Consider the following 80,778-nt stretch of genomic DNA (forward strand, 5'->3'; position numbering starts at 1 on the left):
AGGAAAGGTAGCCGTGAACCATCCGCTCGGAAAAAATCTAATCGGTGCGTTTTATCAGCCGAAGGCCGTGCTCTACGATACAGACTTCCTGCGTTCTTTGCCTGAAAAAGAGCTTCGATCCGGAATGGCAGAAGTGATTAAACACGCTTTTATCTATGACAAAGCGTTTTTGGAAGAGCTGCTGAATATCCGCTCACTGCGTGATATCACCAGTGATCAGCTGAATGACATGATTTTTAAAGGGATTTCAATAAAAGCATCTGTCGTTCAGCAGGATGAAAAAGAAGAGGGGATTAGAGCTTACTTAAACTTCGGGCATACGCTCGGCCATGCCGTTGAGGCTGAATATGGATACGGACAGATCACTCACGGTGATGCCGTAGCCCTCGGAATGCAGTTTGCTTTATATATAAGCGAAAAGACAGCGGGCTGTGAAATGGACAGGAAACGTTTGGTCAGCTGGCTAATAAGCCTGGGCTATCCAAATCAAATTAAAAATGAGACGGAAACCTCGGTTCTATTGGACCGTATGATGAATGATAAGAAAACCCGCGGCGGGAAGATTCAGTTTATCGTGCTCAACGAATTAGGAAAAGTTGCTGATCACACATTTTCCAGAAATGAACTTGAGAGCTGGCTGAACAAATGGCGATTGGAGGAGACATCATGATGATTCGCGGAATACGCGGAGCAACTACAGTTGAACGAGATACTGAAGAAGAAATTCTACAAAAAACTAAACAGCTGTTAGAGAAAATCATAGAAGAAAACAAAACAAAACCGGAAGATGTTGTTCAAATGCTTCTTTCGGCGACACCTGATTTGCACTCCGTTTTCCCGGCAAAAGCTGTCCGTGAGCTTTTAGGATGGCAGTATGTGCCGGTAACCTGTATGCAGGAAATGGACGTAACCGGCGGTCTGAAAAAATGCATCAGAGTCCTTATGACCGTCCAGACAGATGTTCCTCAGGATCAGATCAGGCACGTATATTTAGAAAAAGCCGTTGTATTAAGACCCGATTTATCATTGACAAAAAATACTGAATTGTAATACGATAGGAACAGCTTAGAAATACACAAGAGTGTGTATAAAGCGATTAAATGAGTTGAGTTAGAGAATAGGGTAGCAGAGAATGAGTGTAGTTGAGCTGAGACATGTATGTTTATTCTACCCAAAAGAAGCCTTTCTTTTGGGTTTATTTGTTATATAATGTTTTATCCTCTCATGCCATCTTCTCATTCTCCTTGCCATAAGGAGTGAGAGCAATGTATTTCCAATCCAATATTTCTGCATTTTTACAGGACAGCTTGTCCCACCACACCATACCGATTGTGGAGACCTTCACAGTCGATACGATGACACCCATTCAAATGATAGAGAAGCTCGACAGGGAGATTACGTATCTTCTTGAAAGCAAGGATGATACATCCAATTGGTCAAGATATTCGTTTATCGGCCTGAATCCATTTCTCACGATTAAAGAAGAGCAGAGCCGTTTTACAGCTACAGATCGGGACGGCAGATCTCATTACACAGGAAATGAACTTAAAGAAGTTCTGAATTGGATGAATAACACGTACAAAATCAAAACGCCCGAGCTAAGCATTCCTTTTGTAGGTGGAGCTGTCGGGTACTTAAGCTACGATATGATCCCGCTGATTGAGCCTTCTGTTCCTCCGCATTCAAAAGAAACGGGAATGGAAAAGTGTATGCTGTTTGTTTGCCGGACATTAATTGCATATGACCATGAAACCAAAAACGTCCACTTTATCCAATATGCAAGGCTTAATGGAAAGGAAACAGAAAACGAAAAAATTGATATATTTCAACAGAATCATCAAGAGCTTCAAGCTCTCATAGAAAAAATGATGGATCAAAAAAACATAAAAGAACTGTTTCTCTCTGCTGATTCATATAAGACACCCAGCTTTAAGACAGTCTCTTCTAATTATGAAAAACCAGCTTTTATGGCTGATGTAGAAAAAATAAAAGAATATATAAAAGCCGGTGATATCTTCCAAGGCGTTCTGTCACAAAAATTTGAGATTCCGATAAAATCAGATACCTTTGAGTTATACCGGGTGCTTAGGATCGTTAATCCTTCTCCGTATATGTATTATATGAAACTCCAAGACAGAGAAATAGTCGGCAGTTCTCCTGAACGTTTAATCCACGTTAAGGACGGGCACTTGGAAATCCATCCGATTGCCGGTACGAGAAAACGAGGCGCTGATAAAGAGGAAGATGAAAAACTCAAAGTTGAGCTGCTGAAGGATGAAAAAGAAAAAGCGGAGCACTACATGCTCGTTGATCTTGCCCGGAACGATATTGGCAGAGTAGCAGAATATGGATCTGTTTCTGTTCCGGAGTTCACAAAAATTGTCTCCTTTTCCCATGTCATGCACATTATTTCGGTGGTTACAGGCCGATTGAAAGAAGGGATTCACCCTGTCGATGCACTGATGTCCGCTTTCCCGGCGGGAACTTTAACAGGTGCTCCCAAAATCCGTGCCATGCAGCTGTTGCAAGAGCTCGAGCCAACACCGAGAGAGACATACGGCGGCTGTATCGCCTACATCGGATTTGACGGTAATATCGACTCTTGTATTACGATTCGCACCATGAGTGTAAAGAACGGTGTTGCATCGATACAGGCAGGTGCTGGAATTGTTGCGGATTCTGATCCGGAAGCCGAATACGAAGAAAGCTGTAATAAAGCCGGTGCGCTGCTGAAAACGATTCATATTGCAGAAGACATGTTTCATAGCAAGGAGGATAAAGCTGATGAACAAATTTCTACAATTGTGCGTTGACGGAAAAACACTTACTGCCGATGAGGCAGAAGCGCTGATGAATATGATGATAACAGAGGAAATGGCGCCTTCTGAAATCGGCGGCATATTGTCTATTCTGGCTCATCGGGGAGAGACGCCAGAAGAGCTTACGGGCTTTGTGAAAGCGATGCGGGCACGCGCTCTTACAGTAGATGGACTTCCTGATGTTGTTGATACATGCGGAACCGGAGGAGATGGTATTTCCACTTTTAATATCTCAACGGCATCAGCAATTGTTGCCTCAGCAGCAGGGGCAAAAATCGCTAAGCACGGCAATCGCTCTGTCTCTTCTAAAAGCGGAAGCGCTGATGTGTTGGAGGTGTTAGAGGTTCCAATTCAAACCACTCCCGAAAAGGTCAAAAGCAGCATTGAAGCAAACAACATGGGATTTCTTTTTGCACCGCTTTATCATTCGTCTATGAAACATGTAGCGGGTACTAGAAAAGAACTGGGTTTTAGAACGGTATTTAATTTGCTCGGGCCGCTCAGCAATCCCTTGCAGGCGAAGCGTCAGGTGATCGGGGTCTATTCGGCTGAAAAAGCTGGATTGATGGCAAGCGCACTGGAGTCGTTTCAGCCAAAGCACGTTATGTTCGTATCAAGCCGTGACGGTTTAGATGAGCTTTCAATTACAGCACCGACCGACGTGATTGAATTAAAGGAGGGGGAGCGCCGGGAATATACTGTTTCACCGGAAGCTTTCGGTTTCACAAAGGGCAGACTTGAAGATTTACAGGTGCAGTCACCAAGAGAGAGTGCTTGTCTCATTCAGAATATTTTTGAAAATAAAAGCAGCAGTTCCGCTCTATCTATTACTGCTTTTAATGCAGGGGCTGCGATATACACGGCGGGGATCACCGCCTCACTGAAGGAAGGAACGGAGCTAGCATTAGAGACGATTACAAGCGGAGGCGCTGCCGCGCAGCTTGAACGACTAAAGCAGAAAGAGGAAGAGATCTATGCTTGAAAACATCATGAAACAAAAGAAAGAAGAAGTAAACACACTGGTCCTGCCGGAAGAGCAGCCTTTCGAAAAACGTTCATTTAAAGAGGCGCTGGCAAGCCCGAATCGGTTTATCGGGTTGATTGCTGAAGTGAAGAAAGCGTCGCCGTCAAAAGGGCTTATTAAAGAGAATTTTGTCCCTGAGCGGATTGCAAAAGACTATGAAACTGCGAAAGCAGATGCGCTTTCCGTTTTAACAGACACCCCGTTTTTTCAAGGGGAAAACAGCTATTTATCAGACGTAAAGCGCGCTGTTTCGATACCTGTACTCCGAAAAGATTTTATTATTGATTCTCTTCAAGTGGAGGAGTCCAGAAGAATCGGCGCGGATGCCATATTATTAATCGGCGAAGTGCTGGATCCCTTACACCTTCATGAATTATATCTAGAAGCAGGTGAAAAGGAGATGGACGTGTTAGTCGAGGTCCATGATGCAACAACGCTGGAACAAATATTGAAAGTGTTCACGCCTGATATTCTCGGCATAAACAACCGAAACCTAAAAACTTTTGAAACCTCTATTATGCAGACAGAACAAATCGCATCTCTTGCCCCGAAAGACTCATTGCTTGTCAGCGAAAGCGGAATCGGTTCTTTAGAACATGTAACATTTGTCAAAGAACATGGAGCACGAGCTGTGCTTATCGGTGAATCATTGATGAGACAAACGTCACAGCAAAAAGCAATCCATGCTTTGTTTGGGGAGTGAGGATGTGAAGAAGCCGGCATTAAAATATTGCGGCATACAGTCACTGCAGGATTTGCAGCTAGCAGCAGACTCGCAGGCTGATTATTTGGGCTTTATTTTTGCTGAAAGCAAACGAAGAGTATTTCCGCAAGATGTGAAAAAGTTGCTGAGTCAAGGTTGTGTCGAAAAACAGGTTGCAGGGGTTTTTGTTAATGAGTCGATAGAGACAATATTACGAATTGCCGACGACTTGAATCTCAATGTTATTCAGCTCCATGGTGATGAGGAACCTGCGGATGCCAATGCGCTTCGCATGCTGACAGATTGTGAAATATGGAAGGCGCTTCACCATCATGAGAACACAACTCAAGAAATAGCACGTTTTAAAGATGATGTTGACGGCTTTGTGATTGATTCATCTGTCAATGGGGCAAGAGGGGGCACTGGTGTTGCTTTTTCTTGGGGCTGTGTGCCGGAATACCAGCAGGCCGCTATAGGCAAACGCTGTTTTATCGCAGGCGGCGTGAATCCGGACACTATCACAGACTTAATGAAATATCACCCGGCAGGAATTGACCTTGCCAGCGGAATCGAAAAAAACGGACAAAAAGATCAGAATCTAATGAGGCTTTTAGAAGAAAGGATGAACCGATATGTATCCATATCCGAATGAAATAGGCAGATACGGTGATTTTGGCGGAAAGTTTGTTCCGGAAACACTAATGCAGCCTTTAGCAGAAATTGAAACCGCATTTAGAGAGGTCAAGGATGATCCTGCTTTTCGTAATGAATATGACAAGCTGTTGAATGACTATTCCGGTAGGCCGACTGCACTCACGTTCGCTGATCGCGTTACTGAGTATTTAGGCGGCGCAAAAATTTATTTGAAACGAGAAGATTTGAACCATACAGGGTCTCATAAAATCAATAATGCGTTAGGTCAAGCGCTGCTCGCTAAGAAAATGGGAAAAACGAAAATCATTGCTGAAACCGGTGCCGGTCAGCACGGTGTGGCCGCGGCAACAGTCGCAGCCAAATTCGGCTTTTCCTGCACTGTGTTTATGGGCGAGGAGGATGTTGCCCGCCAGTCTTTGAACGTTTTCCGCATGAAACTTCTTGGAGCGGAGGTTGTGCCTGTTACAAGCGGAAATGGCACATTGAAGGATGCCACAAATGAAGCGATTCGGTACTGGGTTCAGCATTGCGAGGATCATTTTTACATGATTGGATCAGTTGTCGGACCGCACCCTTATCCGCAGGTGGTCCGAGAATTTCAGAAAATGATTGGAGCAGAAGCGAAGAATCAGCTGAAACACATTGAAGGCAATCTGCCTGATAAAGTAGTGGCGTGTGTAGGCGGAGGAAGCAATGCGATCGGCATGTTTCAGGCGTTTTTAGACGAAGATGTTGAACTGATCGGCGCTGAAGCAGCTGGAAAAGGAATTGACACTCCTCTTCATGCCGCTACTATGTCAAAAGGAACCGTAGGCGTAATTCACGGTTCATTGACTTATCTGATTCAAGATGAGTTCGGGCAAATTATTGAGCCTTACTCCATTTCAGCAGGGCTCGACTATCCCGGAATCGGTCCGGAGCACGCATATTTGCATAAGAGCGGCCGTGTCACTTATGACAGTATCACAGATGAAGAAGCGGTGGATGCGTTAAAACTCTTGTCAGAAAAAGAGGGGATTTTGCCGGCAATCGAATCTGCCCATGCGTTAGCGAAAGCATTCAAACTCGCCAAAGAGATGGATCGCAATCAAACCATTCTCGTCTGTTTATCAGGACGGGGAGATAAGGATGTCAACACGTTAATGAATGTATTGGAAGAAGAGGTGAAAGCGCATGTTTAAATTAGATCTTCAAGCATCAGAAAAATTGTTTATCCCGTTTATTACAGCGGGAGATCCATCGCCTGAGGTTTCGGTTAAACTGGCGAAGTCACTCCAAAAAGCAGGCGCCACGGCACTGGAGCTTGGTGTTGCATACTCAGATCCGCTTGCAGACGGTCCGGTGATCCAGCGTGCTTCAAAGCGGGCGCTTGATCAGGGAATGAATATCGTAAAGGCAATCGAATTAGGCGGGGAAATGAAAAAAAACGGAGTGAATATTCCGATTATCCTCTTTACGTATTATAATCCTGTGTTACAATTGAACAAAGAATACTTTTTCGCTTTACTGCGGAAAAATCACATTGACGGTCTGCTTGTTCCGGACCTGCCTTTAGAAGAAAGCGCCAGCCTTCAAGCGGAATGCAAAAACCATGAGGTGACGTATATTTCTTTGGTTGCGCCGACAAGCGAAAGCCGTTTGAAAACCATTATTGAACAAGCCGAGGGCTTCGTCTACTGTGTATCTTCTCTAGGTGTAACCGGTGTCCGCAATGAGTTCAATTCATCCGTGTACCCGTTCATCCGGACAGTGAAGGATCTTAGCACTGTTCCGGTTGCTGTCGGTTTCGGTGTATCAAACCGCGAACAGGTCCTGAAGATGAATGAAATTTGTGACGGTGTCGTAGTGGGAAGTGCGCTCGTCAGAAAAATAGAAGAGCTAAAGGACCGGCTCATCGGCGCTGAAACGAGAGATCAGGCGCTGCAGGAGTTTGAAGATTACGCAACGGCGTTTGGCGGCTTATATAGTTTAAAATGAGGTGACTGGATTTGCGTATCAAAGAACATTTAAAACAGCTGAAGCCTTATCAGCCAGGTAAGCCGATTGAAGCAGTGAAATCAGAATATGGCTTGGATAAAGTTGTGAAGCTTGCTTCAAATGAGAATCCGTACGGCTGTTCAGAAGCTGCAAAAGAGGCGCTTCAACATGAGATTCAACAGCTTGCGCTTTATCCGGACGGGTATAGCGCGGCTTTGCGGGCAAGGCTCAGTGAGCACCTCAATGTCAGTGAAACATCACTTATTTTCGGAAACGGCTCAGATGAAATCATTCAAATCATCTGCCGGGCATTTTTAAACGATAAAACCAACACGATAACTGCTGCCCCGACTTTTCCGCAATATAAACATAATGCAGTCATTGAAGGCGCTGAAGTTCGTGAAATTGCACTTCGTCCTGACGGCTCTCATGATTTAGATGCCATGTTAGAAACGATTGATGAACAGACACAAGTCGTTTGGATATGCAGTCCGAATAACCCGACTGGCACTTATACTTCAGAAGGGGAATTACTCGCATTTCTGGAGCGCGTTCCTTCTCATGTCCTCGTTGTTCTTGACGAAGCATATTATGAATATGTAACAGCTGAGGATTACCCGGAAACTGTGCCGTTATTAAACAAGTATTCCAATTTGATCATATTGCGGACATTTTCAAAGGCTTACGGTCTGGCTGCGCTCAGAGTTGGATACGGAATTGCTGACGAGGGCTTAATTCGCCAGATTGAGCCGGCGAGAGAGCCATTTAACACGAGCCGTCTAGGCCAGGCTGCGGCAATCGCAGCACTTGATGATCAAGCGTTTATTGCTTCCTGTGTCGAGCAAAATAAATCAGGCCTTCAGCAATATTATGATTTTGCGAAGACTCATGGTTTAAAGTGCTACCCTTCACAGACAAACTTTGTGTTAATTGATTTTAACTGCCCTTCCGATGAACTGTTTCAGGCTCTGCTGGAAAAAGGCTATATTGTCCGGTCAGGAAATGCATTAGGTTTCCCGACATCACTCCGGATTACGATCGGAACAAAAGAGCAAAATGAAGAAATCCTTGCAATCTTAGCTGAAATTTTATAAGAGGTGATCAAATATCACCTCTTTAGTCTATAAACCAGGTGATGACGTATGAATCAATTGAGAGATACAATATTGCTCGCCGGTCTCGGATTGATAGGCGGTTCGATTGCGTTAGCGATCAAAAAAGAGCATCCGGGCAAACGGATTATCGGAGTCGACATCTGTGATGAACAGGTAGTAGCCGCATTAAAATTAGGTGTGATAGATGAGCGTGCTGATTCGTTTATTAGCGGTGCAAAAAAGGCAGCTACAATAATCATTGCCACACCTGTTGCGCAAACCCTGCTTATGCTTGATGAACTGGCTCATTCAGGAATTGAACATCAGCTTTTGATTACCGATGTAGGAAGCACAAAGCAAAAAGTAGTTCATTACGCTGAGCAAGTGCTGCCTGGCCGCTACCAATTTGTCGGAGGGCATCCGATGGCGGGTTCACATAAATCAGGAGTGGCCGCTGCGAAGGAATTCCTGTTTGAAAATGCATTTTATATTTTAACGCCAGGCCAGAAAATGGACAGACAAGCAGTAGAACAATTGAAACACCTGCTGAAGGGGACGAATGCCCATTTTGTGGAAATGTCACCAGAAGAGCATGATGGCGTTACAAGCGTGATCAGCCATTTTCCACATATTGTCGCAGCAAGCCTCGTTCATCAAACTCATCATTCGGAAGAACTTTATCCGCTTGTTAAGCGTTTTGCTGCCGGCGGGTTCAGGGATATTACAAGGATAGCATCGAGCAGCCCGGCAATGTGGCGGGATATTCTATTACATAATAAAGATAAAATCTTGGACCGTTTTGAAGAGTGGATTCGTGAAATTGAGACAATCCGGACATACGTAGAACAAGAAGATGCCGAAAATCTATTTTGTTATTTTAAAACGGCCAAGGATTATCGCGACGGACTGCCGCTTCGGCAGAAGGGCGCGATACCTGCATTTTACGATTTATATGTGGATGTTCCCGATCATCCCGGTGTGATTTCCGAGATAACGGCTATCTTAGCTGCGGAGCGCATCAGTATCACGAATATCCGGATTATTGAAACACGAGAAGATATTAACGGAATTTTAAGGATCAGTTTTCAGTCTGATGACGACCGCAAACGGGCAGAACAATGCATTGAAGCCCGGGCGGAATATGAAACTTTTTATGCTGATTGAGGTGGAAAATAATGAAAAGAGAAAAGGTGCAGGCCTTAAACGGAGAAATACATATTCCTGGTGATAAATCCATTTCTCACCGTTCCGTCATGTTTGGTGCGCTGGCGAAGGGCACAACAACTGTGAAAAACTTTCTGCCGGGAGCGGATTGTTTGAGCACGATTGATTGCTTTAGAAAAATGGGTGTTCAAATTGAGCAAAACGGCAGCGATGTAGTGATTCACGGAAAAGGAATCGATTCCTTGAGTGAGCCAGAAAGCCTTTTAGATGTCGGTAATTCAGGTACAACGATCCGTCTTATGCTCGGTATTTTGGCGGGCCGTCCTTTTTACAGCGCGGTAGCCGGAGATGAGAGCATTGCGAAGCGCCCAATGAAACGTGTAACAGAGCCTTTGAAGCAAATGGGGGCTAAAATCGACGGCAGAGCCGGCGGAGAATTTACACCGCTGTCAGTGAGCGGCGCTTCATTAAAAGGCATTGATTATGTATCACCTGTTGCAAGCGCACAAATTAAATCTGCTGTTTTGCTGGCTGGATTACAGGCTGAGGGCACAACTACCGTCACAGAGCCTCATAAATCTCGGGACCATACTGAGCGGATGCTTTCTGCTTTTGGTGTTAGGCTTTCTGAAGATCAAACGAGCGTTTCCATTACAGGTGGCCAGAAGTTGACAGCTGCTGATATTTTTGTTCCTGGAGACATTTCTTCAGCGGCGTTTTTCCTTGTTGCGGGTGCAATGGTTCCAAACAGCAAGATTGTATTAAAAAACGTAGGTTTAAATCCGACTCGGACAGGTATCATTGATGTCCTTCAAAACATGGGGGCAAAACTTGAAATCAAACCATCTGCTGACAGCAGTGCAGAGCCTTATGGTGATTTGGTCATAGAAACGTCATCTCTAAAAGCGGTTGAAATCGGTGGGGATATCATTCCGCGTTTAATTGATGAAATACCTATCATTGCGCTTCTTGCGACCCAGGCGGAAGGAACTACCGTTATAAAGGACGCGGCGGAGCTTAAAGTAAAAGAAACAAACCGCATTGACACCGTGGTTTCTGAGCTTCGTAAGCTAGGTGCTGAGATTGAACCGACAGCAGATGGAATGAAGGTTTATGGCAAGCAAACACTGAAAGGCGGCGCAACAGTGTCCAGCCATGGAGATCATCGAATCGGAATGATGCTTGGTATCGCTTCTTGTATAACTGAAGAGCCAATTGAAATTGAGCAGACAGATGCCATTCACGTTTCTTATCCAACCTTTTTCGAGCATTTAAATAAGCTTTCAAACAAATCCTGAAGATTTTCCTTCAGGATTTTTTGTGCAAATTGTCTGTGAGTCATAATCCGAGGCAAAAAAACATAGCTTGTCTTATAGAGAGAAAAGAAAAAACGAAGAGGGGGGATGCGCTTTATACAAAACGGCAGGTCAGAGGGCTGCTTTACTGTACAGAGGGCGATCTTCCTTTTTTCATTTTCTATCTCAAAAACTTTTGGTAAACTAATAAGACTTAATAATTCCCTGCCGTACAGCAAGCATCTTATTTGCCGGGGGCTTTCGACTGAATTATGATAAGATTAACCCGAACAATAAAGCTTTTTTGTATGGTTGATGTTCTATAGGAAAAGAAAGGACCGGTCCGATTTGAATACATTGATTCAAGAAGCCATAAAATTAGTTGAAGCAGGTGAAACAGAAAAAGGCCTCAACACTCTCTCGAAAGCTGAAAACGAGCTCCATGATGAAGACAAAGCCATTGCAGCCCAGCTTTATTACGAGTGGGGCAATGTAGAAAAAGCGATTTCACTGATCAGTGATTTACATGATTTATATCCAAATGAAACAGAACTGACGAATTTTTACGCTGAACTTTTAATAGATATTGACGAAGAAGAAAAAGCCCTCGCTGTGCTGGAAACCATTCCGGAAACAGATCCATCATATCCGGAAAGCTTGCTGCTTATGGCGGATCTTTACCAGATGCAGGGGTTATTCGAAGTCAGTGAACAAAAGCTTTTACAGGCTAAGTCCATTCTGGACAATGAACCCATTATTGATTTTGCACTGGGTGAACTTTACTTTACTCAGGGAGCTTATGCAAAAGCGGTTCAATATTTTAAAACAACGGCTGAGGAGCAGAGTGAGATCGGAGGCGTTAATGTCCATCAAAGACTGGCCGAATCGTTAAGTGCCTCAGGTGAATTTGAGGATGCCATTCCGTGGTACGAGAAAGCTGTTGATGAGAATCCTGATCCTAATACGATTTTCGGCTATGGGTTTACAGCCTTGCAGGCGGGGTTTGTTAAAACAGCTATTAAGCAGCTGTCTGATTTAAAAGAGCTTGATCCATCTTATTCTTCACTTTATATGCCGCTTTCGAAAAGCTATGAAGCTGAAGGGATGTATGAAGAGGCATTAAAAACGGCAAAAGAGGGTATCAGATATGATGAATACAACAAAGAGCTTTTCCTCTATGCCGCAAAAATGGCTTTAAAAATCGGGAAGTCAGAAGATGGGAAACAGCTGCTTCAGGAGGCGCTTGCACTTGATCCGGGCTTCGTCGAGGCACTTCATACACTTCTTGCCGTATATCATAAAGAAGAGGATTATGAACAGATCATTGATCTTATTCAAGAGGTGCGCGGCTATGGGGAAGAAGATCCGAAATACAATTGGTACCTTGCAAGCGCATATACCGAATTAGAGCAGTACGAGAAAGCAAAACAATCCTTTGAGGCTGCCTTTCTTCACTACCGGGAGGACAGAGATTTCTTATACGAATACGCAAGCTTCCTATTAGAAGAAGGCCTGCAAAAAGAAGCGTTGCCGCTTTTGAAAAAGGTTCTTGAAATTGACGGGGCCAATGAAGAGCTGGAAGAAACGATTTTGCGAATCGAGGATGAATTTTCTAGATAAGCAGGAATGTTCACCATTCATGTGGAACATATAAGTATATAGATTATACGAGCGATAGAGGAGGGAATTACATGCAGACCCCTGTTTCTGTCAATGAGAAAAAAGACTTTATCCGTTGGTTTTTAAACCATTATCAGTTAAAGCGCCGAGAGTGCGTTTGGATCTTGAACTACTTAATGAGCCATGATTCTCTCATGGAAAAGGTTCATTTTGTAGAGCAGGCAGAATTTTGCCCGAGAGGCATTATCATGTCAACACATTGTGTTGAAGAAGTTCCGTTTCGGTTCTATAAAGAGAATGTCATGACAACCGACGCGGAAAAATCTTTTCATGATATTAGATTAAATAAACAGCAGGATTTGTTTATCCAGCTTAATTTCCGTTCAGCTTATAGCTCACCTGAGTATGCTGCAGTACTGGAATCCAACCCTCATATCCCGAAGGATCTGTTTGAGAACAAAAAAGATCAGGGGTTGGCTGAACAAATTTTGGAGCACGCTATTTCCACATTCCAAAGAGAGAAATTATTAAAAGACATTGACGATGCACTAGATCGTCATGATAAAGAAGCATTTGAACAATTATCGCGCCAATTGAAACAGCTCACATAATTTGACCAGCCTTGCATTGTATTGCAAGGCTTGTTGTCGTAAAGGGGGACCAACGATGAGGTGGAAAATGACTGATGCCAAGGACTATCTGCAAGCTAAGGATTACATTGATACCGCTGTCATTCCATTAATTAACATAAAGGTAGGCGGCCATTTCAAAATGGCGGCGGAGAAAGGAGAATTCACGCAGCTTCTGTCGGAAGAACTGGAAAGGCAGTTAAAGGGACGGGTATATTTACTGCCCCCATATACATATGTTGATAGAAATGAAATAACGGTTCAAGGACTTAAGGATTTGCGGGAAGAGCTTATCCCAGAATTTCCGCATGTTGTGCTGCTCACGTCTGACGAAAATTGGAAAAGTGAGGAAGCGTTAGGCAAAATCATTATTACACCGTCTGTTCCGTTAGAGCATTTAAATGACTCCTTAAAAAGAAAAATGTTGGATGAACGTACTGCTGAAATTTTGAACGTTTTGTTACAGTTGTGGAGCACCCAATAAAAACACTTACATTTCCTTATAAACAATATTTTGGCTATATTGACCTTGCTGAGAGATTCATATATTATGAGGGTGTCTAGAGTTATTGCAATATTTTCTATATTAGTCAGTTTGCAGGGGTGACCTAGAGGGGGGAGAAGTTATGGGCGGAAAACATGATATATCCAGACGTCAATTTTTGAATTATACGCTCACAGGCGTAGGGGGTTTTATGGCGGCTAGTATGCTCATGCCTATGGTTCGCTTTGCACTCGACCCGGTATTAAAATCGACAGGGAAGCAGGACATGGTTCAGGTTGTCAGCGTAGATGAGCTGACAAAAGAGCCGCAGCGTTTTGATTTCAAAATTAACCAAGTCGATGCCTGGTATGAGTCAGAAGAGTCAAGATCAGCCTGGGTCTTCAAAAGCGGGGATGAAATTGTAGCGCTTTCGCCAATTTGTAAGCATTTAGGGTGTACGGTGAACTGGAATAGCGATCCTAAAAATCCGAATAAATTCTTTTGTCCATGCCATTACGGACTCTATGAAAAGGACGGCACCAATGTCCCGGGCACGCCGCCGCTTTCGCCTCTTGATCATTATGAGCAAGAAGTAAAAGACGGCTTCCTGTATCTTGGAAAAGCTAAGCCTAAGGGGGAAGGGTGACATGCTGAACAAAATTTATGACTGGGTAGATGAGCGGCTTGATATTACACCGATGTGGAGGGATATTGCCGATCACGAAGTGCCGGAACATGTTAATCCCGCCCATCATTTCTCTGCGTTCGTGTATTGCTTTGGGGGACTGACGTTTTTTGTAACCGTTATCCAAGTATTATCTGGAATGTTTTTAACGATGTACTATGTGCCTGATATCAAAAATGCCTGGGAATCGGTATATTATTTGCAAAATGAAGTGGCATTTGGCCAAATTGTCAGGGGAATGCACCATTGGGGTGCGAGCCTGGTCATTGTAATGATGTTTTTACATACGCTGAGGGTCTTTTTCCAGGGGGCGTATAAAAAGCCGCGCGAGCTGAACTGGATTGTCGGTGTTCTGATCTTTTTTGTCATGCTCGGGCTGGGCTTTACAGGCTACTTGCTTCCTTGGGACATGAAGGCTCTGTTTGCAACAAAAGTCGGGCTGCAGATCGCTGAAGCCACGCCTTTGATCGGGACGCAAGTCAAAACACTCCTTGCGGGGCACCCTGATATTGTAGGCGCCCAAACGCTGACTAGGTTTTTTGCGATCCATGTATTCTTTCTTCCTGCCGCATTGTTCGGGCTGATGGCTGCACATTTTATTATGATCCGGAAGCAGGGGATTTCAGGACCGCTTTAAAACTCTTGATCTGCGAATAAAAGGGAGGGGATGACATGCACCGGGGCAAAGGGATGAAATTTGTAGGCGACTCAAGGATACCGGCTGAAAAAAAGCCGAATATACCGAAGGATTATTCGGAGTATCCCGGTAAAACAGAGGCTTTCTGGCCGAATTTCTTGTTGAAGGAATGGATGGTTGGAGCTGTCTTTCTGATCGGTTTTCTTGTTTTGACGATTGTGCATCAGCCGCCGTTGGAGCGGATGGCGGACCCGACTGATACAGGTTATATTCCGCTGCCGGATTGGTATTTTCTTTTCTTATACCAGCTGTTGAAGTATGAATACGCCGCCGGAAGCTTTACAGTGGTTGGCGCCATGATTATGCCGGGCCTCGCTTTTGGTGCCCTGCTTTTGGCGCCATTCCTTGACAGAGGAACAGAGAGAAGGCCATGGAAGCGTCCTGTTGCTGTCGGTATGATGCTTTTGGCGATTTCCGCTGCTGTATTTTTGACGTGGCAGTCAGTTGCGACTCACGACTGGGCCAAGGCAGAAGAACAAGGGAAAATCACAAAAGAAGCCGACATTGACACCAATGCAGAAGGATATAAGATTTTTAAGGAGCAGGGCTGTATTTCTTGCCATGGGGATAACCTTCAAGGAGGGGCAGCCGGGCCTTCGTTGGTTGACAGCGGGCTGAAGCCGGATGAAATCAAAAAAATTGCTGTTGAAGGGAAAGGCGAAATGCCGGCGGGCGTATTCAAAGGGAATGATAAGCAGCTCGAAGAACTTGCGAAATTTATTTCTGAAACAACCGCAAAATAACGTGTTGTGAATTGTGAAATGGAAGGATATACTTTTATTATCAAAAGCTGACCCGGCGTCAGCTTTTTTATATGGACATATTATTTTTACAGACTGAGAGTTGATTTGATGTGAAATGGTTTCAATATGTATTAGGACGGCGGCCGATGCTTATTCTTGTCTTAGCCATCAATTTTCTGGGAACGGTTTACGGATACTATTGGTACTTGCCGCAGCTTCTGGAGACACCGGCCCGTTTCCTGATTTTTGTTCCGGACAGTCCGACAGCAACGTTTTTCTTTCTGTTTGTGCTGCTCGCCTTTATCATGAAACGGAACGCTCCGCTCTTTGAGGCGCTTGCGCTAGTCACCCTCGTAAAGTATGGTCTATGGGCGGTCGCTATGAATTTTCTTGTGCTGGCTGTAGAAGGTGACTTGCCGTGGGAGGGCTGTATGTTGATTGCCTCGCACTTTGCCATGGCAGTCCAAGGCGTGTTGTACAGTCCGTACTTTCGTTTTTCTTTTTGGCATCTTGCAGTTGCTGCAGTCTGGACGCTGCACAACGATGTTATTGATTACTTGTTTGACATGATGCCGCAATACTCTATGCTTTCTGATTATATGACTGATATAGGGTACGGAACATTTTGGCTGAGCATCTTTTCAATTGGGCTTGCTTACTTTCTCGTGGTCTCGAAAAAGCAAACAAAGCTTGAGCTGATGTAAAGACAATGTTGGTCTATCCTTGTCCCTTTCTTCATATTCTGTAAGGAGAGAGAGTGGGAGGGACCTGCATGAAACGAAAGCTGACGATCTGTTTGTTGATTGCTCTAATTTTTTATAATGGAAATGCCAAGGCTGCAGAGCGGGGAAGTCTCGAAGAGTTGAACGATTTATCCGATACGGTCTTTCAAATGACCCGCCAGTCAAAATATGAAGAGGCACTGCAAGTCCTTGCTTATTTTGAAAAAGCATTAAAATCCGCTGAGAAAAAAAAGCAAGACACCATGCTAACTGGAGCCCAAATCCGTCAAATCACACTGGGCTATAACGATATGGTACGGAGTTTAAAGCAGGCTGATACATCAGATACACAAAAACTCAGAGCCGCTGCGCAGTTCAGAATGCTGATGGACGCAGTTGACAATCGATCTAATCCGCTTTGGGGCTCACTGGAAAGACCGATAATGGAAGCCTTTGCTGAACTGAAGCAGGATGTCCAAAAGAATGAAAGTACGAGCTTTCATGAAAAATGGAATGAATTTATCAGTCTATATGATTTGATTTACCCTAGTCTTACAATCGATGTATCAGAGGGTCAGCTTGAAACAGTCGGCAAACATATAGACGTCATTGAGCAAGAGAGATTTCAGCAAATGACTGAGAGCACGAAGCTTGAACGGCTTTCTCTTCTTCAGCATGATCTGAAAAATGTTTTTGACAGGGTGGAGGAGGATGATGCCGATCCGTCTTTACTCTGGGTGATCATTACAACCGGCAGCATCATCATTACAGCTCTGACCTATGTCGGCTACAGAAAGTACAAAGCGGAGAAAAACAAGCTGAAAAAACGGGACTACCCTAAATAAGCATGGAGGGCGGCTGTTGCCGCCTTTTTTCTATCAAATGTCAGCGCGGTAGCGGATTTTTATTTTCGTCAAGCGTAAATCCTTCTCCGAGCACGTCGTGGACATCGCTTACCGCCACAAAGGCATGAGGATCAACGGAGTTAATCACACTTTTCAGCATCACCAATTCGTTTTTCGGCACGACACAATAAAGAACGTCTATATCTTCTTTTGTAAAGGAACCCTGTCCTTTCAAAATGGTGACGCCTCGTTCCATTTCTTCAAGAATCTTTTTCTGAATCAGATCGTTTTTCAAAGAGATAATCGTAGCACCTTTAGCAGCGTATCCGCCTTCCTGAATAAAATCAATTAATCTTGCAGCGACAAATACCGCCACCAGGGTATACATTGCTTCTTTGTAGGAGAGGTACGTAAGCAAAGATAAAATGATGACGCATGCATCGAAAGCAAACATCGTTCTGCCCATTGGAATCCCAAAATACTTATTAATCAAACGGGCGATGATATCAACTCCGCCTGTCGTACCGCCAAACTTGAAAATAATGCCTAATCCGGCTCCGATAAACACGCCGGCAAATAAAGAAGCGAGCGCTAAGTCGTGCTGAAGGGGCATATGTATTTCATATCGCTGAAAAATGCTGAGGAACAAAGACAAGGCTACAGTGCCGACAAGGGTATAAACAAACATTGTTCTGCCAAGCAAACGCCAGCCGATAAAAAAGATCGGAATGTTCAAAACCAGGTTCGAGATAGAGGGGCTGATGTGAAAAAGGGCATAAAGCAAAAGTGTAATACCTGTAAAACCGCCCTCAGCCAGATTGTTCTGCATATTGAAGTGAACCAAGCCAAATGAAAAAATTGCCGCTCCGATTAAAATAAAAAATATGTTTTTTAATCTAATTTCTCCAAGCATCACACAAAACCCCTTTTCCTTCCATTAGATAGCGTTTATATTATAGTGGATGAAAAAGAAAACAGCAAACGTGCTTAAACATTTGTCAAACGTATCTGAATTAGCTAACATGTAAGAGGATGATAGGAGGTTTCGTTTAGTGAGTGATAAAACAATGAAAGACATACAGGCTGAAGTAGACCGTTACATCGGCCAATTTAAAGAAGGATATTTCAGCCCGCTTGCCATGATGGCGAGGCTGACCGAAGAACTTGGCGAGCTTGCCAGAGAAGTGAATCACCGCTATGGAGAAAAACCAAAAAAAGCGTCTGAGGATGATAAAAGCATGGAAGAGGAAATGGGCGATGTGCTGTTTGTATTGGTTTGTTTAGCCAACTCCCTTGATATCTCTTTAGAGGAAGCCCACGACCGAGTCATGCATAAATTTAATACTAGAGATAAAGATCGCTGGACCAGAAAAGAAGAAGGAAAGTAGAGGAGATCAGGATGTCAAACGAAACAATTAGAGTAGTCATTGCAGGACCGCGTGGAAGAATGGGGCAGGAAGCTGTTAAATTGACAGAACGAACACCTCATTTTGACCTTGTCGGGGCCATAGACCATACATACGACCAGCAAAAATTATCTGATGTGATGTCTGTTGAGTCAGATGCTCTCATTTACACAGATATCCGTACATGCTTTACGGAGACACAGCCGGATGTCTTAATTGATTTAACAACGCCTGAAATCGGGAAAGTACATACAAAAATTGCATTAGAGCACGGCGTTCGTCCTGTTGTTGGAACAACTGGTTTCTCAGAAGCTGATTTAAAAGAGCTTACGTCTTTAACAGAAGAGAAGGGAATTGGAGCCATCATCGCTCCAAACTTTGCGCTTGGTGCGGTGCTGATGATGAAATTTTCGAAAATGGCTGCCAACTACTTTGAGGATGTTGAGATAATTGAGCTTCACCATGACCGGAAGCTTGACGCACCAAGCGGAACGGCGCTGAAAACAGCGGAAATGATTTCAGAAGTCCGTCAGGAAAAGCAGCAAGGACACCCGGATGAAAAAGAAATTCTCCCTGGAGCAAGAGGAGCGGAGCAAAACGGTATCCGCTTGCACAGTGTCCGTCTTCCGGGATTGATCGCACATCAGGAAGTCATGTTCGGCATGGATGGCCAAACGCTTCAGATCCGCCACGATTCCTATAACCGCGCTTCTTTCATGTCAGGTGTTAAACTGTCAGTCGAACAAGTCATGAAGATTGATCAGCTTGTGTACGGATTAGAAAATATCATTGATTAGACAGGGGGATAAATGATGAAAATAGCTTTGATCGCGCATGACAAGAAAAAACAGGATATGGTTCAATTTACGACTGCCTATCGAGATATTTTGAGGCAACATGATCTATACGCAACCGGCACAACAGGGTTGAAAATTCAAGAGGCGACAGGTCTTCAAATTGAACGTTTTCAATCCGGCCCTTTAGGGGGGGACCAGCAAATCGGTGCACTGATCGCGGCCAATGCACTCGATCTTGTCATCTTTTTGCGCGACCCGCTGACCGCGCAGCCGCATGAACCGGATGTCTCGGCATTAATCCGGTTATGTGATGTGTATTCCATTCCGCTCGCTACAAATATGGGTACTGCGGAGATTTTGGTCCGCACACTTGATGAAGGTGTTTTCGAATTCCGCGACCTTCTTCGGGGAGAAGAGCCGAATGTATAATGCTGACGTTCTTGCGTTTGGCGCCCACAGTGATGATGTCGAGATCGGAATGGGCGGCACAATTGCGAAGTTTGTCAAACAGGGAAAAAAAATAATGATATGCGATTTGACTGAAGCGGAGCTCTCTTCAAACGGAACGGTCAGTTTACGTAAAGAAGAAGCAGCTGAAGCAGCACGTGTGTTAGGTGCAGAAAAAAGAATTCAGCTGACACTTCCAGACCGCGGTCTGATAATGAGTGATTCGGCAATTCGGGCAATTGTCAGTGTCATCAGAACCTGCCGGCCTAAAGCAGTTTTTATGCCGTATAAAAAGGATCGCCATCCGGATCACGGCAATGCAGCCGCACTGGTGGAAGAAGCGATCTTTTCCGCAGGAATTCACAAATTTAAAGACGAAAAAAGCCTTCCCGCGCATAAAGTAAACAAGGTCTACTACTATATGATAAATGGCTTTCACCAGCCTGATTTTGTCATTGATATCTCGGATACAATAGAGGCCAAAAAACAAAGCCTCAATGCCTACAAAAGCCAGTTTATACCGTCAAAGGATTCAGTTTCAACTCCTCTGACGAATGGCTATATCGAGATCGTTGAAGCGAGAGAAAAGCTTTACGGTAAAGAAGCGGGTGTGGAGTATGCCGAAGGTTTCTTTTCCAAACGGATGCTGTTGCTCGATCATGATGTGCTTGGGGGCGAACAATGAAAAAACTAAAAATAGGGATCACATGCTATCCGAGCGTCGGAGGCTCAGGTATCATTGCGACAGAACTGGGGAAGCAGCTTGCTGAAAAGGGACATGAAATCCATTTTATCACGTCAAGCATTCCGTTTAGACTAAATACATATCACCCCAATATTCATTTTCATGAAGTTGAGGTTAATCAATACGCTGTTTTCAAGTATCCTCCGTATGATTTGACATTGGCAAGCAAAATCGCTGAGGTGGCAGAACGTGAAAATTTAGATATTATCCATGCTCACTACGCTCTCCCGCATGCGGTTTGCGCCTACCTTGCGAAGCAGATGCTGAAACGCCAAATCGGCATTGTGACAACTTTGCATGGCACGGATATCACGGTGTTAGGCTATGACCCGTCTCTAAAAGATCTTATCCGTTTTGCCATTGAGGCGTCAGACAGGGTGACAGCTGTCTCCTCAGCGCTTGCAGCTGAAACGTACGATTTAATTAAACCGGAGAAAAAAATTGAAACAATTTATAACTTTATAGACGAGTGCGTGTATCTGAAGAAAAACACTGTGGCAATTAAAGAGAAACATGGTATTCTACCAGACGAAAAGGTTGTCATCCATGTGTCCAACTTTAGAAAGGTTAAACGTGTGCAGGACGTCATCAGAGTGTTCCGCAATATCGCCGGCAAAACGAAAGCAAAGCTGCTTTTAGTTGGAGACGGTCCAGAGAAATCGACAGCCTGTGAGCTTGTCAGAAAATATGGATTGGAAAACCATGTTTTAATGCTTGGAAATCAAGACCGTGTTGAGGAGCTTTATTCCATTAGCGATTTAAAGCTGCTGCTGTCTGAAAAAGAAAGCTTCGGCCTTGTCCTGCTTGAGGCGATGGCTTGTGGAGTGCCTTGTATCGGAACAAACATTGGCGGTATTCCGGAGGTTATTAAGAACAATGTGAGCGGATTTCTGGTGGATGTCGGCGATGTTTCAGCCGCAACAGCCCGCGCCATGAGTATTTTAGAAGATGAACAGCTAAGCAAGCGTTTTACAGAGGCTGCGATGGAGATGCTCAAAAATGAGTTTTCTTCACAAAAAATTGTCAGCCAATATGAACAGATCTATGCCGATTTAGCAGAACCGGAGTGATAATATGGAACAAGTTTTTATCAAAGCACTTCCCGTGCTCCGCACATTAATCGAAGCAGGCCACCAGGCTTATTTTGTCGGAGGCGCAGTTCGTGACAGCTATATGAAACGAACGATCGGAGATGTCGATATTGCGACTGATGCGGCACCGGATCAAGTACAAAGGCTGTTTCGGCGGACGGTTGATGTAGGCAAAGAGCATGGGACGATTATTGTGCTCTGGGAAGATGAAACATATGAAGTCACTACATTCCGGACTGAATCAGAATATGAAGATTATAGAAGACCGTCAGACGTGCAATTTATCACATCATTGGAAGAGGATTTAAAACGCAGAGATTTGACGATTAATGCAATGGCCATGACAGCGGATGGGAAGGTGCTTGATTATTTCGGCGGCAAGAAAGATATTGATCAGAAACTGATTCGAACCGTCGGAAAGCCTGTGGACAGATTTCAAGAGGATGCACTTCGTATGCTGAGAGCTGTACGCTTTATGAGCCAGCTTGGCTTCACACTTTCACCGGATACAGAGGAAGCGATCACGAAGGAAAAAACACTGCTGTCCCATGTTTCAGTCGAACGAAAAACAGTAGAGTTCGAGAAGCTACTGCAGGGAAGAGCGTCCCGCCAGGCGCTTCAAACGCTCATTCATACGGGGCTGTATGAGGAACTGCCTGGTTTTTATCATCAACGAGAGAACCTGCTTGCGGCGAGTGAGTTTCCGTTTTGCTCTTTAACATCCCGTGAAGAGCTTTGGGCTGTGCTTTTAATTGATCTTGAAATAGATTTGAAAGATGCGCCGCTTTTCCTGAAAGCATGGAAGCTCCCGGGAAAAGTGATGAAGGAAGCGATTCACATAGCCCATACGTTTGGCCAGAGCCTTGACGCTATGTCAATGTACAAAGCCGGGGAAAAATCAATTGTTGCAGCGGCCAAAATATCGCAGCTTCGGCAAAACAAAAAATTGGATGATGAAAAACTAAAGGACATTCAAAACACGTATCAAAGCCTGCCGATCAAAAGCCTTAAGGATCTTGATTTCACAGGTAAGGATTTGCTTGCGCTTCGTAACCGGCCTGCCGGTAAATGGGTGTCGGAGGAATTACAGCAGATCGAGCAGGCTGTTGTGACAGGAAAGCTCTCCAATCAAAAGAAACACATAGAGGAGTGGCTGAAGACATGCGGTCAACATTAAGAAAAGACCTTATTGAATTATTTTCTCAGGCCGGAAGTGAATTTATTTCCGGCCAAAAAATCAGTGATGCCCTCGGGTGTTCGAGAACAGCTGTGTGGAAGCATATAGAAGAGCTTCGGAAAGAGGGCTATGAAGTAGAAGCCGTTAGAAGAAAAGGATATCGGCTTATCAAAAAGCCCGGGAAACTCAGTGAAAGTGAAATTCGCTTCGGATTGAAAACGGAAGTGATGGGCCAGCATCTTATCTATCAAGACGTTATTTCAAGCACGCAAAAAACGGCGCATGAGCTTGCGAATAATAATGCACCGGAAGGCACTCTTGTGGTGGCTGACAAACAAACAGCTGGCAGGGGACGAATGTCTAGGGTATGGCATTCACAAGAAGGAAACGGCATTTGGATGAGCCTGATTTTGCGGCCTGACATTCCGCTCCAAAAAACACCGCAGCTCACATTACTTGCTGCTGTAGCTGTTGTGCAGGGAATAGAAGCGGCAGCAGGCATCCAAACGGATATTAAATGGCCTAATGATATTTTGATTAACGGAAAAAAAACAGTCGGGATCTTAACCGAAATGCAGGCCGAGGAAGACCGCGTGCGGTCAGTTATCATCGGGATCGGTATTAACGTAAACCAGCAGTCTGGTGATTTTCCAGATGAACTGAAGGACATCGCGACAAGCCTCAGCCAAGCCGCCGGAGAAAAAATTGACCGGGCCGGCGTCATCCAGCATATTTTACTTTGCTTTGAAAAACGGTACCGGGATTATATGACACACGGTTTTACGCCGATTAAGCTTTTATGGGAAAGCTATGCGCTGGGAATCGGCACTAATATGAGAGCCAGAACGTTAAACGGAACCTTTTACGGGAAGGCGTTAGGTATAGATGATGAAGGCGTTCTTCTTTTAGAAACGCAGGAAGGCATTAAAAAAATCTATTCTGCCGATATTGAATTGGGTTAATGTGTTGGTACAAGCCCGTTGATTTTGGTATACTTCCATTGGGCAGTATCGCCTGCGAACTGCACCTATTATAAAAATAGATAGACATTGCAGCAGTCTGCCTTGATCCAAAAAAGGACTGGGACAGAGGGATGAAACTCGCCGAACTTTAGAAAGTGAAGAATCCTTCTCGTTAAGCGGAAGGTTTTTTGGCTTGTATTAGAAAACGGCAGCTCATCTCCTCTAAACATGAGGAGGAGAAAACATGAAAACAAAACTAGATTTTCTTAAAATGAAGGAGAATGAAGAACCGATTGTGATGCTGACCGCTTATGATTATCCGGCAGCTAAGCTTGCTGAACAAGCGGGAGTCGACATGATTTTAGTCGGTGATTCACTGGGAATGGTCGTCCTCGGCCTTGATTCAACTGTCGGTGTGACAGTTGCGGACATGATCCATCATACAAAAGCTGTTAAAAGGGGCGCGCCGAATACTTTTATTGTGACAGACATGCCGTTTATGTCCTATCACCTGTCCAAGGAGGATACGCTAAAAAATGCAGCGGCTATCGTTCAGGAAAGTGGAGCTGACGCACTGAAGCTTGAGGGCGGAGAAGGCGTGTTTGAATCCATTCGCGCATTGACGCTTGGGGGCATTCCGGTAGTCAGTCACTTAGGCCTGACACCGCAGTCAGTCGGCGTATTAGGCGGGTATAAAGTACAGGGCAAAGACGAACAAAGCGCCAAAAAATTAATAGAAGACAGTATAAAATGCGAAGAAGCAGGAGCTATGATGCTTGTGCTGGAATGTGTGCCTGCAGAACTCACAGCCAAAATTGCCGGTATGCTGAGCATACCGGTCATCGGGATCGGGGCTGGTGTGAAAGCAGACGGGCAAGTTCTCGTTTATCATGATATTATCGGCCATGGTGTTGAGAGAACACCTAAATTTGTAAAACAATATACGCGAATTGACGAAACAATTGAAACAGCAATCAGCGGATATGTCCAGGATGTAAGACATCGTGCTTTCCCTGAACAAAAGCATTCCTTTAAAATGAATCAGACAGTGCTGGACGGCTTGTACGGAGGAAAATAAGATGAGACAGATTACAGATATTTCACAGCTGAAAGAAGCCATAAGACAATATCAGTCAGAGGGGAAGTCAATTGGATTTGTTCCGACGATGGGATTTCTGCATGAGGGACATTTAACCTTGGCAGACAAAGCAAGACAAGAAAATGACGCCGTCGTTATGAGTATTTTTGTGAATCCTGCGCAGTTTGGTCCTAATGAAGATTTTGAGGCATATCCTCGCGATATCGAGCGGGATGCGGCTCTTGCAGAAAACGCCGGAATCGATATTCTTTTTACGCCTGATGCCCATGATATGTATCCCGGTAAAAAGAATGTCGCGATTCAGGTCAAAAGACGCACAGGTGTTTTATGCGGACGCTCAAGAGAAGGACATTTTGACGGTGTTGCAATTGTACTGACGAAGCTGTTCAATCTTGTGCAGCCTACCCGCGCTTATTTCGGTTTAAAGGATGCACAGCAGGTAGCAGTTGTTGATGGCTTAATCAGCGATTTCTTCATGGATATTGAATTGGTTGCTGTCGATACGGTCAGAGAGGAAGACGGCTTAGCCAAAAGCTCCCGTAATGTATATTTAACAGCTGAAGAAAGAAAAGAAGCGCCTAAGCTGTATCGGGCCCTTCAAACAAGTGCGGAGCTGATTAGAGCCGGCGAAAGAGACCCTGAAGCTGTGATAAAAGCTGCGAAAGAAATCATTGATACGACAAGCGGCACCATTGACTATGTGGAGCTTTATTCCTATCCGGAACTCGAGCCTGTGAGCAAAATTGAAGGAAAGATCATTCTGGCTGTTGCAGTTGCTTTTTCAAAAGCGCGTTTAATAGATAATATCATTATTGATATTCGAGAAATGGAGAGAATATAATATGTATCGCACAATGATGAGCGGCAAGCTTCACAGGGCAACTGTTACGGAAGCAAATCTGAATTATGTGGGAAGCATTACAATTGATGAAGATCTCATTGAAGCGGTGGGAATGCTTCCTAATGAAAAAGTGCAAATTGTGAATAATAATAATGGAGCACGTCTGGAAACGTATATTATTCCTGGTAAACGCGGAAGCGGCGTCGTCTGCTTAAACGGTGCAGCCGCACGCCTTGTACAGGAAGGAGATAAGGTCATTATTATTTCCTACAAAATGATGTCTGATCAAGAAGCGGCAAGCCACGAACCGAAAGTGGCTGTTTTGAATGATCAAAACAAAATTGAACAAATGCTGGGGAATGAACCAGCTCGTACAATTTTGTAGAAGAAAAGCCCCCTTTATCGGGGGTTTTCTTTTAAGATTTTGGGAGTGAAACGGTTTTTCCGCTCCATTTCTGTACAAAACGTGTTACACTTTTGTCGTATGCAAGAATTGAGGTGTCCATTTTAATGAATAAGCAACGGTTCGTTGTAATAGATGTGGAAACAACAGGGAATTCGCCGAAGAAAGGCGATAAAATCATACAAATCGCAGCGGTTGTAATCGAAAATGGACAAATTACTGAGCGGTTTTCAAAATACATTAATCCAAATAAATCCATTCCTGCTTTTATTGAACAGCTTACTGGAATCTCTAATCAAATGGTAGAGCATGAACAGCCGTTTGAGGCTGTCGCTGAAGAAGTGTTCCATTTGCTTGACGGCGCTTATTTTGTCGCCCACAATATCCATTTTGACCTTGGATTTGTCAAGTATGAGTTACATAAGGCGGGCTTCCATCTCCCAGATTGTGAAGTGCTGGATACTGTCGAGCTCTCCCGTATTGTTTTTCCGGGATTTGAGGGATATAAGCTGACCGAATTAAGCGAGGAGCTTCAACTGCGGCATGATCAGCCGCATCGGGCGGACAGCGACGCTGAAGTGACAGGGCTTATTCTTTTGGAAATCCTTGAAAAGCTCCGGAAGCTTCCTTATCCGACATTAAAGCAGTTAAGAAGGCTTTCGCAGCATTTTATCAGTGATCTGACGCATTTGTTGGATATGTTCATTTATGAAAACAGACATACCGAAATACCGGGCTTTGCGCGCTTTTCCTCTTTTTCTGTCAGAGAACCCCAGTCAGTCGATGAACGTGTCAATGAAGAGGGGAACTGCTCATTTGAGATCGAAAATTGGGAAGCGGGAAGTGAAAAAGCATTGTCAGAATTAATGCCTGGGTATGAAAAAAGAGAAGGCCAAATGATGATGATGAAAGAAGTAGCTGAAGCGTTTGCCAATCGTGAGCATGCGCTGATTGAAGCTCCTCCGGGAATCGGAAAAACGATTGGCTATCTTATTCCGGCTGCGCTTTTTGCCAAGAAATCCAAGAAGCAGGTCATTATCAGTACGTATTCAACGCTTTTGCAGCAGCAGATTCTCTCAAAGGATTTGCCGATTGTCCAAGATCTGTTTCCATTTCCGGTAACAGCGGCGATTTTAAAAGGGCAATCGCATTATTTATGCTTGCATAAATTCGAGCAGGTGCTTCATGAAGACGATGATAATTATGATGCCGTACTGACAAAGGCACAGCTCCTCGTTTGGCTGACAGAGACTAACACAGGAGATGTAGCTGAACTGAATTTGCCTTCAGGCGGAAAATTGCTGTGGGACAGATTGGCTTATGACGATGAATCCTATAAAAGAAGTCGCAATGAGAATGTGACCGGCTTTTATGAGCGTGCCAAACAGATGGCTATCCGTTCCGATTTGGTGATCACCAACCATTCTCTTTTGCTGACCGATGAAGGCAGCCAGAAAAAAAGGCTCCCTGAAAGCGGCACATTTATTATCGATGAAGCACATCATTTTGAACGTGTGGCAAGCGAACATTTAGGAAAAAGAGCCACGTACATAGAATTGCATACTAAATTGAGCAGAATCGGCACTCTGAAAGAGCAGGGACTTCTAAAAAAGATGAGACAGCTATTTCAGCGAAACAGCCTGCCGGTTGATTCCTTCTTCGAATTGGAAGAGTGGATTCAGCACATTCAAGCAGAAAGTGATGCTTTCTTCAGCTCAGTGCATTCTTTTGTCAAACGAAGAAAACCTAAAGAAGACTTAAACCGTCTAGTTTTGAGGGTGAACAAAGAAAGCCAAGATAAAAGCTGGCCGATTTTAACGGATGGAGCGGAGAGGCTTTGTTCCATGCTGACACATTTACAGCAGCTTTTCGAGGCACAGTCGGCCCTGATGGAAAAACATCTGGTGAGTATGAAGAGCAAATCTGTCTTTTTAGCGGATGAATATCAAAGAAGCATGAAAGGCCTGCAGCAGTACTGTCAGACGTTGCAGAAGCTGTTCTTTGAGTCTGAAGATGATGAAGCAGTTTGGATTGAAATAGACGCAAAGGGAGCGAAAAATGCGGTGGCCATTTACGCACAGCCGCTTGAACCCGGTGAACTTTTGGCTGATCAGTTTTTCGCGCGCAAACACAGTGTGGTGCTTACATCTGCAACCCTTACAGTCGAAAATTCTTTTCAATTTATGATTGAACGACTGGGGCTGGGTGACTTTTTCCCGCGGACAATGAGAATCGAGTCGCCTTTTTCTTACGATGAGCGCATGCGGGTGATGATCCCAAAAGAAATGAAATCAATCCAAGATACGGGGCAAGCTGAATTTATACAGGATACCGCCCGTTATATCGAACTGATGGCAAAGGAAAAACAGCCTAAAATTCTTGTGCTGTTAACTTCCCATGATATGCTGAAAAAGGTTCATCAGGAACTGAAGCACGTGATGAGCGCTTCCGGCATTCAGCTCTTGGCGCAAGGAATTACAGGCGGAAGTCCCGGGAAACTGATGAAAACTTTTAAAACATCCAATCAGGCGATCCTGCTTGGTACGAATCATTTTTGGGAAGGCGTTGATTTCCCTGGTGATGAGCTGACAACGGTAATGATCGTGAGGCTTCCATTCCGGTCCCCTGACCATCCGCTTCATGCTGCCAAATGTGAGCTTGCCCGCAAAAAAGGGCGGAATCCGTTTCAAACAGTATCACTTCCGGAAGCTGTGCTGACCTTCAGACAAGGAATCGGCCGCTTGCTGCGGACATCCGGTGACAAAGGGACGATTGTCATATTGGATAGACGGATTAAAACGGCTGGTTACGGCCGGCTGTTTCTTGATGCCCTGCCGACAACCTCTGTATCTGAAATGACTGACAGCGAGCTTAAGGCTTACGTTGCAAGGAAAAATGAATAAAAGCCGCATAAAGCGGCTTTCCGGTGTGGGAGTAGGATGGTGTTTTATTTAAAAGCGGTTTTGCCGCTCTGTGATACTAGTATGGCGTGTCCTGGAATGGAGTATGACTAACAATATTTGTTCAAACTGGAGGATGAAAATATGGAAAGCAAAATCGAAATACTTTCAACAATTAATGTAGAGCATTCTGATGACCTGTATAAAATTGTAGACACACTGAATCGGACACTGAAAAGAGACAACCTGATGTTCGGCCTTGCGCTGGATGAAGAAAACAAAAACCAAGCCGTTTTTACCATTTATCGTACGTAGGTGAGAAGATGAGAAAAAAAGCATTAATATTTACCGCCATTTTTGGTATTATTTTTTTAGCAGTACTTCTTGTCTCGGCAAGTATTTATAAAACAGCCATGGCACAAAAGGAAGAGGGGCACGAAGCAGCAGCTGCTGAAGCTAAAAAAGGAACCGATCTCGCCAACGTTGATCAAGTCGAAACATTTGTCGGAAAAGAAAAATATTATGTTGTAAAGGGAACGGACAAAAAAGGCACCACATTATATGTCTGGGTTCCTGCTGATAAAAAAGCAAAAATTCTCTCAAAAGAAGCAAAAGAGGGTATCTCGGAAGACAAAGCGGCAAAAATCATACAGGATGAAGGCCTGGTTTCAAAGCAAAAAGAGGTTCACCTGGCAAGAGAAGGAAATGTCCTGCTTTGGGAAGTGACGTACTTAGACAAAGAAGGTCAATACAGTTTAAGTTATGTGGACTTTACAACTGGAAAGATTCTCAAAAATATCACGCCTTAAGACGAATTAGGGGGAGTTCAAGTTGAAACTGGCAAAAAGAGTATCCGCATTAACACCATCTACCACACTGGCAATCACGGCGAAAGCAAAAGAACTGAAAGCGGCAGGCCATGATGTCATCGGCTTAGGAGCAGGCGAACCTGACTTCAATACACCGCAGCACATTATTGATGCCGCTGTACGTTCAATGAACGAAGGCCATACGAAATACACGCCTTCAGGTGGTCTGGCTGAACTGAAAAACAGCATTGCAGAGAAATTTAAACGTGACCAGAATATTGAATACAAACCGTCTCAAATTATTGTCTGCACTGGTGCCAAACACGCGCTGTATACCCTTTTCCAAGTGATTTTGGATGAAGGAGATGAAGTCATTATTCCAACGCCTTACTGGGTAAGCTATCCGGAGCAGGTGAAACTCGCTGGCGGAAAGCCTGTTTATGTAGAAGGCCTTGAGGAAAATCATTTCAAGATTTCTCCTGCACAGCTGAAAAATGCGATCACAGATAAAACAAAAGCGATCGTCATTAACTCTCCAAGCAACCCGACTGGTGTCATGTATACGGAAGAAGAATTGGCAGCGCTTGGTGAAGTGTGCCTTGAACATGACATCCTGATTGTGTCTGATGAAATTTATGAAAAACTTACATACGGCGGAAAGAAACACGTTTCCATTGCACAGCTGTCTGACAGTCTGAAAGAGCAGACGATTATTATTAATGGCGTGTCGAAGTCACATAGCATGACGGGCTGGAGAATCGGTTATGCAGCTGGTTCTGAAGACATTATTAAAGCGATGACGAACCTTGCAAGCCACAGTACGTCAAATCCGACATCAATCGCACAGTACGGAGCGATTGCTGCCTATAACGGGCCTTCTGAGCCATTGGAGGAAATGAGAGAAGCATTTGAACATAGATTAAATACAATCTATGCACAGCTCGTAGAAATCCCTGGGTTCAGCTGTGTGAAGCCAGAAGGTGCTTTTTACTTGTTCCCGAATGCAAAAGAAGCAGCCCAATCTTGCGGTTTCAAAGATGTTGATGAATTTGTTAAAGCGCTTCTTGAGGAGGAAAAAGTTGCGATTGTTCCTGGATCTGGCTTTGGCTCTCCTGATAATGTCCGTCTGTCTTACGCAACATCATTAGAGCTTCTTGAAAAAGCGGTTGAAAGAATCAAGCGTTTTGTCGAAAAACATAGCTAACAGTTAAAAAGCGGCTGAGAGAAAAGCCGCTTTTTATCTGCATTGACCCGGTTAGTTAAGAGCGGGTATAATAAAGTGATGATAATAGAGTTCGGGGCACTGGGCTTCCGAATGTCTTTCTTGTTTTGGAGGGAAATATGTTGAAAACAACAATCAACCAAGTGTACAAGCACGTAGGTGAGGAAGTAATGATCGGAGCTTGGGTCGCTAATAAGCGTTCAAGCGGGAAAATCGCGTTTTTACAACTGCGGGACGGTACTGGATTTATTCAAGGTGTCGTAGTCAAAGCGGAAGTGGAAGAAAGCATTTTCCAAACAGCTAAATCAGTGACGCAGGAAACGTCACTCTATATAAAAGGGATTGTCAAAGAGGACGAGCGTTCCCCGCTTGGTTATGAACTAGCTGTGACAGGTATTGAAGTTATTCACGAAGCGACTGATTACCCAATTACGCCAAAAGAACACGGCACGGAATTTTTGATGGATCACAGACATTTATGGCTGCGTTCAAAACGCCAGCATGCGATCATGAAAATCCGTAATGAAATCATTCGCGCGACTTATGAATTCTTTAATAACGAAGGCTTCGTAAAAGTGGATCCTCCGATTCTGACTGGAAGCGCGCCTGAAGGAACAACAGAGCTCTTTGCGACAAAGTACTTTGATGAAGATGCTTACCTGTCTCAAAGCGGTCAGCTTTACATGGAAGCTGCGGCAATGGCTTTAGGAAAAGTATTCTCCTTCGGACCGACATTCAGAGCGGAAAAGTCCAAAACAAAGCGCCACTTGATCGAATTCTGGATGATCGAACCGGAAATGGCGTTTGTAGAATTTGAAGAAAACCTTCAAGTACAGGAAAATTACGTTTCATTCATCGTGCAATCCGTTCTTAAGAATTGCAAAATCGAATTAAACACACTAGGAAGAGACACGTCAAAACTTGAGCAAATCAAAGCTCCGTTCCCAAGAATCACGTATGACGAAGCGATTGATTTTCTGAAAGAAAAAGGCTTTGATGATATCGAATGGGGAGATGACTTCGGAGCGCCTCATGAAACAGCGATAGCCGAACACTATGACAAACCTGTTTTCATCACCCGCTACCCGATTGCCTTAAAACCGTTTTATATGCAGCCTGCTTCTGACCGTGATGATGTCGTGCTTTGCGCCGATCTGATTGCGCCGGAAGGCTATGGAGAAATTATCGGCGGATCTGAACGGATTCACGATATGGAACTTTTGGAAGCTCGTCTTAAAGAACATGGACTGGATTCTGACGCATATAAATGGTATGCTGAACTTAGAAAATATGGATCAGTTCCTCATTCCGGCTTCGGCCTTGGATTAGAGCGGACAGTAGCTTGGATCAGCGGAGCGCCTCACGTTCGTGAAACCATTCCATTCCCAAGACTATTAAACCGTCTGTATCCGTAATACATTCAAATGAAACAAGAAAAAGAGTCTCCTGCAAGGGAGACTTTTTACAGTAAAGGGGAAATCGTGATCCTTTACAGTAAGAGGTGTGACAATGAAAAAACATCAATTTATTGACATGCAGGAGCAGGGAACGTCAACAATCCCTAATCTTCTGCTCACGCATTTTAAACAGCTCGGGCTTAATGAAACAGAACTTATCCTGCTGTTAAAAATCAAAATGCATTTAGAAAAAGGCTCTTATTTTCCTACACCGAATCAGCTGCAGGAAGGTATGTCAATTTCTGTTGAGGAATGCACAAACAGATTACGGATGTTCATCCAAAAAGGTTTTCTGTTTATTGAAGAATGCGAAGACCAAAACGGCATCAAATTTGAAAAGTACTCTCTTCAGCCTTTGTGGGGCAAGCTGTACGAGTATATACAGTTTGCACAGACTCAAACACAGGAAAAAAAAGCAGAAGGGGAACAAAAAAGCCTTTATACCATTTTTGAGGAAGAGTTCGCCAGACCCTTATCACCTTTGGAGTGTGAAACACTGGCCATTTGGCAGGACCAAGATCAGCACGACGCACAGCTGATTAAACACGCGTTAAAAGAGGCTGTACTCTCAGGAAAACTCAGCTTCCGCTACATTGACCGGATTTTATTTGAGTGGAAGAAAAACGGGCTGAAAACTGTAGAGCAGGCTAAAATTCACAGCCAAAAATTCCGGAAGGTACAAGCAAAACAGAATGAACCGCAAAAAGAGTATAAAAGGCAGGTTCCTTTTTACAATTGGCTTGAACAATAAAGTGAAAAGGTGACAATCGTGTTAAATCTAAAACAAATTGAATTCTGTCTAGACAAGATAGGCGACATGTTTCCCCACGCAGAGTGTGAACTGGTTCATTCCAATCCTTTTGAATTAGTGGTGGCAGTCGCTTTATCTGCGCAATGTACAGATGCACTTGTAAACAGAGTGACCAAAACATTATTTCAAAAATATAAACGGCCGGAAGACTATTTGGCTGTTTCGCTGGAAGAGCTTCAGCAGGATATTAAATCAATCGGTTTGTATCGTAATAAAGCGAAAAACATTCAAAAACTGAGCAAAATGATTATTGAAGATTACGGCGGAGAAGTGCCGCGAGACCGTGATGAGCTTGTCAAACTGCCAGGTGTCGGAAGAAAGACTGCCAACGTCGTGGTATCCGTTGCCTTTGGCGTGCCGGCCATCGCCGTAGATACCCATGTGGAGAGAGTCAGCAAGCGTTTGGGAATCTGCCGTTGGAAGGACTCGGTGCTGGAAGTGGAAAAGACATTGATGCGCAAGGTTCCGAAAGAAGACTGGTCCGTTACACATCACCGGCTTATTTTCTTCGGCAGATATCACTGTAAGGCCCAGTCACCGCGCTGTGCGGAGTGCCCGTTGCTTTCTCTTTGCAGAGAAGGGCAGAAGAGAGATAAAAAAGGACTGGTGAAACGATGACGCAAGCGAAAGAAGTGTTGGCTTCCTATGAGCAATACTTGCGCAGTCTTGGCCAGTTGAGCTCCTCGGATATGAAAGAAGTCTTACGGGACAATCCTGTGTATTTTGATTTCTGCACGGAATCTCAAGGCGTTTTGCCGTGGGAGGACAGTGGAAAGTATGTTCCGCTTTTATTTAATGTGTGGGATGACATTAAAGAATTACTCCTCCCAGTCTTTCAAACACGAAAATCGAGATGCGACCAAAACGATATGCTGAGGGGCATTGTGTGTTTGCTGGCTTCGCTTCATTGGACAGCAGGTGAGCGGGTGAAATCGCTTGATTGGGCAGAACTGACGGAGAAACCATTCCCTGCAAAGCCGATCAATTGGGCGGAACGAGTAGAATTTATTCTTCAAAAGCCGACCCAATACCATTGCTTTATTCAGCTTGATGAGCTATTTGCTGAAATGAAAAAGCATTTTTATAAATACCATGCGATGAATCGATAAAACCTCTCCATAATAGGGGAGGTTTTTTATTATGAAGAAAAAAGCCATCACCCAAAAGGTGATGGCTTTTTGTTTAATTTGTTTTTTCATTTGTTGATGATGAGTTCGTTTGTGTTTTGTTTTTATTTGTTTCAGAGCCTGATGATCGATTCGTATCTGAGTTCGTATCACCATCCGACGTATCCTGATTGTTGTTGCTGTTATTATTGTTATTGTTTTTGTTGTTATTGTTATTGTTTTTGTTGTTATTGTTATTGTTAGGGTGATCTTGGTTGCTGTTGTCGGACGGATTGGTGTTCGTGTTGTCTTGTTTATTGTCTTGGTCGTTTGTTGAATCATCTGTCTGATCTTGATCTGTCTGACTGTCATCTGTTTGAGAATCATCAGTCTGTGTGTCATCTTGAGTCTTCTCATCATCTTGATTTTCATCATCCGTTTGTTGCTGATCTTCTTTGTCTTCATCATCTTCAGCTTTCGGCACTTCGTAGGATGTGGAAGCTGTACTTTTGCCATCATCACTGACGGCTGTTACTTCGAATTTGTATACAGCTCCTGGCTGCACACCCGAAATGACTGCCTCTTTTGCAGAGCTGTTTTGAATTTCTGAGTAGCTGCCGCCATCAATAGATTGCTTCACAGCAAAGGTCGCATCTCCGTCGTATTTCCAGCTTAATGTCAAAGATTGATTGTCTTTATCATATTTCACGCGTAAACCAGACAGTTTTTCTGTTTCTTCTTTTTCTTTTTTCTCATAGGTTTTAGAAACAGTAGAAGGAGCTGTGCCTTTTACAAAGTACTCTGTGAGCTTTTTATCGCTTGGCGTATTTGGCCCTGCCAGTTTTGCCGGGTTAGAGCCTTTTTCTACAGTGGCTTCCACTACGCTGTCAGGCTTCTCAAATGATCCGCTTCCGTCATCGACATCGGCAATGATCTGGGCGAAGATGCGCTTTGCAACTTTTTGTTCTTCAGTTGAAAGAGATTTCTTTCCAGCTTCGTTTTCTCCCATACCCGTCCAGACAGCTGCTGTATATTGCGGTGTGTAGCCGACAAACCAAGAATCTCGGGCACCGTCGCTTGCGATATTATGCCTTTGGACTTCACTTTCATCAAAGTTTGTTGTCCCTGTTTTTCCTGCGACTTCCACACCGGGTACTTGTGCAAGCTGTCCAGTACCTGTCTTAACAGCTGTTTTCAGCATATCTGTAATCATAAACGCAGTATAATCGCTCATTGCTGATTTTGATTTCGGTGTTAAGTCAAGCTTTGTGCCATCGTTGAATTCAATCGATTTCACAAAATGCGGTGCATTATACGTTCCGTTATTTCCAAACGCGCTGTATGCGCCAGCCATCGTCAGTGAAGAGACACCAACATTGCCTTTTCCGAATCCACCAATAGAATAGGATTCATATACGGTATCTTTATCTAATCCCAGTCCAAGTCCATTGGCAAAGTCAACCGCAGCATCTTTTCCGACTGCTTGGAATGCTTTTAAAGCCGGGATATTACGAGATTGTGCCAGCGCTTCACGCATAGACATGAGCCCTTTATAGGAGCGGTCAAAGTCTCGGATAGGTGTTCCATCCGAATACGTGTAAGCTGAGTCATCAATTTGCTCATAGGTAGACCATTTTTTATTTTCAATAACTGGACCGTAGTCGAGAATGGGTTTAATGGTAGAACCAGGCTGTCGCTGAGCTTGAGTGGCGTAATTGTAGCCCCCAACAGTAGAATTTCTACCGGCACCAATCGCGCGGACTTCTCCGGTTTTTGTATCGAGAAGCGTAACGCCGCCCTGCATGCCTTCAGTAAATCCGACAGTGTCTCCGTTCATTAATTCATCTAGTCTGTCTTGCGCTGTAGTATCTAATGTCGTATAAATCTTTAATCCGTCAGTGCCTGGATTGACATCAGATTTTTCTTCAATTTCTTTCATGACTTCTTCCACAAACGCGCTGTACTTGTTTGAATTGTTTTTTTCATATTCTTTTTGTGAAACGACGCCTTCATCTTTCATTGCCACATTTTTGGCTTTATTATATTGAGAGTCAGAAATAAATCCTTGCTTTTTCATGAGACTGAGTACGATGTTCCGTCTTTTTTCCGCTTTATCCGGGTTTTTAACGGGATTGTACGCTGTCGGGCTTTGCGGCATACCCGCAAGTGTCGCAGCTTGTTCCACAGTCAATTTGCTTAAATCTGTGACGCCGAAAAATTCTTCCGCCGCTTTTCCGATTCCGTAAGCTCTAGGAGAAAAATAAATCCGGTTTAAATACATTTCTAAAATTTCATCTTTAGAGTAATTGCGTTCAAGCTGAATCGATAGCCAAACTTCCTGCACCTTCCGTTTCAGCGTCTTCTGATGAGAAAGAAGGGAGTTCTTGACGACCTGCTGTGTGATCGTACTTCCGCCTTCAGCCCCGAAGCCATCTGTAAAGTTAGCGACTAAGGCACCTCCGATACGGACAGGGTCAATCCCGTGGTGCTCATAAAAACGGGCGTCCTCTGTCGCAATAAAGGCTTCTTTTACAACATCGGGAATTTCATCTATCGAGACGTAGGTCCGCTTTTCGGAGCCGTATTCAGCGATTTCTTCTCCATTTTTATCATAAATTGTCGATGAATAAGGCGTCTTCAATTTGTTTTCGTCTAGTGATGGGGCATCTGAAACCATGACGGCAAATGTTACCACACCGCCGACTACACCTAAAACAAACAGAATGAGTAGAGTGAAAAGGGTCTTTTTAAACAATCCGCCTTTTCGTTTCTTGCCTTTTTTCGGTGAAGGCCTCGATTTGCTATTCGCTTTTCGTCGAGCTTCACGGCTGTTAAATTGATCTGACATAACATCTCAACCTTTCGTTAATCAACCTTTCGCACTAGATGTTGGCGAAAAATAAAGCTGTTCAATAATACTAATATAATCAATTCTAGGTGCGTATCCAAGAGAAATCGGATAGGCTGCTTCCTCTAACTCATCTTTTCGAATTGATTTTCTGCCGTTTTTTTCTTTTCTGTCCCAGAAATAAAACAGCTTATCGGCTTCCAAAAAATAAACCTGGTCGAAAGCGGATATAATAACAAAACAAATACCGTCTTGAGCCTTTACCTGCTTCATATGCTCAATTTGATGGTCATGGAAATTCTGCAGGGGGAAAGAGGTCTTGTTTTTCGTTTCTTTCGCCTCAAAATCAATATACCGCCCTTTGTAAATCCCGTTATAATCTGTTGTCGATGATTGTTTAAAGTAAGCTTCTTTAATCACTGCGGCGCTTCTTTTTGGATAATGGACATCTACAATTTGAACAGGTGTCGGCTTTTTGTGTATAACGGCAATTTGGTTTGTCAGATAATACTTATTCGTTTCGTTTAAGTCATCTTCGAGGGTCATTCCGCGATTACTGTAAGACGGGGCCCTTTTCTGACTGTATTGGGATGAAACCGAATGTTTCGGTTGGAATGTTTTTCCGTTAGGATACCGAATCACTTTCTCATCCTCCTTATTAAACTATTCATGACGGAAGTGAATGAACGTGCAAGAACAACAGACCATCAGAAAGCTTCTGAGCCGGATTGAGCGGCAGACAAAATCAAAAAACGCAGATAATATTTCAAGAACGAACGCATATAAAACGTTTTATGACCGTCATCCGGAAATTAAATGGTCGCTTTTGGCATCCTTTGTTTCTCGCAATGCCGGCTGGTCAATGACTGACTTAAAAGGCAGTCTGTTTCAGCTTGGACTCCGTGAGGGACAGCAAAAGTGGTTCTTCTTAGCCTATGAAAGAGCGAACTGGCTTATTTTTTCGGATGCCTATCCGCAGCTTCTATTGTACCACTGGTCAAAAAAAATCGGGAAACCGCTGTTCCATCACCTGCATGTGTTTGGCGTCTCACATTTTATGACGGAAGAATGGACCCGTTTTTGGCATGAGCGAAACACGGAGCGGCTGATGTATGCTCTCATTATAAATGAACAAAACACTATCCAAACACCTATTATACAAAATCCTTCGTTTAAAAAGAATGTTTTTGACACGATTCCTTTTTATTTAAGTGATTGGTTTCATTTTAACACGGTTATTTTTCCTTCTTCAGACGGGTTTCTTTACGGTATTTCAGTGAAACGCTTTTCAAAGACAGAGGAAAGGGTAAGACTGGGAAAGCAGCTGTCTCAATTGCTGTTCAGTCCGGAATTGTTCTCCTCTTTTTATCAATTTTTGCACACAGTGCCGCATACAGGCTCCCGTTTTGATATGGAAAAAATGATCGGGATCACAAAAAGAACATCTCCTATGTTAAGGACATGCTATCCTGAGGTAATCCACTCATTAGACGGAGAGAAAACAGATTGGTTTCATGGAAAGATAAAGAAAGCGTTCTTTAGGCGTGAGGAATTGCCGAAGCAGATTGAATTGACAGACTGGTATTTACAAAAAAAACGCCAGCTTCATGCCCTTTTTGCGGTGGAGCATTGGCTGAAAAAATAAAGAAGCAAGGAATTTCCTTGCTTCTTACGTAGAAGGGCGGTTCGGGCCGCCTAGTTTTTTATCTAAAGAATCAATTGCTTTTGATTCAGTCTTTTTTTGCTGGCCGGCTTTTTTCGGTCTTGTTTTCATACGGCACCTCCTCACAAGTATCGTTTGCAATAAGGGAGAGGATCATACAATTTTTGCGGGTGTTTCTGTCGAAAACTTCAGCTTTTCGTGGAATGCCTGTTTGTTTGGCGATTTGCTTCTAGTTTTGTCATGAGGAAGGAAAGAGCCTGAAGAGCAAAGAATGTTAACCGGGAGAGACGAGGAAAGGGAGGTACACGAATGTCCGGTTACGTAAGCAAAACAGATATTCTCCGTATGCTTTCTGATATAGAAGATGAATTAACCCGAGCTGAGCAAAGCATAAATCATTCTTTAATGGCCTTTGAGGCTGAGATGAGGGAAACGGAAAACGATCGCTTGAGTGTGCTTGAAGAAGAACTCATGGACCTTCAGATTTGTATAAACGAGCTGTGCCAATCGCCTCAACACAGGTATGCGTTTGAAAAGGTATACCGCATCGGCTGAATTTGCGAGAGAAATTTGGTACGATAAGCATTGAGGTGAAGGGTATTGCAATCACAAACGTTGCTGGAAATGACCGAGCAAATGATTAAAGCTGCTGAAAAAGGTGCGGATCGATATCATGAAGGAAAAGACAGTGATCTTTCTTATGATTTTTTTGAGACGATAAAGCCTGCAGTAGAAGAGAATGATGATCTGGCGGCACGCTGGGCGCAAGGGGCGCTTGAATTCATAAAAGCCCGCCGTCCGAAATATGTGCATAAAGAGCAAATCGAGACCGTAAAGGATAATTTTCTGGAGTTGGTCCTTCAATCATATGTTCATCATATTCATAAAAAACGATTCAAGGACATTACTGAGTCAGTCCTTTATACATTGCACGCAGTAAAGGATGAAATGGCAAGAGAAGACAGCCGGTAAAGGCTGTCTTCTTTTAGGTTTGTTATAGGGGGCCGGACGTTAATTCAACTCATATGCCGGGCTTTCTGCTCCATTTGCTTCGAGAACCTTCATACTGTTACGAAACTCAGTTGTGCTGAGATGTCCTTGAATATAGAGGAACTTGGCAAAGTCCATCAGTTTATTCATACAGTGTGTTTCATATTTCTTCATTTCTGCAAAACGTTTGCTTAAGTATGATACGTTCATTATGGTGCATCCCCTCTCATCTGTATTGAAAATATGGTACCATAATGATTCGACTTTTTTCTGTTTTTAAAAAATTTAAACTTTCGACACAATTTGACAAACGCGAATCAGGACCTGTGACACAAACAATAGATTTCATTCATACATATATAGAAGAAACATGTAGAGTTTAGGGGGAATCGCAATGAACAGGAGTTCTCAGAGCTATCCTCGGCAAATGGGCTATTATGATCCTCAGCAAATGCAGGGACATTATCAGCAGTTTTCACCTGGGCAATACTTCCCGCAGCATCATTATGGGCAGCAGGAATATTATCAGCCGTATGCTCCGAATCAGTCTATGCCTATGCAGCCGCCTGTATTTTCTAACCCTTATCCGATCCCGAGGCCTAATCAGCAGCAGCCCACACAATTCCAAAATATTATGTCGCAGTTCAAAAAAGCCAACGGGCAGTTTGATTTTAATAAAATGATGGATACGACAGGTCAAGTGATGAGTGCAATGAATCAGGTCGGATCTTTAATAAAGGGATTTACTAGCTTTTTCAAATGATAGAAGCATGAATGAATCGTTCATTCATGCTTATTTTTTGGAAAGAAAAGTGTCATTGTCTGCTCGTTCCAAGATGTTTCCATGTCTTCTTGGTGTACTTCATAAGGCAGCTGGACTGTTCTCGTCATGCTTGTAAAAGTAGCCTCATTTTGCTGTTTCTGTTTCTCTTGGAGTGTTACATTCAGATACCGCGATCTACTATCAACGGCAATCTCGCCATCACGAAACGTAGCTGGAATGGCAATATCAACATACAGCCCGGTATCTCTTTCTCTGACATGTATAGTCGTCTGTACATCCTTAACACTCGAGTTGATCAGGTTTTGAAATCCGTTTAATAGGTTGCCGAATGCTGAGGATTGAAAAAGATGATCCATCGCCTCCGTAATTATTTTTTCTTCTTTCTTTTGCAACTCGTTCTTTTTGTCATCATTGAATTCCAAATCTGCCACCGCCTTTTTTTTATCCAGATTATGCGCCTATGCCAGATGTTGTTATAAATTGAAGCGAAATTGAAAGTGTGGTTAAATAGTGGTGAATGAAGGGATAACGGTTGAAGCGAATGAGAAGGGAGAAAACACATTGCTGAAAAAATTATTCGGAATGGGCAAAACTCAGGAAAAAGTGACAGAAGAGGTTATTTATTCTCCGGCAGACGGTACGGTAATGGACCTGACAGATGTGCCGGACCCTGTTTTTTCACAAAAAATGATGGGGGAAGGAATAGCGGTGGAACCCTCAAACGGTGAAATCGTTTCACCTGCTGAAGGTGAAGTGATTCAGATTTTCCACACCAAACACGCCGTTGGCATTCGGACTCGCTCGGGCATTGAGCTGTTAATTCATGTTGGGCTGGAAACGGTCAATATGAATGGAGAAGGGTTTACTGCCCACATCAAAGAAGGGGACAAGGTGAAGGTCGGTGACCCGCTGATTACGTGTGATTTGGAATTGATAAAAGAAAAAGCGAGCAGTACAGTCATCCCGATCGTTATTATGAATGGTGAGGCTGTAGGATCAATTGTGCCGGCAGGCGAAAAGGCTGCCAGCAAAGGTGAAACAAAGCTCCTTACAATAAAAGCGAAATAAGCAGGGCGTATGCCTTGCTTTTTTTGTTCGATTGTATAAAATTTGCACCTAGCCATGCAAACAAATATTCGGTAAACTGTACTTGACAAAGAGGTGTAAAGAAATGAAAAAGAAATCACTGACTGAGCTCATTTCTGAGTTAAAAGGAAATGAAAACGTTGTGAATTGGCATGAAATTGAGCCTCGTGAGGCAAGAACAAGGCCGATGCCTGAAAGTATAGATGAAAGAATAAAAGCAGCCCTTTCGAAAAGGGGCATTGATGAACTATATACCCATCAATTTTCCGCTTTTCAATTTGTGCAAAAAGGAGAAAGCATTGTTACCGTAACGCCAACCGCATCAGGAAAAACGTTATGCTATAATCTCCCAGTCCTGCAGTCCATCGCACAAGATGAAACAAACCGGGCGCTATATTTATTTCCGACTAAAGCGCTGGCACAAGACCAAAAAAGCGAGCTTAATGAAATCATTGATGAAATGGGCATTGATATTAAAAGCTTTACATATGACGGGGATACGTCTCCGGCAATCAGACAAAAGGTGAGAAAAGCAGGTCATATTGTTATTACAAACCCCGATATGCTGCATTCTGCTATTCTTCCGCATCATACGAAATGGGTCAGCTTGTTTGAAAACCTTAAGTATATCGTCATCGATGAGCTTCATACGTATCGCGGTGTTTTCGGAAGCCATGTGGCGAATGTGATCCGGCGGCTGAAGCGAATCTGCCGTTTTTATGGAAGTGATCCGGTTTTTATTTGTACGTCCGCAACAATTGCCAACCCGAAGGAATTGGGAGAGCAGCTGACGGGCAAACCGATGCGGCTGGTCGATGACAATGGTGCCCCGAGCGGACGGAAGCACTTCGTGTTTTATAATCCGCCAATTGTGAACAAGCCGTTGAATATTAGAAAGAGTGCAACAGCAGAAGTGAATGAACTGGCGAAAGAGTTCCTAAAAAACAAAGTGCAGACCATTGTTTTTGCCAGAAGCAGAGTCAGGGTGGAAATTATTTTAAGCCATATTCAAGAGCTTGTGAAAAAAGAGATTGGGACAAAGTCAATCAGAGGCTATCGGGGAGGCTATCTTCCGAAAGAGCGAAGAGAAATTGAAAGAGGTTTGAGAGAAGGCGACATTTTAGGAGTGGTCAGTACGAATGCCTTGGAGCTTGGTGTTGATATCGGCCAGCTGCAAGTGTGTGTGATGACGGGTTATCCCGGAAGTGTGGCAAGTGCATGGCAGCAGGCGGGCCGAGCCGGCAGAAGACACGGTGAGTCTTTGATTATCATGGTTGCCAATTCAACGCCGATCGATCAATATATCGTTCGGCATCCCGAATATTTCTTTAACCGCTCGCCGGAATCTGCAAGAATCAATCCGGAGAATTTGATTATTTTAGTAGACCACTTAAAGTGTGCGGCTTATGAGCTTCCTTTTAGAACTGATGAAGAGTTTGGGCCGATGGATGTAAGTGATATTCTTGAGTACCTTCAGGAAGAGGCCGTTCTTCATCGCAACGGCGAACGGTATCATTGGGCAAGTGAATCATTCCCCGCATCAAATATCAGTTTGCGGTCCGCTTCACAGGAAAATGTCGTTATTGTTGATCAATCGGATATTGCAAATGTAAGGATTATCGGTGAAATGGATCGTTTTAGCGCGATGACGCTTTTGCATGATGAAGCGATTTATTTGCATGAAGGGATTCAATATCAAGTAGAGAAGCTCGACTGGGACCATAAAAAGGCTTATGTCAGAAAAGTCGATGTCGAATATTATACAGATGCAAACCTGGCAGTTCAGTTAAAAGTATTAGAAATTGATAAAACGAAGGAAAAAAGCCGTACGTCATTGCACTATGGTGACGTCACTGTCAATGCCCTGCCGACCATTTTTAAAAAAATTAAAATGACCACTTTTGAAAATATCGGGTCTGGTCCTATTCATTTGCCGGAAGAAGAACTGCACACAAGTGCAGCTTGGCTTGAAATCAAAGCAGCAGATGAAGACATCGGGGAAAAGACGCTGGAACAGCTGCTTCATGGCATCTCAAATGTGCTGCAGCATATTGTCCCTGTGTATATAATGTGTGACCGAAACGATGTTCATGTCATTTCTCAAATCAAAGCAGCCCATACCGGATTGCCGACGATCTTTTTGTACGATCATTATCCGGGCGGCATCGGTTTGGCTGAGGAAGTCTTCAAACGTTTTTCAGACATTAATGAAGCCGCAAAACAGCTCATTAAACAATGTCCTTGTCATGACGGCTGTCCGTCTTGTATAGGAACCGAAATAGAAGGGATAAAAGCAAAAGAAAGAATTTTGCGGCTGTTGGATCAAATGTCGTAAGAAGGAGGTCAGGTATGTCATTAAAAGGGAAACTCCAGCGAATGAAAAAGCATATGGTGCTTGACGAAGGAGAACATAAAATAGAAGCAGGCAAACAAGAAAACCATTTCGCTGAAATTCCGTTTCTAGAAGAGTGGGAGGCTTTTGGCATGAAGCCTTTTTTCTTCGAAGATGAATACTGCCTCGTCAGAGAAGTAGAATATCCGCTTTCTCACCGCCATGGGTTATACAGTTTTTCTGAACTTGATGAAGTGACCAGACTGTGGAATCAAAGCAGCCTGTCGCATACTTTGTCAGCAAAAGGGTATCACAAAAACAGTCTCTTTTTCTTTGATACAGAAACAACTGGTCTTGGAGGCGGAGCCGGAAATACCATTTTTTTGCTTGGTCATGCGAGAGTATATGAAGACCGAGTGACAGTCAAACAGCATCTTTTGCCCAAACCGGGGAATGAAGTCGCCTTGTATCAAAGCTTTTTAAGCGAGGTTGACATTACATCACTTGTAACCTACAACGGAAAAGCCTTTGATTGGCCGCAGGTGAAAACAAGGCACACATTGATCCGTGACAGACTTCCGAAGCTTCCGGAGTTCGGTCACTTTGACCTTCTGCATGGGGCAAGACGCCTATGGAAACACAAAATGGACCGCGTATCACTTGGTACGGTTGAAAAAGAGGAGCTCGGCATACGCAGACAGGAAGACACACCGGGCTACTTGGCGCCAATGCTTTACTTTCATTTTATCAAGGCGCAAGAGCCTGATCTTCTAAAGGGAGTCCTGCATCATAATGAAATGGATGTGCTCTCGCTCATTTCATTGTACATTCATATGTCTAAAAAAATTCTGTCAGCATCTTATGCGCCAAAAGAGCACATTGAGTACAGTGAAGCTTATGCCATGGCGAAATGGTTTATGGCCCATAAAGAAACGGACCAAGCGGTCAAACAGCTCGAAAGGCTTAAAGAAAAATCGTTTGAGGATGAGGACAGAGCACGGCTGGACTTATCACTCCTGTACAAAAAACAAAACCGGTTGGAGGAAGCAGTGCCGCTTTGGGAAAAGCTGTCTCGCTCCCAAAATCAGAAGTGCAGATACGCTGCTATGATAGAGCTTGCGAAATATTTTGAGCATAAGAAAAAAGAGTTTGGGAAAGCATTGTATATAGCAGAACAATTACTTAACGATGCGGCATTCATAACAGAAAAGAAAGCAGAAAAACTGCATGAGAGAATAGCCCGGCTGAAAAGGAAATATTCCTCGTAAATATTCCCCGGGAAAGCGCAAAAGACGACTTGTTTCGCCATGAATTTTTTTGCTGAATTCACATTGATTTTGTTGTAGAATAGCGGCGAATCCTGTAAAATGACGTTAGTTATTTTTAAAGGGAGAGTTGGTATGTATAAGGGTGTTTTTTACTTGTTCTTTGTTGTGGTATTTTTGATTGCTTTCGTGTTTTCAAACTTTAAAGACAGCTTAATTGTACATTTTTAAAATAGGTCTTTGTATTAGAACATGTACCCCTTATTTTTCATAACTTAGTAATGTAATAAAGTTTATGGAAAGGGGATTTCATCATGCATCACTGCAGACCGCACATGATGGCGCCGATTGTCCATCCTACTCATTGCTGTGAACACCATACGTTTTCAAATACTATCGTGCCGCATATTCACCCACAGCACACAACAAACGTAAATCACCAGCATTTTCAGCACGTTCACTACTTTCCACACACTTTCTCAAATGTTGATCCGGCAACGCATCAGCATTTTCAAGCAGGAAGACCTTGCTGCGACTAGTATGGAAACGTGCAGCTTGATGGTGTAAACAAACAGCACATCAAAATGGGGCCCAATGGGAGCCCCATTTTTTAAAGCAGGTGAAGGAATGAAAGTATTGGCAGTAACAGGATACAAGCCATTTGAACTCGGGATTTTTAAACATGATGATAAGGCACTGTATTACATAAAAAAAGCGATCAAAAACCGGCTGGTCGGACTTTTAGACGAGGGCTTAGAATGGATTTTAATATCGGGCCAGCTTGGGGCGGAACTGTGGGCGGCTGAAGCGGCATATGATCTGCAGGAGGAATACCCTGATTTAAAGGTGGCTGTGATTACTCCTTTTTACGATCAGGATAAGAACTGGAAAGAGCCCAATAAGGAGCTTTATGAAGCTGTCCTGGCACAGGCTGACTACGAAGAAAGCCTGACTCACAGGCCGTATGAAAGCCCACTTCAGTTTAAACAAAAAAATCAGTTCTTCATAGAAAAATCAGACGCGCTGATGCTTTTGTATGATCCTGAGAGGGAAGGTTCTCCAAGGTACATGCTTGAGACGGCTGAAAAGAGACGCGAACAGGATGGCTATCCCATTTACTTTATCACAATGGATGACTTGAGAGTCACAGTAGAGGAAGACAGCTACTCATAGCGATAAGAGAAATTTGACAACCGTACAGTTTTCTGAAAAAATATATGTAATGATTCACAATACGAGGTGAAAAAGATGCTTGCTGATAAAGTAAAGCTTTCTGCGAAAGAAATTTTGGAAAAAGAATTTAAAACAGGCGTTAGAGGCTACAAGCAAGAAGACGTTGACAAATTTTTAGATATGATTATTAAGGATTATGAAACCTTCCATCAAGAAATTGAAGAATTGCAGCAGGAAAATCTGCAGCTGAAAAAACAGCTTGAAGAAGCCAGCAAAAAACAGCCTGTGCAATCTAACACAACAAACTTTGATATTTTAAAACGGCTGTCCAACTTAGAAAAACACGTTTTTGGCAGCAAGCTTTACGATTGATCGCGTTTGAAAAAAATGGCCTTGTAAATTGCAATCAGTTGTTATATAATAAGTCATGTTCTTAACGTTCGGGTAATCGCTGCAGATCTTGAATCTGTAGAGGAAAGTCCATGCTCGCACGGTGCTGAGATGCCCGTAGTGTTCGTGCCTAGCGAAGTCATAAGCTAGGGCAGTCTTTAGAGGCTGACGGCAGGAAAAAAGCCTACGTCCTTTGGATATGGCTAAGTATCCTTGAAAGTGCCACAGTGACGAAGTCTCACTAGAAATGGTGAGAGTGGAACGCGGTAAACCCCTCGAGCGAGAAACCCAAATTTAGGTAGGGGAACCTTCTTAACGGAATTCAACGGAGAGAAGGACAGAATGCTTTCTGTAGATAGATGATTGCCGCCCGAGTACGAGGTGATGAGCCGTTTGCAGTACGACGGAACAAAACATGGCTTACAGAACGTTAGATCACTTACATTAAAATGATGAAAACAAGCTCTCCCTATAAGGAGAGCTTTTATCTTGAAAAGAGAAAAAGTTTTAAAGACAGGGTGATACGATGACGAAGTATACACTAATTGCGACGGCTCCGATGGGCATTGAAGCTGTTGTCGCTAAGGAAGTACGAGATTTAGGATACGAGTGCAAGGTTGATAACGGAAAAGTTATTTTTGAAGGTGATGCGCTTGCCATTTGCCGTGCGAACCTTTGGCTTAGAACAGCCGACCGTATAAAGGTTCAGGTAACTTCTTTTAAAGCGAAAACATTTGATGAACTATTTGAAAAAACGAAAGCGATTAACTGGCGCTCATTTATACCTGAAAACGGGAAATTCCCTGTCATCGGGAAATCAGTAAAATCAACACTTGCAAGTGTTCCTGACTGTCAGCGGATCGTCAAAAAAGCAATTGTTGAAAAGCTCAAGCTACAGTCCGGCAAAGCCAATGACTGGATTGAAGAAACGGGTGCCGAGTATAAGGTGGAAATTTCTTTATTGAAAGATCAGGCGGTGATTACGCTGGATTCGTCAGGGACAGGCCTCCACAAACGAGGATACCGTGTTGATCAGGGCGGCGCGCCGATTAAAGAAACACTTGCTGCCGCTTTAGTGCAATTAACCAATTGGACCCCGGACCGTCCATTTGTCGATCCTTTCTGCGGTTCCGGAACGATCGCAATTGAAGCCGCGCTAATCGGCCAAAACATCGCCCCGGGTTTTAACCGCGATTTTGTCTCTGAGGATTGGGAATGGATCGGTAAGGATCTGTGGGACAAAGCACGGCTTGAAGTCGAAGAAAAGGCGAACTATGACCAGCCGCTTACGATTTTCGCAAGCGACATAGACCACCGCTTGGTTCAAATCGCAAAAGAGAATGCAGAGGAAGCAGGGTTGGGGGATTTAATCCAATTTAAGCAGATGCAGGTCAAGGACTTCACGACAAATCTGGAGTTTGGCGTAATTGTCGGCAATCCGCCTTACGGAGAACGTCTCGGCGAGAAAAAAGCCGTTGAGCAGATGTACAAAGAAATGGGACAGGCGTTCAAACCGCTTGATACTTGGTCTGTGTATATGCTGACATCAAATGAGAATTTTGAGGAAGCATACGGCAGAAAAGCGACGAAGAAACGAAAGCTCTTTAATGGATTTATTAAAACGGATTATTATCAATACTGGTCAAACGTAAGACCACAGCGCAAGAAAACAGAAAACGCATAAAAAGAAGACGCTCTGCGTGCGTCTTCTTTCATCTTTCAGCCATATTCTATCGTTACCAACGGTGCGCTTTCGCGTTGCTTCTCAATATAATGTTGGTTTGGGACATTTCTGTGTGACCGTTTACTTGAGACTTAGAACGTTTAGGCCGCGTCCAATTGTGATGAAACAGTTCAGAATGCTGATCTAATCGATTTCTATAACTCATGTCAACATCACTCCCTGATAGAATATTGTTGATAAGACGGATATTCTGGGTACGGAATATCGAATGTAGTTTGTGCATATTTCCGCGATAACATGCGGTAAGCATGTATATAAAATGAAAAGTTCGCATACAATGATGATTATTTCAATCAGAGGTGATCTCATGCTGAACAGCGAACATTTTAAACTTATTCAAAGGGCGCTTGACACAACAGCCAACGAGCTGAAGGAGCTCGGGGCTGATTCGTCTCCGTCTGTGATGTCGCATGCACTAAATGATTTAGAAAAAGCGGTGGAACATATTTATTCAACAGACCATCCTTTTTTATCGGCGCATGTGATCAATCGAAAGTAAGTTGTAAAAAAAACTTGGCATTGCCAAGTTTTTTTATTGTATTCATCAGTAGAAAATGATATTATTGGTGGTCTGAATGTCGAATAGTTGGGGGTTGGAACTAGGTGACAACATCACGTTTGCCTTTTTCTTTAACGAAAACAAAGAATTTTTATGAAGAATTGAACAATTGGATTGGTGACGTGTTTTACGATATCCTTCCCGAGAAAGGGTTTGATCTTCGGGATGAGCAAGTATTTATGGCTTTTCAGCTGGAGCGGGCGTTTAAAGAGAAAAAAGTCATGTTTGCTGAAGCTGGAGTGGGAACGGGGAAAACACTGGTTTATCTTCTTTTTGCGATCAGCTATGCAAGATATGTCGGCAAACCTGCCATTATCGCTTGTGCTGATGAAACATTAATCGAACAGCTAGTGAAAAAAGAAGGCGATATTTCAAAGCTGGCTGAGCATTTGGACCTGAAAATTGATACAAGGCTGTCGAAGTCCCATGAGCAATATTTATGCTTGAAGAAGCTTGAAAAAACGATGCAGCGATCTGATGATGATCAATGGCTGGATCTTTATGAGTCATTACCGTCATTTGTTCATGAATCACAGGCGATGCAGCGCTTTTATCCGTATGGCGATCGTAAGCAGTACGCAAATTTATCGAATGAAGAATGGTCTGAAGTAAGCTACGACTCGTTTCAGGATTGTCTGACTTGTGATATGAGACACAGATGCGGTTTGACACTTTCCAGAGATTATTACCGCAAGTCAACGGACTTGATCATTTGTTCCCATGATTTTTATATGGAGCATGTGTGGACGGAAGAATCGCGCAAACGAGAGGGCCAGCTGCCGCTCTTGCCTGATCATAGCGCAGTTGTATTTGATGAAGGGCATCTGTTAGAGTTTGCTGCACAAAAAGCGTTAACCTACAGAGTGAAGCAGTCTACTCTTGAATTGTTTTTAGAACGTTTGCTTCAAAATGACATCAGAGAAGAGTTTGCTGAGCTGATTGAAGATGCGCTTGCTGCAAACGATGAGTTTTTCTATGTTCTTTCTGAAGAATCAAAAGAAGTAGCCGGTTCACACCGTTTAGAAATAAAAAATGACCAGCGTGTCAAAAAGGCGGCGGACGAGCTTTGCTGTTTGCTTGAAAAAATCGGTGAAGCTCTTGTTTTCGAGTCTGAAATGTACACGATTGATCAATACGAGCTGTCAGTTGTGGAAGAATATGTTGAACAAATGGCATATTCATTATCTCTATATCAAAAGGATGCGATCAGCTGGCTTGAGAAAAAGGAAGCAGAATCAACCTTTGTTGTGATGCCAAGAACGGTAGCGGAAGTACTTGGCGAAAAAGTGTTTTCTAAGAAAATTCCTTATATCTTTTCTTCTGCCACGCTGTCAGAAGGCGGTTCGTTTGATTATATTGCCGACAGTCTCGGGATTCACGATCACTTGTCATTAACCGTTGATTCTCCTTATGATTATGACGAGCAAATGACCGTTAATCTATATGCGAAAAGAGATATGGCTGCTGAACAAAAAACGGCTGAAACGATTGAAACAATCAAACATTATCAAGGCAGAACGCTGGTGCTTTTCCCTTCTTTTGAGGAATTAAACGAGTTTAAGCAGCTATCGTCGGCTTGGGAGCTGCCGTATCCGATTTTCTTTGAAGGTGATGAGGAAATCAGCAGTTTAGTGGAGAAATTCCAAGAGGAAGAGGAAACCGTACTTTGTTCGGTTCACTTATGGGAAGGACTCGATATTCCTGGTGATGCATTGAAGAATGTTACGATTTGGTCATTGCCATTCCCTCCTCATGATCCGGTATTTACAGCGAAACGCAACGGGGCGAAAAAAGATCCGTTCGAAGAAGTTGATTTGCCATATATGTTATTACGCGTACGACAGGGCATCGGGCGTCTGATTCGTTCGAATCAAGACAACGGCTCGATTCACATTTACGCTGGCGGAGAAAATGAACGCATCATTGATGAAGTCAAAAAGGTCTTGCCTGTTGAACCGCATATGATGTAATAGAAAAAGCTGACGATCGTGTTCGTCAGCTTTTTACATTTGTCAGCGGGATAGCCAGCCGCCGTCAACTGCTAAAATATGACCATTTACATAATCTGAAGCACGTGATGCCAAAAAGACTGCGGTTCCTCCGATATCATCTGCTTTTCCCCAGCGGCCGGCTGGGATTCTTTTCAAAATGTCTTCATTTCGCTTTTCATCATCCCGAATAGGCTGTGTATTCGCGGTAGAAATATAACCCGGAGCTATTGCGTTGACCTGAACACCAGACGCCGCCCATTCATTTGCAAATGATTTTGTCAAACCGGCAACCGCGTGTTTGCTCGCTGTGTAAGCGGGAACGAGGATACCGCCTTGAAAAGATAGGAGAGAAGCGATATTAATAACCTTTCCATATCCTCTTTTAAGCATGTGGCTGCCTGCCAGCTGTGTGAGAATAAACAAGCTGTTTAGATTGACATTCAGTACGTGATGCCAGTTCTCTTCTGCAAAGTGTTCCGCTTTTTCCCGATGAATAATGCCGGCATTATTGACAAGGATGTCGATCTGCCGATTTTCAAACAGCTCAGCTGCAGAATCCTTTATTGTATCTGGCTTGCTCATGTCCAATGTAAAAGGTGTAAACGTTCGGCCTTCCTGTTCCACAAGCTGCTGTGTTTCAGACAGACTGCTTTTATGTGCTGTGCCGATAATATCAGCGCCAGCCCCGGCCAGCGCTTTGGCAATTCCTTGCCCGATTCCCGTTCCCGGTCCTGTTACCAACGCTGTTTTTCCTTCTAATGAGAAGGCGTCATGTAGATAACTCATCTTATTTCAGCCCATCCATCGGTACGACATCCATGTCCGTGAATGTGTAGTTTTCTCCAGCCATCGCCCACACAAAGCTGTAGTTTGATGTTCCTGCGCCAGAGTGGATAGACCAGGCAGGAGAAAGGACAGCCTGCTCATTTCCGACAACTAGGTGGCGTGTTTCATCCGGCTGACCCATGAAGTGAAACACTTTCGAATCCTTCTCAAGATCAAGGTAAAGATAAGCCTCCATCCGGCGGTCATGGACGTGTGCCGGCATGGTATTCCAATTGTTGTTTTGATCTAACATCGTAATTCCCATCATAAGCTGACAGCTTTTAATGCCATCTTGATGAATGACCTTGTACAAGCTTCTAACATTAGACGCTGCATCATCGCCAAGCCGTGCCGGTGTCAGTTCCGAAAGAGCGGCTTTTTGCGTCGGATAGCTTTGATGAGCACAAGCGGAAACGAAGTAAAACTTAGCTTGTTCTCCGTTCAGGTTTGTAAATGCTACATCCTGATTGCCCATTCCGATATAGAGAAAATCCTTTGTTTGAAGCACATATTCATCATCACCAACCCTGACAGCGCCAGGCTGGCCGACATTAATAATCCCGATTTCACGCCGTTCTAAAAAGAAATCTGTTTTAAGGAAATCCCCGGCATCAAGCTTCACTTCACCTTGCCCGGGAGCGGCGCCGCCGATGACAACCCGGTCTTCATGTGAGTAATACATCGTAAGTTTGTTTTCCGTAAATAAAGTATCCATTAAGAAATGACTGCGAAGCTCCTCTGTTGTAAAGCGTTTTACTTGTTCAGGGTGTACAGAATAACGATTTTCCATTGTATTTCCCCCTTGGTTAGGATTTCAGCATCACTTGAATGAAAATGTTTTGGTAACGGTTTCAAAGAAAATTTTAGGATAAATAGTGAAAAGAGTCAACGGAAAAATTGTGAATAAGCACATTATTAAAAAAACTCTTTCTTATTTTTAAAAATATGGTATTCTTTTGTTGTAACGGTTTTGAAATCGGTTTCAAATATATGAGATACAGGAGCACTTGAATGAAAAAGAAAACAACAGGCCATACGACCATCAAAGACGTAGCTGAATATGCAGGAGTTTCGAAATCGACAGTTTCCCGTTATATCAACGGAAAAATTGATGCGATTTCTCCTGAAAAAGTGAAAAACATTAAAAAGGCAATCTCAGAATTGAATTATCGACCAAGTAAAATGGCACAAGGTTTGAAAATAAAAAAAAGCAAATTAATTGGATTTGTTGTAGCTGACATTACAAATCCTTTTTCAGTCGCGGCTTTCAGAGGAGTCGAAGAGGTTTGTGATCAATATGGCTACAGCATTATGGTATGCAACACAGATAACAGCCCTGAAAAAGAGCGGGAAATGCTCTTAAAGCTTGAAGCCCATTCGGTTGAAGGGTTGATTTTAAACGCAACCGGAGAAAACAAGGATGTACTGCAGGCCTTTGCCGAGCAGCAAATTCCAACGATATTAATTGACCGGAAACTTCCGGATCTGAAACTGGATACGGTAACGACTGACAACAGAAGGATCACAAAAGAGATTCTTCAAAAGATTTACAGCAAAGGGTACACTGATGTCGCGCTGTTTACCGAACCGATTTCATCAATCAGCCCTCGTGCAGAAAGAGCAACTGTGTATCAGGAAATGGCTTCGGCCCAAAATGCGAACGGTCTTGTAAGAATGTATGAAATTGACGCAAAAAATAAGGAGCAGCTTAAGGTGGCGCTTCGTTCTTTTCACAAAGATATGCCGGAGCAAAAAAAAGCGATTCTGGCTTTGAACGGCTTAATTATGCTGAAAATCATCAGCTGTATGGAAGAGCTTGGCCTGCGCATCCCTCAAGATATAGGGATTGCTGGGTTCGATGATACGGAATGGTATAAACTGATCGGTCCGGGCATTACAACGATTGCCCAGCCGTCACATGATATGGGCAGGACGGCGATGGAACGTGTATTAAAAAGGATTGAAGGTGACAAGGGTGCCCCTCAAACCATTGAATTAGAGGCAGAAGTCATCATGAGGCAGTCACTTTAATCCTAGGTGCCCTCAACTAAGAGGAGGTTGGGAAGAGATGAAGCTTGATGCGGTGACATTCGGGGAATCGATGGCCATGTTTTACGCAAATGAATACGGAGGCCTTCATGAAGTATCCACTTTTTCTAAAGGGCTTGCCGGAGCGGAAAGTAATGTCGCCTGCGGCCTGGCCAGACTCGGGTTTCAGATGGGATGGATGAGCAAGGTAGGCAATGATCAGCTCGGAACATTTATTTTACATGAGCTTAAAAAAGAGCGGGTGGATGTGTCCCGCGTGATCCGCTCGCAGGACGGAAACCCCACTGGTCTCCTGCTGAAGTCAAAAGTGAAAGAAGGCGATCCGCAAGTTACCTATTACAGGAAAAACTCAGCTGCAAGCACATTAACTTCTTCTGAATATCCGAGAGATTATTTTCAATCCGCAGGCCATTTGCATGTAACAGGCATTCCGCCTGCCTTATCAGCCGATATGAAGGACTTCACGTATCATGTAATGAACGACATGAGAAACGCCGGGAAGACGATTTCACTTGATCCCAATTTGAGACCTTCACTTTGGCCTGATCAAGCAACAATGGTATACACCATAAATGATTTGGCTGGGCTTGCAGACTGGTTTTTCCCTGGGATCGCAGAGGGAGAGCTATTAACCGGAGAAAAAACACCTGAAGGCATTGCTGACTTTTATCTGAAAAAAGGTGTAAGCTTTGTCGCTATTAAACTCGGAAAAGAAGGCGCTTACTTTAAAACGAGGACAAGTGAAGGATTTGCAGAAGGCTTTCGGGTCGACCGGGTGGTTGATACAGTCGGTGCCGGAGACGGATTTGCAGTCGGTGTGATCAGTGGTATCCTCGACGGTTTGTCGTACAAGGATGCGGTGCAAAGGGGAAATGCGATTGGTGCATTGCAAGTGCAGGCACCGGGGGATATGGACGGCCTGCCGACCAGGGAGAAATTAGCCGCATATTTATCTGCTCAAAGAACGGTTTACCAAAAGAAAGGGGATTATTAATATGGAGTCTAAAATCGTTGAAAACCGTCTGAAAGAAGCAAAACTGATTGCAGTCATCCGCTCAAAGGATAAACAGGAGGCTTCTCAGCAGATTGAGAGTTTACTAGATAAAGGGATTCGCGCGGTTGAAGTGACTTATACGACACCTGGGGCTTCGGATATTATCGATTCCTTCCGTAATAGAGAAGATATCTTAATTGGCGCGGGCACGGTCATCACTGCACAGCAAGCGGGAGAAGCTGCTGAGGCTGGCGCGCAGTTTATTGTCAGTCCAGGTTTTTCATCTGACCTTGCTGAACACCTTACTTTCTTAAAGACGCATTATATCCCTGGCGTATTGACTCCGAGCGAAATCATGCAAGCGCTGACATGCGGTTTTACCACATTGAAACTATTCCCAAGCGGTGTGTTTGGCATCCCGTTTATGAAAAATTTAGCGGGCCCTTTCCCGCAGGTAACCTTTATTCCGACAGGCGGGATACATCCGTCTGAAGTGCCGAATTGGCTCAAGGCCGGAGCTGGCGCCGTCGGTGTCGGAAGCCAGCTGGGCAGCTGTTCAAAAGAAGATTTGCACGCTGTTTTCCAAGTGTAAGTGGAAGTGTTTTTTCATAACCGGAGGATAGGAGAATCCACATATGAAAATCAAAGCGACTATAGAACGGGTACCTGGCGGAATGATGATTATTCCGCTGTTTCTGGGAGCGGCGCTCAATACGTTCGCGCCTGGAACAGCGGAGTTCTTTGGAGGATTTACGGGTGCTTTGATTACCGGAACGCTGCCGATACTGGGTGTTTTTATTTTTTGCGTAGGAGCAACGATTGATTTTCGTTCTTCAGGCTATATCGCAAGGAAAGGGATCACATTATTATTGGGGAAGGTCGGATTTGCGGCGCTGCTTGGCGTGATCGCAGCGCAATTTATACCTGATGAAGGCATACAATCCGGCTTTTTTGCAGGTCTTTCTGTTTTAGCAATTGTCGCAGTGATGAATGAAACGAACGGTGGCCTGTATTTGGCGCTTATGAACCATATGGGAAGAAAAGAGGATGCTGGCGCTTTTGCGTTTATCAGTACAGAATCAGGACCTTTTATGACCATGGTGACGTTTGGTGTGACGGGACTTGCCGCATTTCCGTGGGAGACGCTGGCAGCGACAGTCATCCCGTTTTTACTCGGTTGTATACTTGGAAATCTTGATCATGATCTCAGAGACTTATTCAGTAAGGTTGTGCCGGCAATCATCCCGTTTTTTGCCTTTTCCCTTGGCAACACCTTGAATTTTGGTATGCTGATCCAATCGGGGCTGGTCGGCATTTTGATCGGTGTTGCTGTCGTCATTTTATCGGGAAGCTCCTTGTTTTTGCTTGATCGTTTTGTTGCGAGGGGAGATGGTGTCGCGGGAGTGGCGGCTTCTTCTACGGCGGGGGCGGCTGTAGCCGTGCCATACGCATTAGCGGAAGCAAATGCTTCGTTTGCGCCAGTTGCCGAATCAGCTACTGCAATCATAGCGACAAGCGTTATCGTCACCTCGCTGTTAACCCCGCTGGCAACAGTATGGGTGGATAAAAAAATCAATAAGAAAAAACGGAAAACACCGCCGCCAAAAAATCAAATGACAATCAGCTGAACAAAGAAGACTGCCGCCATGCCGGCAGTCTCTTATACAAACAATTTGACTTTCATACCCCCTTCCATTAGCCTGTAATGGAGCGGCTAGAATAGGGAGGGAATGGATATGCAGATACATACATATGAGAAAGAATTTTTTGATCTTTTAAAAAGAATCTCACATTACAGCGAAGCAGTTGCGTTAATGCATTGGGACTCCAGAACAGGCGCGCCCAAAAACGGCTCAGAGGACCGTGCCGAAAGCATCGGCCAGCTTTCAACAGATATATTCAATATCCAGACATCAGATCGGATGAAGGAGCTCATCGATGCCCTGTATGAACGTTTTGATGACTTGTCTGAAGATACGAAAAAGGCAGTGGAGCTGGCGAAAAAAGAGTATGAAGAGAATAAAAAAATTCCTGAGGCTGAATACAGGGAATACGTGATTCTGTGTTCAAAGGCAGAAACTGCGTGGGAAGAAGCGAAAGGAAAATCTGATTTCAGCTTGTTTTCCCCTTATTTAGAACAGCTGATTGAATTCAATAAACGGTTTATTACGTACTGGGGTTATCAAGAGCATCCTTATGATGCATTGCTTGATTTGTTTGAGCCGGGTGTCACGGTAAATGTGCTTGATCAGCTGTTTTCCGAGCTTAAGGAAGCAATTATTCCTCTTGTTAAGCAGGTGACAGCCTCTGGAAATAAACCAGATACAAGCTTTATCACAAAATCGTTCCCTAAAGAAAAGCAAAAAGAGCTCAGCCTGTATTTTTTACAGGAGCTTGGCTACGATTTTGATGGTGGACGGCTTGATGAAACGGTTCATCCGTTTGCGACCACGATGAACCGCGGAGACGTTCGGGTCACGACGAGATACGATGAAAAAGACTTTCGTACGGCGATCTTTGGCACCATTCATGAGTGCGGCCACGCGGTATATGAGCAAAATATTGACGAAGCACTGAGCGGCACGAACCTATCAGACGGTGCATCAATGGGAATCCATGAATCTCAATCATTATTTTACGAAAATTTTATCGGCCGCAACAAACATTTTTGGACACCGTATTATAAAAAGATTCAAGAAGCATCACCTGAACAGTTCAACGGTATCTCTCTGGATGATTTTGTTCGTGCAATTAATGAATCTAAACCTTCATTTATCAGGGTTGAAGCGGATGAATTAACGTATCCTCTTCATATTATCATCCGGTATGAAATTGAAAAGGCGATTTTTAGCAATGAAGTGTCAGTAGAAGAACTGCCGTCACTATGGAATCAAAAATACCAGGATTATTTAGGGATTACACCGCAGACGGACGCAGAGGGGATTTTACAGGACGTCCATTGGGCAGGAGGAGATTTCGGCTATTTCCCATCCTATGCGCTCGGTTACATGTATGCGGCTCAGCTGAAACAAAAAATGCTTGGGGATATTCCTGAATTTGACACTCTCTTGGAAAGAGGGGAATTCCATCCGATAAAGCAATGGCTGACGGAAAAAGTACACATTCACGGAAAACGGAAAAAGCCGTTAGACATTATTAAAGATGCGACAGGAGAAGAGCTGAATGTACGCTATTTGATTGAATATTTGTCAACCAAATATTCAAATCTCTATCTGTCGTAATCAAAAGCCTGGCGGCGCGGCCGTCAGGCTTTTTTATGATCGAAATGTCTTGAAAGGCGAATGTTGTTTCAGAAAATATGAATAAAGTTCGGGGGTTTTCATATTTCGTCTATGCAAGAGATTAGAATCTTGATATAATTTATTACAATATTATAGGAACACTCATATAATCGCGTGGATATGGCACGCAAGTTTCTACCGGGCACCGTAAATGTCCGACTATGAGTGAGCAATGAGACCGCGCGTGTGTACGGTTTTTTGTTATATCAGCATTGCTTGCTCTTTTTTGAGCGGGCAATGCTTTTTTTATTCTCATAAACGGAGGTAAGACAGGATGGAAGCACTGAAACGGAAAATAAGGGAAGAAGGCGTGGTATTATCTGATCAGGTATTGAAAGTGGATTCTTTTTTAAATCACCAAATTGATCCGCTGCTCATGCAGAAAATCGGTGACGAATTTGCCGCCAGATTTGCAAATGACGGTATTACTAAAATTGTGACAATTGAATCATCCGGAATCGCTCCCGCCGTAATGACAGGTTTGAAGCTTGGTGTGCCGGTTGTCTTCGCGAGAAAACATAAATCATTAACACTCACTGACAACTTGCTGACAGCGTCTGTTTATTCCTTTACAAAGCAAACAGAAAGGCAAATCGCAGTCTCAGGAACCCACCTGTCGGATAAGGATCATGTGCTGATTATCGATGATTTCTTGGCAAATGGGCAAGCGGCGCACGGGCTCGTATCGGTTGTGAAGCAGGCAGGAGCTTCTATTGCGGGACTTGGCATTGTCATTGAAAAGTCATTTCAGCCGGGAAGAGATGAACTTATGAACTTAGGCTACCGGGTGGAATCTTTGGCAAGAATTCAGTCTTTAGAAGAAGGCAAAGTGACCTTCGTTCAGGAGGTTCATTCATGAAAAACGGATTTGGCAAAACGCTGTCTTTAGGAATACAGCATGTACTCGCCATGTATGCCGGTGCCATTGTCGTTCCTCTGATTGTCGGAAAAGCAATGGGCTTGACTGTCGAACAGCTGACCTACTTAGTATCGATTGACATTTTTATGTGCGGGGTGGCTACTCTTCTGCAAGTGTGGAGTAACCGATTTTTCGGGATCGGGCTTCCGGTAGTCCTTGGCTGTACATTTACAGCTGTATCGCCGATGATTGCGATTGGATCTGAATACGGGGTTTCAGCGGTTTATGGAAGCATTATCGCTTCAGGTATTCTTGTCATTCTGATTTCATTTTTCTTTGGAAAGCTCGTATCGTTTTTTCCGCCGGTCGTGACAGGCTCAGTTGTTACAATTATCGGTATTACGCTTATGCCGGTAGCCATGAATAACATGGCCGGCGGTGAAGGAAGCGCAGATTTCGGAGATCTTTCCAATCTTGCTCTCGCTTTTATCGTTTTGAGTATCATTGTGCTTTTATATCGTTTTACGAAAGGCTTTATCAAATCCATCTCGATTTTGATCGGTATTTTGATTGGGACTTTCATCGCTTATTTTATGGGGAAAGTCCAATTTGATAACGTTTCGGACGCGGCAGTTGTTCAAATGATTCAGCCATTTTACTTCGGAGCGCCGTCTTTTCACGCAGCGCCTATTATTACGATGTCCATCGTTGCAATTGTCAGCCTTGTAGAATCAACTGGTGTTTACTTTGCCTTAGGTGACCTGACGAACCGCCGTCTGACAGAGAAGGATTTGTCAAAAGGCTATCGCGCTGAAGGGCTGGCTGTGCTGCTGGGGGGTATTTTTAACGCTTTTCCTTACACGGCATTTTCTCAAAATGTCGGGCTTGTACAGCTCACAGGAATCAAGAAAAATACCGTAATTGTTGCCACGGGTGCAATCTTAATGGCATTTGGGCTGTTTCCGAAGATCGCTGCTTTCACGACCATTATTCCATCTGCTGTTTTGGGAGGTGCAATGGTGGCGATGTTTGGAATGGTAATCGCTTACGGAATCAAAATGCTCAGCCGCATTGATTTTGCAAAGCAGGAAAATTTGCTGATTGTTGCCTGCTCAGTGGGTCTGGGTCTCGGTGTGACAGTTGTACCGGATATTTTTAAGCAGCTGCCGAGTGCCTTAACGCTTCTTACAACCAACGGCATTGTCGCAGGCAGCTTCACTGCAGTAATCTTAAACATAATATATAACGTATTTTCTAAAGCTAAAAAAACAGAACAAAAAGCTGACATCACTGAGCAAAAAATAGCAGTCTAAACTCCGTCGCGGCGGAGTTTTTTGCATATAAAAAAGGCCGTTGCGGCACAATGTATGCAAAGAGGTGATCACATGGCGTTTATTTTATCCATCGGAACAAGTCTTCCTGCTTACGATGTAAACCAAGAGAAAGCGACTGAGTTCGCCCGCTATATGTTTCAGCATTCCTTTAAAGATATTGACCGGCTGTTAACCTCCTTTAAAAACGGGCAGATTCACTCGAGACAATTTGTCAAGCCGATTGAATGGTATAAAGAGGATCACAGCTTCGAAGAAAAAAATCAAATATACATAGAAGAAACACTTAAGCACAGCAGAGAAGCGGTGAGAGAGTGCCTTTCACATCCTGATTTTTTTCAAGAAGCCATCCCTTATGAGAAAGTCGATGCTGTTTTTTTCGTCTCCAGCACGGGCCTTTCCACACCGAGCATCGATGCGCGCCTCATGAATGAACTTCCGTTTTCTCCACATACGAAGCGGATTCCGCTTTGGGGACTCGGCTGTGCAGGAGGAGCCAGCGGACTAGCGCGCGCTGCCGAATACTGCAAAGCGTATCCTGAGGCTTTCGTGCTCGTCATTGCTGCCGAGCTGTGCAGCCTGACATTCCAGCCGGAAGATAAAACGAAGAGCAATTTTATCGGCACCTCGCTTTTTGGCGACGGCATTGCTGCAGCCTTATTATGCGGAGAGAAGGCAGACCGCAGGAAATCAAAAATGAAGCTTGTACCAAAGATAGCAGATTCCCAATCTGTTTTAATGAAACAATCAGAAGATGTTATGGGCTGGGACTTTACTGATCAAGGGTTCAAAGTCATTTTCTCAAGAGACATTCCGACTTTGGTGGAAAAATGGCTCAAAACAAATGTACAGTTTTTTTTGGACAAACATCAGCTGTCATTCAGTGATATTAGTGTTTTTTTGGCACATCCAGGCGGAAAAAAAGTGATCGATGCATACATCAAATCTCTTGAGCTGTCATTAGAAAAGCTTTTAGCTGCACAAAGCATATTGCAAAAGCACGGAAATATGTCTTCAGCCACCATATTGTATGTGATCAAAGAGCATCTGCTGAACGGACATAAAAAGGAAGCAGAATCGGGACTAATTGGCGCATTAGGGCCGGGATTTTCATCAGAGCTGCTGTTATTCAGCTGGGAAAAGGGGGCTTGACTCATGTTTTGGTTGTTAATCGCCATTCTCATTACTCAAAGAGCAGCTGAAATGGCAGTAGCCAGACAAAACGAACAAAAGGTCAAGAAACAAGGGGCGATTGAATTCGGGGAGAGCCACTATCCGTATATCATCATCATGCATATCCTTTTTTTCCTGTCTTTAATTGTGGAAGTGCTGCTGATGAACAAACAACCGTCAAGCTGGTGGATCGGTATCGCTGCGGCTATTTTAAGCGTGCAGGCAGTACGGTATTGGGCACTTTGTTCCTTAGGAGCATATTGGAATACGAAAATCCTTGTCGTACCAGGTGTGGAACTTGTAAAAAAAGGCCCTTATAAATGGATGAAGCATCCAAACTATACCGTTGTTATATTAGAAATCTTACTGATTCCGCTACTGTATCAAGCGTACGTCACCATGTGTCTATTTTCCATTGTCAACGCCGTGTTGTTAACTGTCAGGATACGTACAGAAGACAAAGCATTAGAGGAATACAGTATAAAATAGAGATTGAAAATCATTCTCATTCATGTTAAGATGAATGTGAAAAAGATTCTCAATCAGGATGGTGAAGCAAATGACAATGCTATTTTTGCTTGGGGCGGTTTGTACATATAGTGTATTAATTGGTTTTGTACTAAAAGGAATCTCTAATAAAACTGTTTAAATTGAATCTGGAACTTGTCAAAGTTGCAGATTTTTTTTTATAGAAGCTGCCGTAATGGCGGCTTTTTTCTATTCTCTTAAAGAAATTTGGCTCATTCTTGTGTAAAATGAAAGAGGAATGTATTCAGATCTTTCGAAAAAGATTCACAATTGATACGGCACAAAGGGGTTCAGATTTATGACAGAACATAGCAGAAAAGAGCTTTTGCACAAAACAGGGGAACTTTATAAGCAATTCATCGAGAATCAAGATGAAGACAGAGCCGCTAAACTGGCTGCAGTCATGAAAAAAGCGGTAGATGAAGAAGTTTATATCGCGTTTACCGGGCATTATTCAGCGGGGAAATCGTCACTGCTGAACTGTCTATTAATGGAGAATATATTGCCGACAAGCCCGATCCCGACAAGCGCTAATCTTGTTGTAATCAGAAACGGGGATAAGCGTGTTCGGCTTCATACAACAGACGGGGCGTGTGCTGAGCTGGCGGGGGCTTACCAGAAAGACAAGGTACAGCAATATTGCAAAGATGGGGAGCAGATTGAAAGCGTTGAAATTTTTGACCAATATACTGAGATCGATTCTGGGGTTGCCTATATTGATACTCCTGGGATTGATTCAACAGATGATGCCCATTTTCTATCTGCGGCGTCTATTCTCAATCAGGTGGATGCGCTTTTTTATGTCGTTCACTATAATCATGTGCACGCTGAGGAAAATGTAAAGTTTCTCAGGTCAATAAAAGAAAGCATTCAGAATGTGTACTTTATCGTCAATCAAATTGACCGCCACGATGAGACGGAGACACAGTTCGAAGACTATAAAGCACAGGTAGAGGAGATGCTTTGCAATGAAGGCATTTCAAAGGAATCACTTTATTTTACGTCAGTGACAGAACCGAACCACCCGTTTAATCAGATTGGGGTCTTGAGAGAAGAGTTAAAAAGAATAGAACAGCTAACAAAAAGCAATTTGCAGGCTTTAACAAAACAAAAAGTCCGTAATCTGCTGAAGGAACATACAGAAATCCTTTTGAAAGACGAAACAGACGGTCCAACCTTTGCCGAACAGCTTGATATTCAAACTGACCTGGTCCAATCGCTGCGTGATCAATTGGATGAGGCGGCAAAACAACCGACTGAGGCAGAAAACACGATGCAGGAAGAAGTCAATCGCATGTTAAAAAACGCCAACCTGACGCCCTTTGAAATGCGTGAGCTGGCAGCTGCATTCCTAGAATCGCGAGAGCCGTCTTTTAAAACTGGTTTTTTCTTTTCTAAAGCAAAAACTGCACAGGAAAGAGATAGAAGAAGGGATGCTTTTTTCTCTGATGTGAAAAACCGAACAGAGGCCGAAGCGGACTGGCACATGATAGACACGTTCCATAAACTCGCCAAGGAATTTGATGTTCATACAGCTGAAAGTGAAAAGCTGATTCAGGCCTATCGCACCCCGCTTGAAATTGACATGATTGAGCATGCTGTCAAGCATGGTGCAGCATTTTCTTCCGAATATGTATTGCAGTATACAAAAGATTTGGCAGAGCTGATTCGCAAAAAGGCGAAAAGAGAAGCGGCAGACATCATAAAGGCGCTTACCGCGATGGTGAAAGAGCGTGTTACCAAAGACTTGCAAGCGATTAATGGCCGTCTCATTCAGGAATCAGAAAAACTCTCACACCTCCAAGAACAGGCCCGTTTAGAAAATAATGCCCGCAAGAAAGCCGATTGCATATGGGCTATTTGGGAAGAGAAGTCCGCATGCCCGATGCATGTAGACAACGACTGGTTTAAAACGAAGAAAAAAACAGTAGCGGCTCCAAAACAGAAACGAAGCCAAGGCCAGCAGACGCAGCAGTCAATGCAGAAACCAGAAATCAAAATGGAGCAAGAATTGCCGCTTCAAAACCAGATTGAACGCTTTCATACGTTGTCTGACCTTTTAGGTGAATACAGCATGTTATCAAAGCAAATTTCAGCTTTTCGGAATAGAATTAAAAGACTTGAGGAACGGAAATTTACACTTGCTCTTTTTGGAGGCTTCAGTTCGGGAAAATCATCATTTGCCAATGCGCTTGTTGGCGAAAAGGTGCTGCCGTCCTCACCAACGCCAACCACAGCCACAATTAACAAAATTACAAAAGCAACCAAAGATAACAGCAACAAAACAGCGGATGTGGTGTTTAAGACAGAGGAAGATATAACGGCTGACATTTTACAGCTCACCGGAATAGAAAAAGAACCTTCAGGCGGTTCTTTCACAGAGAAATGGGAAAAAACAGTCAAAAAAAGCCGGTTGCCGGAAGAACACATCAAATTGATCAGCAACTTCCTGTTTGCATACGAAAAGTATCAGCAATATATACAGGAACAAAAGAAATTAACGATTCCGCTGTCTAAATTAAAGCCATATGTGGCAGAGGAGACAACGGCCTGCGCTGTGAAGGAGGTAACAGTCTATTATACATGCCCACTGACTGAAAAAGGGATTACGATCGTTGATACGCCCGGCGCGAGCAGCATGAATAAACGGCATACAGAGCTGGCGTTCCAATATATTAAAGATGCCGATGCGTTTTTTTATATGACTTATTATCAGCATTCCTTCTCGAAAGGAGACCGTTCATTTTTGCGAAAGCTCGGGCTGGTTAAAGAATCGCTCAGCATGGATAAAATGTTTTTCGTCATTAATGCGGCAGACCTTGCGAAAGATCAAACAGAGCTCGGAACAGTGACCGATTATGTCAACGCAGAGCTTGTAAAAGAAGGAATTCATGAACCGCAGCTCTTTACTGTATCAAGTAAAGAGGAACTGCTGGGCAGTCCGGAATCATTTTATAACCAGTTCCCGAAAGTAAGAAAACGCTTAGACCAGTTTATCGAAGTGGATGTAAAAAAAGCGGCAGCTGCACAGCTTAGTTCCGAAGCAGACAAACTATGCGAAACAGTTTTTCAGCTTCACCAATCCCAACATCAGTCCAGGGAGGAAAAGGAAGCACAGAAAAAGCGCCTTATGCTTTCATTTGAGCGGACTGCAGCCGAGATTGAGAAACGGCGAAACGCAGAAACCATTATTGAGAAAGTAAAAAAAGACACAAAAGAGCAACTTTACCATATTACACAGCGATTATCCTTTTATGCAAATGATTTATTAAAATCGGCATTTCATCCCGGGCTTCAGAACGGCGATTGGAAAAGGAATGTAGGTAAGGCGATGACAACCGCCTTAAAAGAATATCAGTTTGAATATGTTCAGGAAATCAAAACGCTTGATGTTCGCATGAGCGGATTCATTGAGCGGTATATTGCCGAAGAGTGGCTGGAAAGATTTCAAAAAACATTAAACGAGGATGGTTACTTTTCCATTTATACGGGTAATCAGTATTCGAACGGCATACAGCTTAAGGAAGTTGAACCTGAATTTGATGAACGTGCCTTTGAGCAGGAACGAAAAGAGATCAAATCACCGAAGCAGTTTTTTGAACAGAAAGGAAAAATGGCCTTCATCGAAGCTATACGAATGAAACTCACGAAAATCACAGAGGTTTGGGTGAAAAATGAAGAAGAAAGCCTTATCTCTCATTACACAGATCATCTTAGACGTTTACAGGTGGATATGGCTGAAAAAGCAATGGAACAAATAAAGAATCAAAAAGATACGTATTTAGGAGGATATGGGGAAGGGGAACATGCGAAAGAGATTGAAAAGGCATACCAAGCATGCATCTCCTGGCAAAGATCAGACCATACAATCAAAATGTAAAATTCAGTTGGATTGTATGTCAAGTCATGATAGACTAAATAGAAAAAAGTGAGATGAACGATTCATGTCAGAGGTACATAAAGCAATTTCAGCACATTCAGCAAAACAGCATGAGCATATCAAAGCATTTATGCGTCTTGAAAACATGCGTGAAATGGCCATTGAAGAAGCGGTTTCAAAATGCAAAAACGATGAGCCTTTTACTACAGATGCAATTAATGAATGTACCGAGCAGATCAATCAGCTTGCCAAAAAAGGCATCGTCCCGACAAGACGCCTTGTATCAAAAGAAATGGTCAGAGAATACGTAAGCCGTATGTAAGCTGGATGATCCTGTCGCGAGTGAATCTCCTGTCGGAAGCAAATACTATATGTATCCGACGTAAGGGGGGATTCATGTTGGGCAGAACAAAACTGGGAAACAGAAATGCACAGGCCAATAATAATGCCAAAAAGAAAAACGGATTTCAAACCCATTTTGACTCTTACGCAGGACGCGAAGCTGAAAAGCTGATCGCCAGCAACAAAAGACACAACGACTGATGACAGGAAAACAGTATCTCTAATTGAAGAGATGCTGTTTTTTATTTTTGCGCTGCTTTATGGTAAAATAGAAAGAATGAATGAAAAGGGAGTATATCTTATGAATAATAAACTATTGCTAGTTGACGGCATGGCTCTTTTATTCCGGGCGTTTTTTGCCACGGCCGTGCATCGCAACTTTATGATAAATGAGAGCGGGGTGCCGACGAACGGCGTCAACGGATTCTTAAAGCATTTGATTACAGCTGTTGAAACTTTCCAGCCGACACACGTCATCTGCTGCTGGGACATGGGAAGCAAAACGTACCGAAATGACCTGTACCAAGATTATAAAGCGAACCGAAACGCACCGCCTGTGGAGCTGATCCCGCAGTTTGATTTGGCAAAGGAAGCGGCCGCTGAGCTTGGTATCATGAATATCGGCTTTGCCGGGTATGAAGCGGATGATTGTATCGGAACTCTTGCCGCTTTGTTTGCGGATGAAGCGGACATTACGATCGTAACAGGGGATAAAGATTTACTTCAGCTGTTAACGGATAAAGTAAGCGTGGCTCTGCTCCAAAAAGGCATTGGAAATTATAAAGTCTATACAAAAGATACTTTTTATGAAGAAACGGGCGTTTTGCCGAAGGCTTTGATTGATATTAAAGCTCTTATGGGTGATTCCAGTGATAACTATCCCGGCGTCAATGGGATTGGAGAAAAAACGGCCTACAAACTGATTCGGGAATACGAAACGATTGACCGTTTATTAGAAAATCTTTCTCTTCTTCCGAAGGGACAGCAGGGGAAAATTCAGCAAGGGCTGAACGATTTGGAGATGTCGAGGAAACTTGCGGAAATTCATTGTTCTGTACCGTTGGTCTGCACACTGAAAGATGCTCTATTTACCCTGCAGATGGAACAGGCGGCTGACATGCTTCGCCGCCACCAAATTAAAGGAATTGAGCGCATGCTTGAAAAGCTGAACGCTAGAGAGATCGTGTAGATCTTCTCTAGCGTTTTGTATTGCTCTTTTTGGCTCTTTCTTCAAGCTCTGTTTTAGGGTCATTATGTGTATTGCCTTCCAGATCGCCTTGCGGAGTAACACCGCCGGTCAGCCGGCCTTTATCTTTCTTTTTCATGTTTGTTCACCTCATCATTAGGATGACCATTGATCGAGATTTAATTCTTATCATTCAGCCGAATCGCTTCTTTTGCCAGATGATCGGCTTTTTGGTTTTGCTTGCCCGGTATCCATTTGATGAAAAAAAGAGGGAAGGCCGCTTTTAATTGGATGATCTCTTCCACATACGGGTGAAACGCTTTATTTTTAACCATTTCAAACTCAGCGGCCCGTTCCACAATATCTGAATCGGTTCGAAAGGAAACAGATTGGTACCCGCGCTTTGCACATAGCCTCATCCCTTCAATTAATGCAAGAAATTCCGCTTCCTGGTTTGTATGCATTCCGATTGGAATAGAGAAAGATTCTGCTTTTCCTTCATGTTTGATAAAAATGCCGATCCCGGATGGTCCGGGATTACCGGCGCTTGCGCCGTCTACATATATTTCTGTAGGCATTATGAACTCCTTTCATCATTTGGTATCATTTTTTTTGCTGCATAAGCATAAGGCAATGAAATCAAAGATACCGCAAACTTAATCAAATATGTAGAAATAAAAATATGAAGCCAAACGCCTGCGGAATAAATGCCAAAAAAAGCGACAAAAGTGAATATAAATGTGTCAAACAGCTGGCTGACTGCTGTACTGCCGCCGTTTCTGAGCCATAAAAGCCGATCAGAAGGAAATATCCTTCTGATTGCCGAATATACATAAACATCCAGCGTTTGGCTGAAGATAAAGGCAAGCAGACTTCCTAACGCTACTCGTGGAAGGAATCCGAAAATCGTTTCCAGCGCTGTTTGTGATATGTCACTGGAAGCCGGTTCGAAAAGCAACACGCCTTGCATGACAAATGTCAGCGTCAGGAGCGTTGAGAATCCCAGCCATACTGCTTTTTTGGCTTCAGCTGGTCCGTATTTTTCATTCAGCACATCTGTCGCAAAAAAGATTGTGCCGTACATCACATTCCCGAGCGTTGCTGTTAAGCCATACAGTTCGACTGTTTTTACGACTTGAAGGTTGGCACAGACTGTCGCAAAACCGATCCAAACAAATAGTCCCATTTTGCCAAATCCTTTATAAAATAAAAGAACAATGATAAAATGAATGATCGCAAAAATGATCCAAAATGAATTATTAAACAAAATGAAAATGCTTCCTTTCCGGGTTAGGAGATTGGTTTGATTATAGCACAAGCCCGGCAACTAATGAATGGTAAGGTGATTGTAATGAAGCTCAGACCGCATATGAAAATAGAAGCGAAAGGGACGGGATCGGTCTCATTTTTGGGAGAAGACTGGCTGACAGCACAGCAAGCGCGGATGCTCGCCAGAGAGTTTGGCCGTTTTCCATACATGAAAGAACTCTTGTTTGAAGACGAGAAAGGCGGCAGCTGGTCGCTGAAGGAATTGGAAAAGCTGACAGAGGAGCTTGCTCAGGAGCCTGATGACATTACTGTTTATTTTGATGGCAGTTTCGATAAGGAGAGTGAACTGGCCGGACTCGGAATCGTCATTTATTATTCATTGGGAGGAATCCGGCATCGTTTGAGAAAAAATAAAAGCTTTCGGCTGAAAACCAATAATGAAGCTGAATACGCGGCGCTGTATGAAGCAATAAGAGAAGTTAGAGAGCTTGGGGCAAGCAGAAATTCAATCACGATCAAAGGAGACTCCCTTGTTGTGCTGAATCAGCTTGACGGCAGCTGGCCTTGCTATGATCCGTCTCATAATGAATGGCTGGACAAAATAGAAGCACTCCTTGAATCGCTGAAGCTTACTCCAACCTACGAAACCATACAGCGGAAAGACAACCAGGAAGCTGACGGGCTCGCTAAAAAAATTCTATCCCATCAATTTGTAGAAAGCCACACGAAATTAGACCGTAACGGAGATGACGATCTTGGATAAGAAAATGATCTTTAAAGAACTGACAGAACTGCACGATGAATATTGCAAGGACTGTTTTATTAAGAAGCAGTTTCGCAAGGAATTTGGCAAAACCTATGCGCATTCATTTTGTATTAATAAATGTACGGTTGGTGAAAAGCTGAAAGCATACGGAGATGTCTTAACCAATCACTAAAGAATAAAAAACCGCAGAAGCTGCGGTTTTTTATTCTTTAAATTCATCAAGCTGATGCTGGCTGTCATCCAGCAGCTGCTGTTGCTGCTGGACAAATTCAGGATCATCGAGAGCTGCCAGCTCTTCAGATTGTGACAGTTCTCTTGCATCCTCAATGGCTTGGTATGCGGAATCGACCAATGTTGTGCTTTGGCCTCTCGTTGCGGCTCCTGTCGTTTTCTGCGCTGTTTCCACCGCCAGTTCCAGCTGCCGCTTATCCGTAAAGCCAGTCTGATCCTCATCATGAAATTCTAAACTCACAACAAACACCTCCGCAATTATTTTGCAGAGTTTTTTTAAAATTTATGTACTAAAATAGAAAATAAAATGAAAATAAGCCGATATAACTATTGAACCAGAATAAATAGGACTGTTTTACTATTTTAGGTATCTTGGCAGAGAAGGGGAACGCAGCTATGGATGATAAAGACTTGAAGTCGATCCTTCACAAAACATTTATAGAAATATACAGTGATTTAGAAGAACTGGCGGATATTGCGAAAAAAGGGAAGCCATCAATGGAAAAACATGTTGAAGAGATTGAACAGAGGTGTAAACAAAATATTTTGGCGATTGAAATCCAGATGAAAATCAAATAGGAGAGGCAAATGCCTCTCCTCTATTTGTCATCTCATCATCATGTATTGAGTTTAGAGTTTTACAACATTAGAAGCTTGAGGTCCACGATTACCTTCGACAATTTCAAAAGAAACTTCTTGTCCTTCTTCTAATGATTTGTATCCTTCTCCTTCGATAGCTGTGAAGTGAACAAATACATCGTCTCCGCCTTCAACTTCAATGAAGCCGAATCCTTTTTCGTTGTTGAACCATTTTACTTTACCGTTTTGCATATTGCTTAATTCCTCCCAGTACTGTAGCACCTGTGTGCTAAAAAAAATTTTGTCATCATTTAACGCTGATTCATTGTTAAATGATGGTTCAACTATACACCATCTGGGAGCACGCGTCAAGTTTCGAAACTGCTTATTTTCAAAAGAAGAAGAGCAAGTTTCACAAAAAAAATGTAACCGCTTTTAAAAATAGATAAATTTAAATTAAAAGAGCACACGAAAATCGTATGCTCTCCAAAAACATCATTAAGATAGCGCTCTGGTTTTTTGTTTGGCCGTCATCATTTCTGATTCCTTCAGGATATCCTCTAAAATCACTTCAGATGAGTTTGCTAAATGAAGATCCTTAATGTTTTTCTTCATACGCTGTAACGTATCTTCATCCGCGAGAAGGGAAGTGACTGACTCGAGAATTTCTTCATGACGGTTCACGACGATCGCAGCTCCGCGATCTTCAAAGAAGTTTGCATTTTCTTTTTCCTGGCCAGGCACGGGTTTGTACAGAATGACAGGCACACCGATAGCAGTTGCTTCTGTCAAAGTAATGCCTCCAGGTTTTGTTATCATGCAATCTGTGATCCGGAACAGCTCATCAATGCGTTCCACATAGCCAAGAACTTTTAATTTGTCACCGTTCTCTGCTTCAAGCGCACTTAAAGATTCTTTTAAAGCCGTGTTTCTTCCACACACCACGATCACTTGCACATGGTCATCTTTGACAAGGTTTTCACACAGCTCTTTTACATTCTTTAATACACCGTGGGCGCCTGCCATGATCAGAAGCACTTTTTTGTTTGGTGAAAGATTATACTTTTTATATATCGGTTCCACTGGCATAGATTCTTCAAATTGCGGCCTGATTGGAATACCGGTGATTTTTACATTGCTTGGATGAGTGCCAATCTCCAGCAGTTTTTCCTTCACATAATCTGTTGCCACATAATATTTATCCACGTTTTCGTGAACCCAAATTTTATGAAGGCAAAAATCAGTCATGACGTTGAAAGTAGGGATGACTCTCCCTGTTCGGCGTCTGTATTCCGGCACGACGATCATCGGAAATGTATTAATAATAATATCGGGCTGATGTTCATCGACAAGTTCGCCCAATCGTTTATTGCCCATTTTAAAGTAAATATTAAATTTACGTTTATTATAGATTTTGTCAACTCCGTAATAAAACAAACGATAAAACTGTTTCCCGATTGAGAAGCTTTTTAAATAAAGGTACTGAGTTACCTCTGAAACAATCGGATTTGACTCTTGGTACAAATTAGAAACTGTTACATGCTGAAAGCCGAGACGTACACATTGCTCATAAAGCGTTTTGGCTACCTGCACATGTCCATTTCCGTAATTTGCAGTCAAAATTAACACTCTTTTATTGGTATTCAAGTAAATTCACCTCAATGTAATCAACAACAAGCAAGCTTCATGCATCGTAAGGAGTTATTGTCTATACATAAACATAACACAAATACATAATCGAATTATTAATGCAGTGAAAAAATTAAGCTAATTTTAAAAGATTTGGATTCCATTATTTTTAATTTTTGTTATACGCATACTGAATCAGATGTATTTTATCATATTTTTTGCTCAGCGTATCACTAAAAAAGAAAAATTAGTCCCATTCATAAGGAGTTTCTTGGTAAACGTAATAATTCAGCCAGTTCATAAACAATAATGTCGCATGCGCTTTCCAGCGATTCACAGGCTCTTTGCTGTCTTCTGCAAAATAATGTTTAGGCGGCTCGACAGTAGAAAGGTTTCGTTCAAGATCCCTTTCATACTCTTGAAGAAGCGTATTTGTATCATATTCAGGGTGCCCTGTTAAAAAGACTTGTTTTTCGTCTTTAGACACAATTAAGCAAACCCCAGCTTCCTTCGATGCGGTAAGAATATTTAACTCGGACACTGCTTGAAGCTGCTCCATATTTATATTTGTATGCCGGGAATGCGGCACGTAGTATAGCTCGTCAAAACCTCTTACCAATCTTTCGTGTTTTGCAAGAACTGTATGTTCGAACACACCGAAAATTTTTTTCGGCGTTTGAATTTTTTCAACTCCGTAATGGTAATACAAACCTGCTTGAGCGCCCCAACAAATATGCAAGGTTGAAGTGACGTTTGTTTTGCTCCACTCCATGATCTCTTTGAGCTCCTCCCAATATGAAACATCTTCAAACGCCAAATGCTCGATCGGCGCACCGGTGATAATCATGCCGTCAAACTTCTTGTGACGGATATTGGAAAAAGTCGTGTAAAATTCGTCAAGGTGTTCTCTTGCAGTATTTTTCGGCGTGTGTGTGCTTGGGATTAAAAATGTAAAATGAACCTGTAAAGGAGAATTTCCAAGCAATCTGAGAAGTTGAGTCTCTGTTTGGATTTTTTTCGGCATCAAATTCAATATGATAATTTTTTGCGGCCGGATATCCTGATGAAATGCTCTGCTTTCATCCATTACAAATATATGTTCACTCTCAAGCACCTGTTTTGCCGGCAGGTGTGTTGGTATATTAATAGGCAACGTGCCACCCCCATCATTTCCCCGTTGATTTTCTTCATTATAGGAATTTTCACGCCAATTTTCAATCTATCTATAAGTGTTGAGGGAGAAACAACAGAAAACTCTTTAAATAAAACGCATAGATACGCCTTTTGGTTTCACAGTGAAATGATTTTCCATGATGTATCTCAGAAGGGGATTGTATTGTTTTATAGAATGATAAGATAAAAAATGAGCGACAAAAATTATAATGAGTAGATGCTCACCACTTATGTGATACATTTTTTAAGAGTTCTGATAAATGATGTTTGCATTTTGAATTGAGGTATAAAAAAGGTAAAATAATCAGCAGCAGGGACATAGGAGGGACTTACATGTCTATATATGATATGAGAGTACGTACAATAACAGGGAAAGACATGACACTTCAGCCTTTTGCCGGAAAGGTACTGATGATCGTGAATACAGCGAGTAAATGTGGGTTTACTCCCCAATTGAAGCAGCTTCAAGAATTATATGATACATATCAGCAGGAGGGCTTGGAGATCTTAGGGTTCCCCTGCAATCAATTTATGAATCAAGAGCCTGGTGATGAGGCAGACATACAGGATTTTTGCGAAACAAATTACGGTGTTACGTTTCCTATGTTTTCAAAAGTAGAAGTAAATGGAAAAAATGCACATCCGCTGTTTGTGTATTTGACTGAGCACGCGAAAGGAATGCTGGGAACTAAGGCAATCAAGTGGAATTTCACGAAGTTTATAGTGGACAGAAATGGAGAAATCGCTGGGCGCTATTCACCAAATACAAATCCGAAAGAGCTGGAAGACGTTATCATGGAGCTATTAGGGCAATAAAGAGGTGTTTTTATGCAGGAATTGAAGCAGTCAGACCAAATCAGGACATGGGTGCAATCTGTCTTAAAAGGCGAAAGTTCTGGACATGATTGGCTACATGTATCAAGAGTTGCAGATATTGCTGTGTATATTGGAGAAAAGGAAGACGCGAATTTGTTCATCGTTGAAACTGCGGCGTTGGTTCATGATTTAATTGATGTCAAACTTCCTGATACGGTCAGGCTTTCTTTGAGCGAAGTAAATGATCAGCTTGTTACTTTCGGAATTAGAAAAGAGGATGCTGACAGAGTGATTGACATCATCACAAAGATGTCCTTTCGGGACAGGGAGAAGCTTGAGGGGGCGCCGCTCTCCATTGAGGGAAAGGTCGTACAGGACGCTGACAGGCTTGATGCGATCGGTGCAGTCGGTATTGCCAGAGCTTTTATGTTTGCAGGCGCAAAAGGGCACGGCCTTTATGGAGATGATCAAAGCGCCTACGAACATTTTTTTCATAAGCTGCTGCGGCTGAAAGATATGATGAATACAGACACCGCACGGGAACTGGCAGAAGAAAGACACAATTTTATGCTTCAGTTTATCCATCAATTAGAAAAAGACATCCCGGTATTGATGCCAAAACGTCGTAATAGAAGGCATGGGGCGACTATGATAGAATAAGTCACAGATATGCTATAGGAGGACAATCATGAAGATAAAATCAATTGAACCTACGCCAAGCCCGAATACAATGAAGGTTATCTTAACAGAAGAGCTTCCGGCGGGAAAAAGCAATAACTATAAACCGGATCAAGCAGAAGGCGCACCGCTTGTTATATCTGAAATCCTTAAAATTGAAGGGGTTAAAGGAGTATACCACGTTGCTGACTTTCTTGCTGTTGAACGGAACGCAAGATACGACTGGAAAGACATTTTACCGCAAGTCCGCACTGCATTTGGGATGGAAAGTGCTGAAAGCGCGGAAGGAAACCGCAAAGATCAAGAGTCTTTTGGAGAGGTAAAAGTTTTTGTGCAGATGTTCAGCGGCATTCCTATGCAGGTCAAATTGACGGATGGAGAGCGGGAAGAGCGCTTCGGTTTACCTGAACGCTTTCAGCAGGCGATCTTAAAACTCAGATCTGAAGCCTCAAATGTTGTGTTTGAGCGGGCCTGGAAAGAACAAGGCGTTAGATTCGGCGACTTTAATGAAATTGGTCATGACGTGACAGAAGAGCTTCAGGCCGCATACAGTGATGAACGTTTGAAACGGCTGACAGAAGCAGCCGCTCAAGGAAAGGGCGAAGCAAAACAAGCTTTACAACGCAAAGCGTATAAAGTAACGCTCGACATGCTGGATGATGAGGACTGGAAAAAGCGTTATGCACATCTGGAACAGATGGATCCGAAAGAGGAGGATATCCCGGTTTTACAGAAGGCATTAGATGATCCCAAGGTGTCCATCAGAAGACAGGCAGTTGTATACTTAGGAATGATTGAAACACCTGATGTTCTTCCTCTATTATATAAAGCACTTGAGGACAAAGCTGTCTCAGTCAGAAGAACGGCTGGAGACTGCCTGTCAGATATCGGCGACCCTCAAGCCATTCCTGCTATGATCAAGTCGTTAAGCGACTCCAGCAAGCTTGTCCGCTGGCGTGCGGCTATGTTCCTGTACGAGGTCGGCGATGAAAGTGCAATTGAAGCTTTGCGCGCTGCCGAAGACGATCCGGAATTTGAGGTCAGCCTTCAAGTGAAAATGGCGCTTGAACGTATTGAGCATGGAGAAGAAGCAAAAGGTTCTGTTTGGAAGCAAATGACAGAGAGTAGAAAAAAAGGTGAATAAAACCAAGAAAAGGGTGCAGCTCATGCACCTTTTTTATGTGAATTCACTTTTTATAAAAATTATTTCGAATATTGTTGAAAAATGATTAAAAACTATATATAGTAAGTAACAATATTAATAGTTGGAGGGTTCAGATCGACAGAATGTTATATAAATATAAAAAAACATAAGAGAAACAATCCAGGGGAGGGCGGCCTGTATTTGATCTTTTTGCAAAAACAGCCCAAAAATAAACTGAAAATTGTTAAAATAAAAATCAATCCAACAATTCAAAGTGTTTAGGAGGATCACCATGGCAGAATTACGCAGTAACATGATCACACAAGGAATCGACAGAGCTCCGCACCGCAGTTTGCTTCGAGCAGCAGGTGTAAAAGAAGAGGATTTCGGCAAGCCGTTTATTGCGGTTTGTAATTCATACATTGATATCGTTCCCGGTCATGTTCACTTGCAGGAGTTTGGGAAAATCGTAAAAGAAGCAATTAGAGAAGCTGGGGGCGTACCGTTTGAATTTAATACCATCGGAGTAGATGATGGCATCGCGATGGGGCATATCGGTATGAGATATTCATTGCCGAGCCGTGAAATCATCGCTGACTCTGTGGAAACGGTTGTATCCGCACACTGGTTTGACGGAATGGTCTGTATACCGAACTGCGACAAAATCACACCGGGAATGCTCATGGCGGCAATGCGCATCAACATTCCGACGATTTTTGTCAGCGGCGGGCCGATGGCGGCAGGAAGAACAAGTGACGGACGGAAAATCTCTCTTTCCTCAGTATTCGAAGGGGTAGGCGCTTACCAAGCAGGAAAAATCAACGAAAACGAGCTTCAAGAATTAGAGCAGTTCGGATGTCCAACATGTGGGTCTTGCTCTGGCATGTTTACGGCGAATTCAATGAACTGCCTGTCCGAAGCACTTGGACTTGCTTTGCCGGGTAACGGAACCATTCTCGCGACATCACCGGAACGCAAAGAGTTTGTCAGAAAGTCGGCTACGCAATTAATGGAAACCATTCGCAAAGATATCAAACCGCGTGATATCGTCACTGTAAAAGCGATTGATAACGCATTTGCACTCGATATGGCGCTCGGCGGTTCAACAAATACCGTTCTTCATACGCTTGCCCTTGCAAACGAGGCCGGCGTTGAATACTCTTTAGAACGCATTAACGAAGTCGCTGAGCGCGTACCGCACTTGGCCAAGCTGGCGCCTGCATCTGATGTGTTTATTGAAGATCTTCATGAAGCGGGCGGTGTGTCAGCGGCACTGAATGAGCTTTCCAAGAAAGAAGGAGCGCTTCATTTGGACGCGCTGACTGTTACAGGAAAGACACTTGGAGAAACCATTGCTGGACATGAAGTAAAGGATTATGACGTCATCCATCCGCTGGATCAACCATTCACTGAAAAGGGCGGACTTGCTGTTTTATTCGGTAATCTGGCTCCAGACGGCGCTATCATTAAAACAGGCGGCGTACAAAACGGTATCACAAGACACGAAGGGCCGGCTGTCGTATTTGATTCTCAGGATGAGGCACTTGATGGCATTATCAACCGGAAAGTAAAAGAAGGCGACGTTGTCATCATCCGATACGAAGGACCAAAAGGCGGTCCTGGCATGCCGGAAATGCTTGCGCCTACATCCCAAATCGTCGGAATGGGACTTGGCCCAAAAGTGGCATTGATTACAGACGGACGTTTTTCCGGAGCCTCCCGAGGTCTCTCAATCGGTCACGTATCACCAGAGGCCGCAGAGGGAGGACCGCTTGCCTTTGTTGAAAACGGAGACCATATCATCGTTGATATTGAAAAACGCATTTTGGATGTACAAGTGCCTGAAGAAGAATGGGAAAAACGAAAAGCCAACTGGAAAGGGTTTGAACCGAAAGTGAAAACCGGCTACTTGGCACGTTATTCTAAACTTGTGACAAGCGCCAACACCGGCGGTATCATGAAAATCTAGACAACGGGGAACTCTTTCTTCTATTTTAAGGCGTGAACATTTGAAATCCGGCCCTCTCTATAGTATCCTTACTTCAGATGAAGGATAATAGAGGGGGCTTTTTTTATGTCAATGGCTTATGAAGAATACATGCGCCAGCTTGTCGTACCGATGCGCCGTGAACTGACTGGGGCAGGTTTTGATGAATTAACAACAGCGGAAGAAGTAGAAAACTTTATGGAAAAGGCAGAGGGCACAACACTTGTAGTCGTTAACTCTGTGTGCGGGTGTGCGGCAGGCCTTGCGCGTCCTGCGGCAACACAGGCAGTCCTCCAGAATGACAAAACACCTGACAATACGGTGACTGTATTTGCGGGCCAAGATAAAGAAGCTACTGCAAAAATGCGTGAGTATTTTACTGGCCAGGAGCCTTCTTCACCATCAATGGCTCTTTTGAAAGGCAAAGAAGTCGTACATTTTATTCCACGTCATGAAATTGAAGGACATGATATGGAAGAGATTATGAAAAATTTGACCGCTGCCTTTGATGCACACTGCTAAATGCCCGTTTTCCGGGCATTTTCTTTTTAGGAGTACTGAAGATGATAACAACAAGCTATAGACCGTCTGAACATACCATAAAAACCGCAAAGAAGCTTTCAAAAGAGCTGAATATGCCATTTTGCGGCCGAAATAAACAAACGGTTGAAAACCTGCTGAAGTCAGCTGAACGTGATTTGCTAGTGGTCGGCAAAGAACGGTTTGAACTTTATACGAAACAAGGTGCAAAATTCTTTTTTCACCCGAATACAGCGATGTTCAGAGCTAAACGCTTCATACGGGGGGAGCAGGAGCCGATGCTTCGGGCAGCTGGTTTATCGGAAGGGGACACATTTTTAGATTGCACACTCGGACTAGGTTCGGACACCATTATCGCAAGTATTGCAGTAGGCAAAACGGGTTCTGTGATTGGGATTGAAAAAAACCATCTTGTGTCCGTTCTCGTGAGGACGGGACTGCAATCATGGGAAACGGGCATAGAAGAGCTTCAGGCTGCAATGAGAAGAATTCAAGTGAAGAATGGTGATTGCTTTGAATACATCAAGCAGCTTCCTGACAACTCTGTTGATGTGGTTTATTTTGATCCAATGTTTCATGAGCCTGTAGAGACGTCTGACGGTATCGCGCCTTTACGGGATTTGGCAGAGGACTCAGTTTTGGATGAAGGGTGTATCAAAGAAGCGGTGCGCGCTGCCAGAAAGAGTGTTGTGCTAAAAGACCACTGGAAAAGCCCGCGATTTGAACAGTTTGGTTTTAACGTCATGAAAAGAAAAACAGCATTGTTTCATTATGGCGTTATTCAAGCCGCAAGCAAAACAAGCCCGTGATTGATATCACGGGCTTTCTGTTAATCGGTGACTTCCATGACGACAAAGTATAACAATGTTAAGAGTGAAACTGTGGCAAACAGAGCGTCAATCATGCGGAAAGCCTCCTTTCATAGAATATTGTAAGCGTTATTACACAAACCGCAAAGCAACGAATCTCCTAATTTGCATATCAGTTTCATATCATACATGACTTGCATGTTTCGGTTGTGCTAAAATAAGAGAAATATGACAATAAAATAGAGAGGAATAAGCAGTCATGAAATTGTGGATGAGAAAGACTCTTGTAGTTTTATTTACCATTGTAACCTTCGGGCTCGTATCTCCTCCGGCTGCTCTTATGGCGGACAAGCCCTCCGGACAGCCGAGCAGTCTTGAGCAGAATGATTACACCGCTTTTTATGATGAGCATGATCTGTACGATGATAATGAGTTGGAAGACAGGCAAGACCCTGAACTGCTTTTTCAATCGTACAAGGAACAGCTCCTCGATAGTGCTGAGGATCAGTCCTTTTTGAAATTCGGCAGCAAAATCGCTCCGGTCATTGAGGATGACTATCGGAAAGAGATCCTGCCGCAAATTGAAAACGTGATTAGTGATTATTTAGCAACATTGCAAGATGATGAGGCGTATCAAGATGTCGTAATTTCCAGCATGCCTTCAGCGGGCAAAAAGGAAAAAATGTTCAACGTTTACAATCGGACGACTGGAGAAGATCTCATCAGATTTCATGTGCGAAGAGACCACCCGCCTCACGACGGCTACTGGTTTAATTTTCACTATCATACAGCAGAAGATGGATTTCAATCACATCATGAGCTTGGGAGCATTTATTGGGACCGCAACACGCCTCCCAACTGGATGAGTGCGTAAAGGAGATGCCATGACATGAGGAAGTACACAATGAATGAAATGGTCGATATAACAAAAGATATGCTAAATAAACGGGGTGTTATGATAGAAGATATTGCGCGGATTGTTCAAAAACTTCAGGAAAAATACAATCCAAATCTTCCGCTCAGTGTATGTATGGAGAACGTAGATAAGGTGCTGAACAAACGTGAAATTATTCATGCTGTTTTAACAGGTCTTGCGCTTGATCAGCTCGCTGAGCAGAAACTTCTTCCGGAACCGCTGCAGCACCTTGTCGAAACGGATGAACCGCTTTATGGCATAGATGAAATTATCCCTCTTTCTATCGTTAATGTGTACGGATCGATAGGCTTGACCAACTTCGGTTATTTGGATAAAGAGAAGATTGGAATCATTAAGGAACTTGATGAAAGTACAGACGGTATTCATACCTTTTTGGATGATATTGTGGCAGCCCTTGCGGCAGCAGCGGCGAGCAGAATTGCTCATACGCATCAGGATCTGCAAGACGAAGAAAAAGAACAGGATGAAAAACCTGTCATCAGCTGACAATAAAAAAAT

Annotated in this window: 91 protein-coding genes, 1 other RNA gene, 2 pseudogenes and 1 riboswitch (1 of these 95 running past the window's edge); of the genes and pseudogenes, 77 read left to right on the top strand and 17 right to left on the bottom strand. The window is 43.4% G+C overall.

Annotated features, from left to right (window positions below):
- From aroB to ypjB, 19 genes are all read left to right on the top strand, one after another.
- Positions 1–670, top strand: the 3' portion of a protein-coding gene (aroB, locus tag MOF34_RS14910) for a 3-dehydroquinate synthase (RefSeq protein WP_268400660.1). The gene continues 419 nt to the left of window position 1, outside the view; the window shows 670 of its 1,089 coding nt (coding positions 420–1,089); its start codon lies off the left edge, out of view; its stop codon occupies positions 668–670.
- The gene (gene aroH, locus MOF34_RS14915) at positions 667–1,050 is read left to right on the top strand and encodes a chorismate mutase (protein WP_019714779.1); all 384 of its coding nucleotides are present in this window, start codon (positions 667–669) and stop codon (positions 1,048–1,050) included. The genes aroB and aroH overlap by 4 nt, the downstream gene beginning before the upstream one ends.
- 215 nt (positions 1,051–1,265) lie before the next feature.
- The gene (gene trpE / locus MOF34_RS14920) at positions 1,266–2,813 is read left to right on the top strand and encodes an anthranilate synthase component I (RefSeq protein WP_268400661.1); all 1,548 of its coding nucleotides are present in this window, start codon (positions 1,266–1,268) and stop codon (positions 2,811–2,813) included.
- Positions 2,785–3,801, top strand: a complete 1,017-nt coding sequence (gene trpD, locus MOF34_RS14925) for an anthranilate phosphoribosyltransferase (RefSeq protein ID WP_019714777.1) — start codon at positions 2,785–2,787, stop codon at positions 3,799–3,801. Before trpE ends, trpD begins: the two co-directional genes overlap by 29 nt.
- A complete protein-coding gene (trpC, locus tag MOF34_RS14930) occupies positions 3,794–4,546 on the top strand; it encodes an indole-3-glycerol phosphate synthase TrpC (protein WP_019714776.1) in 753 nt (250 codons plus the stop codon). The genes trpD and trpC overlap by 8 nt, the downstream gene beginning before the upstream one ends.
- Positions 4,547–4,550: 4 nt before the next feature.
- Positions 4,551–5,198 carry a phosphoribosylanthranilate isomerase gene (locus MOF34_RS14935; protein WP_268400662.1) on the top strand — a complete coding sequence of 216 codons (648 nt, stop codon included), beginning with the start codon at positions 4,551–4,553 and terminating at the stop codon, positions 5,196–5,198.
- Complete coding sequence (gene trpB / locus MOF34_RS14940) at positions 5,179–6,381, top strand: tryptophan synthase subunit beta (RefSeq protein ID WP_268400663.1); 1,203 nt, start codon at positions 5,179–5,181, stop codon at positions 6,379–6,381. The genes MOF34_RS14935 and trpB overlap by 20 nt, the downstream gene beginning before the upstream one ends.
- Positions 6,374–7,177, top strand: a complete 804-nt coding sequence (gene trpA / locus MOF34_RS14945) for a tryptophan synthase subunit alpha (protein WP_268400664.1) — start codon at positions 6,374–6,376, stop codon at positions 7,175–7,177. The genes trpB and trpA overlap by 8 nt, the downstream gene beginning before the upstream one ends.
- 11 nt (positions 7,178–7,188) lie before the next feature.
- Positions 7,189–8,271, top strand: a complete 1,083-nt coding sequence (hisC, locus tag MOF34_RS14950; protein WP_268400665.1) for a histidinol-phosphate transaminase — start codon at positions 7,189–7,191, stop codon at positions 8,269–8,271.
- 48 nt (positions 8,272–8,319) lie between these two features.
- On the top strand, positions 8,320–9,435 hold the full coding sequence (locus MOF34_RS14955) for a prephenate dehydrogenase (protein ID WP_268400666.1): 1,116 nt from the start codon (positions 8,320–8,322) through the stop codon (positions 9,433–9,435).
- A gap of 11 nt (positions 9,436–9,446) precedes the next feature.
- A complete protein-coding gene (gene aroA, locus MOF34_RS14960) occupies positions 9,447–10,733 on the top strand; it encodes a 3-phosphoshikimate 1-carboxyvinyltransferase (RefSeq protein ID WP_268400667.1) in 1,287 nt (428 codons plus the stop codon).
- Between the two features lie 345 nt (positions 10,734–11,078).
- Positions 11,079–12,350, top strand: coding sequence for a tetratricopeptide repeat protein (locus tag MOF34_RS14965; protein ID WP_268400668.1), 1,272 nt, complete (start codon positions 11,079–11,081; stop codon positions 12,348–12,350).
- A 71-nt stretch (positions 12,351–12,421) separates the two neighbouring features.
- The gene (locus MOF34_RS14970; RefSeq protein WP_019714768.1) at positions 12,422–12,961 is read left to right on the top strand and encodes a ReoY family proteolytic degradation factor; all 540 of its coding nucleotides are present in this window, start codon (positions 12,422–12,424) and stop codon (positions 12,959–12,961) included.
- A gap of 55 nt (positions 12,962–13,016) precedes the next feature.
- On the top strand, positions 13,017–13,463 hold the full coding sequence (locus MOF34_RS14975; protein ID WP_268400669.1) for a YpiF family protein: 447 nt from the start codon (positions 13,017–13,019) through the stop codon (positions 13,461–13,463).
- A 142-nt stretch (positions 13,464–13,605) separates the two neighbouring features.
- Complete coding sequence (locus tag MOF34_RS14980; RefSeq protein WP_003225556.1) at positions 13,606–14,109, top strand: ubiquinol-cytochrome c reductase iron-sulfur subunit; 504 nt, start codon at positions 13,606–13,608, stop codon at positions 14,107–14,109.
- A gap of 1 nt (position 14,110) precedes the next feature.
- The gene (gene qcrB / locus MOF34_RS14985) at positions 14,111–14,785 is read left to right on the top strand and encodes a menaquinol-cytochrome c reductase cytochrome b subunit (RefSeq protein ID WP_003225560.1); all 675 of its coding nucleotides are present in this window, start codon (positions 14,111–14,113) and stop codon (positions 14,783–14,785) included.
- A 35-nt stretch (positions 14,786–14,820) separates the two neighbouring features.
- Complete coding sequence (locus tag MOF34_RS14990) at positions 14,821–15,588, top strand: menaquinol-cytochrome c reductase cytochrome b/c subunit (RefSeq protein ID WP_019714766.1); 768 nt, start codon at positions 14,821–14,823, stop codon at positions 15,586–15,588.
- 110 nt (positions 15,589–15,698) lie between these two features.
- The gene (locus MOF34_RS14995; RefSeq protein WP_268400670.1) at positions 15,699–16,292 is read left to right on the top strand and encodes a DUF1405 domain-containing protein; all 594 of its coding nucleotides are present in this window, start codon (positions 15,699–15,701) and stop codon (positions 16,290–16,292) included.
- Between the two features lie 68 nt (positions 16,293–16,360).
- Positions 16,361–17,155, top strand: coding sequence for a sporulation protein YpjB (gene ypjB / locus MOF34_RS15000; RefSeq protein ID WP_268400671.1), 795 nt, complete (start codon positions 16,361–16,363; stop codon positions 17,153–17,155).
- A 40-nt stretch (positions 17,156–17,195) separates the two neighbouring features.
- Here ypjB and MOF34_RS15005 read toward each other — a convergent pair whose 3' ends face one another.
- Complete coding sequence (locus MOF34_RS15005) at positions 17,196–18,068, bottom strand: YitT family protein (RefSeq protein ID WP_268400672.1); 873 nt, start codon at positions 18,066–18,068, stop codon at positions 17,196–17,198.
- A gap of 139 nt (positions 18,069–18,207) precedes the next feature.
- Between MOF34_RS15005 and MOF34_RS15010 the strand changes: the two genes are divergently transcribed.
- The 18 genes from MOF34_RS15010 to MOF34_RS15095 all read left to right on the top strand — a co-directional run bounded on the left by MOF34_RS15010 (position 18,208) and on the right by MOF34_RS15095 (position 34,431).
- Positions 18,208–18,543 (top strand): nucleotide pyrophosphohydrolase, encoded by a 336-nt coding sequence (locus tag MOF34_RS15010; protein WP_003225569.1) that lies wholly within the window; start codon positions 18,208–18,210, stop codon positions 18,541–18,543.
- An 11-nt stretch (positions 18,544–18,554) separates the two neighbouring features.
- Entirely contained in the window at positions 18,555–19,358 is an 804-nt protein-coding gene (gene dapB, locus MOF34_RS15015; protein ID WP_019714762.1) for a 4-hydroxy-tetrahydrodipicolinate reductase, read from the top strand.
- Positions 19,359–19,373: 15 nt separating this feature from the next.
- On the top strand, positions 19,374–19,787 hold the full coding sequence (mgsA, locus tag MOF34_RS15020; protein WP_019714761.1) for a methylglyoxal synthase: 414 nt from the start codon (positions 19,374–19,376) through the stop codon (positions 19,785–19,787).
- A complete protein-coding gene (bshB1, locus tag MOF34_RS15025) occupies positions 19,780–20,490 on the top strand; it encodes a bacillithiol biosynthesis deacetylase BshB1 (RefSeq protein ID WP_268400673.1) in 711 nt (236 codons plus the stop codon). Before mgsA ends, bshB1 begins: the two co-directional genes overlap by 8 nt.
- The gene (bshA, locus tag MOF34_RS15030; RefSeq protein WP_268400674.1) at positions 20,487–21,620 is read left to right on the top strand and encodes an N-acetyl-alpha-D-glucosaminyl L-malate synthase BshA; all 1,134 of its coding nucleotides are present in this window, start codon (positions 20,487–20,489) and stop codon (positions 21,618–21,620) included. Before bshB1 ends, bshA begins: the two co-directional genes overlap by 4 nt.
- A 4-nt stretch (positions 21,621–21,624) precedes the next feature.
- Positions 21,625–22,818, top strand: a complete 1,194-nt coding sequence (locus MOF34_RS15035; protein WP_268400676.1) for a CCA tRNA nucleotidyltransferase — start codon at positions 21,625–21,627, stop codon at positions 22,816–22,818.
- Positions 22,803–23,780 (top strand): biotin--[acetyl-CoA-carboxylase] ligase, encoded by a 978-nt coding sequence (locus MOF34_RS15040; RefSeq protein ID WP_268400677.1) that lies wholly within the window; start codon positions 22,803–22,805, stop codon positions 23,778–23,780. Before MOF34_RS15035 ends, MOF34_RS15040 begins: the two co-directional genes overlap by 16 nt.
- A gap of 244 nt (positions 23,781–24,024) precedes the next feature.
- Positions 24,025–24,858: a 3-methyl-2-oxobutanoate hydroxymethyltransferase gene (gene panB, locus MOF34_RS15045; RefSeq protein WP_268400678.1), complete on the top strand. Its 834-nt coding sequence runs from the start codon at positions 24,025–24,027 to the stop codon at positions 24,856–24,858.
- A gap of 1 nt (position 24,859) precedes the next feature.
- Positions 24,860–25,720 carry a pantoate--beta-alanine ligase gene (gene panC / locus MOF34_RS15050; RefSeq protein ID WP_268400679.1) on the top strand — a complete coding sequence of 287 codons (861 nt, stop codon included), beginning with the start codon at positions 24,860–24,862 and terminating at the stop codon, positions 25,718–25,720.
- A 1-nt stretch (position 25,721) separates the two neighbouring features.
- Positions 25,722–26,105, top strand: a complete 384-nt coding sequence (gene panD / locus MOF34_RS15055; RefSeq protein WP_019714754.1) for an aspartate 1-decarboxylase — start codon at positions 25,722–25,724, stop codon at positions 26,103–26,105.
- 125 nt (positions 26,106–26,230) lie between these two features.
- Positions 26,231–29,026: an ATP-dependent DNA helicase DinG gene (dinG, locus tag MOF34_RS15060; protein ID WP_268400680.1), complete on the top strand. Its 2,796-nt coding sequence runs from the start codon at positions 26,231–26,233 to the stop codon at positions 29,024–29,026.
- A 141-nt stretch (positions 29,027–29,167) separates the two neighbouring features.
- Entirely contained in the window at positions 29,168–29,338 is a 171-nt protein-coding gene (locus MOF34_RS15065) for a YpmA family protein (protein ID WP_003225588.1), read from the top strand.
- An 8-nt stretch (positions 29,339–29,346) separates the two neighbouring features.
- Positions 29,347–29,832: a cell wall elongation/penicillin-binding protein regulator TseB gene (tseB, locus tag MOF34_RS15070; RefSeq protein ID WP_268400681.1), complete on the top strand. Its 486-nt coding sequence runs from the start codon at positions 29,347–29,349 to the stop codon at positions 29,830–29,832.
- 22 nt (positions 29,833–29,854) lie between these two features.
- Positions 29,855–31,036 carry an aspartate transaminase AspB gene (gene aspB / locus MOF34_RS15075; protein WP_019714751.1) on the top strand — a complete coding sequence of 394 codons (1,182 nt, stop codon included), beginning with the start codon at positions 29,855–29,857 and terminating at the stop codon, positions 31,034–31,036.
- A 140-nt stretch (positions 31,037–31,176) separates the two neighbouring features.
- Positions 31,177–32,469, top strand: a complete 1,293-nt coding sequence (asnS, locus tag MOF34_RS15080; RefSeq protein WP_268400682.1) for an asparagine--tRNA ligase — start codon at positions 31,177–31,179, stop codon at positions 32,467–32,469.
- Between the two features lie 94 nt (positions 32,470–32,563).
- A complete protein-coding gene (gene dnaD, locus MOF34_RS15085) occupies positions 32,564–33,262 on the top strand; it encodes a DNA replication protein DnaD (protein ID WP_268400684.1) in 699 nt (232 codons plus the stop codon).
- A gap of 18 nt (positions 33,263–33,280) precedes the next feature.
- Positions 33,281–33,940 carry an endonuclease III gene (gene nth, locus MOF34_RS15090; protein WP_003225594.1) on the top strand — a complete coding sequence of 220 codons (660 nt, stop codon included), beginning with the start codon at positions 33,281–33,283 and terminating at the stop codon, positions 33,938–33,940.
- On the top strand, positions 33,937–34,431 hold the full coding sequence (locus MOF34_RS15095; protein ID WP_268400685.1) for a YpoC family protein: 495 nt from the start codon (positions 33,937–33,939) through the stop codon (positions 34,429–34,431). Before nth ends, MOF34_RS15095 begins: the two co-directional genes overlap by 4 nt.
- A gap of 73 nt (positions 34,432–34,504) precedes the next feature.
- Here the strand turns inward: MOF34_RS15095 and MOF34_RS15100 are convergent, their stop codons facing one another.
- Both MOF34_RS15100 and recU read right to left on the bottom strand, forming a co-directional pair.
- Entirely contained in the window at positions 34,505–37,276 is a 2,772-nt protein-coding gene (locus MOF34_RS15100; RefSeq protein ID WP_268400686.1) for a PBP1A family penicillin-binding protein, read from the bottom strand.
- A gap of 21 nt (positions 37,277–37,297) precedes the next feature.
- On the bottom strand, positions 37,298–37,918 hold the full coding sequence (recU, locus tag MOF34_RS15105; protein ID WP_268400687.1) for a Holliday junction resolvase RecU: 621 nt from the start codon (positions 37,916–37,918) through the stop codon (positions 37,298–37,300).
- Positions 37,919–37,958: 40 nt separating this feature from the next.
- On the opposite strand from recU, the gene MOF34_RS15110 reads away from it, so the two are divergent.
- Positions 37,959–38,921: a DUF2515 domain-containing protein gene (locus MOF34_RS15110; protein WP_268400688.1), complete on the top strand. Its 963-nt coding sequence runs from the start codon at positions 37,959–37,961 to the stop codon at positions 38,919–38,921.
- 24 nt (positions 38,922–38,945) lie between these two features.
- Here the strand turns inward: MOF34_RS15110 and sspM are convergent, their stop codons facing one another.
- Positions 38,946–39,050: an acid-soluble spore protein SspM gene (gene sspM / locus MOF34_RS15115; protein WP_003225606.1), complete on the bottom strand. Its 105-nt coding sequence runs from the start codon at positions 39,048–39,050 to the stop codon at positions 38,946–38,948.
- Positions 39,051–39,248: 198 nt separating this feature from the next.
- Between sspM and MOF34_RS15120 the strand changes: the two genes are divergently transcribed.
- The gene (locus tag MOF34_RS15120; protein ID WP_019714744.1) at positions 39,249–39,494 is read left to right on the top strand and encodes a DUF5446 family protein; all 246 of its coding nucleotides are present in this window, start codon (positions 39,249–39,251) and stop codon (positions 39,492–39,494) included.
- A 45-nt stretch (positions 39,495–39,539) separates the two neighbouring features.
- Positions 39,540–39,911 carry a YppE family protein gene (locus MOF34_RS15125; RefSeq protein ID WP_019714743.1) on the top strand — a complete coding sequence of 124 codons (372 nt, stop codon included), beginning with the start codon at positions 39,540–39,542 and terminating at the stop codon, positions 39,909–39,911.
- A 39-nt stretch (positions 39,912–39,950) separates the two neighbouring features.
- On the opposite strand, the gene MOF34_RS15130 is transcribed toward MOF34_RS15125, so the two are convergent.
- The gene (locus MOF34_RS15130) at positions 39,951–40,139 is read right to left on the bottom strand and encodes a YppF family protein (RefSeq protein WP_268400689.1); all 189 of its coding nucleotides are present in this window, start codon (positions 40,137–40,139) and stop codon (positions 39,951–39,953) included.
- Between the two features lie 184 nt (positions 40,140–40,323).
- Here MOF34_RS15130 and MOF34_RS15135 point away from each other — a divergent pair, with 184 nt between their 5' ends.
- The gene (locus tag MOF34_RS15135) at positions 40,324–40,692 is read left to right on the top strand and encodes a YppG family protein (RefSeq protein WP_268400690.1); all 369 of its coding nucleotides are present in this window, start codon (positions 40,324–40,326) and stop codon (positions 40,690–40,692) included.
- 20 nt (positions 40,693–40,712) lie between these two features.
- On the opposite strand, the gene MOF34_RS15140 is transcribed toward MOF34_RS15135, so the two are convergent.
- Complete coding sequence (locus MOF34_RS15140) at positions 40,713–41,135, bottom strand: Hsp20/alpha crystallin family protein (RefSeq protein ID WP_268400691.1); 423 nt, start codon at positions 41,133–41,135, stop codon at positions 40,713–40,715.
- Positions 41,136–41,274: 139 nt separating this feature from the next.
- Here MOF34_RS15140 and MOF34_RS15145 point away from each other — a divergent pair, with 139 nt between their 5' ends.
- The 9 genes from MOF34_RS15145 (at position 41,275) to MOF34_RS15185 (ending at position 48,643) form a co-directional block, all read left to right on the top strand.
- Positions 41,275–41,781 carry a PTS sugar transporter subunit IIA gene (locus MOF34_RS15145; protein WP_268400692.1) on the top strand — a complete coding sequence of 169 codons (507 nt, stop codon included), beginning with the start codon at positions 41,275–41,277 and terminating at the stop codon, positions 41,779–41,781.
- A 103-nt stretch (positions 41,782–41,884) separates the two neighbouring features.
- Positions 41,885–44,134: an ATP-dependent helicase MrfA gene (gene mrfA, locus MOF34_RS15150; protein WP_268400693.1), complete on the top strand. Its 2,250-nt coding sequence runs from the start codon at positions 41,885–41,887 to the stop codon at positions 44,132–44,134.
- 14 nt (positions 44,135–44,148) lie between these two features.
- Positions 44,149–45,399 carry a ribonuclease H-like domain-containing protein gene (locus tag MOF34_RS15155; RefSeq protein ID WP_268400694.1) on the top strand — a complete coding sequence of 417 codons (1,251 nt, stop codon included), beginning with the start codon at positions 44,149–44,151 and terminating at the stop codon, positions 45,397–45,399.
- A gap of 99 nt (positions 45,400–45,498) precedes the next feature.
- Positions 45,499–45,627 (top strand): hypothetical protein, encoded by a 129-nt coding sequence (locus MOF34_RS15160; protein ID WP_119996594.1) that lies wholly within the window; start codon positions 45,499–45,501, stop codon positions 45,625–45,627.
- Between the two features lie 83 nt (positions 45,628–45,710).
- Positions 45,711–45,935 carry a spore coat protein CotD gene (gene cotD, locus MOF34_RS15165; protein ID WP_080010318.1) on the top strand — a complete coding sequence of 75 codons (225 nt, stop codon included), beginning with the start codon at positions 45,711–45,713 and terminating at the stop codon, positions 45,933–45,935.
- An 88-nt stretch (positions 45,936–46,023) separates the two neighbouring features.
- Positions 46,024–46,569, top strand: a complete 546-nt coding sequence (locus MOF34_RS15170; protein ID WP_268400695.1) for a DUF1273 domain-containing protein — start codon at positions 46,024–46,026, stop codon at positions 46,567–46,569.
- A gap of 75 nt (positions 46,570–46,644) precedes the next feature.
- Positions 46,645–46,941, top strand: coding sequence for a cell division regulator GpsB (gpsB, locus tag MOF34_RS15175; protein ID WP_003225629.1), 297 nt, complete (start codon positions 46,645–46,647; stop codon positions 46,939–46,941).
- A gap of 64 nt (positions 46,942–47,005) precedes the next feature.
- Positions 47,006–47,387, top strand: an RNA gene (gene rnpB, locus MOF34_RS15180) — RNase P RNA component class B.
- A gap of 98 nt (positions 47,388–47,485) precedes the next feature.
- On the top strand, positions 47,486–48,643 hold the full coding sequence (locus MOF34_RS15185) for a THUMP domain-containing class I SAM-dependent RNA methyltransferase (RefSeq protein ID WP_268400696.1): 1,158 nt from the start codon (positions 47,486–47,488) through the stop codon (positions 48,641–48,643).
- Between the two features lie 52 nt (positions 48,644–48,695).
- Here MOF34_RS15185 and MOF34_RS15190 read toward each other — a convergent pair whose 3' ends face one another.
- Positions 48,696–48,848 carry a YpzG family protein gene (locus tag MOF34_RS15190; RefSeq protein WP_010327933.1) on the bottom strand — a complete coding sequence of 51 codons (153 nt, stop codon included), beginning with the start codon at positions 48,846–48,848 and terminating at the stop codon, positions 48,696–48,698.
- 162 nt (positions 48,849–49,010) lie between these two features.
- On the opposite strand from MOF34_RS15190, the gene MOF34_RS15195 reads away from it, so the two are divergent.
- A complete protein-coding gene (locus MOF34_RS15195; protein ID WP_029317058.1) occupies positions 49,011–49,202 on the top strand; it encodes a hypothetical protein in 192 nt (63 codons plus the stop codon).
- 104 nt (positions 49,203–49,306) lie between these two features.
- Complete coding sequence (locus MOF34_RS15200) at positions 49,307–51,232, top strand: ATP-dependent DNA helicase (RefSeq protein WP_268400697.1); 1,926 nt, start codon at positions 49,307–49,309, stop codon at positions 51,230–51,232.
- A gap of 42 nt (positions 51,233–51,274) precedes the next feature.
- Here the strand turns inward: MOF34_RS15200 and kduD are convergent, their stop codons facing one another.
- Positions 51,275–52,039, bottom strand: a complete 765-nt coding sequence (gene kduD, locus MOF34_RS15205) for a 2-dehydro-3-deoxy-D-gluconate 5-dehydrogenase KduD (protein WP_268400698.1) — start codon at positions 52,037–52,039, stop codon at positions 51,275–51,277.
- Position 52,040: 1 nt separating this feature from the next.
- A complete protein-coding gene (gene kduI / locus MOF34_RS15210) occupies positions 52,041–52,868 on the bottom strand; it encodes a 5-dehydro-4-deoxy-D-glucuronate isomerase (RefSeq protein ID WP_268400699.1) in 828 nt (275 codons plus the stop codon).
- 221 nt (positions 52,869–53,089) lie between these two features.
- Between kduI and kdgR the strand changes: the two genes are divergently transcribed.
- The 14 genes from kdgR to exnP all read left to right on the top strand — a co-directional run bounded on the left by kdgR (position 53,090) and on the right by exnP (position 67,725).
- Positions 53,090–54,109, top strand: coding sequence for a pectin utilization transcriptional regulator KdgR (kdgR, locus tag MOF34_RS15215; RefSeq protein ID WP_019714730.1), 1,020 nt, complete (start codon positions 53,090–53,092; stop codon positions 54,107–54,109).
- A 37-nt stretch (positions 54,110–54,146) separates the two neighbouring features.
- Positions 54,147–55,121, top strand: coding sequence for a 2-dehydro-3-deoxygluconokinase (gene kdgK / locus MOF34_RS15220; RefSeq protein WP_268400700.1), 975 nt, complete (start codon positions 54,147–54,149; stop codon positions 55,119–55,121).
- A 1-nt stretch (position 55,122) separates the two neighbouring features.
- Positions 55,123–55,713, top strand: a complete 591-nt coding sequence (gene eda / locus MOF34_RS15225) for a bifunctional 4-hydroxy-2-oxoglutarate aldolase/2-dehydro-3-deoxy-phosphogluconate aldolase (RefSeq protein WP_268400701.1) — start codon at positions 55,123–55,125, stop codon at positions 55,711–55,713.
- 43 nt (positions 55,714–55,756) lie between these two features.
- Positions 55,757–56,749, top strand: coding sequence for a 2-keto-3-deoxygluconate transporter (gene kdgT / locus MOF34_RS15230; RefSeq protein WP_268400702.1), 993 nt, complete (start codon positions 55,757–55,759; stop codon positions 56,747–56,749).
- A gap of 108 nt (positions 56,750–56,857) precedes the next feature.
- Positions 56,858–58,363: a carboxypeptidase gene (gene ypwA / locus MOF34_RS15235; RefSeq protein ID WP_268400703.1), complete on the top strand. Its 1,506-nt coding sequence runs from the start codon at positions 56,858–56,860 to the stop codon at positions 58,361–58,363.
- A gap of 142 nt (positions 58,364–58,505) precedes the next feature.
- Positions 58,506–58,605, top strand: a riboswitch (purine riboswitch).
- A gap of 92 nt (positions 58,606–58,697) precedes the next feature.
- Entirely contained in the window at positions 58,698–59,282 is a 585-nt protein-coding gene (xpt, locus tag MOF34_RS15240) for a xanthine phosphoribosyltransferase (RefSeq protein ID WP_268400704.1), read from the top strand.
- Positions 59,279–60,595 carry a xanthine permease PbuX gene (gene pbuX / locus MOF34_RS15245; protein ID WP_268400705.1) on the top strand — a complete coding sequence of 439 codons (1,317 nt, stop codon included), beginning with the start codon at positions 59,279–59,281 and terminating at the stop codon, positions 60,593–60,595. The genes xpt and pbuX overlap by 4 nt, the downstream gene beginning before the upstream one ends.
- A gap of 72 nt (positions 60,596–60,667) precedes the next feature.
- Entirely contained in the window at positions 60,668–61,765 is a 1,098-nt protein-coding gene (locus MOF34_RS15250; RefSeq protein WP_268400706.1) for a type III polyketide synthase, read from the top strand.
- A 3-nt stretch (positions 61,766–61,768) separates the two neighbouring features.
- On the top strand, positions 61,769–62,275 hold the full coding sequence (locus tag MOF34_RS15255; protein WP_268400707.1) for an isoprenylcysteine carboxyl methyltransferase family protein: 507 nt from the start codon (positions 61,769–61,771) through the stop codon (positions 62,273–62,275).
- Positions 62,276–62,345: 70 nt separating this feature from the next.
- Positions 62,346–62,435 carry a Fur-regulated basic protein FbpC gene (gene fbpC / locus MOF34_RS15260; RefSeq protein WP_100198919.1) on the top strand — a complete coding sequence of 30 codons (90 nt, stop codon included), beginning with the start codon at positions 62,346–62,348 and terminating at the stop codon, positions 62,433–62,435.
- 177 nt (positions 62,436–62,612) lie between these two features.
- On the top strand, positions 62,613–66,194 hold the full coding sequence (locus tag MOF34_RS15265) for a dynamin family protein (RefSeq protein WP_268400708.1): 3,582 nt from the start codon (positions 62,613–62,615) through the stop codon (positions 66,192–66,194).
- A 64-nt stretch (positions 66,195–66,258) separates the two neighbouring features.
- Positions 66,259–66,516, top strand: a complete 258-nt coding sequence (locus MOF34_RS15270; protein WP_268400709.1) for a YpbS family protein — start codon at positions 66,259–66,261, stop codon at positions 66,514–66,516.
- 74 nt (positions 66,517–66,590) lie between these two features.
- A complete protein-coding gene (locus MOF34_RS15275) occupies positions 66,591–66,737 on the top strand; it encodes a hypothetical protein (RefSeq protein ID WP_003230761.1) in 147 nt (48 codons plus the stop codon).
- Between the two features lie 100 nt (positions 66,738–66,837).
- Complete coding sequence (exnP, locus tag MOF34_RS15280; RefSeq protein ID WP_419901033.1) at positions 66,838–67,725, top strand: 5'-3' exonuclease ExnP; 888 nt, start codon at positions 66,838–66,840, stop codon at positions 67,723–67,725.
- A 7-nt stretch (positions 67,726–67,732) separates the two neighbouring features.
- Here the strand turns inward: exnP and sspL are convergent, their stop codons facing one another.
- From sspL to MOF34_RS15295, 3 genes are read right to left on the bottom strand one after another with little or no spacing between them, the layout of a single operon-like run.
- Complete coding sequence (gene sspL, locus MOF34_RS15285) at positions 67,733–67,861, bottom strand: small, acid-soluble spore protein L (RefSeq protein WP_003218255.1); 129 nt, start codon at positions 67,859–67,861, stop codon at positions 67,733–67,735.
- 40 nt (positions 67,862–67,901) lie between these two features.
- Positions 67,902–68,300, bottom strand: coding sequence for a reverse transcriptase-like protein (locus tag MOF34_RS15290; RefSeq protein WP_019714717.1), 399 nt, complete (start codon positions 68,298–68,300; stop codon positions 67,902–67,904).
- Positions 68,300–68,989 carry a queuosine precursor transporter gene (locus MOF34_RS15295; protein ID WP_019714716.1) on the bottom strand — a complete coding sequence of 230 codons (690 nt, stop codon included), beginning with the start codon at positions 68,987–68,989 and terminating at the stop codon, positions 68,300–68,302. The genes MOF34_RS15290 and MOF34_RS15295 overlap by 1 nt, the downstream gene beginning before the upstream one ends.
- Positions 68,990–69,073: 84 nt before the next feature.
- Here MOF34_RS15295 and MOF34_RS15300 point away from each other — a divergent pair, with 84 nt between their 5' ends.
- Complete coding sequence (locus MOF34_RS15300) at positions 69,074–69,754, top strand: ribonuclease H family protein (protein ID WP_268400811.1); 681 nt, start codon at positions 69,074–69,076, stop codon at positions 69,752–69,754.
- A complete protein-coding gene (locus tag MOF34_RS15305; protein ID WP_004397944.1) occupies positions 69,747–69,929 on the top strand; it encodes a zinc-finger domain-containing protein in 183 nt (60 codons plus the stop codon). The genes MOF34_RS15300 and MOF34_RS15305 overlap by 8 nt, the downstream gene beginning before the upstream one ends.
- Before the next feature lie 30 nt (positions 69,930–69,959).
- Here MOF34_RS15305 and MOF34_RS15310 read toward each other — a convergent pair whose 3' ends face one another.
- The gene (locus MOF34_RS15310) at positions 69,960–70,229 is read right to left on the bottom strand and encodes a DUF2564 family protein (RefSeq protein WP_019714714.1); all 270 of its coding nucleotides are present in this window, start codon (positions 70,227–70,229) and stop codon (positions 69,960–69,962) included.
- Positions 70,230–70,384: 155 nt separating this feature from the next.
- Here MOF34_RS15310 and degR point away from each other — a divergent pair, with 155 nt between their 5' ends.
- Positions 70,385–70,567 (top strand): transcriptional regulator DegR, encoded by a 183-nt coding sequence (gene degR, locus MOF34_RS15315; protein ID WP_003218247.1) that lies wholly within the window; start codon positions 70,385–70,387, stop codon positions 70,565–70,567.
- Between the two features lie 51 nt (positions 70,568–70,618).
- Here the strand turns inward: degR and cspD are convergent, their stop codons facing one another.
- The 4 genes and pseudogenes from cspD to metA all read right to left on the bottom strand — a co-directional run bounded on the left by cspD (position 70,619) and on the right by metA (position 73,349).
- Positions 70,619–70,819 carry a cold-shock protein CspD gene (gene cspD / locus MOF34_RS15320; RefSeq protein WP_003153604.1) on the bottom strand — a complete coding sequence of 67 codons (201 nt, stop codon included), beginning with the start codon at positions 70,817–70,819 and terminating at the stop codon, positions 70,619–70,621.
- Positions 70,820–70,837: 18 nt separating this feature from the next.
- Positions 70,838–70,983: pseudogene (locus MOF34_RS15325) on the bottom strand (hypothetical protein); the annotation flags it as partial.
- 82 nt (positions 70,984–71,065) lie between these two features.
- Positions 71,066–72,214, bottom strand: a complete 1,149-nt coding sequence (locus tag MOF34_RS15330) for a diglucosyl diacylglycerol synthase (protein ID WP_019714713.1) — start codon at positions 72,212–72,214, stop codon at positions 71,066–71,068.
- A 229-nt stretch (positions 72,215–72,443) separates the two neighbouring features.
- Positions 72,444–73,349 carry a homoserine O-acetyltransferase MetA gene (gene metA / locus MOF34_RS15335; RefSeq protein WP_268400711.1) on the bottom strand — a complete coding sequence of 302 codons (906 nt, stop codon included), beginning with the start codon at positions 73,347–73,349 and terminating at the stop codon, positions 72,444–72,446.
- A 353-nt stretch (positions 73,350–73,702) separates the two neighbouring features.
- Here metA and MOF34_RS15340 point away from each other — a divergent pair, with 353 nt between their 5' ends.
- From MOF34_RS15340 to MOF34_RS15375, 8 genes and pseudogenes are all read left to right on the top strand, one after another.
- The gene (locus MOF34_RS15340) at positions 73,703–74,185 is read left to right on the top strand and encodes a glutathione peroxidase (protein ID WP_019714711.1); all 483 of its coding nucleotides are present in this window, start codon (positions 73,703–73,705) and stop codon (positions 74,183–74,185) included.
- A 12-nt stretch (positions 74,186–74,197) separates the two neighbouring features.
- A pseudogene (locus tag MOF34_RS15345) lies at positions 74,198–74,814 on the top strand (HD domain-containing protein).
- Between the two features lie 59 nt (positions 74,815–74,873).
- The gene (locus MOF34_RS15350) at positions 74,874–76,007 is read left to right on the top strand and encodes a conserved virulence factor C family protein (protein WP_268400712.1); all 1,134 of its coding nucleotides are present in this window, start codon (positions 74,874–74,876) and stop codon (positions 76,005–76,007) included.
- Positions 76,008–76,299: 292 nt separating this feature from the next.
- The gene (gene ilvD / locus MOF34_RS15355) at positions 76,300–77,976 is read left to right on the top strand and encodes a dihydroxy-acid dehydratase (protein WP_019714708.1); all 1,677 of its coding nucleotides are present in this window, start codon (positions 76,300–76,302) and stop codon (positions 77,974–77,976) included.
- 105 nt (positions 77,977–78,081) lie between these two features.
- The gene (brxA, locus tag MOF34_RS15360) at positions 78,082–78,516 is read left to right on the top strand and encodes a bacilliredoxin BrxA (protein WP_166851562.1); all 435 of its coding nucleotides are present in this window, start codon (positions 78,082–78,084) and stop codon (positions 78,514–78,516) included.
- 41 nt (positions 78,517–78,557) lie between these two features.
- On the top strand, positions 78,558–79,343 hold the full coding sequence (locus tag MOF34_RS15365) for a class I SAM-dependent methyltransferase (RefSeq protein WP_268400714.1): 786 nt from the start codon (positions 78,558–78,560) through the stop codon (positions 79,341–79,343).
- A gap of 259 nt (positions 79,344–79,602) precedes the next feature.
- Positions 79,603–80,217: a YpjP family protein gene (locus MOF34_RS15370; RefSeq protein WP_268400717.1), complete on the top strand. Its 615-nt coding sequence runs from the start codon at positions 79,603–79,605 to the stop codon at positions 80,215–80,217.
- A gap of 15 nt (positions 80,218–80,232) precedes the next feature.
- The gene (locus MOF34_RS15375) at positions 80,233–80,766 is read left to right on the top strand and encodes a phosphatidylglycerophosphatase A (RefSeq protein WP_019714705.1); all 534 of its coding nucleotides are present in this window, start codon (positions 80,233–80,235) and stop codon (positions 80,764–80,766) included.
- The last annotated feature ends 12 nt before the right edge of the window (positions 80,767–80,778 follow it).

It is taken from the genome of Bacillus sp. T17B1 (assembly GCF_026796395.1).
Classification (GTDB): Bacteria; Bacillota; Bacilli; order Bacillales; family Bacillaceae; genus Bacillus; species Bacillus spizizenii_A.

Excerpts from the sequence above, each read along its gene's own strand:
- aroH (WP_019714779.1), top strand. The coding sequence starts at position 667 with ATGATGATTCGCGGAATACGCGGAGCAACTACAGTTGAACGAGATACT.
- panB (WP_268400678.1), top strand. The coding sequence starts at position 24,025 with ATGAAAACAAAACTAGATTTTCTTAAAATGAAGGAGAATGAAGAACCG.
- MOF34_RS15120 (WP_019714744.1), top strand. The coding sequence starts at position 39,249 with ATGTCCGGTTACGTAAGCAAAACAGATATTCTCCGTATGCTTTCTGAT.
- MOF34_RS14955 (WP_268400666.1), top strand. The coding sequence starts at position 8,320 with ATGAATCAATTGAGAGATACAATATTGCTCGCCGGTCTCGGATTGATA.
- tseB (WP_268400681.1), top strand. The coding sequence starts at position 29,347 with ATGAGAAAAAAAGCATTAATATTTACCGCCATTTTTGGTATTATTTTT.
- MOF34_RS15190 (WP_010327933.1), bottom strand. The coding sequence starts at position 48,848 with ATGAGTTATAGAAATCGATTAGATCAGCATTCTGAACTGTTTCATCAC.
- kdgK (WP_268400700.1), top strand. The coding sequence starts at position 54,147 with ATGAAGCTTGATGCGGTGACATTCGGGGAATCGATGGCCATGTTTTAC.
- cotD (WP_080010318.1), top strand. The coding sequence starts at position 45,711 with ATGCATCACTGCAGACCGCACATGATGGCGCCGATTGTCCATCCTACT.
- fbpC (WP_100198919.1), top strand. The coding sequence starts at position 62,346 with ATGACAATGCTATTTTTGCTTGGGGCGGTTTGTACATATAGTGTATTA.
- dnaD (WP_268400684.1), top strand. The coding sequence starts at position 32,564 with ATGAAAAAACATCAATTTATTGACATGCAGGAGCAGGGAACGTCAACA.
- ilvD (WP_019714708.1), top strand. The coding sequence starts at position 76,300 with ATGGCAGAATTACGCAGTAACATGATCACACAAGGAATCGACAGAGCT.
- MOF34_RS15160 (WP_119996594.1), top strand. The coding sequence starts at position 45,499 with ATGACGTTAGTTATTTTTAAAGGGAGAGTTGGTATGTATAAGGGTGTT.
- trpC (WP_019714776.1), top strand. The coding sequence starts at position 3,794 with ATGCTTGAAAACATCATGAAACAAAAGAAAGAAGAAGTAAACACACTG.
- MOF34_RS15270 (WP_268400709.1), top strand. The coding sequence starts at position 66,259 with ATGTCAGAGGTACATAAAGCAATTTCAGCACATTCAGCAAAACAGCAT.
- MOF34_RS15155 (WP_268400694.1), top strand. The coding sequence starts at position 44,149 with ATGTCATTAAAAGGGAAACTCCAGCGAATGAAAAAGCATATGGTGCTT.
- kduD (WP_268400698.1), bottom strand. The coding sequence starts at position 52,039 with ATGAGTTATCTACATGACGCCTTCTCATTAGAAGGAAAAACAGCGTTG.
- pbuX (WP_268400705.1), top strand. The coding sequence starts at position 59,279 with ATGAAAAACGGATTTGGCAAAACGCTGTCTTTAGGAATACAGCATGTA.
- xpt (WP_268400704.1), top strand. The coding sequence starts at position 58,698 with ATGGAAGCACTGAAACGGAAAATAAGGGAAGAAGGCGTGGTATTATCT.
- MOF34_RS15300 (WP_268400811.1), top strand. The coding sequence starts at position 69,074 with ATGAAGCTCAGACCGCATATGAAAATAGAAGCGAAAGGGACGGGATCG.
- sspM (WP_003225606.1), bottom strand. The coding sequence starts at position 39,050 with ATGAAAACAAGACCGAAAAAAGCCGGCCAGCAAAAAAAGACTGAATCA.
- mrfA (WP_268400693.1), top strand. The coding sequence starts at position 41,885 with ATGAAAAAGAAATCACTGACTGAGCTCATTTCTGAGTTAAAAGGAAAT.
- sspL (WP_003218255.1), bottom strand. The coding sequence starts at position 67,861 with ATGAAAAAGAAAGATAAAGGCCGGCTGACCGGCGGTGTTACTCCGCAA.
- MOF34_RS15040 (WP_268400677.1), top strand. The coding sequence starts at position 22,803 with ATGCGGTCAACATTAAGAAAAGACCTTATTGAATTATTTTCTCAGGCC.
- mgsA (WP_019714761.1), top strand. The coding sequence starts at position 19,374 with ATGAAAATAGCTTTGATCGCGCATGACAAGAAAAAACAGGATATGGTT.
- dapB (WP_019714762.1), top strand. The coding sequence starts at position 18,555 with ATGTCAAACGAAACAATTAGAGTAGTCATTGCAGGACCGCGTGGAAGA.
- dinG (WP_268400680.1), top strand. The coding sequence starts at position 26,231 with ATGAATAAGCAACGGTTCGTTGTAATAGATGTGGAAACAACAGGGAAT.
- trpA (WP_268400664.1), top strand. The coding sequence starts at position 6,374 with ATGTTTAAATTAGATCTTCAAGCATCAGAAAAATTGTTTATCCCGTTT.
- kduI (WP_268400699.1), bottom strand. The coding sequence starts at position 52,868 with ATGGAAAATCGTTATTCTGTACACCCTGAACAAGTAAAACGCTTTACA.
- MOF34_RS15250 (WP_268400706.1), top strand. The coding sequence starts at position 60,668 with ATGGCGTTTATTTTATCCATCGGAACAAGTCTTCCTGCTTACGATGTA.
- kdgT (WP_268400702.1), top strand. The coding sequence starts at position 55,757 with ATGAAAATCAAAGCGACTATAGAACGGGTACCTGGCGGAATGATGATT.
- degR (WP_003218247.1), top strand. The coding sequence starts at position 70,385 with ATGGATGATAAAGACTTGAAGTCGATCCTTCACAAAACATTTATAGAA.
- MOF34_RS15095 (WP_268400685.1), top strand. The coding sequence starts at position 33,937 with ATGACGCAAGCGAAAGAAGTGTTGGCTTCCTATGAGCAATACTTGCGC.
- bshA (WP_268400674.1), top strand. The coding sequence starts at position 20,487 with ATGAAAAAACTAAAAATAGGGATCACATGCTATCCGAGCGTCGGAGGC.
- panD (WP_019714754.1), top strand. The coding sequence starts at position 25,722 with ATGTATCGCACAATGATGAGCGGCAAGCTTCACAGGGCAACTGTTACG.
- MOF34_RS15185 (WP_268400696.1), top strand. The coding sequence starts at position 47,486 with ATGACGAAGTATACACTAATTGCGACGGCTCCGATGGGCATTGAAGCT.
- MOF34_RS15065 (WP_003225588.1), top strand. The coding sequence starts at position 29,168 with ATGGAAAGCAAAATCGAAATACTTTCAACAATTAATGTAGAGCATTCT.
- exnP (WP_419901033.1), top strand. The coding sequence starts at position 66,838 with ATGAATAATAAACTATTGCTAGTTGACGGCATGGCTCTTTTATTCCGG.
- MOF34_RS15340 (WP_019714711.1), top strand. The coding sequence starts at position 73,703 with ATGTCTATATATGATATGAGAGTACGTACAATAACAGGGAAAGACATG.
- qcrB (WP_003225560.1), top strand. The coding sequence starts at position 14,111 with ATGCTGAACAAAATTTATGACTGGGTAGATGAGCGGCTTGATATTACA.
- MOF34_RS15255 (WP_268400707.1), top strand. The coding sequence starts at position 61,769 with ATGTTTTGGTTGTTAATCGCCATTCTCATTACTCAAAGAGCAGCTGAA.
- MOF34_RS15365 (WP_268400714.1), top strand. The coding sequence starts at position 78,558 with ATGATAACAACAAGCTATAGACCGTCTGAACATACCATAAAAACCGCA.
- trpB (WP_268400663.1), top strand. The coding sequence starts at position 5,179 with ATGTATCCATATCCGAATGAAATAGGCAGATACGGTGATTTTGGCGGA.
- MOF34_RS14990 (WP_019714766.1), top strand. The coding sequence starts at position 14,821 with ATGCACCGGGGCAAAGGGATGAAATTTGTAGGCGACTCAAGGATACCG.
- bshB1 (WP_268400673.1), top strand. The coding sequence starts at position 19,780 with ATGTATAATGCTGACGTTCTTGCGTTTGGCGCCCACAGTGATGATGTC.
- MOF34_RS15100 (WP_268400686.1), bottom strand. The coding sequence starts at position 37,276 with ATGTCAGATCAATTTAACAGCCGTGAAGCTCGACGAAAAGCGAATAGC.
- aroA (WP_268400667.1), top strand. The coding sequence starts at position 9,447 with ATGAAAAGAGAAAAGGTGCAGGCCTTAAACGGAGAAATACATATTCCT.
- trpD (WP_019714777.1), top strand. The coding sequence starts at position 2,785 with ATGAACAAATTTCTACAATTGTGCGTTGACGGAAAAACACTTACTGCC.
- MOF34_RS14970 (WP_019714768.1), top strand. The coding sequence starts at position 12,422 with ATGCAGACCCCTGTTTCTGTCAATGAGAAAAAAGACTTTATCCGTTGG.
- brxA (WP_166851562.1), top strand. The coding sequence starts at position 78,082 with ATGTCAATGGCTTATGAAGAATACATGCGCCAGCTTGTCGTACCGATG.
- MOF34_RS14975 (WP_268400669.1), top strand. The coding sequence starts at position 13,017 with ATGAGGTGGAAAATGACTGATGCCAAGGACTATCTGCAAGCTAAGGAT.
- MOF34_RS15195 (WP_029317058.1), top strand. The coding sequence starts at position 49,011 with ATGCTGAACAGCGAACATTTTAAACTTATTCAAAGGGCGCTTGACACA.
- MOF34_RS15275 (WP_003230761.1), top strand. The coding sequence starts at position 66,591 with ATGTTGGGCAGAACAAAACTGGGAAACAGAAATGCACAGGCCAATAAT.
- MOF34_RS14980 (WP_003225556.1), top strand. The coding sequence starts at position 13,606 with ATGGGCGGAAAACATGATATATCCAGACGTCAATTTTTGAATTATACG.
- MOF34_RS15375 (WP_019714705.1), top strand. The coding sequence starts at position 80,233 with ATGAGGAAGTACACAATGAATGAAATGGTCGATATAACAAAAGATATG.
- MOF34_RS15290 (WP_019714717.1), bottom strand. The coding sequence starts at position 68,300 with ATGCCTACAGAAATATATGTAGACGGCGCAAGCGCCGGTAATCCCGGA.
- trpE (WP_268400661.1), top strand. The coding sequence starts at position 1,266 with ATGTATTTCCAATCCAATATTTCTGCATTTTTACAGGACAGCTTGTCC.
- cspD (WP_003153604.1), bottom strand. The coding sequence starts at position 70,819 with ATGCAAAACGGTAAAGTAAAATGGTTCAACAACGAAAAAGGATTCGGC.
- MOF34_RS15035 (WP_268400676.1), top strand. The coding sequence starts at position 21,625 with ATGGAACAAGTTTTTATCAAAGCACTTCCCGTGCTCCGCACATTAATC.
- MOF34_RS15370 (WP_268400717.1), top strand. The coding sequence starts at position 79,603 with ATGAAATTGTGGATGAGAAAGACTCTTGTAGTTTTATTTACCATTGTA.
- MOF34_RS15110 (WP_268400688.1), top strand. The coding sequence starts at position 37,959 with ATGAACGTGCAAGAACAACAGACCATCAGAAAGCTTCTGAGCCGGATT.
- MOF34_RS15265 (WP_268400708.1), top strand. The coding sequence starts at position 62,613 with ATGACAGAACATAGCAGAAAAGAGCTTTTGCACAAAACAGGGGAACTT.
- MOF34_RS15005 (WP_268400672.1), bottom strand. The coding sequence starts at position 18,068 with ATGCTTGGAGAAATTAGATTAAAAAACATATTTTTTATTTTAATCGGA.
- MOF34_RS15350 (WP_268400712.1), top strand. The coding sequence starts at position 74,874 with ATGAAGATAAAATCAATTGAACCTACGCCAAGCCCGAATACAATGAAG.
- kdgR (WP_019714730.1), top strand. The coding sequence starts at position 53,090 with ATGAAAAAGAAAACAACAGGCCATACGACCATCAAAGACGTAGCTGAA.
- ypjB (WP_268400671.1), top strand. The coding sequence starts at position 16,361 with ATGAAACGAAAGCTGACGATCTGTTTGTTGATTGCTCTAATTTTTTAT.
- panC (WP_268400679.1), top strand. The coding sequence starts at position 24,860 with ATGAGACAGATTACAGATATTTCACAGCTGAAAGAAGCCATAAGACAA.
- gpsB (WP_003225629.1), top strand. The coding sequence starts at position 46,645 with ATGCTTGCTGATAAAGTAAAGCTTTCTGCGAAAGAAATTTTGGAAAAA.
- ypwA (WP_268400703.1), top strand. The coding sequence starts at position 56,858 with ATGCAGATACATACATATGAGAAAGAATTTTTTGATCTTTTAAAAAGA.
- MOF34_RS15170 (WP_268400695.1), top strand. The coding sequence starts at position 46,024 with ATGAAAGTATTGGCAGTAACAGGATACAAGCCATTTGAACTCGGGATT.
- MOF34_RS15135 (WP_268400690.1), top strand. The coding sequence starts at position 40,324 with ATGAACAGGAGTTCTCAGAGCTATCCTCGGCAAATGGGCTATTATGAT.
- eda (WP_268400701.1), top strand. The coding sequence starts at position 55,123 with ATGGAGTCTAAAATCGTTGAAAACCGTCTGAAAGAAGCAAAACTGATT.
- MOF34_RS15130 (WP_268400689.1), bottom strand. The coding sequence starts at position 40,139 with ATGAACGTATCATACTTAAGCAAACGTTTTGCAGAAATGAAGAAATAT.